General features: G+C 71.1%; 91 protein-coding genes, 4 pseudogenes and 1 riboswitch. Of the genes and pseudogenes, 65 read left to right on the forward strand and 30 right to left on the reverse strand.

The features are described 5' to 3' along the window. The coding region (locus AB0B66_RS27875; protein ID WP_360535477.1) for a glycoside hydrolase family 6 protein at positions 1 to 547 on the forward strand (547 nt) is incomplete at its 5' end. Positions 548 to 1,018: 471 nt separating this feature from the next. Here the strand turns inward: AB0B66_RS27875 and AB0B66_RS27880 are convergent. After that, entirely contained in the window at positions 1,019 to 3,139 is a 2,121-nt protein-coding gene (locus AB0B66_RS27880; protein WP_360535479.1) for a S9 family peptidase, read from the reverse strand. Positions 3,140 to 3,332: 193 nt separating this feature from the next. On the opposite strand from AB0B66_RS27880, the gene AB0B66_RS27885 reads away from it, so the two are divergent. The 7 genes from AB0B66_RS27885 (at position 3,333) to ccsB (ending at position 10,504) form a co-directional block, all read left to right on the forward strand. Next, positions 3,333 to 4,529 (forward strand): FAD-binding oxidoreductase, encoded by a 1,197-nt coding sequence (locus AB0B66_RS27885; protein WP_360535481.1) that lies wholly within the window; start codon positions 3,333 to 3,335, stop codon positions 4,527 to 4,529. Between the two features lie 10 nt (positions 4,530 to 4,539). Then, positions 4,540 to 5,862 carry a glutamate-1-semialdehyde 2,1-aminomutase gene (hemL, locus tag AB0B66_RS27890; RefSeq protein WP_360535483.1) on the forward strand — a complete coding sequence of 441 codons (1,323 nt, stop codon included), beginning with the start codon at positions 4,540 to 4,542 and terminating at the stop codon, positions 5,860 to 5,862. A 63-nt stretch (positions 5,863 to 5,925) separates the two neighbouring features. Then, positions 5,926 to 6,555 carry a histidine phosphatase family protein gene (locus AB0B66_RS27895; RefSeq protein ID WP_360535485.1) on the forward strand — a complete coding sequence of 210 codons (630 nt, stop codon included), beginning with the start codon at positions 5,926 to 5,928 and terminating at the stop codon, positions 6,553 to 6,555. 8 nt (positions 6,556 to 6,563) lie between these two features. Next, positions 6,564 to 7,130 carry a TlpA disulfide reductase family protein gene (locus AB0B66_RS27900; protein ID WP_360535487.1) on the forward strand — a complete coding sequence of 189 codons (567 nt, stop codon included), beginning with the start codon at positions 6,564 to 6,566 and terminating at the stop codon, positions 7,128 to 7,130. Beyond that, the gene (locus AB0B66_RS27905; RefSeq protein WP_360535489.1) at positions 7,130 to 7,909 is read left to right on the forward strand and encodes a cytochrome c biogenesis CcdA family protein; all 780 of its coding nucleotides are present in this window, start codon (positions 7,130 to 7,132) and stop codon (positions 7,907 to 7,909) included. Before AB0B66_RS27900 ends, AB0B66_RS27905 begins: the two co-directional genes overlap by 1 nt. Positions 7,910 to 7,958: 49 nt before the next feature. Continuing rightward, on the forward strand, positions 7,959 to 9,512 hold the full coding sequence (locus AB0B66_RS27910; protein WP_360535491.1) for a cytochrome c biogenesis protein ResB: 1,554 nt from the start codon (positions 7,959 to 7,961) through the stop codon (positions 9,510 to 9,512). Then, positions 9,512 to 10,504 carry a c-type cytochrome biogenesis protein CcsB gene (ccsB, locus tag AB0B66_RS27915; RefSeq protein ID WP_360535493.1) on the forward strand — a complete coding sequence of 331 codons (993 nt, stop codon included), beginning with the start codon at positions 9,512 to 9,514 and terminating at the stop codon, positions 10,502 to 10,504. Before AB0B66_RS27910 ends, ccsB begins: the two co-directional genes overlap by 1 nt. Before the next feature lie 298 nt (positions 10,505 to 10,802). Here ccsB and AB0B66_RS27920 read toward each other — a convergent pair whose 3' ends face one another. Further along, the gene (locus tag AB0B66_RS27920; RefSeq protein ID WP_360535495.1) at positions 10,803 to 11,411 is read right to left on the reverse strand and encodes a GNAT family N-acetyltransferase; all 609 of its coding nucleotides are present in this window, start codon (positions 11,409 to 11,411) and stop codon (positions 10,803 to 10,805) included. Between the two features lie 156 nt (positions 11,412 to 11,567). Then, a complete protein-coding gene (locus AB0B66_RS27925) occupies positions 11,568 to 12,398 on the reverse strand; it encodes a hypothetical protein (RefSeq protein ID WP_360535497.1) in 831 nt (276 codons plus the stop codon). A gap of 102 nt (positions 12,399 to 12,500) precedes the next feature. Here AB0B66_RS27925 and AB0B66_RS27930 point away from each other — a divergent pair, with 102 nt between their 5' ends. Both AB0B66_RS27930 and mqnP read left to right on the forward strand, forming a co-directional pair. Further along, on the forward strand, positions 12,501 to 13,994 hold the full coding sequence (locus AB0B66_RS27930; RefSeq protein WP_360535499.1) for a menaquinone biosynthesis decarboxylase: 1,494 nt from the start codon (positions 12,501 to 12,503) through the stop codon (positions 13,992 to 13,994). After that, a complete protein-coding gene (mqnP, locus tag AB0B66_RS27935) occupies positions 13,991 to 14,905 on the forward strand; it encodes a menaquinone biosynthesis prenyltransferase MqnP (RefSeq protein ID WP_360535501.1) in 915 nt (304 codons plus the stop codon). Before AB0B66_RS27930 ends, mqnP begins: the two co-directional genes overlap by 4 nt. Before the next feature lie 12 nt (positions 14,906 to 14,917). On the opposite strand, the gene AB0B66_RS27940 is transcribed toward mqnP, so the two are convergent. Beyond that, positions 14,918 to 15,559 (reverse strand): UbiX family flavin prenyltransferase, encoded by a 642-nt coding sequence (locus AB0B66_RS27940; RefSeq protein WP_360535503.1) that lies wholly within the window; start codon positions 15,557 to 15,559, stop codon positions 14,918 to 14,920. Positions 15,560 to 15,617: 58 nt separating this feature from the next. On the opposite strand from AB0B66_RS27940, the gene AB0B66_RS27945 reads away from it, so the two are divergent. Further along, on the forward strand, positions 15,618 to 16,076 hold the full coding sequence (locus tag AB0B66_RS27945) for an SRPBCC family protein (protein WP_360535505.1): 459 nt from the start codon (positions 15,618 to 15,620) through the stop codon (positions 16,074 to 16,076). A gap of 14 nt (positions 16,077 to 16,090) precedes the next feature. On the opposite strand, the gene AB0B66_RS27950 is transcribed toward AB0B66_RS27945, so the two are convergent. Further along, a complete protein-coding gene (locus tag AB0B66_RS27950; RefSeq protein WP_360535507.1) occupies positions 16,091 to 17,407 on the reverse strand; it encodes a hypothetical protein in 1,317 nt (438 codons plus the stop codon). Between the two features lie 207 nt (positions 17,408 to 17,614). Beyond that, positions 17,615 to 17,884 (reverse strand): BldC family transcriptional regulator, encoded by a 270-nt coding sequence (locus AB0B66_RS27955; RefSeq protein WP_308440668.1) that lies wholly within the window; start codon positions 17,882 to 17,884, stop codon positions 17,615 to 17,617. A gap of 224 nt (positions 17,885 to 18,108) precedes the next feature. On the opposite strand from AB0B66_RS27955, the gene AB0B66_RS27960 reads away from it, so the two are divergent. Then, positions 18,109 to 18,558 (forward strand): Lrp/AsnC family transcriptional regulator, encoded by a 450-nt coding sequence (locus tag AB0B66_RS27960; protein ID WP_203696163.1) that lies wholly within the window; start codon positions 18,109 to 18,111, stop codon positions 18,556 to 18,558. Between the two features lie 44 nt (positions 18,559 to 18,602). Beyond that, positions 18,603 to 19,694 (forward strand): PLP-dependent cysteine synthase family protein, encoded by a 1,092-nt coding sequence (locus AB0B66_RS27965; RefSeq protein ID WP_360535509.1) that lies wholly within the window; start codon positions 18,603 to 18,605, stop codon positions 19,692 to 19,694. Positions 19,695 to 19,762: 68 nt separating this feature from the next. Here AB0B66_RS27965 and AB0B66_RS27970 read toward each other — a convergent pair whose 3' ends face one another. Together AB0B66_RS27970 and AB0B66_RS27975 are read right to left on the reverse strand one after the other, a co-directional pair. After that, complete coding sequence (locus AB0B66_RS27970) at positions 19,763 to 21,442, reverse strand: DEAD/DEAH box helicase (RefSeq protein WP_360535633.1); 1,680 nt, start codon at positions 21,440 to 21,442, stop codon at positions 19,763 to 19,765. A gap of 423 nt (positions 21,443 to 21,865) precedes the next feature. Then, entirely contained in the window at positions 21,866 to 23,257 is a 1,392-nt protein-coding gene (locus AB0B66_RS27975; protein WP_360535511.1) for a C40 family peptidase, read from the reverse strand. A gap of 149 nt (positions 23,258 to 23,406) precedes the next feature. Here AB0B66_RS27975 and mqnE point away from each other — a divergent pair, with 149 nt between their 5' ends. The 6 genes from mqnE to AB0B66_RS28005 all read left to right on the forward strand — a co-directional run bounded on the left by mqnE (position 23,407) and on the right by AB0B66_RS28005 (position 28,365). Further along, positions 23,407 to 24,576 carry an aminofutalosine synthase MqnE gene (gene mqnE, locus AB0B66_RS27980; protein WP_360535513.1) on the forward strand — a complete coding sequence of 390 codons (1,170 nt, stop codon included), beginning with the start codon at positions 23,407 to 23,409 and terminating at the stop codon, positions 24,574 to 24,576. Positions 24,577 to 24,579: 3 nt separating this feature from the next. Next, positions 24,580 to 25,014 (forward strand): hypothetical protein, encoded by a 435-nt coding sequence (locus AB0B66_RS27985; RefSeq protein ID WP_360535517.1) that lies wholly within the window; start codon positions 24,580 to 24,582, stop codon positions 25,012 to 25,014. A gap of 58 nt (positions 25,015 to 25,072) precedes the next feature. After that, positions 25,073 to 25,378, forward strand: a complete 306-nt coding sequence (locus tag AB0B66_RS27990; protein ID WP_360535519.1) for a DUF4229 domain-containing protein — start codon at positions 25,073 to 25,075, stop codon at positions 25,376 to 25,378. A 39-nt stretch (positions 25,379 to 25,417) separates the two neighbouring features. Next, positions 25,418 to 25,548: riboswitch (cobalamin riboswitch) on the forward strand. A gap of 102 nt (positions 25,549 to 25,650) precedes the next feature. After that, positions 25,651 to 26,568, forward strand: coding sequence for an ABC transporter substrate-binding protein (locus AB0B66_RS27995; RefSeq protein ID WP_360535635.1), 918 nt, complete (start codon positions 25,651 to 25,653; stop codon positions 26,566 to 26,568). Position 26,569: 1 nt separating this feature from the next. After that, positions 26,570 to 27,598, forward strand: a complete 1,029-nt coding sequence (locus AB0B66_RS28000) for an iron ABC transporter permease (RefSeq protein ID WP_360535521.1) — start codon at positions 26,570 to 26,572, stop codon at positions 27,596 to 27,598. Next, positions 27,598 to 28,365 (forward strand): ABC transporter ATP-binding protein, encoded by a 768-nt coding sequence (locus tag AB0B66_RS28005; protein ID WP_360535523.1) that lies wholly within the window; start codon positions 27,598 to 27,600, stop codon positions 28,363 to 28,365. The genes AB0B66_RS28000 and AB0B66_RS28005 overlap by 1 nt, the downstream gene beginning before the upstream one ends. On the opposite strand, the gene AB0B66_RS28010 is transcribed toward AB0B66_RS28005, so the two are convergent. Further along, on the reverse strand, positions 28,358 to 29,677 hold the full coding sequence (locus tag AB0B66_RS28010; protein WP_360535525.1) for an aminotransferase class V-fold PLP-dependent enzyme: 1,320 nt from the start codon (positions 29,675 to 29,677) through the stop codon (positions 28,358 to 28,360). The genes AB0B66_RS28005 and AB0B66_RS28010 overlap by 8 nt on opposite strands. A 126-nt stretch (positions 29,678 to 29,803) precedes the next feature. On the opposite strand from AB0B66_RS28010, the gene AB0B66_RS28015 reads away from it, so the two are divergent. Both AB0B66_RS28015 and AB0B66_RS28020 read left to right on the forward strand, forming a co-directional pair. Next, positions 29,804 to 29,980: a hypothetical protein gene (locus AB0B66_RS28015; RefSeq protein WP_360535527.1), complete on the forward strand. Its 177-nt coding sequence runs from the start codon at positions 29,804 to 29,806 to the stop codon at positions 29,978 to 29,980. After that, positions 29,977 to 30,174, forward strand: coding sequence for a hypothetical protein (locus AB0B66_RS28020; protein ID WP_360535529.1), 198 nt, complete (start codon positions 29,977 to 29,979; stop codon positions 30,172 to 30,174). The genes AB0B66_RS28015 and AB0B66_RS28020 overlap by 4 nt, the downstream gene beginning before the upstream one ends. A gap of 64 nt (positions 30,175 to 30,238) precedes the next feature. On the opposite strand, the gene AB0B66_RS28025 is transcribed toward AB0B66_RS28020, so the two are convergent. Next, complete coding sequence (locus tag AB0B66_RS28025) at positions 30,239 to 32,272, reverse strand: AAA family ATPase (RefSeq protein ID WP_360535531.1); 2,034 nt, start codon at positions 32,270 to 32,272, stop codon at positions 30,239 to 30,241. A 134-nt stretch (positions 32,273 to 32,406) separates the two neighbouring features. Here AB0B66_RS28025 and AB0B66_RS28030 point away from each other — a divergent pair, with 134 nt between their 5' ends. Continuing rightward, complete coding sequence (locus AB0B66_RS28030) at positions 32,407 to 32,976, forward strand: metalloregulator ArsR/SmtB family transcription factor (protein ID WP_360535533.1); 570 nt, start codon at positions 32,407 to 32,409, stop codon at positions 32,974 to 32,976. Between the two features lie 73 nt (positions 32,977 to 33,049). Then, complete coding sequence (locus AB0B66_RS28035) at positions 33,050 to 33,901, forward strand: menaquinone biosynthesis protein (RefSeq protein ID WP_360535637.1); 852 nt, start codon at positions 33,050 to 33,052, stop codon at positions 33,899 to 33,901. Positions 33,902 to 34,018: 117 nt separating this feature from the next. Here the strand turns inward: AB0B66_RS28035 and AB0B66_RS28040 are convergent, their stop codons facing one another. Together AB0B66_RS28040 and AB0B66_RS28045 are read right to left on the reverse strand one after the other, a co-directional pair. Continuing rightward, complete coding sequence (locus tag AB0B66_RS28040) at positions 34,019 to 34,963, reverse strand: hypothetical protein (RefSeq protein ID WP_360535535.1); 945 nt, start codon at positions 34,961 to 34,963, stop codon at positions 34,019 to 34,021. Positions 34,964 to 35,017: 54 nt separating this feature from the next. Then, positions 35,018 to 35,899 (reverse strand): serine hydrolase, encoded by an 882-nt coding sequence (locus tag AB0B66_RS28045; protein ID WP_360535537.1) that lies wholly within the window; start codon positions 35,897 to 35,899, stop codon positions 35,018 to 35,020. 349 nt (positions 35,900 to 36,248) lie between these two features. On the opposite strand from AB0B66_RS28045, the gene paaA reads away from it, so the two are divergent. The 12 genes from paaA to AB0B66_RS28105 all read left to right on the forward strand — a co-directional run bounded on the left by paaA (position 36,249) and on the right by AB0B66_RS28105 (position 50,944). After that, a complete protein-coding gene (gene paaA / locus AB0B66_RS28050; protein ID WP_360535539.1) occupies positions 36,249 to 37,259 on the forward strand; it encodes a 1,2-phenylacetyl-CoA epoxidase subunit PaaA in 1,011 nt (336 codons plus the stop codon). Further along, positions 37,256 to 37,540, forward strand: coding sequence for a 1,2-phenylacetyl-CoA epoxidase subunit PaaB (paaB, locus tag AB0B66_RS28055; protein ID WP_155369026.1), 285 nt, complete (start codon positions 37,256 to 37,258; stop codon positions 37,538 to 37,540). The genes paaA and paaB overlap by 4 nt, the downstream gene beginning before the upstream one ends. Further along, positions 37,537 to 38,235: a 1,2-phenylacetyl-CoA epoxidase subunit PaaC gene (paaC, locus tag AB0B66_RS28060; protein WP_360535542.1), complete on the forward strand. Its 699-nt coding sequence runs from the start codon at positions 37,537 to 37,539 to the stop codon at positions 38,233 to 38,235. Before paaB ends, paaC begins: the two co-directional genes overlap by 4 nt. A gap of 34 nt (positions 38,236 to 38,269) precedes the next feature. Continuing rightward, positions 38,270 to 38,740 (forward strand): 1,2-phenylacetyl-CoA epoxidase subunit PaaD, encoded by a 471-nt coding sequence (gene paaD / locus AB0B66_RS28065; protein WP_360535544.1) that lies wholly within the window; start codon positions 38,270 to 38,272, stop codon positions 38,738 to 38,740. Positions 38,741 to 38,750: 10 nt separating this feature from the next. Beyond that, a complete protein-coding gene (locus tag AB0B66_RS28070; RefSeq protein ID WP_360535546.1) occupies positions 38,751 to 39,800 on the forward strand; it encodes a 2Fe-2S iron-sulfur cluster-binding protein in 1,050 nt (349 codons plus the stop codon). 124 nt (positions 39,801 to 39,924) lie between these two features. Next, the gene (locus AB0B66_RS28075) at positions 39,925 to 43,218 is read left to right on the forward strand and encodes a hypothetical protein (RefSeq protein ID WP_360535548.1); all 3,294 of its coding nucleotides are present in this window, start codon (positions 39,925 to 39,927) and stop codon (positions 43,216 to 43,218) included. Between the two features lie 16 nt (positions 43,219 to 43,234). After that, positions 43,235 to 44,116 (forward strand): IPT/TIG domain-containing protein, encoded by an 882-nt coding sequence (locus tag AB0B66_RS28080; protein WP_360535550.1) that lies wholly within the window; start codon positions 43,235 to 43,237, stop codon positions 44,114 to 44,116. A gap of 5 nt (positions 44,117 to 44,121) precedes the next feature. Further along, on the forward strand, positions 44,122 to 47,457 hold the full coding sequence (locus tag AB0B66_RS28085) for a hypothetical protein (RefSeq protein ID WP_360535552.1): 3,336 nt from the start codon (positions 44,122 to 44,124) through the stop codon (positions 47,455 to 47,457). Between the two features lie 192 nt (positions 47,458 to 47,649). After that, positions 47,650 to 48,840 carry a cyclic dehypoxanthinyl futalosine synthase gene (mqnC, locus tag AB0B66_RS28090; RefSeq protein ID WP_360535554.1) on the forward strand — a complete coding sequence of 397 codons (1,191 nt, stop codon included), beginning with the start codon at positions 47,650 to 47,652 and terminating at the stop codon, positions 48,838 to 48,840. A gap of 180 nt (positions 48,841 to 49,020) precedes the next feature. Then, positions 49,021 to 49,830 carry a hypothetical protein gene (locus tag AB0B66_RS28095; RefSeq protein ID WP_360535556.1) on the forward strand — a complete coding sequence of 270 codons (810 nt, stop codon included), beginning with the start codon at positions 49,021 to 49,023 and terminating at the stop codon, positions 49,828 to 49,830. 54 nt (positions 49,831 to 49,884) lie between these two features. Then, positions 49,885 to 50,580, forward strand: coding sequence for a demethylmenaquinone methyltransferase (locus tag AB0B66_RS28100; RefSeq protein ID WP_203696104.1), 696 nt, complete (start codon positions 49,885 to 49,887; stop codon positions 50,578 to 50,580). A gap of 49 nt (positions 50,581 to 50,629) precedes the next feature. Further along, a complete protein-coding gene (locus AB0B66_RS28105) occupies positions 50,630 to 50,944 on the forward strand; it encodes a hypothetical protein (RefSeq protein WP_360535558.1) in 315 nt (104 codons plus the stop codon). Positions 50,945 to 51,097: 153 nt separating this feature from the next. Here AB0B66_RS28105 and AB0B66_RS28110 read toward each other — a convergent pair whose 3' ends face one another. Then, complete coding sequence (locus tag AB0B66_RS28110) at positions 51,098 to 52,084, reverse strand: LPXTG cell wall anchor domain-containing protein (RefSeq protein WP_360535560.1); 987 nt, start codon at positions 52,082 to 52,084, stop codon at positions 51,098 to 51,100. A 260-nt stretch (positions 52,085 to 52,344) separates the two neighbouring features. Between AB0B66_RS28110 and AB0B66_RS28115 the strand changes: the two genes are divergently transcribed. The 17 genes and pseudogenes from AB0B66_RS28115 to AB0B66_RS28195 all read left to right on the forward strand — a co-directional run bounded on the left by AB0B66_RS28115 (position 52,345) and on the right by AB0B66_RS28195 (position 71,511). Further along, the gene (locus AB0B66_RS28115; RefSeq protein WP_203696099.1) at positions 52,345 to 53,613 is read left to right on the forward strand and encodes a geranylgeranyl reductase family protein; all 1,269 of its coding nucleotides are present in this window, start codon (positions 52,345 to 52,347) and stop codon (positions 53,611 to 53,613) included. Between the two features lie 79 nt (positions 53,614 to 53,692). Continuing rightward, entirely contained in the window at positions 53,693 to 54,061 is a 369-nt protein-coding gene (locus AB0B66_RS28120; RefSeq protein WP_360535562.1) for an NADH-quinone oxidoreductase subunit A, read from the forward strand. Between the two features lies 1 nt (position 54,062). Then, positions 54,063 to 54,719: an NADH-quinone oxidoreductase subunit B family protein gene (locus tag AB0B66_RS28125; RefSeq protein WP_360535564.1), complete on the forward strand. Its 657-nt coding sequence runs from the start codon at positions 54,063 to 54,065 to the stop codon at positions 54,717 to 54,719. Further along, positions 54,692 to 55,354 carry an NADH-quinone oxidoreductase subunit C gene (locus AB0B66_RS28130; RefSeq protein ID WP_360535566.1) on the forward strand — a complete coding sequence of 221 codons (663 nt, stop codon included), beginning with the start codon at positions 54,692 to 54,694 and terminating at the stop codon, positions 55,352 to 55,354. Before AB0B66_RS28125 ends, AB0B66_RS28130 begins: the two co-directional genes overlap by 28 nt. 55 nt (positions 55,355 to 55,409) lie before the next feature. Further along, a complete protein-coding gene (locus AB0B66_RS28135) occupies positions 55,410 to 56,729 on the forward strand; it encodes an NADH-quinone oxidoreductase subunit D (protein WP_360535568.1) in 1,320 nt (439 codons plus the stop codon). Between the two features lie 17 nt (positions 56,730 to 56,746). Next, positions 56,747 to 57,418 (forward strand): annotated as a pseudogene (nuoE, locus tag AB0B66_RS28140) (NADH-quinone oxidoreductase subunit NuoE); the annotation flags it as partial. Between the two features lie 26 nt (positions 57,419 to 57,444). Then, positions 57,445 to 58,761 carry an NADH-quinone oxidoreductase subunit NuoF gene (nuoF, locus tag AB0B66_RS28145; protein ID WP_360535570.1) on the forward strand — a complete coding sequence of 439 codons (1,317 nt, stop codon included), beginning with the start codon at positions 57,445 to 57,447 and terminating at the stop codon, positions 58,759 to 58,761. A gap of 2 nt (positions 58,762 to 58,763) precedes the next feature. After that, positions 58,764 to 61,265, forward strand: a complete 2,502-nt coding sequence (locus AB0B66_RS28150) for an NADH-quinone oxidoreductase subunit G (RefSeq protein ID WP_360535572.1) — start codon at positions 58,764 to 58,766, stop codon at positions 61,263 to 61,265. Continuing rightward, on the forward strand, positions 61,262 to 62,638 hold the full coding sequence (gene nuoH, locus AB0B66_RS28155; protein ID WP_360535574.1) for an NADH-quinone oxidoreductase subunit NuoH: 1,377 nt from the start codon (positions 61,262 to 61,264) through the stop codon (positions 62,636 to 62,638). The genes AB0B66_RS28150 and nuoH overlap by 4 nt, the downstream gene beginning before the upstream one ends. A gap of 1 nt (position 62,639) precedes the next feature. Then, a pseudogene (nuoI, locus tag AB0B66_RS28160) lies at positions 62,640 to 63,167 on the forward strand (NADH-quinone oxidoreductase subunit NuoI); the annotation flags it as partial. 8 nt (positions 63,168 to 63,175) lie between these two features. Next, positions 63,176 to 63,949: an NADH-quinone oxidoreductase subunit J gene (locus AB0B66_RS28165; RefSeq protein ID WP_360535639.1), complete on the forward strand. Its 774-nt coding sequence runs from the start codon at positions 63,176 to 63,178 to the stop codon at positions 63,947 to 63,949. A gap of 4 nt (positions 63,950 to 63,953) precedes the next feature. Beyond that, positions 63,954 to 64,253 carry an NADH-quinone oxidoreductase subunit NuoK gene (nuoK, locus tag AB0B66_RS28170; protein WP_360535576.1) on the forward strand — a complete coding sequence of 100 codons (300 nt, stop codon included), beginning with the start codon at positions 63,954 to 63,956 and terminating at the stop codon, positions 64,251 to 64,253. A gap of 22 nt (positions 64,254 to 64,275) precedes the next feature. Continuing rightward, entirely contained in the window at positions 64,276 to 66,225 is a 1,950-nt protein-coding gene (nuoL, locus tag AB0B66_RS28175; RefSeq protein ID WP_360535641.1) for an NADH-quinone oxidoreductase subunit L, read from the forward strand. Between the two features lie 2 nt (positions 66,226 to 66,227). Further along, positions 66,228 to 67,769, forward strand: a complete 1,542-nt coding sequence (locus AB0B66_RS28180; protein WP_360535578.1) for an NADH-quinone oxidoreductase subunit M — start codon at positions 66,228 to 66,230, stop codon at positions 67,767 to 67,769. Between the two features lie 2 nt (positions 67,770 to 67,771). Further along, the gene (gene nuoN / locus AB0B66_RS28185; RefSeq protein ID WP_360535580.1) at positions 67,772 to 69,325 is read left to right on the forward strand and encodes an NADH-quinone oxidoreductase subunit NuoN; all 1,554 of its coding nucleotides are present in this window, start codon (positions 67,772 to 67,774) and stop codon (positions 69,323 to 69,325) included. 94 nt (positions 69,326 to 69,419) lie between these two features. Next, positions 69,420 to 70,439, forward strand: a complete 1,020-nt coding sequence (locus AB0B66_RS28190; RefSeq protein WP_360535643.1) for a polyprenyl synthetase family protein — start codon at positions 69,420 to 69,422, stop codon at positions 70,437 to 70,439. A gap of 250 nt (positions 70,440 to 70,689) precedes the next feature. Beyond that, positions 70,690 to 71,511, forward strand: coding sequence for a helix-turn-helix domain-containing protein (locus AB0B66_RS28195; protein ID WP_360535582.1), 822 nt, complete (start codon positions 70,690 to 70,692; stop codon positions 71,509 to 71,511). 68 nt (positions 71,512 to 71,579) lie between these two features. On the opposite strand, the gene AB0B66_RS28200 is transcribed toward AB0B66_RS28195, so the two are convergent. From AB0B66_RS28200 to AB0B66_RS28220, 5 genes are all read right to left on the reverse strand, one after another. Beyond that, positions 71,580 to 71,963, reverse strand: coding sequence for a VOC family protein (locus tag AB0B66_RS28200; protein WP_360535584.1), 384 nt, complete (start codon positions 71,961 to 71,963; stop codon positions 71,580 to 71,582). Between the two features lie 68 nt (positions 71,964 to 72,031). After that, the gene (locus AB0B66_RS28205) at positions 72,032 to 74,167 is read right to left on the reverse strand and encodes a PhoX family phosphatase (RefSeq protein WP_360535586.1); all 2,136 of its coding nucleotides are present in this window, start codon (positions 74,165 to 74,167) and stop codon (positions 72,032 to 72,034) included. Between the two features lie 216 nt (positions 74,168 to 74,383). After that, complete coding sequence (rarD, locus tag AB0B66_RS28210) at positions 74,384 to 75,301, reverse strand: EamA family transporter RarD (RefSeq protein WP_360535588.1); 918 nt, start codon at positions 75,299 to 75,301, stop codon at positions 74,384 to 74,386. A 72-nt stretch (positions 75,302 to 75,373) separates the two neighbouring features. Then, positions 75,374 to 75,745, reverse strand: coding sequence for a phage holin family protein (locus tag AB0B66_RS28215; protein WP_360535590.1), 372 nt, complete (start codon positions 75,743 to 75,745; stop codon positions 75,374 to 75,376). A 53-nt stretch (positions 75,746 to 75,798) separates the two neighbouring features. Further along, positions 75,799 to 77,643 (reverse strand): type VII secretion protein EccE, encoded by a 1,845-nt coding sequence (locus AB0B66_RS28220; protein WP_360535592.1) that lies wholly within the window; start codon positions 77,641 to 77,643, stop codon positions 75,799 to 75,801. 143 nt (positions 77,644 to 77,786) lie between these two features. On the opposite strand from AB0B66_RS28220, the gene eccB reads away from it, so the two are divergent. The 3 genes from eccB to AB0B66_RS28235 all read left to right on the forward strand — a co-directional run bounded on the left by eccB (position 77,787) and on the right by AB0B66_RS28235 (position 79,966). Then, positions 77,787 to 79,163 (forward strand): type VII secretion protein EccB, encoded by a 1,377-nt coding sequence (gene eccB / locus AB0B66_RS28225; RefSeq protein WP_360535594.1) that lies wholly within the window; start codon positions 77,787 to 77,789, stop codon positions 79,161 to 79,163. Positions 79,164 to 79,344: 181 nt separating this feature from the next. Beyond that, on the forward strand, positions 79,345 to 79,635 hold the full coding sequence (locus AB0B66_RS28230; protein WP_239168027.1) for a WXG100 family type VII secretion target: 291 nt from the start codon (positions 79,345 to 79,347) through the stop codon (positions 79,633 to 79,635). 34 nt (positions 79,636 to 79,669) lie between these two features. Then, positions 79,670 to 79,966, forward strand: coding sequence for a WXG100 family type VII secretion target (locus AB0B66_RS28235; protein WP_360535596.1), 297 nt, complete (start codon positions 79,670 to 79,672; stop codon positions 79,964 to 79,966). Between the two features lie 60 nt (positions 79,967 to 80,026). On the opposite strand, the gene AB0B66_RS28240 is transcribed toward AB0B66_RS28235, so the two are convergent. Next, positions 80,027 to 80,986 (reverse strand): sulfotransferase, encoded by a 960-nt coding sequence (locus AB0B66_RS28240; RefSeq protein ID WP_360535598.1) that lies wholly within the window; start codon positions 80,984 to 80,986, stop codon positions 80,027 to 80,029. A gap of 150 nt (positions 80,987 to 81,136) precedes the next feature. Then, positions 81,137 to 82,372 (reverse strand): type VII secretion-associated serine protease mycosin, encoded by a 1,236-nt coding sequence (mycP, locus tag AB0B66_RS28245; RefSeq protein WP_360535600.1) that lies wholly within the window; start codon positions 82,370 to 82,372, stop codon positions 81,137 to 81,139. A 189-nt stretch (positions 82,373 to 82,561) separates the two neighbouring features. Between mycP and AB0B66_RS28250 the strand changes: the two genes are divergently transcribed. Then, positions 82,562 to 84,811 carry an SseB family protein gene (locus AB0B66_RS28250; RefSeq protein WP_360535602.1) on the forward strand — a complete coding sequence of 750 codons (2,250 nt, stop codon included), beginning with the start codon at positions 82,562 to 82,564 and terminating at the stop codon, positions 84,809 to 84,811. After that, positions 84,808 to 85,173, forward strand: coding sequence for a hypothetical protein (locus tag AB0B66_RS28255; RefSeq protein ID WP_360535604.1), 366 nt, complete (start codon positions 84,808 to 84,810; stop codon positions 85,171 to 85,173). The genes AB0B66_RS28250 and AB0B66_RS28255 overlap by 4 nt, the downstream gene beginning before the upstream one ends. Before the next feature lie 13 nt (positions 85,174 to 85,186). On the opposite strand, the gene AB0B66_RS28260 is transcribed toward AB0B66_RS28255, so the two are convergent. Next, positions 85,187 to 86,104, reverse strand: coding sequence for an alpha/beta hydrolase (locus AB0B66_RS28260; RefSeq protein ID WP_360535606.1), 918 nt, complete (start codon positions 86,102 to 86,104; stop codon positions 85,187 to 85,189). 80 nt (positions 86,105 to 86,184) lie between these two features. After that, on the reverse strand, positions 86,185 to 87,432 hold the full coding sequence (gene nhaA, locus AB0B66_RS28265) for a Na+/H+ antiporter NhaA (RefSeq protein ID WP_360535608.1): 1,248 nt from the start codon (positions 87,430 to 87,432) through the stop codon (positions 86,185 to 86,187). A gap of 127 nt (positions 87,433 to 87,559) precedes the next feature. On the opposite strand from nhaA, the gene AB0B66_RS28270 reads away from it, so the two are divergent. From AB0B66_RS28270 to AB0B66_RS28280, 3 genes are all read left to right on the forward strand, one after another. Beyond that, positions 87,560 to 88,678, forward strand: coding sequence for a C45 family peptidase (locus AB0B66_RS28270; RefSeq protein WP_360535610.1), 1,119 nt, complete (start codon positions 87,560 to 87,562; stop codon positions 88,676 to 88,678). A gap of 150 nt (positions 88,679 to 88,828) precedes the next feature. Beyond that, positions 88,829 to 91,168, forward strand: a complete 2,340-nt coding sequence (locus AB0B66_RS28275; protein ID WP_360535612.1) for an immune inhibitor A domain-containing protein — start codon at positions 88,829 to 88,831, stop codon at positions 91,166 to 91,168. Positions 91,169 to 91,406: 238 nt separating this feature from the next. Continuing rightward, on the forward strand, positions 91,407 to 91,916 hold the full coding sequence (locus tag AB0B66_RS28280; RefSeq protein ID WP_360535614.1) for a vanadium-dependent haloperoxidase: 510 nt from the start codon (positions 91,407 to 91,409) through the stop codon (positions 91,914 to 91,916). 64 nt (positions 91,917 to 91,980) lie between these two features. Here the strand turns inward: AB0B66_RS28280 and AB0B66_RS28285 are convergent, their stop codons facing one another. The 7 genes from AB0B66_RS28285 to acs form a co-directional block, all read right to left on the reverse strand. Then, on the reverse strand, positions 91,981 to 94,761 hold the full coding sequence (locus AB0B66_RS28285) for an immune inhibitor A domain-containing protein (RefSeq protein ID WP_360535616.1): 2,781 nt from the start codon (positions 94,759 to 94,761) through the stop codon (positions 91,981 to 91,983). Positions 94,762 to 95,163: 402 nt separating this feature from the next. Next, positions 95,164 to 97,941 carry an immune inhibitor A domain-containing protein gene (locus tag AB0B66_RS28290; RefSeq protein ID WP_360535618.1) on the reverse strand — a complete coding sequence of 926 codons (2,778 nt, stop codon included), beginning with the start codon at positions 97,939 to 97,941 and terminating at the stop codon, positions 95,164 to 95,166. Between the two features lie 381 nt (positions 97,942 to 98,322). Next, the gene (locus tag AB0B66_RS28295; RefSeq protein WP_360535620.1) at positions 98,323 to 98,901 is read right to left on the reverse strand and encodes a hypothetical protein; all 579 of its coding nucleotides are present in this window, start codon (positions 98,899 to 98,901) and stop codon (positions 98,323 to 98,325) included. 5 nt (positions 98,902 to 98,906) lie between these two features. Beyond that, the gene (locus AB0B66_RS28300) at positions 98,907 to 99,965 is read right to left on the reverse strand and encodes a helix-turn-helix transcriptional regulator (RefSeq protein ID WP_360535622.1); all 1,059 of its coding nucleotides are present in this window, start codon (positions 99,963 to 99,965) and stop codon (positions 98,907 to 98,909) included. 394 nt (positions 99,966 to 100,359) lie between these two features. Continuing rightward, positions 100,360 to 100,590, reverse strand: coding sequence for a helix-turn-helix transcriptional regulator (locus tag AB0B66_RS28305; protein WP_360535624.1), 231 nt, complete (start codon positions 100,588 to 100,590; stop codon positions 100,360 to 100,362). Positions 100,591 to 100,713: 123 nt separating this feature from the next. Beyond that, positions 100,714 to 101,727 carry a helix-turn-helix transcriptional regulator gene (locus tag AB0B66_RS28310; protein WP_360535625.1) on the reverse strand — a complete coding sequence of 338 codons (1,014 nt, stop codon included), beginning with the start codon at positions 101,725 to 101,727 and terminating at the stop codon, positions 100,714 to 100,716. A 152-nt stretch (positions 101,728 to 101,879) separates the two neighbouring features. Then, a complete protein-coding gene (acs, locus tag AB0B66_RS28315; RefSeq protein WP_360535627.1) occupies positions 101,880 to 103,832 on the reverse strand; it encodes an acetate--CoA ligase in 1,953 nt (650 codons plus the stop codon). Positions 103,833 to 103,975: 143 nt separating this feature from the next. Here acs and AB0B66_RS28320 point away from each other — a divergent pair, with 143 nt between their 5' ends. Continuing rightward, a complete protein-coding gene (locus tag AB0B66_RS28320; RefSeq protein ID WP_360535629.1) occupies positions 103,976 to 104,716 on the forward strand; it encodes an oxidoreductase in 741 nt (246 codons plus the stop codon). A 298-nt stretch (positions 104,717 to 105,014) separates the two neighbouring features. On the opposite strand, the gene AB0B66_RS28325 is transcribed toward AB0B66_RS28320, so the two are convergent. Beyond that, positions 105,015 to 105,818 (reverse strand): HAD-IB family hydrolase, encoded by an 804-nt coding sequence (locus AB0B66_RS28325; RefSeq protein WP_360535631.1) that lies wholly within the window; start codon positions 105,816 to 105,818, stop codon positions 105,015 to 105,017. Positions 105,819 to 106,369: 551 nt separating this feature from the next. Here AB0B66_RS28325 and ssd point away from each other — a divergent pair. From ssd to AB0B66_RS28345, 4 genes and pseudogenes are all read left to right on the forward strand, one after another. Beyond that, positions 106,370 to 107,422, forward strand: a complete 1,053-nt coding sequence (gene ssd, locus AB0B66_RS28330) for a septum site-determining protein Ssd (RefSeq protein WP_360535645.1) — start codon at positions 106,370 to 106,372, stop codon at positions 107,420 to 107,422. Positions 107,423 to 107,450: 28 nt separating this feature from the next. Next, positions 107,451 to 108,452 (forward strand): annotated as a pseudogene (locus AB0B66_RS28335) (TadA family conjugal transfer-associated ATPase); the annotation flags it as partial. Between the two features lie 914 nt (positions 108,453 to 109,366). After that, positions 109,367 to 109,846, forward strand: a pseudogene (locus AB0B66_RS28340) (type II secretion system F family protein); the annotation flags it as partial. 160 nt (positions 109,847 to 110,006) lie between these two features. Then, the gene (locus AB0B66_RS28345) at positions 110,007 to 110,171 is read left to right on the forward strand and encodes a DUF4244 domain-containing protein (protein WP_360535647.1); all 165 of its coding nucleotides are present in this window, start codon (positions 110,007 to 110,009) and stop codon (positions 110,169 to 110,171) included. The last annotated feature ends 121 nt before the right edge of the window (positions 110,172 to 110,292 follow it).

Here is a 110,292-nt window from a genome sequence, read left to right on the forward strand (position 1 = left end):
CACCTCGGTCGGCGGGACCACGGTGCGCCAGTCCAAGTGGGTGGACTGGAACTACTACGTCGACGAGCAGTCGTTCGCGCAGGCGTTCCGGACCCGGCTGGTGTCGGAGGGCTTCAACTCCAACATCGGCATGCTGATCGACACGTCGCGTAACGGCTGGGGCGGTTCGGCGCGTCCGACCGCGGCGTCGACGTCGACGAACGTGGACACGTTCGTCAACCAGTCGCGGATCGACCGGCGTATCCACGCCGGCAACTGGTGCAACCAGTCCGGCGCGGGTCTGGGTGAGCGTCCGCGTTCGGCTCCGGCGACCGGCATCGACGCGTACGTGTGGGTCAAGCCCCCGGGCGAGTCCGACGGCTCCTCGTCGCTGATCCCGAACAACGAGGGCAAGGGCTTCGACCGGATGTGCGACCCGACCTACACCGGTAACCAGCTCAACGGCAACAACCTGACCGGCGCCCTGCCCAACGCCCCGATCTCGGGCGCGTGGTTCCCGGCCCAGTTCGCCGAGCTGATGGCCAACGCCTACCCGCCGCTCTCCTGACCGACGGCTGATCCAGGGGCATCCTTCGCGAGAAAGCTCGCGGGGGATGCCCCTCGCCCGTTTTGCAATCGATGCACACAGATGGTTGAAGCATGCGTTATGGCAAGTTTTGCCATGTATCGTTTCAAGCGACGCGAGGACAAAATGGTCGATCGCGCAATGCGAGTCTGATAGGGTAGATATCGGACAAATAAGGAAGACGACACCTCGCGATCGGACGGCCTATCACGAGGTTCGTGATTCGGGCAGCTGCAAGTGATGCGAACGCCGCCGACGCCGGTGTCAATGCTCCTGAAGCGACGATCGTCGCACAAGTAAGTTACAAAAGCGCCAGACGATGTAAATCGGACTTACTTGACAAATAATCCACAAAAGAGCGGCGGGGGGGGGCGGGGGGGGGGGGGGGGGGCGGGGGGGGGGGGGGGGGGGGGGGGGGGCCCCCCCCCCCCGCCGGTTGGGCGAACGTGGAGGTCAGCCGGCCAGGCCGACCCGGTCCAGGATCCAGGCTGCCACGAACGCCTCTTCCTTCCAGGCGTCGTAGCGCCCGGACGGGCCGCCGTGACCGGCGCCCATCTCGGTCTTGAGCAGGTATTCGCCGTGAGGCGCGGTGTGCCGAAGGGCCGCGATCCACTTGGCCGGCTCGCTGTAGCGCACCCGTGTGTCGTTCAGGCTGGTCACCGCGAGGATCGCCGGGTACTCCAGGTCGGCGACGTTCTCGTACGGCGAGTACGCCTTCATGTACGCGTACACCTCGGGGGATTCCAGCGGGTTGCCCCACTCCTCCCACTCGGTGACGGTGAGCGGCAGCGACGGGTCGAGGATCGACGACAGCGGGTCGACGAACGGCACCTGCGCGACGATGCCCGCGAAGGCCTCCGGGGCGATGTTGGCGACCGCGCCCATCAGCAGGCCGCCGGCCGAGCCGCCGCGCGCGATGATGCGGTCGGGGCTGGTCCAGCCACTCTTGGCCAGGTGCCGGGCGCAAGCGACGAAATCTGTGAACGTGTTGCGCTTGGCCAACAGCTTGCCGTCGTCGTACCAGTGCCGACCCAGTTCACCGCCGCCGCGCACGTGCGCGACCGCGAAGACCACGCCCCGGTCGAGCAGTGACAGCCGGGGGATGGAGAACCACGGGTCCATGCTGGACTCGTACGAACCGTAGCCGTAGAGCACCAGGGGCGCGCTGCCGTCGACGGGCGTGCCCGCCTTGCAGACCAGCGAGATCGGCACGCCGGTGTTGTCGTCGGCGGTGGCCCAGACCCGGTGCTGCTCGTAGTGGGCCGGGTCGAACGGCTGCCCGTCCGGGCCTGGCAGCACCGGCTTTCGCTTGCGCAGCAGCAACTCGCCGGTGGCCACCACATAGTCGAAGACCGAGTCCGGGGTGACCATCGAGGCGTAGGTCAGCCGCAGCTGGTCGGTGTGGTAGTCGGGGTTGCCGGACAGCCCGACCGTGTAGAGCGGCTCCGGGAAGGTGATGTCCCGCGGCTTCGAGGTGGGCTCGCCCGAGGTCGGGAACAGGCGCAGGCCGGTGAGGCCCTCACGGCGCAGCGACACCACGTACTGGTCGGCGAAGGCGTCCACGCCCTCCAGGCGTACGCCCTGGGTGTGGCCGATCAGTTCCTGCCAGTCCGCCGGTGCGGAAACCGGGGCCTGGGCGAGGGTGAAGTCGGCGGCGTCGCGGTTGTGCAGGATCAGCAGCCGGTCGCCCTGTGGCTCGACGGAGTACTCCAGGCCCTGCACGCGCGGGGTGACCACGGTCGGCGCGGCGGTGGGCTCGTCGGCCGGGATCAGCCAGACCTCGCTGGTGACCTTGCTGTGGATGTCGATCTGGATGAAGCGCTGCGAGCGGGTCAGTTCGACGCCGATCCAGAAGCGCTCGTCCGCCTCCTCCAGCACCAGGGCGTCGTCGCCGGTCGAGCCGACCGCGTGCCGCCACACCCGGTGCGGGCGCCAGGCCTCGTCCACGGTCAGGTAGAACAGCTGCGTGCCGTCCACCGACCAGGCGCTGCCGTAGAACGCGCCCTCGATCCGGTCGGGCAGGATCTCGCCGGTGGCCAGGTCCTTGATCTGGAGCGTGAAGCGCTCCTCGCCGGTGAAGTCGGTGGAGTAGGCCAGCAGCCGCCCGTCCGGGCTCACGTCGAGCGTGCCCAGGGCGAAGAAGTCGTGTCCGGCGGCCAGTTCGTTGCCGTCGAGCAAAATCTCCTCGTCGGCCGGCGGGGCTCCGTCGGCCGGGGTCGGCGGCGCGGTCTCACCGGCGGTGACCGGGCGCCGGCACTGGATGCCGTATTGCTTGCCGGCCTCGGTGCGGGCGTAGTACCAGTAGGCGCCCTTGCGGACCGGCACCGACAGGTCGGTCTCCTGGGTGCGACCCTTGATCTCGCCGAACAGCGTCTCGCGCAGCCCGCTCAGGTGGGCGGTGGCGTGCTCGGTCCAGGCGTTCTCGGCCTCCAGGTACGCGGTGACCGCCGGGTCGTCCTTCGTCTCCAGCCAGGCGTACTCGTCGATGACGTCGTCGCCGTGATGGCTGCGCGTGCTCGCGATCCGCGGTGCGACGGGGGCCGTGACCGGCCCGTTGGGGAGATCGGAAGTCATGGCGGTAACGCTACCGGCAGGCCGGGTGGGAAGGCAGTGGTGATTGCCGGAACCGTCGACGTTGACTAGTATCGAACATATGTTCTAACGAGCTTTGTGCGCTGCGTGAAGATTTCCGTCTCACGTGTCGCCAGCCCGCCTTGCGCGGGGTGAACTGTCAAGAGCGGCACCTTCCATTCGGTAGGAGCGAGGGATGACGGCACCGGTGCGTGAGGAATCCGAGCTGGACGGGTTGCGGCTGGGCTGCCCGGTGCGCCCGGCGGGAGCGCTCGACACGGTCGACGGCGCGCTGGTGCGCTGGGTCGCCGCGCCGCGCGACCCGGCCGAGGCCGCCGCCCTGATGCGCCGCGCCCACGAGCTGGGGCTGACCGTGCTGCCGCGGGGCAGCGGGTCCAAGAGCAGCTGGCTCGACCCGCCGCCGGTGGTCGATCTGCTCGTCGACCTGTCCGACCTAGCCACGCTCCACTACGACCCCACGACCGAGCAGCTCACCGTCGGCGCGGGCGCGGGGGTCGCGGCGACGCAGGACGTGCTCGCCCGCTCGGGTCGCCGGCTGGCGCTGGACCCGCCGTCGCCGCGGGCGACGTTCGGCGGGGTGCTGGCGGCGGCCGAGTTCGGGCCGCTGACCCACCTCTACGGGCCGCCCGCGGTGCAGGTGGTGGACGCGACGGTGGTGCTGCCCGACGGCACGGTGACCACCGTGGCCGACCGCGCCCGCCTGCTCGGGTCCAGCATCTTCGACCTGCGCTGGACGCATCCCGGCGGGCCGCACCCCGCCTGCCTGATCGTCGAGGTGACGCTGCGGACCTATCCGCTGGCTCCCGCCGCCTCCTGGGTGGTCTGCCCGGTGCTGCAGCCGCTGCAGGTCGCGACCCTGCGCGATGACGTGCTGGCCGCGAACCTGGCCCCGGCCGCGATCGAGCTGGACATGCCGGGCATTCGCCGCACCCCGCAGGCGGGCGGGCGGCGCGACGCCACCGGGGTGATGGCGGTGCTGCTGGAGGGCTCGCCGGTCAGCCTGGCCGACCGCGGCCGCCTGCTGGTGCGCCGCCTGGGCGGGCACGCGCACCTGACCACGCAGGCCCCGCTGTGGTGGGGCAAGTACCCGTTCCGCCCCGGCGAGGTGGCGGTGCGGCTCTACGCCCCCGAGGGCGATCTGCACTCGGTCTGCTACACCCTGGTCGACGCGATCGGGTCGCCGGTGCCGGTCCGCGGCAGCATCGGCGTCGGGCAGGCCTGGGCCGCGGTGCCCGGCGAGCTGCCCGCGGGGCGGCTGGTGTCGGTGCTGGAGACGTTGCGGGAGGTGCTGCTGGCGCGCAGCGGCTCCGCTGTGGTGCAAGCCGCCCCACCGCACCTGCGTGAGCTGCTCGCGCCGTACCGCGTGCCATAATTCGTACGCTGTGATCGACTTCAACGAGCCGGTGGGTTACCCGGCAGACGCACCCGCCTCCCAGGAACTTTTCGACCGGGCGGCGGCGATCGTGCCCGGCGGTGTGAACTCGCCCGTCCGGGCGTTCCGCGCCGTCGGCGGCACCCCGCGATTCATGGTTCGCGGCGAGGGCCCCTGGCTCTTCGACGCGGACGGCCGTCGCTACGTGGACCTCGTCTGCTCGTGGGGCCCGCTGCTGCTCGGCCACGCGCATCCCGAGGTCGTGGCCGCCATCCAGGCCGCCGCCGCCCGCGGCACCAGCTTCGGCACGCCCACCCCGGGTGAGGTCGAGCTGGCCGAGGAGCTGGTCGCGCGCACCGCCGCCGAGCAGATCCGCCTGGTCAACTCGGGCACCGAGGCGACCATGTCGGCGATCCGGCTGGCCCGTGGCTTCACCGGCCGCACGAAGATCATCAAGTTCGCGGGCTGCTACCACGGCCACGTCGACGCGCTGCTCGCCGCGGCCGGTTCCGGCGTCGCCACGCTCGCGCTGCCCGACTCGCCCGGCGTGACCGGCGCGGGCGCCTCCGAGACGATCGTGCTCAAGTACAACGACCTGGACGCGGTGGCGCAGGCGTTCGAGACGCACGGCGAGGACATCGCCGCGATCATCACCGAGGCCGCCGCGGGCAATATGGGCGTGGTCGCGCCGCGGCCCGGCTTCAACGCCGGCCTGGCCGAGATCGCGCACCGGCACGGCTCGCTGCTGATCATGGACGAGGTGATGACCGGCTTCCGGGTGTCGCGCTCCGGTTGGCAGGGCCTGGAGCCGGTCGACGCCGACCTGTGGACGTTCGGCAAGGTCATGGGCGGTGGCCTGCCCGCCGCCGCGTTCGGCGGGCGCGCCGAGGTGATGTCGAAGCTGGCCCCGGCCGGTCCGGTCTACCAGGCGGGCACCCTGTCCGGCAACCCGCTGGCCTGCGCCGCCGGTCTGGCCACGCTGCGGCTGGCCGACGACGCGTTGTACGCCAGGCTCGACGCCACCGCCGCGACCATCGGGCAGCTGGCGACGAAGGCGCTGGCCGAGGCGGGCGTGCCGCACCGGCTCGCCACCGCGGGCAGCATGTTCTCGATCTTCTTCGCCGACGCCGAGGTGCACGACTACGACGACGCCCGGCGGCAGAACACCGCCGCGTTCAAGGCGTTCTTCCACAGCATGCTGTCGCAGGGCGTCTATCTGCCGCCGAGCGCGTTCGAGTCGTGGTTCGTCTCCGGCGCGATCGGCGACGAGGCCCTCGACCACATCGCCGCCGCCCTGCCGGGCGCGGCGCGGGCGGCGGCGGCAGCGTCATGACCGGGCGGCACGCAGCGGCCGGACGGGTACCCGCGAGCCGGACGCGAAAGGCATGATCGGCCGATGAGAACCATCGTCCACCTGCTGCGGCACGGCGAGGTGCAGAACCCCGCCAAGATCCTCTACGGGCGGCTGCCCGGCTTCCAGCTCAGCGGCCTCGGCCAGCAGATGGCGAAGGCGGCCGCCACGGCGCTGGCCGACCGGGACATCACCTACCTGGTGTCCAGCCCCCTGGAACGGGCCCAGCAGACCGCGCTGCCCTTCGCCGAGCAGCTCGGGCTCGACATCCACGTCGACCCGAACCTGATCGAGAGCGGCAACTACTTCGAGGGCATGCGGGTCGGCGCGGGCGACGGCGCTTTGCGTGATCCGCGCCACTGGTGGGTGCTGCGCAACCCGATGACGCCCAGCTGGGGCGAGCCGTACCGGCTGATCGCGGCCCGGATGATCCTGGCCCTGCACGCCGCCCGCGAGCACGCCCGCGGGCACGAGGCGGTGTGCGTGTCGCACCAGCTTCCGATCTGGACGCTGCGCATGGCGCTGGAGGGCAGGCGGCTGTGGCACGACCCGCGCCGCCGCCAGTGCGGGCTGGCCAGCCTGACCTCGTTCGTCTTCGAAGGTGATCAGTTGGCGCAGATCACATACTCCGAGCCGGCAGCCCACCTGGGGACCGGAGCCGGGCGCGGGGCATGATGGGGCGCGTGACATCACGCCCCCGCACCCGCCGCGCCGTGCTGGCGCTCGCCGTGGCCGGGCTGGCCACGACAGCGCTGGCGGCCTGCGGCGACGACGAGAAGCCGCCCGCCGTCGGCGACGTGCTGCGCTTTCCGGCCGCCGAGCGCAAGGCGGCCCCGGCGGTCACCGGTGAACTGCTCGACGGCAGTCCCTACGACATGGCGAGCAAGCTCGGCAGCGTGGTGGTCGTGAACTTCTGGGCGAGCTGGTGCGCGCCCTGCCGGCTGGAGGCCGCCGACCTGGAGCAGATCGCCAAGGACACCGCCGCCTCCGGCGTGGTCTTCCTCGGCATCAACAACCGCGACGGCCGGGACGCGGCCAAGGCGTTCGTGGCCGCCCGCAACTCGTACCCGAGCATCTTCGACCCGGGTGCCCGGCTGTCGCTGCGTTTCGTCGACGTGCCCCCGGTGTCCACCCCCTCCACGCTGGTCATCGACCGGCAGGGCCGGGTCGCCGCCGTGCTGCGCAAGGCGACCAACGCCGCCGAGCTCGGCCCGATCGTGCGTGAGATCGCCGCCGAGCAGGCCGGCTGATGGGTGCGGACTTCGCCGCCGTGGTCAACGGCGGGCCGCTGGTGCTGGCGATAGCCGTCGCGGCGCTCGCCGGGCTGGCCAGCTTCCTGTCGCCGTGTGTGCTGCCGCTGGTGCCGGGCTACCTGTCGTACGTGACCGGCCTGGTCGGCGCGGACCTCGACGCCACGCTCGGCGACGACCGCACCGGCCTGGGGCAGGCCCGCCGCGGCCGGGTGCTGGCCGGGGTGCTGCTGTTCATCGCCGGGTTCGCCGCCGTCTTCCTGACCACCACGATCGTCGCCGCGCAGATCGGCCGCCTGCTGCTCACCTACGAGCGCGCGCTGCAGGTCGGCATCGGCGCGCTGATCGTGCTGTTCGGCCTGGCCTTCCTCGGGGTCATCCCGGGCCTTGACAACGAGAAGCGCATCCAGAAGCTGCCCCAGGCCGGGCTGTGGGGCGCGCCGGTCTTCGGCGCCGTCTTCGCGCTGAGCTGGGTGCCGTGCCTGTCCCCGACGCTCGCCGCGGTCGGCGCGCTGGCCGGGGCGTACGGCGACACCGGCCGCGCCATCGTGCTGGGCCTGGCCTACTGCCTGGGCATCGGCATCCCGTTCCTGGTGCTGGGCCTGGGCATGCGCAAGCTCACCGGCGTGGTCGGCTTCATCCGGCGCAACTCGCGCTGGGTCACCCGCTTCGGCGGCGCGCTGCTGATCCTCGTCGGCCTCGCCCTGATCACCGGCGCGTGGGGCGACTTCGTGATCTGGCTGCGGGTCACCTTCGGGGCCGGGGAGATCTCCATATGAGCGGGCGCCGCACGACCCGTCGCGTCGCCACGGTCCCCGGGAACGCCGCATGAGCCTCACCGAAGCCGCCGTCGAGAACCGGCCCGCCGACGAGCCGCCGCACCGGCGTACCCCCCGCTTGGTCGCGGCCGGAAGGGCTGCGGCGCGCAACGGGTGGCGGCAGCTGACCAGCATGCGCACCGCGCTGATGCTGCTGTTCCTGCTGGCCGTCGCCGCGATCCCCGGGTCGGTGCTGCCGCAGCGCGCGGTCAAGGTCGAGGACGTGCAGGGCTTCTACGCCGCCAACCCGAAGCTCGCGCCGGTGCTGGACCGGCTGTGGGGCTTCGACGTGTACGCCTCGCCCTGGTTCGCCGCGATCTACCTGCTGCTGTTCACCTCGCTGATCGGCTGCATCACCCCGCGCCTGCGCGACCACGCGAAGGCGCTGCGCACCGCCCCGCCGGACGCGCCCAAGCACTTCAACCGCCTCCCGCAGGCGGCCGAGCTCGACCAGCCCGTCGACGAGGCGGCGGCGAAGGCCGCGCTGCGCGGCTGGCGGACCGTACGCCGCGAGCAGGCCGACGGCACGGTCACCCTGGCCGCCGAGAAGGGCTACCTGAAGGAGGCCGGCAACCTGCTGTTCCACAGCTCGCTGCTGGTCATCCTGATCGGCGTCGGGCTCGGCTCGCAGTGGGGCTGGCACGCCGGACGGCTCATCGTCGCCGGACCGGAGCAGGTCTTCTGCAACACGGTGCAGCAGTACGACGACTTCGGGCTCGGCCCGCAGGTCGGCGCGGGCGACCTGCCCGACTTCTGCCTCGAACTCACCGACTTCCGTGCCGAGTACCGCGCGGACGGCATGCCGATCTCGTTCGCCGCCGACGTGGCCGCGACCGACTCCGCGCACGGCGACCTGGGTCGGCACACGTTCAGCGTGAACCACCCGCTGCGCCTGGACGGCGCGAACGTGTACCTGCTCGGCCACGGGTACGCCCCGGTGCTGCGCTACACCGACGCGGCCGGGGTGACCCAGGAGACGGTGTCGCCGTTCCCATACACCGACCCGACGCTGACCAGTGAGGGCGTGGCCGCGTTCCCGGACGCCAACGGCAGCGACCAGACGAAGCAGATGGCCTTCTCCGGCATTTACCTGCCGACCAAGGACGGGCCGCCATACCTGCGCTCGGATCACCCGGAGGAGCGCAACCCCGCGCTCATGCTCACCGCGTACCGCGGTGACCTGGGGCTGGACGCGGGCATCCCGAGTTCCGTCTACGACCTCGACCAGCGCCAGCTGGAGGCGGGGCGGCTGAAGAAGTACGGCGAGCCGAAGCTGATGCGCCGCGGCGAGACGTGGACCCTGCCGGACGGCAGCAAGCTCGAGTTCGTCGGCACCCGGCAGTGGATCACCGTGTCCATCCGGCACGACCCGGGCGAGCCGATCGTGCTCGCCGGCGCGGTGCTGCTGCTGGTCGGCCTGCCGCTGTCGCTGTACGGCAAGCGCCGCCGGGTCTGGCTGCGGCTGCGCGCCGACGGCACCGCCGAGGCGGGCGGCCTGCCCCGCACCGAGTACCCCGGTTTCGAAGACGAGTTCCGTTCCCTGGTCGAGAGGTGGCAACGGTAGTGGCAGAACTGTCCGACGGCCTTCTGGTCGTCACCCTGCTGTCGTACCTGGTCGCGATGCTGCTGCACGCGGGCGAGTACGCGTTCGGCACCCGCGGCCGGATCGCGAACGCGGCCGCCGCACCCGCCGCCGCTCCGGCGAGGGAGCTCGTCGGCGCGGGCGCACCGGTCGTCGAGAAGGCCCCGCACGCCTACGCGGCCCCCGCCGAGCCCTCTGCCGCCGCCGGCGGCCGTTCGCGCGCCTCCTGGCTCGGGCCTGCCGCGGTCGGCGCGACGATCCTCGGTGCGGTCGCGCACGTGGTCACGGTGGTGACCCGCGGTATCGCCGCCGAGCGGCTGCCGTTCGGCAACATGTACGAGTTCGTGCTGTCGATCACGGCGCTGGGCAGCGTCATCTGGCTGGGCACACTGTTCTTCCAGCGGCAGGTGCGCCACCTCGGCCTGTTCGTGATGCTGTTCGAGGTGCTGCTCGTCGGCGTGGCGGGCATGATCCTCTACACGCCGGTCGGGCCGCTGGTCCCGGCGCTGGACTCGTACTGGTTCGGCATCCACATCGGCGCGGTTATCACCTCGTCCAGCCTGTTCATGGTGGCCGGCGCGGCCTCGATCATGTACCTGGTCCGGACCGGCTACGACAACGGCAAGCGCGGCTTCCTGTACGCCTTCGGCGGCCGCCTGGCCAACGCCGAGGCCGTCGAGCGGCTCTCCTTCCGCCTGCACGCCTTCGCGTTCCCGATCTGGACGTTCGGCGTCACCGCGGGCGCGATCTGGGCCGAGGTGGCCTGGGGCCGGTACTGGGGCTGGGACCCGAAGGAGGTCTGGGCGTTCATCTCCTGGGTCGTCTACGCGGGTTACCTGCACGCTCGCGCGACGCCGAGCATCAAGCGCTCCACCGCGGCCTGGATCGCCGTGATCGGCTTCCTGACGATGATGATGAACCTGTTCGGCGTCAACATCTTCTTCACCGGCCTGCACTCCTACGGCGGCGTCTAACCCCCTTGCGGACAAAGGAAGGGCACCTTCTTAACGCTCCGCGTTGAAGAAGGTGCCCTTCTTAACGCCTGAGCCCTGTTGAGCTGGGACGTTGCGAGGGTTTCCGGAGGCCGGTCCGGGGCCGCCGGGGCTCGGACTGGGCGGCCGGGACGTGGCGGGTGGGGCGGTCGCGGAGCTTGATCGCTGTTTCGGGTCAAAAACTGGGGTCGAACCGCGGATTCTGACCAGAGACAGCGATCAAGCCGCGTCCGCCGCGTCTGCCGCGTCCGCCGCGTCTCGGGCGACCGGGACGGCAGGGTTACCAGAGCCGGTCGATGAGGCCGGGATGCAGTGCGATGCGGGCCCCGGTGAACGACTCCGTGTGCCGCCGTGCGGCCGCCGAGAAGAAGCCCGCCATGGTGACCTTGTCGAACAGGTCGCTGGGGAAGGGATCGTCGGGGGTGCCACCCACCAGCACCGCGCCCGGCACCAACTGCCAGCCGGCACTCTCGTAGAAGCTCTGCAGCTCCCGGTCGCAGGTGAAGATGCCCAGGTCAGCACCACTGAGACGGATCGTCTCGCGCGCGTGGGCCACCAGCCGGCGGCCGTATCCCCGGCCGCGGTACGCCACCCCGGTGACGACCCTGCTGAGCCCTCGGGCCTTGAAGCTCCGACCGTCGTGGCGGATCTCCTTGGACAACAGATCGAGGCCCGCGAGCACCACGCCGGCGTCATCGACCAGCAGCATCGCCACGGGGTCGAGTTCCGGATCATGCCAGTCGTCGCCGGCACCGGGTCCGCTGCCGCCCCCGGCATCGGACTCGGCACTGGCGCCGGCGTCAGGCGGCCAGGCCTGTGCTTGCAGTGCCAGCACCTGTGCCCGCAGCTCGGCCGGCGTCTCCCGCTCGGAGAAGATGACGATCCGCACGAGGCCGAAGGCTAGCGCAGCCGACCCGTGGCGTCGCCCCGTGGTTCACGGCACCAGCCGTCGCGACTCGCCACCTGCCCTGCTCAAAGCCTTGAGACGTTAATAAGGGCACCTTCTATAACGCGGAGCGTTAAGAAGGTGCCCTTCCTTGCCCTGTCAGCAGGTGGTGGTGGTCCAGGAGGTGTAGGGGCGCAGCCAGTCGAGGCAGTAGGTGGCGAAGTCGGCGCCGGGGCTGGTGGGGACTTCGGCGTTCCAGGGGCGCAGGCCGGCGTCGGGGGAGGTCTTGAGCTGGACGTTGTCGATCGCGAGCCGGGGGATGGTGACCGTGCCGGGGTCGGCGGGGTCGGCGTGGACCTCGACGTACTGCTCGATCTCGGCCTGGCCGGACAGCGGCAGCGGGCGGCTGGTGAGCAGGTTCCAGCGCTCGCCCCACCACAGCCAGGCCTGCCAGGAAGGCTGCTCGCCGCCGGCTTCGGTCTGCAGGTGCAGCCACAGCTTGTCGCCGGGGGAGACCGCGTACTGGTCGTAGAAGGCCCAGGCGCGGGTGGCCGTGTCGTAGGTGTAGACGCGCTGGCGGGCGTTGCCGGACCAGCCGGTCTCGGTCCAGCCGACCTCCAGCCAGGCCTGCTCGGCGCCGCGGCCCGCCTTGGCCATGAACCGGGCCGCGACGAAGTCGTACGTGCCCCGCCGCACCCCGGCGTCGCCGACCTCGATCCGGCCGAGCACGCCCGACCAGCGTCCCCGCGTCGTCGCGCCGAGGTGGTGGTAGCCGGGGCTGGGCACCGCGGCCGCGACGGGCTGCACCACGGTGGCGCGCGAGCGGCAGGCGCCCGGCGCGGCCAGGCCGGCCGGCCCGGTGGGCGCGGTGGTGGAGGCGGGGCGGCCGACGGGGCAGTCGGGCAGCGTGCCGGTGCTGGTCCCTGGGGTGCATCCGGCGGCGAGCGCCAGCAGCGTGGCCGCCAGGACCCTGGCGAAGCGGGGGGTCACATCCGGGTCAACCGGGCGGGACGGGCCGGAGTGACGATGGCGTACGCCGCAGCGCCTCGCCCCTCCCCGGCGGAGTGACGGGGCGGATGCGAGGATGCCAGCATGGCGGCACCGCGTTTCCCGTTCGACGACCTGCAGGGCTTTCTCGGCGCGCTGGAGCGGGCCGGCGAGCTGCACCGGGTCACCACCCCCGTCGATCCGACGCTGGAGATCAGCGAGATCGTCACCCGTACCGTGCGGGCCAAGGGCCCTGCGTTGCTGTTCGAGAAGCCGACCCGCGGCGTGATGCCGCTCGCGATCAACATCTTCGGCAGCGACCGCCGCATGGCGATGGCGCTGGGGGTGCAGGACTTCGACGAGATCGGCGCGCGGATCGGCGAGCTGGCCAAGCCGGAGCTGCCGCAGGGGTTCAGTGGCATGATGGACGGCCTCGGCAAGATCATGCAGCTCAAGTCGCTGCCGCCGAAGAAGGTCCGGAGCGCGCCCTGCCAGGAGGTCGTGCTCAAGGGCGACGAGGTCGACCTCAACATGCTGCCCGGCCTTGTCATGTGGCCCGGCGACGGCGGCATCTACCACAACTACGGTTTGACCCATACCAAGCACCCGGAAACCGGGAAACGCAATCTCGGCCTGTACCGGCTGCAGCAGCACTCGCACAACAGCGTCGGCATGCACTGGCAGATCCACAAGGACTCGACCGCGCACCATGCCGTCGCGGAGCGCCGCGGCGAGCGGCTGCCGGTCGCGATCGCGTTCGGCGCGGACCCGGTGGTGTCGTACTCGGCGAGCGCGCCGCTGCCCGGTGACATCGACGAGTACCTGTTCGCCGGGTTCCTGCGCGGAGAGCGGGTCGAGCTGGTCGACTGCCTGACCGTGCCGCTGCAGGTGCCCGCGACCGCCAACGTGATCCTGGAGGGCTGGGTCGAGCCGGGCGAGCGGCTGCCGGAGGGCCCGTTCGGCGACCACACCGGCTTCTACACGCCCGTCGAGCCGTTCCCGGTCATGCACGTCGAGTGCATGACGATGCGCCGCGACCCGATCTACCACTCGATCATCACCAGCAAGCCGCCGCAGGAGGACGGGCCGATCGGCCTGGCCACCGAGCGCATCTTCCTGCCGCTGATCAAGATCCTGGTGCCGGACATCGTGGACTACCACATGCCCGAGGCGGGCGTGTTCCACAACTGCCTGGTGGTCGCGATCAACAAGCGGTACCCGAAGCACGCGCAGAAGGTGATGAGCGCCGTCTGGGGCGCGCACCTGCTCAGCCTCACCAAGTTGATCGTGGTCGTCGACGACGACTGCGACCCGCGTGACCTGCAGGAGGTCGCGTTCCGCGCCTTCGGCAACGTGGACTACGCGCACGACCTGGTGCTGACCCAAGGGCCGGTGGACCACCTCGACCACGCGTCGTACCAGCAGTTCTGGGGTGGCAAGGCCGGCGTCGACGCCACCCGCAAGCTGCCCACCGAGGGTTACACCCGCGGCTGGCCGGAGGAGATGCGGATGGCCCCCGAGATCGTCGCGAAGGTCGACAAGCGGTGGAAGGAGTACGGGTTCCCGGAGAGCCCGTCGCGGAAGGGTTGGGGCAAGTGAGCACCGCGTCGCGCGATGTCGCCGCGGCCGGCCCCGAGCTCAAGGAGCCGGGCCGGGTCAAGGCGTTCCTGAAGCTGGTCGCGATCGAGCACTCGGTGTTCGCGCTGCCGTTCGCGTACCTGTCCGCGCTGGTCGCGATGGACCGCACGCTGGGCCGGATCGACTGGCTCGTGCTGCTGCTGATCACGATCGCGATGGTCGGGGCGCGCACCTTCGCGATGGCCGCGAACCGGATCATCGACCGGCACATCGACGCGCGCAACCCGCGTACCGCCCAGCGTGAACTGGTCACCGGTGCGGTGAGCGTGCGCACGGCCTGGCTCGGCGCGGCCGTGGCACTGGTCGTGTTCATGGGGGCGGCGCTCGCCCTCAACCCGCTGTGCGCGCTGCTCGCGCCGCTGGCCGTGGTGCCGCTGGTGCTGTACCCGTACGGCAAGCGCTTCACCGACTGGCCGCACGCGATCCTGGCGCTGGCGCAGGCGGTCGGACCGATCGGGGCCTGGCTCGCGGTCACCGGCACCTTCGCCGGGTCCGGCCCGGCCTGGCTGCTCGGTCTCGCCGTGGGGTTGTGGATCGGCGGCTTCGACCTCATCTACGCCTGTCAGGACGCCGAGGTGGACCGACAGATCGGCGTGCGCAGCGTGCCCGCCCGGTACGGCGTGCGCAACGCGCTGCTGATCTCCACGCTCACCCACGTGGTGACGTTCGCGCTGTTCGTGTGGTTCGGCGCGTGGGTCGGCCTCGGCTGGCCCTGGTGGATCGGCCTGGCCCTGACCGCGGGAGCCTTCGCCTACCAGCACGTCATCGTGACCCCCACCGACCTGTCCAAGGTCAACCGGGCCTTCTTCACCGCCAACGGCTTCGTCGGCATCGCCCTGTTCGTCTTCGCCGTCCTCGCCCTCTGGCTCTGACCCGAGGCGAGGTCATCGGTGGCCGAGGTGGCCGGTCCAGCGGGTGAGGAGGGTGTGGGGGACGGCGATGGTGTCGAGGACTTTGCCGGCGACGAAGTCGACGAGTTGCTGGGCGTGGGCTTTCGCGCCGCTGCCGTAGAAGCCGGGGCTGGCCGGGAGGACCACCGCGCCGGAGTCGATGAGTTCGACCAGGTGCAGCAGGTGGCTACGGGTCACCGGGGTCTCCCGCGGCACGATCACGACCGGGCGGCGCTCCTTGAGGTTCACCTCGGCCGCCCGCTGCAGCAGGTCCTTGGAAAGGCCCAGCGCGATGCCCGCGCACGCCGCCGTCGAAGCCGGCACGACGATCATGCCCTTGGCCCGGTACGAGCCGCTGCTCGGTCCCGCCGCGAGGTCGCCGGCGGGCCAGTAGCGCAGGTCGGCGTCGTCGAGCGGGGTATCCAGCCAGGTGGCCAGGTCTTCGCGCCAGTGCGCGTCCCGGAACGCGTGCCCGGTCTCGTCGAGGATGGTCAGCCGGGCCGCCCGGGACACGACCAGGTCGACGGCCTCGCCCGCCGCGCACAGCCCCCGCAGCACGGCCGCGGCGTACGGCGTCCCGGAAGCCCCCGACACCCCCAGCACCCAGGGCGTACGCGGCGCTACATCGGCAGACACACCGATGACACTAGCCGGGTCCGTTGACCGGCTGGACACGGCTGCCTAGCCTCAGCGCATGGCAGCCCAGTCGGCTGGCGTCCGGATCGCGGTCGAGATCGTGGTCGACCGGCCTGTCGCCCAGGTCTTCGCGTACCTGTCCGATGTTCGCAACGATCAGCAGTGGTGGAGCGGCATCCACTCGTCGCGCCGGATCGGCGACGGCGGTGTCGGCACCTTCTACGAGCTCGACGCGACCCTGCTGCGGGTGCGGCATCAGACCCGCATCGAGGTGACCGCCCAGGACCCGCCGTACCGCCAGACGATCACAGTCCGCAGCGGCCCCCTGCCCTACGTCGCCCACTACGAGTGGTCACCGCTCACCCCCGACCGCACCCGCTTCAACCTCGTCGCCGAGATCGCCGCGGCCCGCCCCTGGGCCCGCTTCGGCCCCCTCCTCAACCCCCTCCTCTCCTTGCTGGCCCGCCGCTACTTCCGCCGCGTCCCCGCCCTCATCGAATCCGCCACCGCACCCTGATCCGTCGGTGGGGGTCAGATGGCGTATTCGCCCAGGGGGTTGGTGTGGGCGTGGGAGTACATGTGTTCGTGGAAGCGGACGAAGCGGTCGATGAGGGTGGTGGCGCGGCGGTCGGGGAGGCGGGCGTCGAGGGCCGCGAGGCCGGCGGCCAGGCGGGCGCTGTGCAGTCCGTAGAGGCCGGCGTGGTAGGTGAGGCTGTCGGCGAGGGCGGTCAGGGCGCTGGTGGCGTCGGGGGCGCGGCGGGCGTGCCAGAGCGCGACGTTGGCCTCGCCGTTGACGATGTCCTTCTGCAGGCGGTTGAAGGCGGTGTCGGGGTCGGTGGCGAGCTGGTCGAGGGCCGCTTCGGCGGTGTCGCGGCCGTCGGCGTCGCAGGTGCGCGCGACGCGATTGATGAGGGCGTGCTGCTGGACGGGGGGCATGCGCAGCAGGCGGGTGCCGAGGTCGTTCTGGAGGCGTACCAGCAGGGCGGCGTCGGAGAGCACGTCGCTGAGGGTGCCGTCGGCGAGCACCGCGCGGTGTACGGCAACCGGGGCCAGCAGGTCGTTGAGCACGCAGACGAAGTAGGCCAGGGTCGGCAGGACGAGGATGCTCTGGCCGCCGAGTGCCGCCAGGTCGAGCCGGGACAGGTGCTCGGCGCGCAGGGTGCGCTCGACGGCCCGGTAGCGGTCGGCGAGGCCCTGGCGCACCAGGGAGGCGGTGGGCGTGCCGTCGATGCCGTCCACCAGGTCGCGGCAACTCTCGACGTTGGCCACGAGCGCGGCCCACAGGCCGTATTCGACGTCCTGCAGCAGGGGCGCGTCGGCGCCGACGTGGCGGGCGTAGTCCTCGGCCATGCCCGCGCGTTTGCTCTTGACCAGGCTCTGCTCAAAGCCGGAGGCGTGCCGGGCGGCGTCGCGGGCCGGTCCGGACAGCAGCAGCATGGCCGGGGTGTTCCGGCCGGGGGCCAGTGCCTGGAGCATGGCCCGGTTGAGCGCGCCGATCAGGTCGAGCCGGCGGGTCTGGGCGGCGTCGAGCACCGGGTGGCCCAGGCCGATGGCGAGGTCGTCGGAGACCACCTCGAACACCTGGTAGGCGTTCATGCGGCCGGCATGGTGGAGCATGGCGGGCCAGTCGTGCTCCTCGACCAGCCCGGTGAGCATCCGGGTGTTCATGGTGACGAGCTGGATGACGCCGGTGCTCTGGAGGTATTCGTGCCGCCGGGGATTCTCCGCCGAGTATGCCCACGCGGTGAAGTCCCGGTAGGGTCCGGCGGGCATGTGCCGCCGGATGGTCTCGGTCAACGCCGAGCACGTCGCGGCCAGCAGCTGGGCGGCGCGCCGGTTGGTGGGCATGCGGCGACTCGATCCTCGGGTCCGGCACGGGCCACACGGTTCGGTGGCCCGTTCAAGGAACGTGGTGAGTCCCTTCCCGCAGGCGGGAGGCGAGCGCCGGGACGTGCCGTGTTCCTGGCGCCGGGTCAGCGCCGCTGATGAGGGTACGACCATCTGGACCGCCGTGGCGTACCGCTCGGTAGTTGTCCTGGTGGAACCGCGCCGGGGTCAGTATCCGCCCGGCCGGCTGCCCGCCGCCCGCGGTGCGGCTCCGGCGCCGGGTTGCGGCGCCGGGCTGCCCGGGGGGTTGTCCTCGTCGAACTCGCCCTCGCCCTCGAGCAGTGCCCGCACCTCCGACTCGCGGAACCGGCGGTGGCCGCCCGGCGTGCGAATGCTGCCGATGCGTCCGGCCGCTGCCCACCTGGTCACCGTCTTTGGGTCGACCCGGAACAGCGCGGCCACCTCGCCAGGTGTCAACAGGCGATCTCCTGTGTCCACGCCCACCTCCTTGCGTCGACGGAGTTGGTTCGGGCGCACCCGGTAGCCGCCTCCGCTGGGACGTACGCCCAATTAGAGCACCATCACTAGCAGGCGTCCCTAAAATGGTCGTATGCACCTTTTGGGGGGTTCGCATCCATATGTTGCGAACCTCATTCGTATATTGCCCGAAGATGCGCCCCTCCGTGCCCACTCTGGAAGAAACTGCCTCTAAGGTGCTCTGTGTGGACGCGATCGACCGCAACCTGCTTGACCTGCTGCGCAACAACGCCCGCCTCTCGTACGCGGAGCTCGCGCGCCAGGTCGGCCTCTCCGCGCCGGCGGTGCACGACCGGGTCGGCAAGCTGGAGGCCTCCGGGGTGATCCGCGGCTACCACGCCGACGTCGAGCCCAGCTCCATCGACCTCGGCGTCACCGCGCTGATCGGCATCGTCGCCGACCCGGCCGTCGACATGGAGGACGTCTCCGCGGCCCTGCAGGGGCTGGAGCAGATCGAGTCCTGCTACTTCATGGCCGGCGAGGAGTCGTACCTGGTCAAGGCCAGGGTCGGCACCATCGCGGAGCTGGAGCAGCTGATCGTGCAGCTGTCCCGCACCCGCGGAGTGGCCCGGACCCGCACCGCCATCGCGCTGTCCACCACCTTCGAGGGCCGTCCCCGCCCGCTGATGAGCTGAGCGGACCTGCTGGCCGGCGTTCGTTTGGTGCTACGGTCCGGGGCATGGAGCAGCTTGATCGGTGTTCGGACAACGACCGCGTCTGGGTGACGGAGGCGATCGGCAAAGTCGTCGCGGACGCCAACCGCAGCGCCGACACGCACCTGCTGCCGTTCCCGCTGCCGCCGTACTGGGGCATCGACCTCTACCTCAAGGACGAGTCGGTGCACCCCACCGGCTCGCTCAAGCACCGGCTGGCCCGCTCGCTGTTCCTCTACGCGCTGTGCAACGGCTGGATCCGGCCCGACACGACGGTGGTGGAGGCGTCCTCGGGCTCGACCGCGGTCTCCGAGGCGTATTTCGCCCGCATGCTGGGGCTGCCGTTCATCGCGGTGATGCCGGCCTCCACCAGCAAGGAGAAGATCGAGCTGATCGAGTTCCAGGGCGGCGAGTGCCACCTGGTCAGCGATCCGGCGCAGGTCGTGGTCGAGGCGCGGTGGCTGGCCGAGGACCGCGGCGGGCACTTCATGGACCAGTTCACCTACGCGGAGCGGGCCACCGACTGGCGCGGCAACAACAACATCGCCGAGTCGATCTTCCAGCAGATGGAGCTGGAGCGGCACCCGGTGCCGAACTGGATCGTGATCGGCGCGGGCACCGGTGGCACCTCGGCCACCATCGGCCGGTACGTCCGTTACCAGCGGCACTGCACGAAGATCCTGGTAGTCGACCCGGAGAACTCCGCCTTCTACCCGTCGTACGAGTCCGGCGACGTGTCGGTGACGACCGGCAAGGGCTCACGGATCGAGGGCATCGGCCGCCCCCGGGTCGAGGCGTCGTTCCAGCCGCACGTGGTGGACCGCATGGTCCGGGTGCCCGACGCGGGCTCGCTGGCCGCCATGCGGGTCGCCTCCGAGGTGCTGGGCCGCCGGGTGGGCGGCTCGACCGGCACCAACCTGTGGGGGGCGTTCGGGCTGATCGCCGGGATGCTGGCCCGTAGCGAGCGGGGCTCCGTGGTCACCCTGCTGTGCGACGGCGGCGAACGGTACGCGCACACCTACTACGACAACACGTGGCTCAAGGACCAGAACCTCGACCTCACCGAGGCGCTGGCCACAGTGCGCACCTTCCTGGCCACCGGCACCTGGCAGGAGTGACGCGAAACCGAAGGGCCCCGGCCCACACCGCGTCGGCGGTGGACCGGGGCCCTTCGAGGTTCTACAGATCAGTTGGCGTTGCGGCGGTCGCCGTACGAGCGCTCACCCTGGGGGCGGTCGCCGTAGGTGCGCTCGCGGAACGGCCGGTCACCCTGGGGGCGGTCGCCGTAGGTGCGCTCGCGGAACGGCCGGTCACCCTGGGGACGGTCGCCCCGGAACGGCCGGTCACCCTGCGGGCGGTCGCCCCGGAACGGCCGGTCACCCTGCGGGCGGTCGCCGAACGAACGCTCGCCGCGGAACGGCCGGTCGCCCTGCGGGCGGTCGCCCTGGGGGCGGTCACCGTAGGTGCGCTCGCGGAACGGGCGGTCGCCCTGCGGCCGGTCACCGTAGGAACGCTCGCGGAACGGCCGGTCACCCTGCGGCCGGTCGCCCTGGGGGCGGTCACCGTAGGTGCGCTCGCGGAACGGCCGGTCACCCTGCGGCCGGTCGCCGTACGAGCGCTCGCGGAACGGGCGGTCGCCGTACTGGCGCGGGCCGCGGTCGCCGTAGCCGCGTCCACCGTCGCGGCGCTGGCCGCCCCGCTGGAAGCGCGGCTCCGGCTCGTCCACCACGGGACGGCCGGACGGCTCCTGGGCGCCGGTCAGCTCGACCAGCTTCGGGTCGTCGACGCGCAGCCGGTGCTCGGCGGGCTTGGCCACGCCGGCCTTCTCCATCATCGAGATGGTGGAGCGGCGCTGCTTGGGCAGCACCAGGGTGGCCACCGCGCCGGACTCGCCGGCCCGGGCGGTGCGGCCGGCCCGGTGCAGGTAGTCCTTGGGGTCCTTCGGCGGGTCGATGTGCACGACGAGCGAGACGCCGTCGACGTGGATGCCGCGGGCGGCGACGTCGGTGGCGACGAGGACGCTCATCCGGCCCTCCTTGAACTGCGCCAGGGTGCGCGTACGCACGCTCTGGGTCTTGCCGCCGTGCAGGCCGCCGGCCCGCACGCCGACCTCGCGCAGCTGCTCCACCAGGCGGTCCACGCCCATCTGGGTGCGCGCGAACATGATCGTCCGACCCGGACGGTTCGCGATCGCCGCGGTGACCTTGAACTTCTCCTGCGGCGGGATCAGCAGCATCATGTGGTCCATGGTGGACACCGACGCCTCCGCGGGGGCGGTCGAGTGCGTCACCGGGTTGTTCAGGAACCGCTTGACCAGCGTGTCCACGTCACCGTCGAGAGTGGCCGAGAACAGCAGGCGCTGGCCGCCGGCCGGGGTCTTGGCCATCAGCTCGGTGACGTCGGGCAGGAAGCCCATGTCGGCCATCTGGTCGGCCTCGTCCAGGACGGTGACCTCGATGTCGTCCAGCGCGCAGGCGCCGCGCTGGATCAGGTCGCCGAGGCGGCCCGGGGTGGCGATCATCACGTCGAGCCCGCGCTGCAGGCCCAGGATCTGCCGGTCGTACGGCACGCCGCCGACCGCGGTGCCGGTGTACAGCTCCATCGCCTTGGCCAGCGGGCGCAGCGCGTCCGCGACCTGCATGGCCAGCTCGCGCGTGGGCACCAGGATCAGGGCCTTGGGGTGGTGCGGGCGGGCCGGCTTGCCCTCGGCGATGCGCGCCAGCAGCGGCAGTCCGAAAGCGAGGGTCTTGCCGGAGCCGGTCTGGCCACGGCCGAGCACGTCGCGTCCGGCCAGCGCGTCCGGCAGGGTGGCGGCCTGGATCTCGAAGGGCTGGGTGATGCCGGCCCGGGTCAGCTCGCGCACCATGGCGCGCGGCAGGCCGAGCTCGGCGAAGCTCGGGAGATGCTCCGTGACGGCCTCGTCGGCGGCGGTGTCCGCGGCCTCGACGACGTCCGTGACGGTGTCGGTGGTGGTGGTCGCCGCTGCGGCGGCCGTCTGGGCGGCGGCCTTCGCGGCCGCGGCCTTGCCCTCGGTATCAATGTTGATCTCGAAGACGGACGGGAACAGGGCAGGGTCGTGCATAGTCAAAGCGAAACCTCTCGGGTGGCGCATCCCCGCGCCGCGCGGCCTCGTGCCGCTGCAAGTCACCCGCAGGAACGCTCAAAAGCGCGCCGAGCGCGCCCAGAACAACCCGATGAGTGTACCGGGCTTTGCGGCCACCGCCGCCCGAATAACACGACGGTGTAGTGGGCGTCACCCCGCAAGGCCAATGAAGCGGGGTGACGCGTGTCACGCAGCGGGCACCGGGTCGGGGCTCGGCGACGTCGACTCGGCCGGCTTCGGGCTCTCCGCCGGCGGCTGCGGGGACGGCGACTCGGCCGGCGGCTTCGGCGACGGCGAAGGGCTGGCCGGAGCGCTCGGCGAGCTGGACGGCGAGGTGCCGGTCGTCGGGCTCGGCGAGGTGGTCTTCGTCGGCGACGGCGTGGTGCCGTGCGTCGGGTTCGGCTGGTTCGGGGCCGGCACCGCGTCGACCACCCGGGTCGCGAAGTCGATGCTGCTGAGGCTGACCGACGCGCGCCGCACCACGTCGCCGGTGCGCGGCGAGTGGACCATCCAGCCGTCGCCGAGGTACATGCCGACGTGGTGGATGGTGCGCCAGTCGTTCGGGTCCGTGGCGAAGAAGACCAGGTCACCGGGGAGCAGCGCGTACTTGCTGACCGTCTTGGCGCGGGTGCCGTAGTACTGGTCCTTGGCGACCCGGTTGAGGGTGATCCCGGCGGCCTTGTACGACGCCAGCATCAGGCCCGAGCAGTCGTAGGTGTTCGGACCCTCGTCGCCCCAGCGGTAGGGCTTGCCGCGCTGGCTGAGCGCGAACAGGACGGCCTTCTGCGCCTTGGCCGCGGCGACCAGGCCGGCGTTGCTCTTGCCGGGGCTGTAGTTGCCGAGGTTCTGCTCCTGGATCTCACGCAGCCGGTCCGCTTCGGACTGGAGCTCGGCGAGCCGCCGCTTCAGCTCCAGGAACGCGACCTCTTTGCGCTTGAACTCCTTCTCCACGGCCGAATACGCCGTGGAGGCGTCCTGCTCGGCGGTGATGGCCGTGGTGAGCACCGTGTAGGCCTGGCGCTCGGCCTGCTGCGCGGTGGCGAGGTCGTTGAGCACGGCCTCGGTCTCCGGCGTGGACTCGGTGCGCGGGATCAGCTGACCCAGCTCGCCGAGCGAGTCGCCCAGCCGCGGCGGAGCCTTCACGGCTGCCTGGTATTCGGCGACGGCTGCGGCCTCGGCGGCCTCCTTGGCCACCCGCAGCGTGTCGGCGGTGGCCCGCCAGGCGTAGTCGGCCATCGCCTTGGCCACGACCGAGTTGCTGTAGTTCTGGTACAGCTCGCTGCGGCGGGCGCCGAGCACGGACAGCTCCAGCTCGGCGGCGCTGTACTGCGCCAGCAGCGCGGCGTGGGCGGTCAGCGGCTGGGTGCGCGGCATGCTCAGCGAGCCGAACGGCAGCGTCGGCAGCCCGTCGGGCTGGGGACGCAGGCCGGCGTCCGGAATCGAGGTGATCTTCGAGCCGATCGGCGGGTCAGCGGATGCGGGCATGGCGATGCCACCGGCGATGAGCGCGCTGAGAACAGCCGAGCCCACCGCGACCTGACTCTGCCGTCGAGCCTGCCCGCTGCGACGCTTGGACATCGTTGGCCCCGTCCTCCCCGTTGGTCCCACAAGGTTCCTACCGGAAATCAGGATCGCTGTCGACCCTTCTGTCCCGGTGGCGTCAAGCTGAACAGCAGCTGTCAAGGGCAGCAGCAGGCACGTCGGCGGCACGTCGTAGGCTCACTGCCATGGACGTTGGTTTGAAGCGGGAGCTGGAGCAGAAGGTCTACGCCGGGGAGCGGCTCAGCCGCGAGGACGGCGAGGCGCTCTACGCGAGTGACGATCTGGCCTGGCTGGGGCGGCTCGCGCACCACGTCCGGACGGAGAAGAACGGCGACCGGGTGATGTTCAACGTCAACCGGCACCTGAACCTGACGAACGTCTGCTCGGCCAGCTGCGCTTACTGCTCCTTCCAGCGCAAGCCCGGTGAGAAGGACGCCTACACCATGCGGGTGGAGCAGGCCGTCGCCAAGGCGCTGGAGATGAAGGACGAGCAGCTCACCGAGCTGCACATCGTCAACGGTCTGCACCCGACGCTGCCGTGGCGCTACTACCCGCGCGTGCTCAAGGAGCTCAAGCAGGCCCTGCCGAACGTCAAGCTGAAGGCGTTCACCGCGACCGAGGTGCAGTGGTTCGAGAAGATCTCCGGCCTGACCGCCGACGCGATCCTCGACGAGCTGATGGAGGCGGGCCTGGAGTCGCTGACCGGCGGTGGCGCCGAGATCTTCGACTGGGAGGTCCGCCAGCACATCGTCGACCACGCCTGCCACTGGGAGGACTGGTCGCGCATCCACCGCCTGGCGCACAGCAAGGGCCTGCGCACCCCCTCGACGATGCTCTACGGCCACATCGAGGAGCCGCGGCACCGCGTCGACCACGTGCTGCGCCTGCGCGAACTGCAGGACGAGACCGGCGGCTTCACCGTCTTCATCCCGCTGCGCTACCAGCACGACTTCCACGACAGCGCGGACGGCAAGATCCGCAACCGGATCCAGGCGCGCACCACGATGGCGAGCCCGGCCGAGTCGCTCAAGACGTTCGCGGTGTCCCGGCTGATGCTGGACAACTTCGACCACATCAAGTGCTTCTGGGTCATGCACGGCCTGTCGCTGGCCCAGCTGTCGCTGAACTTCGGCGTCGACGACCTGGACGGCTCGGTCGTCGAGTACAAGATCACGCACGACGCGGACTCGTACGGCACGCCGAACACGATGCACCGCGACGACCTGCTCCACCTGATCTGGGACGCGGGCTTCAGCCCGGTCGAGCGGGACACCCGCTACCAGGTCGTCAAGGAGTACGGCGCGCCGGTCAGCATGGCCGAGCGGCGCAGCGAGCCGCAGCAGGTCTGGGCCTGACGGGTGGCCGATCCGCAGAGCCCGGCCGAGGAGCAGCGCAAGGGCCCGCGGCGGGACGCGTCCGGGCGCATCGTCTCGCTCACCGACCTGGTGGCGTACGCGCTGGCCGGGTTCGCCATCAGCGTGCTCGGCATGATCGCCTTCGACGGCCTGTTCGCCCTGCTCGGCATGGGCGAGTTCGGTGACCTCACCGGCTGGCTCGCGGTGATCTTCCCGGCGATCATCTTCGTGGAGCAGTTCAAAGCGGCGGCGGGCCACCGCGGGCGGCTCGCCGTGGCCCCGGCCGCCGGTCTGGTGGCCGTGGTGCTCGGCGTGCTCGCGGTGGGCGTGGCGTCGGGCTTGCCGCCGCTGGTCTCCGGCGGGCTGGGCGCGCTGGTCACCACGGTGGTGTACGCCGTGCTCTGGCACCTCGGCCTGGCGGCCGCCGAACGGGGCTGACCGGCCCCTCGCGCGGGGCTGACCGAGGCCCGGCAGGTTCGGCGGCTACCCTGGACCGGTGAGTCCTGCTGTCAAGTACACGCTCGCCAGGCTGATGCTCTTCCTGGCCGTCTTCGCCGCGCTGTGGTTCGTGCCGAACCTGAGCATGCTGCTCAAGCTGATGATCGCCATCCTGGTCTCGGCGGCGGCGAGCTATTTCCTGCTGCGCAACCTGCGTGACGACGTGGCGGCCCAGGTCGAGGGCGCGGTGGACCGCCGCAGGGCCGAGAAGGACCGGCTGCGTGCCGCCCTGGCCGGCGAGACCGAGCCCGGCGAAGACGTGCCCGCCGCCGAGGCCGAAGAGGTCCACAAGACCCAGGCGTGATGAGCCTGCGCACATCCTCCACTCCGCGTCGCGAGCATCGGCACGGGTGTGTATTAGCGTGTCGGCTGACTGTCCCGCAGCGAAGCCGGTGTGAACCCGGCGCTGTCCCGCAACTGTGATCCCACCTCGGTGGGCGAGCCAGGTCGCCTGCGGCAGTCGCGAACCACGCTCTCGAGGAAGGGCGTCTCGCGGACCGGGCTGCCCCACCTGATCGGGCCCTGTCGGCGAAGGACCTGCCTCGACCGATAGGAGGATCAGTGCGTACCCGTTTCCTGTCCCGCCGCGCGTTCGGCGCGCTGGCCGCAGCCGGCCTCGTCGCCGCGCTCGGGGCCTGCGCCACGAACGACCCGGCGACCCCTGCCCCGTCGAACGCCGCCGCGGCGTACCCGGTGACCGTCGGCTCGGTGACGCTGCCCGCGCAGCCGGTGAAGATCGTCTCGCTGTCGCCGACGACGACCGAGATGCTCTTCGCGATCGGCGCCGGCGGCCAGGTCGTCGCCGTCGACGACAACTCGAACTTCCCGGCGAACGCGCCGAAGACGGAGCTGTCGGGCTTCCAGCCCAACGCCGAGGCCGTCGCCGCCAAGAGCCCCGACCTGGTCGTGCTCAGCACCGACGCCAACAACGTGGTCGCCCAGCTGACCACCCTCAAGATCCCGGTTTACGTGGCCCCGGCCGCCGTGACGCTGGACGACACGTACCAGCAGCTCGCCGAGCTGGGTGAGCTGACCGGCCACAAGGCCGAGGCGGCCGCGCTCGGCCAGAAAATGAAGGACGACATCGCCAAGCTGGTCAAGGACCTGCCGAAGCGCGCGACCCCGCTGTCCTACTACTACGAGCTGGACCCGACGCTGTACTCGGTGACCTCGAAGACGTTCATCGGCTCGCTGTTCGAGCTGGCCGGGCTGAAGAACGTGGCCGACGCCGCCGACACCAAGGGCAGCGGCTACCCGCAGCTCACCGCCGAGTCGCTGGTCAAGTCGAACCCGGACCTGATCTTCCTGGCCGACACCAAGTGCTGCCAGCAGAACCTGGACACCGTCAAGGCCCGTGCGGGCTGGGCCGGCATGACCGCGGTCAGCAAGGGCCAGGTCATCGCGCTGGACGACGACATCGCCTCGCGCTGGGGCCCCCGCGTCGTCGACCTGATCCGCGCGATCGTCGACGCCGCGAACAAGGTCCCGGCCTGACGTGACGACACTGCGACCGGCACGGCTGCGTCCCGGGTGGCTCGCCGCCGGGATCGGAGCCGTGCTGGTCGCGCTCGTCGCCGGGGTCGCCCTGGGTCCGGTGACGCTGCCGCCCGGCTCGGTCGCGGCGGAGCTGCTCAACCTGATCCCCGGCGTGGACCTGCCGTCGGGGCTGAACGAGCGCGAGATCGCCATCATCACCGAGCTGCGGCTGCCCCGGGTGGTGCTGGGCCTGCTGGTCGGCGCGATGCTGTCCCTGGCCGGCGGCTGCTACCAGGGCGTCTTCCGCAACCCGCTGGCCGACCCGTACCTGCTCGGTGTCGCCGCAGGAGCCGGGCTCGGCGCGACCATGGCGATCGCGTTCCGGGCCGGGGCCGTGCTGCCGCTGGCCGCGTTCGCCGGGGCGGGTATCGCGGTCGTGGTCACCTACCTGCTCGGGGTGGCCGGCGGGCGGGACCGCTCGTCGGCGACGCTGATCCTGGCCGGGGTCGCCGTGTCGAGTTTCCTCGCCGCGATCCAGACGTACCTGCTCCAGCGCAATGTGGACACCATCCGCGAGGTGTACTCCTGGCTGCTCGGGCGGCTGGCCACCAACGGCTGGCACGAGGTGACGCTGCTGCTGCCGTACGCGGTGGTCACCACGGTCGTGGTGCTGGCCCTGCGCCGGGAGCTGGACGTGCTCAGCGTCGGCGACACCGAGGCGGCGAGCCTGGGCCTGCACCCGCAGCGCTCCCGGTTGATCCTGCTGGCCGCGGCCTCGCTGGGCACCGCCGCCGCGGTCGCCGTGTCGGGGCTGATCGGCTTCGTGGGCATCATCGTGCCGCACGTGGTGCGCCTGCTGGCCGGTGGCTCGTACCGCTCGATCCTGCCGCTGTCGCTGCTGTTCGGCGCGGCCTTCCTGGCCCTGGCCGACCTGGCCGCGCGTACCCTGATCGCCCCGGGCGAGCTGCCGATCGGCGTGGTCACCGCGTTCTTCGGCGCGCCGTTCTTCATCCTGGTGCTGCGCTCGACCCGGCGGGTGAGCGTCTGATGCTGGCCGTCGAGGACGTCCGGGTGACCCTGGGCGACGCCGAGATCCTGCACGGCGTGGACCTGACCGTGGCCTCCGGCGAGTGGGTCACCGTGATCGGCCCCAACGGCGCGGGCAAGTCGACCCTGCTGCGGGCCGTGGGCGGGGCGGTGCCACACCACGGAAAGATCATCATCGACGGTACGCCCACCACGGCGCTACCGCGCCGCCGCCGCGCCCAGCTCGTGGCCACGGTGGCGCAGCAGCCCGTGGTGCCACCCGGGATGCGGGTGCTCGACTATGTGCTGCTCGGGCGCACCCCCTACATCGCCCCGCTGGGCCGCGAGTCGGCGCAGGATCTGTCCATCGTGGAGCAGGTGCTCGACTCCCTGGAGCTGCGCCGGTTCATCGGCCGTGAGCTGGAGACGCTGTCCGGCGGCGAGCGCCAGCGGGTGTTCCTGGCCCGCGCGCTGGCCCAGGGCGCGCCGCTGCTGCTGCTCGACGAGCCCACCTCGGCCCTGGACATCGGCCACCAGCAGGAGGTCCTGGAACTGGTCGACCGGCTGCGCAAGGACCGCGCGCTGACCGTGCTGGCCACCATGCACGACCTGTCCGTGGCCGGCGAGTACGCCGACCGCCTCGTGCTGCTGGCCGAGGGCCGGGTCGCCGCCGACGGGCCGCCGGAGCAGGTGCTCACCGAGGAACTGCTCGCCCTGCACTACCGCGCCCGGGTGCGGGTGATCGCGGGCGAGTTCGGCCCGATCGTGGTCCCTGTCCGCGTCAACTGATCTCGCGTACCGCCGCGAGCGCCCGGTCCACGTCGGCCTCGTTCGTCACGATCGACGTCCCGAACCGCAGGTAGGACGGGTTGTACGGCGTCGTGCTGGTGATGACGTCCTTGGCCGCCAAGACGGAGACCGCCGCCGCCGGGCTCATCGACGTCAGCTCGCAGCAGACCAGCCCCGCGGACAGCTCGGGCGACCTCGGCGTGATCAGCTTGACGCCGCCGATGGCGGCCAGGCCTTCCTTGAGCCGGGTGGCCAGCTCGGTGGTGCGCGACGCGACGCGGGCGCGGGTCAGCGCGGCGTGGAAGTCGAACGCCTGCTCCAGCGCCCACAGGTGCTCGAAGTTGTGGTAGCCGCCAGGCGACGCCGACGGCGCGGGCAGCGCCGGGTCGAACCCCAGCCAGTTGGCGAACCCGGCCTGCTCGAACGTGGGGATGGCGGGCCGGAACCGGGCCCACGCCTCGGCGCGGCCCCAGATCATGCCCGTGCCGCGCGGGCCGAACAGCCACTTGTGGCAGCCCGAGACGAGGAAGTCGCAGCCCAGGTCGACGGCGCTCGCGTCGACCGCGCCGAAGCCGTGCACCCCGTCCACACACAGCAGCGCCCGCCGGTCCGGCGGCAGGTCGCGGTTGTGTGCGGCGAGCACGTCGGCGATCGCCCGGATCGGCATCCGCAACCCGGTGCTGGAGTGCACCCAGGTCACCGCGACGATCCGGGTGGCCGGGGTGAGCGACTTCGCGACGGCCTGCGCGATCTGGTCGGCGCTCGCGGTGGCGGGCTCGGCGAACAGCCGCACTTTGCGGACCGTCACGCCGTCGCGGGCCGCGCGCAGGCGCAGGGACTCGTGCGTGGAGTAGAAGTCGTGCTCGGTGGTCAGCACCTCGTCGCCGGGCCGCAGCGCGATCCCGCCGTAGAGCAGGCCGAGTCCCATCGTGGTCGAGTCGGTGAAGTAGACCTGGTCGCCGGATCCACCGAGGTACTTGCCCGCCGCGAGGTGCAGCCGCTGCCGGGCGTTCTCCTCCTGGGCGTGCAGGTAGCCGACCGTGTCCCGGTCCAGGCCCTCGCGGTGCCGCGCGATCGCCGCCCGTACGTCGGCCGGCGGGCTGGCGAACACGAAGGCGGCGAACTGCGCCTTGGCCGTGTCCAGCAGGAACTGCCGCCGGACGCTGTCCCAGCTGTTCGGGTCCAGTGGCGCGTACACCGGCGGCGGATTCTCGACGACGGCGTCCCCGTCGCATGCCGACAGTGCGCCCAGCGCGGCGGTGGCGGTCAATCCGCCCAGCAGCCCCCGACGGCTGACAGAGAGCTCACCCATCGCCATATCGGACCACGACCCGCCGCCTGTCCGCCATCGGAAACAGGGCGGGTTCCTAACGCACGGAACGGTCCACCTGGTCGATGAAGTCGATAGGCTGGTGGCGTTCCCTGGGGAGGTGATGGCGTGGCCGAGAACCGCGTCAAACACGAGTTCAACAGAATGGAACTCACCGCGCGGATGGAACGAGACCGCGAGATTATCGCCAAGTACGAGGTCGGCCGGGAGTTTCATCGTGAGCGGGTGGAGAATACCCACTACGAGCTGGGCAGACTCGATGAGAAGCTGGGAGGCCGGCCGTGACCGTTGATGAACACATCGCAGCTCTCCACGCCTTCATGCGTGCGGACCATGAGGAGTACATCGCGCAGGTTCGTGGCTGGGCCGTGGAAGCCGAGGCAGAGGGCCGCAGTGCCGATGCTCGCCGGCACTGGGACCACGTCGGCCGGTTGGAGGCCATGAACAAGCCGTGGGAGGCCGCGTCCCGCGCTGCCTAGCGACGCCGTCAGCTGATGACGAGAGCCCCGCCCCGACCTGCCGTGCGGGGCTCTCGTGTGTCCGTCAGGCGCGCAGCGGTTCGGGGAGCGGTTCGGTGTGCAGGACGATGAGGCTGGTGACGGCGCGGGTGAGGGCGACGTAGAGGCGGTGTAGGCCGCGCGGTTCGGCGGCGACGATGGCGGCGGGTTCCAGCACGATCACGTGGTCGTACTCCAGACCCTTGACCATGGTGGCGGGCACGACGGTCAGGCGGCCGTCGCCGTCCAGGTCGGACGGTTCGAGACCGGCCGCGTGCAGGGCGTCGAGCACACCTGGCACGGCCGCGTCGGCGGCGATGACGCCGACCGAGCCCTCCCGGGTCAGCGCGGTCCGGGCCGCGGCGACCACGTCGGCGGACTCGGTGACCTCCAGCGAGCCGTCCCGGCGCAGCGAGCGGGCGGGCGGCACCGCCACGTCGAGGGCGGGCAGTAGCCGGTTGGCCAGCGCGACGACCGCGGCCGGGACCCGGAAGCCGGTGCTCAGCGGCACGATGCGCCCGTCGGGGCGGCCCAGGTGGCCGAGCATGTCGCGCCAGTCACGGGCGGCCCACGGCGTGGTGCCCTGGGCGAGGTCGCCGAGGATGGTGAGCGAGCCGTGGCCGCTGCGCCTGGCCAGCGCCCGCGCCTGCATCGGGGACAGGTCCTGCGCCTCGTCGACGACGATGTGCCCGAACCCGGCGGGCCGGTCGAGCAGCCCGGCGATCTCGTCGGCCAGCACCGCATCGGCCGCGGTCCACGGGGCGGTACGAAGGCTGCGCGGCGGCTTCGGCCAGTGCAGCAGCTCCTGCTCGTCGGGGGAGAGCAGCCCGTCGGCGGCCCGGTTCAGCGCTTCGGCGTCGGTGTAGAGGTCGGCCAGCAGCTGCTGCGGGGTGACCGCGGGCCAGCAGTGGTCCAGCAGGTCGGCGACGGCCTTGACCTTGCCCATCTTGCGCAGCCAGGAGTCCGGCGGGGAGTCGCCGCGGCGGGCCTCGGACTGCCGTTGCAGCAGCCCCACCACCCGGGCGCGCACCCGCTCCCGGCCCAGCGCGTACGGCGGCTGCTCGCGGCGGACCTCGTCGACGACCCGGCGCAGCACGCCCTCGTCGACGCGCCAGCGGTAGGAGCCGTCCGAGACGGTGATCGGGCCGGCGGGGCGGGCGATCCGGGCCCACAGGGCGCGGTGCAGCACCTGCGCCATCCGCGCGTCGTGCTTGAGCGTCGCGGCCGCGATGCCGTCCTCGGCGCGGACCGGCAGGTGGTCGAGCAGCTCGGCGACGGTGGACTGGGACACCTCCAGCTCGCCGAGGGCGGGCAGCACCGCGGAGATGTAGTGCAGGAACGCGCGGTTCGGGCCGATGATCATCACGCCGGACCGGCGCAGCCGCTCCCGGTGCAGGTAGACCAGGTATGCGGCACGGTGCAGGCCGACCGCGGTCTTTCCGGTGCCGGGCGCGCCCTGTACGCAGATGGTGTCCTCGAGGTCGGCGCGGACCAGCTCGTCCTGTTCGGGCTGGATGGTCGCGACGATGTCGCGCATCGGGCCCACGCGGGGCCGCTCGATCTCGGCGGTGAGGATGGCGCTGTCGGTGCCCAGTTCCTGGCCGTTGTCGAGGTGCTCGTCCTCGAAGCTCGTCAGCGCCGTGGTGCCGCCGGTCCCGGCGGGCGACCAGCCGAAGCGGCGGCGTACCGCCACGTCCTGCGGATCGCGGACGCTGGCCTGGTAGAAGCGGCGGGACATGGGCGCACGCCAGTCCAGCACCAGCGGCTCGCCGATCGCGTCGGAGACGTGCCGACGCCCGATGTGCCAGCGTTCGGCACCCATGGTCAGCTTGCCGAAGAACAGCGGCACCGCCGGGTCGTCGGACAGTTCCTTGATGCGCTGGGCCATCTGGCGGCCGAGCTGCTCGGCGGTATAAGCGTCCCCGGCGACCTGGTCGCCGACGGAGAACAGCTGCTCGGCGCGCTCGCGCATGGCCTTCAGCGCGGCGCGGGAGGTGGACAGGTGAGCGCGTTCGGCGGCCAGCTCGTCGGTGGCAGATGTGGTGGGTGTCTCGTGGGCGGTCGGAGTTACGGCTGTCATGGCCGTCCTCTCGGGTGAGAAAGATCGGCCGCCCGGCGCTGCGCTTGGAAGATAAGCGCTGTCGGCAGTGCCCTTCACAATCGACCGACCATGGTAGCTGTCATCGACGGGCAGTCACGTGATTTTCTTTACCGGTGAGCTCTGAGGGACTGCTGAAGATCACCGACCCGTCGGTGATGCGGGCGCTGGCGCATCCGGCCCGTATTGCGATCATGGATCACCTCTCCGCCACCGGTGAGGACGCGACGGCCACCGAGTGTGCGGAGATGGTCGGCCTGTCCCCCAGCGCGACCAGCTACCACCTGCGGGCGCTGGCCAAGGCGGGGCTGATCGAAGACGCGCCGAGCCGGGGCGACGGCCGGGAACGGGTGTGGCGGGCCCGCACGCGTGGCTGGTCCCTGGAGATCGGGCCGGACGGCGGTTCCGAGGCCCGCGCGGCCGAGAGCGCCGTGGCCGGGGTCTTCCTGGCCCAGGGCGACGAGCGGGTGCGCCGATGGCTGTCGCGCTCGCACGAGGAGACCACGCAGTGGTACGACGCCGCGCTGATGAGCGAGTTCGGCATCGTCATCACCGCCGAGGAGCTGACCGCGCTCACCGACAAGATGGCCGAGCTGCTGGAGCCGTACAAGGTGAGCCAGCGCCAGGAGGTGCCCGGCGACGCACGGCGGGTCACCTGCCAGATACGCGCGGTGCCGGTCGACTGACCGGGCACGCCACACAGGTCACACCCGCCGCGGGCACCGCCCGAAGGGTCGCCCGCGGCGGGTAGGCTCCCTGATCATGAACGCGGTGCAGCGTCCCCGGGTAGGGCACATCCAGTTCCTGAACTGTCTCCCGATCTACTGGGGACTGATGCGCTCAGGCGCCCTGATCGACGTCGAGCTGCGCAAGGACACCCCCGATCGGCTGAGCGAGGCGCTGGTCGCCGGCGACCTCGACATCGGCCCGATCTCGCTGGTGGAGTACCTGCGCCACGCGGACGAACTGCTGCTGCTCCCCGACCTCGCGGTCGGCTCGGACGGCCCGGTGCTGTCGGTCAACGTCGTGTCCACCAAGCCGCTGCAGGAGCTGGACGGCACCCGGGTCGCGTTGGGCAGCACCTCGCGCACCAGCGTGCTGCTCGCGCAGATGCTGCTGCTGGAGCGCTACGGCGCGAGCCCCGACTACTTCACCTGCCCGCCCGACCTGACGCAGATGCTGCTGGAGGCCGACGCGGCGGTGCTCATCGGTGACACGGCGCTGCGCGCGCTGTTCGAGGCGCCCAAGCGCGGGCTGGCGGTCACCGACCTGGGTCAGGCCTGGCGCGAGTGGACCGGCCTGCCGATGGTGTTCGCGGTGTGGGCGGTCCGGCGCGACTTCGCCGCCGCGCACCCCGGCCTGGTCAAGGACGTGCACCAGGCGTTCCTGCGCTCGCGTGACCTGTGCGTGGACAACCTGGACGAGGTCGCCGCGTCGGCGGCCCGCTGGGAGCCCTTCGACGCCGCCACGCTCGCCTCGTACTTCCGCGTGCTGGACTTCTCGCTGGGCGGCCGGCAGATCAACGGGCTGCGCGAGTTCGCCCGCCGCGCCGCACTGGCCGGCCACGCCCCGGCCCTGCCCGACGGCGGCCCGGAGTTCATGGAGCTGTAGTCCCGGCCCCGGGCGGGCGCCTTGATCGTCGGACTTGCCTGGCACCTGTGCGTATCTTGGGCGCGAATAAGCTCACCTGCCTGGCAAGTCGGGTGACCTCGGGGTGCCGGGCGGGGGTCAGACCAGGTCGGTCTTGGTGCGGAGCTGGGTGGCGACGGACTTCGCGATCTCGCCGCCGTGGGTCCAGGACGTGCTCAGCGGGAAGCGGGTCAGCACGGCCATGGTCCAGTCGTCGCCCAGGGCCAGGCAGTTGACGTTCCACTCGCTGGTGGCCTGCCGGTCGACCCAGCCGTTCTTGATGGCGATGCGGGACTGCTCGGCGGCGGGGAACGCCTTGCGGATGCCGAAGTCGCCGGTGCCGCGCACCGCGCGCATCTCGCCGACGAGGTAGCTGGTCCAGGTGGGTCCGGCGGCCCGGCCGGTGCCGATGGCGTGCGCGATGCGGCAGGTGTCGCGGGCCGACAGCCGGGTGGTGCTCCAGCCGTCGCCCGCCTTGGAGTCGGTCAGCCCGCAGACGTCGATCAGGCGCGCGATCGTCGCCGAGCGGCCCAGTTCCGCGTACAGCGTGGAGGCGGGGCCGTTGGCGCTGTCGCGGATCATCGTGCGGATCTCGTTCATCCGCGTCGAGCTGGGCGTCTGACCCGCCTCGGCGGCGCGGCGCAGGTAGTCGGCCGCCAGCCACGCCTTGATCATCGAGGCGGTCATGTTGGTCTGGTTGAAGTTCTTCGAACCGACGATCTTGCCGGTCTTCCGGTCCATCAGCGCCCAGCTCCACCAGGCACTGGTCTTCACGGTGACCAGTGCGCCCGCCTCCGGGGCGGTCAGCACGTCCACTTCCGCGTGCGCCAGTCCCGGCCGCCCGGGCTGCACCGGGACGCTGCGGGCGAGCGCGGACTCCGGACTCGCGGAGGCGCTCGGCGACACGGCCGGGTCCTGCCAGTTGGCGGCGACGGTGGGTGCGTCGCCGCCGCGGCCGGCGAACCAGAAACCGCCACCGGCCAGGGCGGCCAGTCCGGCGGTGCCGGCCAGCAGCGCGCGTCGACGGGAGAACAGCTCTGTCATGAGGGGGAACTCCGGGGAGGGGGAGGCGGGGGCGCGGAGGGGTGGTCCGCCGGGTCAGGTCAGCGGTGGCGTCACCAGCTGACGCGCCACGGAGGCGCAGACGTCGGCCCCGTACTGCAGGCCGTTCTCGACGGGGTAGCGGGTCATCACGTTCATGATCCAGTCATCGCTGATGGCGAGGCAGTTCAGGTGCCAATTGCTGTCGGCGCCGATGGCCGTCCAGCCGTTCTTGATGGCGAGGGTGCGGGCGAGGGTGTCCGGCACGCCGTCGATGATGCCCCACCGGCCGCCGCCCGTGGTCGCGAACTGCTCCTCGGCGGCCGTCGAACCGGTCACCTGGCGCATCTCGGAGAGCACCCAGCCGGTCCAGGCCGGGCCCGCCGCGGTGCCGTCGGCGACGCACTGCGCCAGCCGGACCGCGTCGCGCGGGGACATCTGAGTGCGGCTCCACCACTGGTCGAACAGGGTGGTGTCGGTCAGGCCGCAGATGTCGATCATCCGCTGGACGACCTCGTTGCCGCCGCCGGACAGGTAGAGGGCCTGCGCGGCGCGGTCGTCGGAGTGCCTGATCGCGGCGCTCGCGTCGGACAGTTCCTGCGGGGTCACGGTCTGGCCGGACTCGGCGGCCCGGCGCAGATGGTCGGCGACCAGCCATACCTTGATCATCGACTCGGTGCTGCTGGTCTGCGTGGCGTTGCGAGACGCGATGAGCTCGCCGGTGTGCCGGTCGAGCATGGCGTAGCCGATGAAGTCGCCGGTGAAGGCGAGGTTGACCCGCCCCGCGGTCAGCGACCGGCTCGGCCGGTCGGCGGCGCGGGCGGAACCGCCCTGCTTCGCGGCGGCGGGCTTCGCGGCGCTTGCGGGCGGGGCAGGAGCCGTCGTGGCCGACGGGGCCGCGGCGGTGGCGGCCGGGGTGTCGCCTGCTTCTGCGCTCACTCGGACATTCTGCGAGCCGGTGAGAGCGGCGGCGGCACTAGGGGCCACCAGCGCGAGGACCAGAACGCCCAGCGCGATCATCGCGGCGATGAGGGGGGTACGGCGGCGCATGTCGAGAGGTGCTCCCGTTCGACGGCATTGTCGTGGGTCGCCCGGGTATGGGGTGGTCCCGGATTGGCAGCAACGGTAGGTCGCACCGCGCTGAGCTGCCATATCCGAGTCTTGCTCACGCTCATTCCCCGTGCCAGCGGTGATGCAGGTCACGTCGAGGTGGCCACGGGAGCGCTGCTTGTGACAGTTGTTGCGCCGATACGCGCAAAGCTGTAACACTGGCCGCATGGAGACGGGTATGCCAGGCGTGACCGGCGCGGAGAGCCTGCTCGGCGAGGTCGAGGAGGCCGAGGCCGCGCTGCGCGAGGCCGCTGACCGGGCGCTGGACGGCGAGGCGTCGTTCGAGGCCGTGATCGCCGCCGATCAGAAGATCGAACCGCGGGACGCCATGCCCGACGCGTACCGGGCCGGGCTTATCCGCCAGATCGCCCAGCACGCGCACTCCGAGATCATCGGTATGCAGCCCGAGGGCAACTGGATCAGCCGCGCCCCCTCGCTGCGGCGTAAGGCGATCCTGCTGGCCAAGGTGCAGGACGAGGCCGGACACGGGCTCTACCTCTATGCCGCCGCGGAGACGCTGGGCGTCAGCCGGGCCGAGCTGGACGCGGCGCTGCTCACCGGGAAGCAGAAGTACAGTTCGATCTTCAATTACCCCACACTGAGCTGGGCGGACGTCGGCGCGATCGGCTGGCTGGTGGACGGCGCGGCGATCGTGAACCAGGTGCCGCTGTGCCGCTGCTCGTACGGGCCGTACGCCCGCGCCATGATCCGCGTGTGCAAGGAGGAGTCCTTCCACCAGCGCCAGGGCTACCAGTCGCTGTACGTGCTCGCCCAGGGCACCCCGGAGCAGCGGGCGATGGCGCAGGACGCGGTGGATCGCTGGTGGTACCCGTCGCTGGCGATGTTCGGCCCGCCGGACGCCGACTCCACGCACTCGGCGCAGTCCATGGCGTGGAAGGTCAAGCGCTTCTCCAACGACGAGCTGCGCCAGCGCTTCGTGGACATGTGCGTGCCGCAGGCGGAGATCCTCGGTGTGACCCTGCCCGACCCGGACCTGAAGTGGAACGACGAGCGCGGGCACTACGACTACACGTCTCCCGACTTCGAGGAGCTGATGCGGGTGGTCAAGGGCGACGGCCCCTGCAACCGCCAGCGTCTGGCGCACCGCAACCGGGCGCACGAAGAGGGCGCGTGGGTGCGCGAAGCGGCCGCGGCGTACGCGGCGAAGAACAGGAAGGCAGCAGCGTGACGAGTGACCAGCCTCTGTGGGAGGTGTTCATCCGGCCGCGGCGCGGGCTGGCGCACACCCACGCCGGCAGCCTGCACGCGCCGGACGCGGGCATGGCCCTGCGCCACGCGCGTGACCTCTACACCCGCCGCCAGGAGGGCGTCTCGATCTGGGTGGTGCCCGCCGCGGAGATCACCGCGTCGAGCCCCGACGAGAAGGACTCCTTCTTCGACCCGGCCGCCGACAAGATCTACCGGCATCCGACGTTCTACGAGCTGCCGGAGGGGGTGGCTCACCTGTGAGTGAGACCGCCACCGGAGTCGAACTGCTGGGGCTCGGGGACGACGCGCTGATCGCGGCGCAGCGGCTGGCCGAGTGGGTGTCGCGCGCGCCCACGCTGGAGGAGGACGTGGCCCTGGCCAACATCGCCCTCGACCAGCTCGGCGCGGCCCGGATGCTGCTGGCCGCCGTCGGGGACGAGGACGAGCTGGCGTACCGGCGCGACGACCACGGGTTCCGCAACTGCCTGCTGGCCGAGCTGCCGCTCGGGCCGGGCCGGGGCGACCTGGACTTCGGCTGGACGATGAGCTGGTTGCTGATGCTGTCGGCGGCGCAGCTGCTGCGCTACACCGACCTCGCGGCGGGCTCCGCCGAGCAGGCCGCGGCCATCGGGGCGAAGGCGGTCAAGGAGTCGACGTACCACCTCGACCACGCCTCGCAGTGGATGCTGCGGCTCGGCGGCGGCACCGAGGAGTCGCACCGCCGCGTGCAGCAGGGCCTGGACGGGCTCTGGCCGTACGGGCACGAGCTGACCGAGGGCATCCGGGACCGCTGGCTGGCGATCGTCGAGCCGGTGCTCGCGGAGGCGGGCCTGAAGCGCCCCGACGACCGCTGGCGCCCGGACGGCGGCCGGGCCGGACGGCACACCGAGCACCTGAGTTACCTGCTGGCCGAGATGCAGTCACTGCACCGGGCGCACCCCGGAGCGCAGTGGTGACCACGGCCGGTGGCCGGGCGGGGAGGAGGCCGTGATGACCACGACGCAGGCCGAGATCGCCGAGATAGCCGGGGCGGTGCCCGACCCGGAGCTTCGCGTGGTGACGATCGGCGAGCTGGGCATCGTGCGTGGTGCGGAGACGGCCGAGGACGGCCGGGTGATCGTGACGATCACGCCGACCTACTCCGGCTGCCCGGCGATGGACGCCATCCGCGACGACATCCGGGCCGCGCTGCGCGGTGCCGGGTACGCCGACGTCGAGGTCCGGACCGTGCTCAGCCCGGCCTGGTCCACCGACATGATCACCGAGTCGGGCTGGGCGGCGTTGGAGCGTACCGGCATCGCCGCGCCGGGCCCGTCCGGCACGCCGACCTGCCCGCGCTGCGGGCACCAGGGCCGGCCGACGCCCGTGCTGCAGATCAGCCGGTACGCCTCGACGCCGTGTCAGAGCCTGTGGAGCTGCCGCTCCTGCCTGGAACCCTTCAACGCCATCAAGAAACTGTGAGCACGCCGCTGTGAGCACGACCTTCCACGAGCTGACCGTCACCGCGGTCGAGCAGCTGACCCCGTCCGCGGTGGCGCTGACCTTCGCGGTGCCCGCCGAGCTGCGGCCGGCCTTCGCGTTCCGGCCGGGACAGCATGTGACCGTACGCCTGGACGACGAGCTGCGCCGCTCGTACTCGATCTGCTCGACGCCCGCGCAGCTGCGCGAACGCGGCACACTGACGATCGGGGTGAAGCGCGTGCCGGGCGGGGTCTTCTCCACCCGGGCGCAGGCGCTCGCGGCGGGCGAGACGCTGCCGGTGCTGCCTCCGCTGGGCCGGTTCACCACCGAACTGGACCCGGCCCGCTCGCGGCGGTACGGCGCGATCGTGGCGGGGTCCGGCGTCACGCCGGTGCTGTCGCTGGTGTCCACGGCGCTGGAGACGGAGCCGGGCAGCACGTTCGCGGTGGTCTGCGGCAACCGCAGCGCCGCCGAGGTGATGTTCGCCGACGCGCTGGCCGACCTGAAGGACCGCTTCCCGGGCCGGTTGCAGCTGGTGCACGTGCTGTCCCGGGAGACGCAGCCGAGCGAACTGCTCACCGGCCGGCTGGACGCCGACCGGGTGGCCACGCTGCTCAAGGAGTTCGACCTGGGCGGCGTGCAGGAGTGGTTCCTGTGCGGGCCGCTGGGCGTGGTGCGCTCGGCGCGGGAGGCGCTGGCGGCGGTGGACGCGCCGGGCAAGGTGCACGTCGAGCTGTTCCACGCCGAGGAGCCACCACCGCCGGTCGCCGACGTGGCGGGCGGGGACGTGGAGGTCTCCATCGTCCTGGACGGACGGTCGACGGACTTCACCATGGACCGGTCCGAGCGGGTGCTGGACGCGGCGCTGCGGCACCGCGGCGAACTGCCGTACGCGTGCAAGGGCGGGGTCTGCTCGACCTGTCGCGCGAAGGTGGTCTCGGGCGCGGTGCAGATGGCCGCGAACTGGGCGCTGGAGCCGGACGAGGTGGCTGCAGGATACGTGCTCACCTGCCAGTCGAGCCCCACGAGCGAGGAGCTGGTGCTCGACTTCGACGCCTGACGGGCAATCCTGTCGTTTCCCGATCAAGCCTGCTGGCGTGTTGCGTTCCAAATCGGGCAAATGCCGCGTACAACACAGATGACCGGAGATCACCGGTGATCCTGCGCGGCCGAATGGGACAGCCATGCCCGAGGAAGAAGTTCGCGACCAACCTGCCGCGCCGACCACGTTCGCGCGACGCAAGCTGCTCGGCCTGGTCGCCGCGGGCGGCGGTGTGGCGCTGGCCGCGAAGCTGGGTCTGGACGGCATCCCCCGGCAGCCGCTGGCACTGCTGGAGAACCTGCTCGCGCCGCTGCTGGAGTCGGTGCCGCCGCCGGGCAGCCTGCTGGTCGCGCGCGGCGACGACGGGCTCCTGCTCGGCTTCTCGTTCGTCAACCTGGAGGTACGCGCGCCGGGCTTCGGCCAGCCCGCCCGCCTGGTGCTGACCGACTCGTCCGCCGCCGGGCAGATCGTGCTCGGCCTGGGCCCGCAGAGCCTGCTGGAGCAGGCGTTCTTCGACGACGGCGGCGGAGTGGACGCGCCGGACGATCCGGTGCCCGCGCTGGTGTCCGGGCCGAGCCGGCTGGTCTTCACGGTGCCGCCCGGCTCCGCGCCGGTGCCGTACAACCTGAGCACCCTGCTGAACCTGGTCGCGTTCCCGCTGGCCGTCAGCGCGGCGGCCAACGGCACGGCCACCCCGTCCGGGCAGCCCGCTCCCGGGGTCACCGCCATCGAGGCGCCGTACCGGCTGCTGCTGTCCCCGCCCGCGAGCGCCGCGTTCACCGCGTCGCGGATCCCGGTGACGCGCAACGGGCGCAGCGAGCTGTGGCACGCCCGCGCGATCGCGCAGCGCCTGCCCAACGGCTCCGCCGACGAGCGGCCGCTGCCGGTGCCCGTACGGGCCATCTGGAACACCGACCGGGACGGGCCGATCACCGGTGCGCCATGGGCGCTGGCGGAGAACACCGTCGCGCTCACCCCGACCGACCGGGCCCGGCTGGTCGACGCCACCACCACGCTCACCGCCGGCGTGAACATCCCGGCGCAGGCCTCGCTGCTGCTGGTGTCGGCGATGGGCGCGAGCCTGGACATCACCGGGGCCTGGCCGACCCGCAACGACGTGGTGGCCTGGCGGCACCGGTCGTACCTCGGCCGCGACAACTACGTGAAGGTCGAGGAGCCGGGTTTCCTGTTCCCGTTCGGCTTCCGGGCCACCCGCGTAAAAATCACTGAGCGGGTCATCGACGACGGCATCGCCATCCTGCGCAAGCGCGTCTTCATCGTGGTACGCGAACCGGAGATCGCCTTCGACCGGCCCGACCAGCCCAACCAGGGCCGGAACCTGGCATTCGTGCGAGCGGCGACCACCACCCTGGTGTCGCCCCCGCTGCTGGCAGACCCGACGCCGATCGGCGGCGCGGCCGACGGCGCGTTCTGGATCGAGGTTCGCGACGACTCGGGAGACCGGACCCGCCTGCGCTACCAGTTGCAGCTCACCGACCGGACCGGCCGGGTGGTCACCGCCGACCTGCCGATGATCTTCGTGCCGGCCGGCGATCTCGACGACCCGAACATCCCCGACGATCCCGCCGAGCCGCAGAGTGTGGACAACACCGCGTACCACCGCGGCAAGATGGTCCAGATCGTCAACGACTACAACGAGACCGGCGCGGGCGATCGCACCCTGCACCTGGCCGGACAGCGGCTGGCGTTCGTCGCGGCGGTGAAGCCCGCCGACCTGCCCACCGGTGCCCGGCCTGAGGACCCGGCGCTGCCCACGTTCGACGTCGAGGTGCTGGCGGAGCCGAGCAACGGCGTGCTGAACCCGGCGGACCTGCTGGCCAAGCGGCTGCTCGGGGCGTTCCCGACGATGGGCACGGTGGAGATGCCGTACCCGGCGGCGCTGCCGGTGGCCGCGCCGGTCGCCGCCGGGCGCCGGTCCGCCGCGACCAAGGCCGCGAAGTCGCAGGTACGCCTGGAGGCGCTGGACGCCGTCGGCGGCGAGGCGGGCGGCACCGCCGCGATCGAGTACGCCGCCGAGTACCTGGGCGGGAACTTCGGCGGCACCGCGAACGCCGGTGAGGTGTGGGCGACCGTCGCCGCCCCGCCGAAACTCGCCGTGCCCCAGCAGACCGGCGGCGGGCTGGCCGCCCCGCAGCTGTCGGTGCAGGGCCTGTCCCGGGCGTTCGGCCCGATCGCCGACCCGGCCGCGATCGCCAAGGGCGACTTCCGGCCCGACGAGTACTTCAAGCTGCCGGACATCACGCTGCTCGGTGGCATCCCGCTGCGCGAGGTGGTCGACGGCAACGCCCCGGTGATCTCCCAGCCGCGGGCGCTGGAGGGCGACCACGTGCCCAAGGTGGTCACGGTGCGCACCGCGCAGGCCGTGGACACCGTCATCACCTGGAAACCGCTGCTGCGTACGGCATTGGACAACCTGTTCGTGCCGTCCACGGCCGAGGCGGACAAGCGGCTGGAGCTGAAGGCCGAGTTCCACACCGACCTGTCCACCGGCGCGACCAGCAGCAAGGTCACCGGCGAGCTGCGTGACTTCACGCTCAACTTCGTCGGCACCGGAGCGCGCGGCTTCATCAGCCAGCGGGTCGCGAAGCTGCGCTTCGAGAGCCGCGACGGCGCGAAGCCCAGCATCGACATCCAGATGGGCGTCACCGAGTTCCAGGGCGACCTGCGCTTCCTCAACGACCTGAGCAGCCTGCTGCCGTCCCTGCCCGGTGGCGTGAAGCTGGACATCAGCCCGCGCGGCGTCACCGCGGGCCTCACCATCGCGCTGCCGGCCGTGGCCATCGGCGTGGTGCTGATCCGCAACATGTCCATCGGCATCCTGTTCGACCTGCCGTTCAACGGCGACCAGGCGATCCTGACGTTCAGCTTCGCCACCCGGGAGAACCCGTTCCAGGTCACCGTGAGCGCGTTCGGCGGCGGGGGTTTCCTGGCGCTGGGCATGGGCACCCGGGGCGTGCAGCAGATCGAGGGCGCCCTGGAGTTCGGCGCGGCGGTCGCGCTGGACTTCGGCGTGGCCAGCGGGTCGGTCTCCATCATGGCCGGCATCTACTTCAAGTACGCCCAGCGCCTGTCCTCCGACGGCAGCAACGCCGCGCCCGCCGGGGAGACGTTCGTCATCACCGGCTACGTACGTGCGGTGGGCAAGCTGGACGTGCTCGGGCTGATCCACGTGACGGTCGAGTTCTACCTGGGCCTGACCTACGTCAAGGAGACCGTGCCGGAGCCGCTGCCCGCGCCGCCGGGCCGGGTGCAGGGCGAGGCGACCTTGACGATCCGGGTCGAGGTGCTGGTCTTCAGCGCGGACGTGAGCGTGTCGATGCGCAAGGAGTTCGCGGGCGGGCCCGACCCGACGTTCGGCCAGCAGATCACCGCCGGCGACTGGGCCGCATACTGCGCGGCGTTCGCCACCGCCTGAGCGAGGAGAGTGGGGCATGCCTTTCACCGAGACGTTCCTGTGCACACCGCTGCCGGAGGGGATCACCGGCACGAAGGTGCGCATCGCCGTGCTGGTGAGCCCGCGGCTGGGCGGTGACGCGACCGACGACCTGGACAACTGGCCCGACGTGCGGGACTGGCCGGACATCCGGCCCACCTGGCAGGTGACCATCAAGCAGGGCGACACCGAGGCGGTGCTCACCGGCACCGAGGTCGTGCCCGCGGCCGGTTACGACGACGCCACCTGGGAGCAGCTGTTCCCGCAGAACATGCAGGTCACGCCATACGTGCCGGTGGACCGGTCGGAGGCGCGGATCTACTCGTACCCGGTGGCCAAGGTCCTCCAGTACGTCAAGGAACTGCACACCAAGGTGCTGACGCAGTCGCGCACCCAGTTCCCGACACTGGAAGAGCTGCAGGAGGACGAGGTCTTCCAGGCGCTGAAGGCGGCCCTCGACCCGATCGGGTGGGGTGAGCTGCAGGATCTGTGGTCGGACGGTCCCAAGGAGGACGCCGACGACGCGTTCTCGGCCTTCGCGCCGCTGGAGTTCCTCTACGGGCCGCGCCCCGGTTCCGCGCCCCCGCCCCTGCCGACGGACCCGCCCGTGGTGACGAATCTGGACCCGGTCACGGGCGTCGTCGGCGGCCGCACCCTCGTGACGATCACCGGCGAGAACTTCTTCCAGCCGATCACGGTCACCTTCGGCAGCAACCTGGCCACCGAGGTCGAGGTGGTCGACGAGCAGACCGTCAAGTGCCGCTCGCCCCGGGCGGGCTTCGACGACGTCGAGGTCGATGTGCGGGTGAGGACCAACGAGGGCACCAGCCCGGTCTCGCCGGATGCCAAGTTCACCTACTACGTTCCTGGACCCAGGTGAGATCAGTGCCGCAGCAGCCCACTTTCGATGTGCAGGGCGCCCTCGCGGCGATGGCCGACTACCCGGTCATGCTGCGCCGCCTGGGCGTCATCCGCGTCATCGAGGTCGACCTCGCCGGGTCGGGCATCGACCCGGCCGACGCCGGCCCGGTGACCGTCAAGGCCAAACCGACCTGGGACACCCGGCTTCCGGGCACCCAGGTCGACCGCCCGGCGGTGACGGTGCCCGCGTACCTGTCCGCGAGCCGGTTCTCGCTGTTCGCCGACGGCCGGGTCGACGCCACTGCCACGAAGCTGTCGGTGACCGAACTGGACACCGACAGCGCCGGCGTGCGGCTGCTCGACCTGGCGCGCCAGGTCGTCGACGCCGAACGCGAGAACGCCGCCGCCGCAGCCAAGAACCCGTCCGAGCTGCCGCCGGTCTCGCTGCCCAACCGGTTGTCGCTGCCGTCGCTGCGCAACGCCGGCATCTGCGTCGCCCAGCGCAGCCGCGCCGTGGACCTGCGCGAACGGCTGGTCTCGGGCAAGGAGCTGGTGTCCGCGTCGGACGACCAGACGGTCACCGACGCCCGGCACGCGGTGCTCGGCCACGTGCTGGACGTGTGGGACGACCGGACCGGACGCTGGCACTCGCTGTGCGCCCGCCGGGGCACGTACCGGCTGCCCGGGGGCACGACCTTCACGCACGACGACGAGGGCCCGATCTCGATGGCGGCGACCGCCCGGGACCAGGCCGAGCCGGACGACACGCTGTACCTGCACCAGTCGCTGGTGCGCTGGACCGGGTGGAGCCTGGTCGCGCCCCGGCCCGGCCAGCCGGTGGTCACCGAGGACGAGGGGCGGGTGCCGAACGCGCCCGAGGGCCCCGGCCTGCCCGGGTTCTCCGTCGGCTTCACCGCCAAGCCGGGTTCGCTGCCGCGGCTGCGGTTCGGTGTCGGATACCGCTTCCAGCTGCGCATCGTCAACGCGGCCGGCCACGTGGAGCCGCTGCAGCCGGCCTCGGCCGACTTCAGCCGGGCGGTGCCCGCCGGCTCCGCGCCGCCCGCGAAGTACCTGCGCTTCGAGCCGATCTCGTCGCCCGTGGTCGTCGCCCAGGCCCCGATGACCGAGGGCGAGTCGCTGGAGACGCTGGTGATCCGGCCCGACCCGTGGCCCGGCGGCATCATCGGCAGCATCCTCGCACCGATCCTGGGCACCGGCTCGACCCGGCATCTCGCGCCGCCGAAGGTGAACCAGCAGCTGTGCGAGGAGCACGGCGGGTTCGACAACGGGCAGGGCGTGCCGGACCCCGGCCGGTACTCCCTGATCGCCCAGCGTGACGCCGCGGACCTGGCCGCCGTCGGCACCGCCGACCCGAATCGGGCGGGCCAGCGCTACTACTCGGGCACCACGCTGCCGGTGAGCTGGCTCGCCGACCCGATCTCGCGCGGATTCGCGCTGGCCGGGCTGACCGGCGGCCTGGTCAAGGTGGCCTTCGACCCGGCGGCGGGGCAGTCCTGGCCCAACGTGCGGGCGGCCCGGCTACAGCTGATCGACGGCACGGGCACGCCGCAGTGGAACGCGCTGCTGCGGGTGCTGACGGTGCCGGTGCCCCGCGGCGAGCGGCGCGAGGTGCGGTTGAGCAGCTACCTCAACAACGCCGACCTGGCGCTGCTGGGCCACCTGGGCTGGCTGGCCGACAGTGGCGCGTCCGCCTCGACGATCGCGGCGGTACGCGCCGACACGGCCGCGGGGCAGTGCTGGCAGATCACCCCGTACCGGATGCTGACCCTGGTCAACGCGGTGCGGGTGCCGGTGACCGCGCCCGTGCTCAACACGGTCGCCTTCGTCGACGCCGACGAGCCGCGCGAGCCGGGTTCGCACCGGCAGGATCTCGCGGTCGCCGCGACCGTGCACCGGCCCAGCACCGGCACGCTGACCATGACCGCGACCTGGACCGACCCGCTCGACGATCCGATCGAGCAGGCGGCCGGCCCGGAGAACCGGGTCCGGCGGGCGATCCCGCAGGTGCTGGCCGCCGAGGGCAGGCCGTTGCCGGAGCTCACCGTCGGGTACGACCCCGACCCGTCGACGGGCGCGCAGGTGCGTTTCACCGCGACGCAGGGCTTCGGCGACACCCGCCGCCGCGTGGTCAGCTACTCCCTGACCGGCACCACCCGGTACATGGAGTACTTCACCCAGCGCGGCCGGGTGGTGCTGCGCGCCACCACGCCGACGCAGGTCGCACGTGCGGGCATCGCTCCGGGCACGGACGTGGTGCGCTCACTGGACGGCACGCTCACCTACCGCCGGACCATCGACTACACGGTGGACGAGGCGCAGGGCACCATCGCGCGTATCCCGAGCGGCGCCATCCCGAACAACGCCACCGTCGAGGTCGCGCTCGTGGCGCTGCCGGTGAGCCGGCCGAGTTCGGGCCAGCCGCTGGTGGTGGACCTGCCGAGCACCGCCCGCCCGCTACCGCCGAAGCCGGCCTGGATCGTGCCGACCTTCGGCTGGACCGAGTCGTCGGCCAATCTCGGCCGCACCCGGACCCGGGCGCGCTCCGGGGGCGGCCTGCGCGTGTTCCTGGAGCGCGGCTGGTACTCCTCCGGCGTCGGCGAGCAGCTCGCCGTGGTGCTGGCCGACGGCAGCGTGTCAGGCGACGACGAGCAGTTGCGCACGATCGTGACCAGACGGGCGGCCGACCCGGTGACGGCGCGCACCGCGACGCCCACCGAGTTCCCCACCGCGACCGAGTTCACGCTGGCCAAGGCCCGGGTGGCGGGGATCGTGCCGGCCGAACTGCCCGAGCGGAAGGTCTCCGTCGCCGCGCACGACGTCGTCTTCGACACCGAACGCAAGCGCTGGGCCTGCGACATCGTGCTGCCGCCGGGCAGCCAGCACCAGCCGTTCGTGAGCCTGGTGCTGGCCCGCTACCAGCCGAACTCGCTGGACGGGCTGCACCTGTCGCCGGTGGCCCAGGTGGAATGGGTACAGCTGGCCCCGGACCGCACCGCCACCGCCGTGACGGAGCTGCTGGACCTGACGAAGGTGACGGTGTCCGTGGCGGGACGCTCACCGTCGGGCACCGCCGCGGCGCCGGGCCAGCCGAACGCGATGTCGGTGCTGGTGCAGTCGGCGTCCGGGCTCAACCCGGGCGACCTGGACTGGACCGTGGTCGGCCCCGCGGACGGTCAGCGGCTCACCGCTGCGGCGCAGCCCGGCGGGACGACGCTGTGGACGGGCACGCTGCGGCTGCCCACCTCGCGCCTGCTGCGGGCGTACCGGCTGGTCATCGTGGAGCAGGAGCAGCACGCCGGCGGCGGCCGCCTCGTCTACAGCGACGTGATCCGGTTGTGAACCGCGCCGTCGGACGGGCGTGATCCACCGACTTGCCAGGCACTCGTGCGTATCTTGAGGCCGTTTTCGGCCACCTGCCTGGCAAGTCGGGCGATCATGAGGTGGCCGTGACCAGCGCGTCCGCCATGCGCGGCGGGCGCTGTGACGGACCAGCCAGATCCGCGGCGGCGGCGACCCGATAGTCTCGGTGGCGTGACTGCGAACCGGGAGATCGACAGCATCGTGCAGCGGGCCGCGGACGGCGGCCGGATCAGCTCCGAGGAGGCGCTGCTGCTGTACACCGACGCGCCGTTCCACGCGCTCGGTGAGGCCGCGGACGCGGTGCGCCGCCGCCGTTACCCGGACGGCGTCGTCACGTACCTGATCGACCGCAACATCAACTACACCAACGTCTGCGTGACGGCGTGCAAGTTCTGCGCCTTCTACCGGGCCCCCAAGCACAGCGAGGGCTGGACCCACGACACCGCCGAGATCCTGCGCCGCTGCGGCGAGGCGGTCGAACTCGGCGCGACGCAGGTGATGCTGCAGGGCGGCCACCACCCCGACTACGGCGTGGACTACTACGAGAACCTGTTCTCCTCGGTGAAGCAGGCGTATCCGCAGCTCATGATCCATTCGATCGGGCCCAGCGAGATCCTGCACATGGCCAAGGTCTCCGGCGTCTCCATCGAGGACGCCGTGATCCGGATCAAGGCGGCCGGCCTCGACTCCATCGCGGGCGCGGGCGCGGAGATGCTGCCCGACCGGCCGCGCAAGGCGATCGCCCCGCTCAAGGAGTCCGGCGCACGCTGGCTGGAGGTCATGGAGGTGGCGCACCGGCACGGTGTCGAGTCCACCGCGACCATGATGATGGGCACCGGCGAGACCAACGCCGAGCGCATCGAGCACCTCACCATGATCCGCGACGTGCAGGACCGCACCGGAGGCTTCCGCGCCTTCATCCCGTGGACCTACCAGCCCGAGAACAACCACCTCAAGGGGCGTACGCAGGCGACCTCGCTGGAGTACCTGCGCCTGATCGCGGTGGCCCGGCTCTTCTTCGACAACGTGGCGCACCTGCAGGCGTCCTGGCTGACCACCGGCAAGGACGTCGGCCAGCTCGCGCTGCACATGGGCGTGGACGACCTGGGCTCGATCATGCTGGAGGAGAACGTCATCTCCTCGGCGGGCGCCAAGCACCGGTCCAACCTGCACGACCTGGTCCAGCTCATCCGCACCGCCGGGCGCATCCCGGCCCAGCGCGACACGCTGTACCGGCACCTGAACGTGCACTGGACCCCCGCCGACGACCCCACCGACGACCGCGTGACCTCGCACTTCTCCTCGATTGCCATCGAGGGCGGCGGCGTCGGCAAGCAGCTCCCCCTGGTGGAGGCCCGCTGACGCGGCCGGTTGCGGACGCCGCGGGCGAAGACCGCTGTTTCGGGGCAGGAAGTCAGGTCGGACCTGACTTCCTGCCCCGAACTCGTGATCAAGCCCACGCGGTGCGTGACTGATCGGCCTATGGGCGACCCCCGGACGCGCGGTTACCGTGCGGGGTTGGCGACCCGTAGGAGGACGGCGATGAAGCGGCACGTGATCAGGCTTGCGGCGGTGCTGGCGGCACTCGTCGCCGGGCTGGGTCTGCTCGCGTCCCCTGCGTGGGCGGACGGAGCCGATATCGCGGTGCAGTCCGACGACCAGAAGGGCGACATCGGCCAAACGGTGAGCGTCTCCGTGGGCCTTGCCAACAAGGGCGACAAGCCGCTCGATGCCGGGCAGGTGACTCTGTACTACCGCGCGCCGGCCGGTTCAGTGATCACCCAGGTGGGCGGCGGGACGAACTGCCAGTTCAACGCGTCCCGCACCACGGCGCGCTGCCAGATAGGGGCCGGTTGGCGAGCGGCGATCGTCGCGCCCGGCGGGCCGTTCGTGCGGCGCAACCTCGACCTGCGTATCAACGGCAAGATCACAGCGCCTGGCGAGTTCCGCGTGGCCTGCGAATGCGATGCGAACAAGGGCAACAACGCCACGAGCATCGTGCTCAACGGGGTGACCAAGCCGGTGCCGAGCGCGTCGCCCAAGCCGTCCGTGAAGCCGTCGCCCTCCGTTTCGCGGTCGGCCAGCCCGTCGGCGACGCCGAGCGAGACGCCCGAGGTGACCGACGAGCCGACGGAGGAGGAACCGGTCGGGCCGGGTGTCGCCGAGTCGTCGACCCCCGCGGCGTCGGGTGACTCCCTGCTGAGCGGGATGATGCTGGTCGGTTTCGGGATCGTGCTGCTCGGCCTGGTCGGGCTCGGTGGAGCCGTCTACCTGTGGCGGGTCCGCGCCGGACGGGACGAGGACGGCGACGACGGCGGCGTCGACATGGACGCCACACAGGTGATCAGGTAGCGCAGTGTGGCGGCCGCCGCAGCGCGCCCGGACGGCGTTTGGCAGAGTGGCGATGTGAGCCGCGCAGACCTGGATAAAGAGCCGTACGAGATCGCCGCCATGTTCGACGGCGTCGCGGAGAAGTATGACAAGACCAACTCCGTGCTGTCGTTCGGCCAGGACAAGGGCTGGCGTCGCGCCACCCGGGCCGCGCTGAACCTCAAGCGTGGCGAGAAGGTGCTCGACCTGGGCGCGGGCACCGGTGTCTCCACCGAGGAGCTGGCCCGCTCGGGGGCGTACGTGGTGGGCGTCGACCTGTCGCTGGGCATGCTCGCGGTGGGCCGCCGCGACCGGCCGCACGTGCCGCTGGTCGCCGGTGACGCGCTCGCGCTGCCGTTCCCCGACGCCACCTTCGACGCGGTGACCACGTCGTTCGTCATCCGCAACGTGGCGAACACCCCGGCCGCGCTGCGCGAGCTGGCCCGGGTCACCAAGCCCGGCGGCCGCCTGGTGATCTGCGAGTTCTCGCACCCCGTCAACGGCGCGTTCCGCACCGTGTACCTGCAGTACCTGATGCGCTCGCTGCCCGCGGTGGCCCGCAAGGTGTCCAGCAACCCCGAGGCGTACGTCTACCTCGCCGAGTCCATCCGGGCCTGGCCCAACCAGAACGAATTCGCCAAGATCATTGGTGAGAACGCCTGGTCGCAGGTGAAGTACCGCAACCTCACCGGCGGCATCGTGGCCCTGCACCGGGCCGTCAAGCCCGCCTGATCCGGGCGTTCGCCGGACACGGCCCACCGCGCCGCCGCACGATCGATCTATGCGGTATGACGAGAGCGCGGTGATCGGCGTCCTCGGTGGCGGCTACGGCGAACCACCGGTCCGCGTCGCCGACCTGGAGGAGGCCGCCCGCCGCGCCGCGGCCAGGCGCGCCGCGGCCCGCAAACCCACGCCTGCCCGCGACGACGCGCCCGCGCGGGATAACGCGCCCGTGCTCGATGACGCGCCCACGCCCGACGGCGCGCCCACGCCCGACGGGGCGCCTGCACCCAACGGCTGGCCCACGCCTGACGGCGTGCTCGCGCCGGACGGCGCACCCAAGGGCGGGCTTGGGGGCCTGGGCGACGCTCACTGATCACCGGCGATCCGGCTTCGGCCGCCGAGCGCCCACCGGCTGCTCTCCGAACCGCAGCCCGGATGTGGCGGCCAGCGAATCAAGATCTGTTTTTGTGGACGCCTGCGGCCCCCATAGGGGCGTTCAGCGTCCACAAAAACGGATCTTGGACGGTCAGGCGCGGCGGCGGCGGCGGCCGATCAGCATCAGGATCGCGCCGGCGAGCAGGACCGCGGCACCCATGCCGGCCACCGTGTAGATCTTGGTGCCGGTCAGCGGCAGCTCGCCGGCGGCGGGCGTGCTGCTCGTCGGGGACGCCGAGGCCGTCGCGGTGCCGGTGGCGGTCGCGGAGGCGCTCGCCGACGGCGTGCCGGTCGGCGAAGCGCCGGCCGACGTGGTCGGGCGCACCGATGCGGTCGGCGACGCGCTCGCCGAGGCCGACGCCGACGGGCCGGCCGACGTCGACGGGCTGATCGAGGCGGACGGGCTGGCCGACGCCGACGGGCTCGTCGAGGCGGACGGGCTGGGCGACGGGCTCTGGCTGGTCGTCGGGGTCGGGGTGGGGGTCACCGCGACCGGGCGGACGGTGACGTCCACATAGTTGTTGTCGGGGTCGGCGTCCAGTTCGTCGTTCTGCTCGTACGCCCAGTCGTCGGCGAAGGCGAACAGGCCCTGCTCGGAGTTCTTGGTCAGCTTGACCGTGATCTCCTTGGTGACCGTGGCACCGGCCTTGAGCTGGGCGAGCGTGCAGTCGAAGTACGAGCCGAACTCGGGCTCGGCGGCGGCCGCAGCGGCAGCCTCGTCGGCCAGCCCCGAGGCGTCGTACTCGACGCACTCAGCCGGGGCGGCGACGACCTGGATGCCGGTGGTGGTCAGGAAGCCGTAGTACGGCTCGACGGGATTGTTGTCGCCGAGGTTCTTGACGGTGAGCTTGATCTTGGCGGTCTCGCCCACCTTGATCTGGGCATACGTCGGTGTCGCGGAGATCGCGAGGTCGCGGACCGGTGCCGAGGCGGCGGCGGCGGCCGGGCCGCCTGCCGACGGGGTCGCGGTGGGTTCGGCCAGGGCCGGGGTGGCCAGGCCGAGCACGGCGGCAGCCAGCGGGGCGGTGGCGACAGCGCCGAGCCGAAGGGCGAGGCGGGGTCCGGGTACGACGTGCACGGGGGAACTCCAGAAAGGGGTGGGGATGAGCGCGCGAATCGTAAAGGACCAGTTCAGAGGCAGTCAAACAGGGGTGTCCGTGAATGTCTCAACCCTCTTGGGCGGACAAATCGGAAACGGCACTCCGGCTGCCACAGATCTTCACTTAGGTTCACCTAACCACTGCGGGTCCTTGATGCAGTTCTAGACTGCTCGCCGGACTTGCTTGTGAAGACTTTCACGAGCCCCGAACGAGCGTTAAGGCCGAGGTGGAGGTGAGCATGACACCGACCGATGTCGATGCGGATGTGATCGTCGTTGGAGCCGGTCCGGGTGGCTCCGCCGCTGCCTATCACCTTGCCAAGCACGGTGCGAAGGTGCTGCTGCTGGAGAAGACCGAGTTCCCCCGGGAGAAGGTCTGCGGTGACGGACTGACCCCGCGCGCGGTCAAGCAGCTGATCGACATGGGCGTCGACGTGAGCCCCGAAGCCGGCTGGCTGCACAACAAGGGACTGCGGGTCATCGGCGGCGGCGTGCGGCTCGAACTGGACTGGCCCGACCTGGCCAGCTTCCCCGACTTCGGCCTCGTGCGCACCCGCATGGACTTCGACGACATGCTCGCCAAGCGGGCCGTCGCCGCGGGTGCCGACCTGCGCACCGGCCACAACGTCACCGGCCCGGTGCTGGACACCGACGGCCGCGTGGTCGGCGTCGAGGTGCGCACCCCCGACGGTGACAGGACGCTGCGCTCGCACCTGGTGGTGGCCGCCGACGGCGTGTCCGGCCGGTTCGCGCTCGCGCTGGGCATGGCCAAGCGCGAGGACCGCCCGATGGGTGTCGCGGTGCGCCGCTACTACCACAGCCCGGTCAAGGCGAACGACGACTACCTGGAGTCCTGGCTCGAACTGCGCAGCCGGGAGGCGGGCGCGGCGCAGCTGCCGGGTTACGGCTGGATCTTCGGCCTCGGCGACGGCCGGGTGAACGTGGGCCTGGGCGTGCTGAACTCGTCGAAGGCCTACCAGGCGACGAACTACCGCACCATGCTCACCGACTGGATCGGCAGCACGCCCGAGGAGTGGGGCCTGACCGAGGAGAACGCCGACGGCAAGATCCTCGGTGCGGCCCTGCCGATGGGGTTCAACCGCACGCCGCACTACACGCGGGGCATGATGCTGGTGGGCGACTCGGGCGGCATGGTCAACCCCTTCAACGGCGAGGGCATCGCGTACGCGATGGAGTCCGGCCAGCTGGCGGCGGAGGTCCTGATCCAGGCCCTGGCGCGCCCGGCGGGCCCGGCCCGGGAGCTGGCGCTGCAGGCCTACCCGAGCGAGTTGAAGCGCCGGTTCGGCGGTTATTACCGAATCGGCGGGATCTTCGTGAAGCTGATCGGCAATCCGCAGATCATGAAGGTGGCTACGAAGCACGGCATGCCGCACCCGACGCTGATGCGGTTCGTGCTCAAGCTGCTGGCGAACCTCACCGATCCGCGGGGCGGCGACTCCATGGACCGGATCATCAATGCCATGTCCCGCGTGGCACCCGCGGTGTAGCGGGCCGCGGGGCGAGGATCATAATCCGAGCTGCAAGCAGGCGAAACACTAAACAACCGGGAAGAAAGGACGTAGGCAGGTGTCGCTCTCCGCGTACGTGCCCATCGTTGGGCTCTTCGCGCTGGCCGCGGCCTTCGGGCTTTTCTCGGTCACGGCCGCGCCCTTCATCGGACCCCGCCGCTTCAACAAGGCGAAACTCGACGCCTACGAGTGCGGCATCGAGCCGACCCCGCAGCCGGTCGGCGGCGGACGCTTCCCGATCAAGTTCTACTTGACCGCGATGCTCTTCATCGTCTTCGACATCGAGATCATCTTCCTCTACCCCTGGGCCGTCACCTTCGACGCGTTCCAGGGGTGGTTCGTCTTCGTCGAGATGCTTCTGTTCATCGGCACGGTGTTCGTCGCGTACGCCTACGTGTGGCGTCGCGGCGGCCTGGATTGGGACTGACATGGGACTCGAAGAGAAGCTCCCCTCCGGGGTGCTGCTCACCACCGTCCAGGGGCTCGTCAACTGGACCCGTAAGGCCAGCTTCTGGCCGGCCACCTTCGGCCTGGCCTGCTGCGCCATCGAGATGATGGCCACCGGTGCGGCCCGGTTCGACTCGGGCCGCTTCGGCATGGAGGTCTTCCGGGCGTCGCCCCGCCAGGCCGACCTGATGATCGTGGCCGGCCGGGTCAGCCAGAAGATGGCCCCGGTGCTGCGCCAGATCTACGACCAGATGCCCGACCCCAAGTGGGTGCTGTCGATGGGCGTCTGCGCCTCGTCGGGCGGCATGTTCAACAACTACGCGATCGTGCAGGGCGTGGACCACATCGTGCCCGTCGACATGTACCTGCCGGGCTGCCCGCCGCGGCCGGAGATGCTGCTCGACGCGATCCTCAAGCTGCACGACAAGATCCTCGCCGAGCCGCTGGGCGCCGGTGGCCGCAAGATGCTGGCCGCCAAGGAGGCCCGCGAGGGCAAGCCCGTGGTCGCCCCGGGTGCGATGCCGTCTAGCTACCGCTACAACAAGGCGCTGCGCGCCGAGTGGGAGCAGGCCGTCGCCGAGGGCCGCGAGGAGCAGCTGCGGATCTCGAAGTGGATGGAGCGGGGGACCCACCGGTGACCACACAGGGTGAAGGACTGTTCGGGGTCACCGGCACCGGTGACACCTCCGGCATGGGCGGCCTGGTCCGCAAGCGGCCGGTGCAGCTGGACGCGCAGCGGCCGTACGGCGGGGAGTACGACGAGGTCATGGACGCGCTGGAGGAGGCCTACCCGGGCTTCTCCGACGCGATCGAGCGCGTCGTCATCGACCGCGGTGAGCTGACCCTGCACATCGTCCCGGCGAAGATCGCCGAGGTGTGCCAGATCCTGCGCGACGACCTGTCGCTGCGGTACGAGCTGTGCTCGTCGGTGTCCGGCGTGGACTACATCGCCGAGGAGCGCCGCCTGCACGTGGTGTACCACCTCACCTCGATGACCTACCGCCGCCGCATCCGCCTGGAGTGCGCGGTCACCGCGGCCGACCCGCACCTGCCCAGCGTGGCCATGGTCTACCCGACCGCGGACTGGCAGGAGCGCGAGACCTACGACATGTTCGGCGTGATCTTCGACGGCCACCCGAACCTGACCCGCATCCTCATGCCGGACGACTGGGACGGCCACCCGCAGCGCAAGGACTACCCGCTGGGCGGCGTGCCGGTCGAGTACAAGGGCGCCGAGATCCCGCCGCCCGACTCACGGAGGGCGTACCGGTGAGCGCGAGGAACGAAGCGAAGCGGAGTACCGCAAGCGCCACCATCTGGAGGCACCGATGAGCAACGCTGGTTACGCGCAGGAGCGCGAGACGACCGAGGGCAAGGTCTTCACGGTCACCGGCGGCGACTGGGACTCGATCGTCTCGGGCGTCGACCCGATGCACGACGAGCGCATCGTCGTCAACATGGGTCCCCAGCACCCGTCCACGCACGGCGTGCTGCGCCTGGTGCTGGAGATGGAGGGTGAGACCGTCACCGAGGCCCGCCTCGTCGTCGGCTACCTGCACACCGGCATCGAGAAGAACATGGAGTACCGCACCTGGACGCAGGGCTCCACGTTCGTGACCCGCATGGACTACCTCGCCCCGATCTTCAACGAGACGGCGTACAGCCTCGCGGTGGAGAAGCTGCTGGGCATCGAGGTCACCGAGCGCGCCAACACGATCCGCGTGCTGATGATGGAGCTCAACCGGATCTCCTCACACCTGGTGTGGCTGGCGACCACCGGTATGGAGCTCGGCGCGCTGTCGATGATGATCTACGGCTTCCGCGAGCGTGAGTTCATTCTCGACATCTTCGAGATGATCACCGGTCTGCGGATGAACATGGCCTACGTGCGTCCAGGCGGCGTCGCGCAGGACGTGCCGGACATCGCGGTCGCGAAGATCCGCGAGTTCCTCGACTTCATGCCCAAGCGCATCAAGGAGTACGAGGACTTGCTCTCCGGCCAGCCGATCTGGACCGCGCGCACCAAGGGCGTCGCGGTGCTCGACGTCACCGGCTGCGTGGCGCTCGGCGTCACCGGCCCGGTGCTGCGCAGCTCCGGCCTGGCCTGGGACCTGCGCAAGACCATGCCGTACTGCGGTTACGAGACCTACGACTTCGACGTGCCGACCCAGCCCGAGGGTGACGTGTTCGCGCGCTACCTGGTCCGGATCGCCGAGATGCGCGAGTCGCTGAAGATCGTCGAGCAGGCCATGGACCGGCTCAAGCCCGGCCCGATCATGGTCGAGGACCGGAAGATCGCGTGGCCGGCGCAGCTGGCGCTCGGCACCGACGGCCTGGGCAACTCGCTGGAGCACGTGGCGCACATCATGGGCCAGTCCATGGAGTCCCTGATCCACCACTTCAAGCTGGTCACCGAGGGCTTCCGGGTCCCGGCCGGCCAGGTGTACGTGCCGATCGAGGGCCCGCGCGGCGAGCTGGGCGCGCACGTGATCTCGGATGGGGGCACCCGGCCGTTCCGGGTGCACATGCGGGAACCGAGCTTCGTGAACCTGCAGGCGATTCCGGCCATGGCCGAGGGCGGCCTGCTGGCAGATGTGATCGCGGGTGGAGCCAGCCTCGACCCGGTGATGGGTGGGTGTGACCGATGACAGCGCCGCAGAAGTCGGTGGACGTGTTCGACGAGAAGACCCGGGAGCTGGCGCGCGAGATCATCGCGCGCTTCCCGGAGGGCAAGGAGCGCTCGGCACTGCTGCCGATGCTGCACCTGGTCCAGTCGGTCGAGGGGTACGTCTCCCCGGCCGGTGTCACGTTCTGCGCCGAGCAGCTCAACCTGACCAAGGCCCAGGTCGGCGCGGTCGCCACCTTCTACACCATGTACAAGCGCCGGCCGACCGGCGAGTACCTGGTCAGCGTCTGCACGAACACCCTGTGCAACGTGCTCGGCGGGCAGGAGGTCTACGACACCCTGTCGCAGACCCTGGGCGTCGGCCACGACGAGACCACCGAGGACGGCAAGATCACGCTGGAGCACGCCGAGTGCCTCGCCGCGTGCGACTACGGCCCGGTGCTCACCGTCAACTACGACTTCTTCGACAACGTGACCCCGGAGAGTGCGCTCGACGTCGTCGGCAAGCTCAAGGCCGGGCAGCGGCCGATGCCGACCCGCGGCGCGCGCCTGTGCTCGTTGAAGGAGACGGCGTTGCAGCTGGCGGGCTTCGCCGACGAGCGCGAGGGCGCGGTCGCCGACGGCCCGGCGGGCGACTCGACGCTGCGCGGCGTGCGCCTGGCGCAGCAGCACGGGATCAGCCCGGCCGGTTTCGACATCAACACGCCCATCCCGACTCCCTCGAAGGAGGCGGCGAAGTGAGCACTCCAAGTGCCGCCACCCTGGCCAAGCTCACCCCGGTCCTCACCAAGCGCTGGCTGTCCCCCGACGCCTGGCGCCTCGACGTGTACGAGCGCCTGGACGGCTACGCCGCACTGCGCAAGGCCCTGGCCGTGCACCCGGACGACCTGATCGCCCTGATCAAGGACTCCGGCCTGCGCGGCCGCGGCGGCGCGGGCTTCCCGACCGGGCTCAAGTGGGGCTTCATCCCACAGAACGACGGCAAGCCGCACTACCTGGTCGTCAACGCCGACGAGGGCGAGCCGGGCACCTGCAAGGACCTGCCGCTGATGTCGCACGACCCGCACTCGCTGGTCGAGGGCGTCATCATCGCGTCGTACGCGATCCGCGCCAACCGCGCCTACATCTACATCCGCGGCGAGGCGGTGCAGGCCGCGCGGCGGCTGCGCCACGCGGTGCAGGAGGCGTACAAGGCCGGCTACCTCGGCAAGAACATCCTGGGCAGCGGGTACGACCTCGACCTGGTGGTGCACTCCGGCGCGGGCGCGTACATCTGCGGCGAGGAGACGGCGCTGCTGGACTCGCTGGAGGGCTTCCGCGGCCAGCCGCGCCTGCGCCCGCCGTTCCCGGCGACGCACGGCCTCTACGCCAGCCCGACGGTCGTCAACAACGTGGGCACCATCGCCAGCGTGCCGTACATCGTGCTGGGCGGGGCCGCCTGGTGGAAGACGATGGGCACGGAGAAGTCGTCCGGCCCGATGATCTACTCGCTGTCCGGCCGGGTGAAGAACCCGGGCCAGTACGAGTGCTCGATGGGCATCACCCTGCGCGAGCTGATCGAGCTGGCCGGCGGTATGCAGGACGGCCACCAGCTGCGGTTCTGGACCCCGGGCGGTTCGTCGACGCCGCTGCTGACGGGTGACCACATCGACGTCGCGATGGACTTCGAGTCGGTCGCCGCGGCGGGCTCGATCCTGGGCACCACCGCCGTCCAGCTCTTCAGCGACCAGGACTGCCCGGTCTACGCGACCTACCGGTGGCTGGAGTTCTACCACCACGAGTCGTGCGGCAAGTGCACCCCGTGCCGTGAGGGCAACTACTGGATGGTGCGGGTCTACCGGCGCATCCTCTCCGGCGAGGGCACGCTCGAGGACCTGGACACCCTGCTGGACACCGCCGCCAACATCCTGGGCCGCTCTTTCTGCGGTCTCGGTGACGGCGCGACCAGCCCGGTGACCTCCTCCCTGCAGTACTTCAAGCAGGACTACCTGGACTACATCGAGGGTCGCAAGGCGCCGAAGCTCAGCGCCCACGCCCTGGCAGGAGCGCACTGACAATGAGCCAGGAAGTACAGAAGCACACCGACACCGTCACGCTCACCATCGACGGCATCGAGGTGACCGCGCCCAAGGGCGAGCTGGTCATCCGCACCGCCGAGCGGCTGGGCATCGACATCCCGCGGTTCTGCGACCACCCGCTGCTGGCCCCGGCCGGCGCGTGCCGCCAGTGCCTGGTGGACGTGGAGGGCCAGCGCAAGCCGGTCGCCTCGTGCACCCAGACGGTGGCCGACGGCATGGTGGTCCGCACGCAGCTGACCTCCGAGGTCGCCCGCAAGGCGCAGGAGGGTGTGATGGAGCTGCTGCTCATCAACCACCCGCTGGACTGCCCCATGTGCGACAAGGGCGGCGAGTGCCCGCTGCAGAACCAGGCGATGCAGGTCGGCCGCCCGGAGTCGCGCTTCCGCGAGGCCAAGCGCGAGTACGAGAAGCCGATCAACATCTCCGCGCAGGTGCTGCTGGACCGTGAGCGCTGCGTGCTGTGCCAGCGCTGCACCCGGTTCTCCGAGGAGATCGCGGGCGACAAGTTCATCGACCTGATGGACCGGTCGTCGGCCGAGCAGATCGGCATCTACCGCGACGCTGCGTTCGGCGAGCTTGCGAGCCGGACCGGTGAGCACAGTGGGCACTCGCGCGACCACGGCACGATCGACGAGCTGGCCTACGACCAGGATGACCCGGAGCCGGGCGACGTCCCGTTCAACTCCTACTTCTCCGGCAACACGATCCAGATCTGCCCGGTCGGCGCGCTCACGAGCGAGCAGTACCGCTTCCGCGCCCGGCCGTTCGACCTGGTGTCCTCGCCGAGCAAGTGCGAGCACTGCGCGTCGGGCTGCGACATGCGCACCGACCACCGCCGCGGCAAGGTGCTGCGCCGGATGGCCGGCGACGACCCGCAGGTCAACGAGGAGTGGAACTGCGACAAGGGCCGGTGGGGCTTCCGCTACGCCACCGCCTTCGACCGGCTCACCACCCCGCTGGTGCGCGACGCCGAGAGTGGCGAGCTGCGCGAGGCCTCCTGGACCGAGGCGCTGACCGTCGCGGCCGAGGGCCTGCGGGCCGCCCGGGACGGCGCGTACGGCGTCGGCGTGTTGACCGGCGGCCGGCTGACCGTCGAGGACGCGTACGCGTACGCGAAGTTCAGCCGCATCGCGCTGGGCAGCAACGACATCGACTTCCGGGCCCGGCCGCTGTCGGCGGAGGAGGCCGAGTTCCTGGCCTCGTCGGTCGTCGGTGAGCAGTCGGTCACCTACACCGACCTGGAGCAGGCCAAGCACGTCGTGCTGGTCGGCTTCGAGCCGGAGGAGGAGAGCCCGATCATCCTGCTCCGCCTGCGCAAGGCGGCGGCCAAGGGCAAGCTCAAGGTCACCTCGGTGGCCCCGTTCCTGACCCGCGGCGCGGAGAAGGCCGGCGCGACGCTGGTCGAGTGCGTGCCCGGCCAGGAGCCGGCCGCGCTGTCCAACCTGGAGCTGGAGCCGGGCACCATCGTGCTGGCCGGCGAGCGGCTGGCCGTCGTCCGCGGCGGCTTCTCCGCCGTGGCGAGCCTCGCAGCGCGTACCGGTGCGAAGCTCGCCTGGGTGCCGCGGCGCGCGGGTGACCGCGGCGCGGTCGACGCGGGCTGCCTGCCCACGCTGCTGCCCGGTGGCCGCTCGGTCGCCGACGCGGCCGCGCGGGCCGAGTTGTCGGCGGCCTGGGGCGTCGCGGCGGGCGTGATCCCGAGCCAGACCGGCCGCGACACCGACGCGATCCTCGCCGCGGCCGCCTCCGGCAAGCTGGGCGCGCTGGTCGTGGCGGGTGTCGACCCGGCCGACCTGAGCGACCCGAAGGCCGCCGAGGAGGCGCTGGACAAGGTCGGCTTCCTGGTCTCGCTGGAGCTGCGGATGAGCGCCGTGTCCCGGCGCGCGAACGTGGTGTTCCCGGTCGCCGCGCCCGCCGAGAAGGCGGGCTCGTACGTGAACTGGGAGGGCCGCCTGCGCACCTACGAGCAGGCGTTGGAGACCCCGAACACGGGTGCGAAGCTGACCGACGCCCGGGTGCTCGACGCGCTGGCCGCCCGGATGGGCGTGACGCTGGGCACCGGCGACGTGCTGGCGGTGCGCCGCGAGCTGGGCAGCCTGCCCGCGACGGGCCAGCAGCGCCCGGCCGCGCCGGCCGAGGTGGGCGCGGCCGCGCCCACGCTGAAGCAGAACGAGGCGATCCTGGCCAGCTGGGCGCAGCTGATCGACCTGGGCACCCTCACCGACGGCGACGAGGTGCTGGCCGGCACCGCCCGCCCGCCGGTGGTGCGCCTGTCGAAGGCGCGCGCCACCGCGCTGGGTGTCGCCGACGGCGACCCGGTGACCGTCGGGACCGCGCGGGGTGCGATCACCCTGCCGGCCGCGATCACCGAGATCGCCGATGACGTCGTCTGGGTGCCGACCAACTCGCCGGGTTCCACGCTGCGCCGCACGCTCGGCGCGAACCCGGGTGCGGTCGTGACCGTGAGCGGAGGAAGCAAATGATCCTCGCCCCCATCGGGTTCCTCGCCGAGGACCCGGCGACCGGCGATCCGACGCTGGTCGACTTCGGGCATGACCCGTGGTGGATCGTCCTCATCAAGGTGGTCGGCGTCTTCGTCTTCCTCGTGGTGATGACCCTGTTCACCATCTGGTACGAGCGCCGCGTGGTGGCCCGGATGCAGGTGCGTCCCGGCCCGAACCGGCACGGTCCCTTCGGTTTGCTGCAGTCGCTGGCCGACGGTCTGAAGCTGGCGTTCAAGGAAGACATCATGCCGCTCAAGGCGGACAAGGTGGTCTTCTTCATCGCGCCGGTGATCTCCACGGTCTGCGCTTTCACCGCGTTCTCGATCATGCCGTTCGGCCCGTTCGTGTCGATGTTCGGCACGCGCACGCCGCTGCAGCTGACCGACATCCCGGTGGCGGTGCTGCTGGTGCTGGCCTGCTCGGGCATGGGCATCTACGGCATCGTGCTGGGCGGCTGGGCCTCCGGCTCGACCTACCCGCTGCTCGGCGGCCTGCGCTCCAGTGCCCAGCTGATCTCGTACGAGGTCGCGATGGGCCTGTCGTTCGTGGCCGTCTTCATGACCGCGGGCACGATGAGCACCTCGGAGATCGTCAACGCGCAGGCGCAGGGTTCGCCGGTGTCGCTCGGCGGCTTCGAGTTCACCGCGCCGAGCTGGTTCTTCCTGCTGCTGCTGCCGAGCTTCGTCATCTACTCGATCTCGGCGGTCGGCGAGACCAACCGGGCCCCGTTCGACCTTCCCGAGGCCGAGTCGGAGCTGGTCGGCGGCTTCCACACCGAGTACTCGTCGCTGAAGTTCGCGCTGTTCTTCCTGGCCGAGTACATCAACATGGTGACCGTCTCCGGCCTGTGCGCCACCCTCTTCCTGGGCGGCTGGCGCGCGCCGACGTCGTTCGAGAGCTTCTGGCCGGGCATCAACTCCGGCTGGTGGCCGCTGCTGTGGTTCACCATCAAGGTGCTGCTGCTGCTGTTCGTCTTCATCTGGCTGCGGGGCACGCTGCCCCGGCTGCGCTACGACCAGTTCATGCGCTTCGGCTGGAAGGTCCTCATCCCGGTCAACCTGGTGTGGATCCTGACGCTGGCCTTCATCAAGACGATGCAGAAGCAGCAGATGGACGGCTGGACCAAGGTCTGGTTCATCGCCATCCCGCTGGTGGTGATCCTGCTGCTGGCGCTGCTGTGGCCGCAGAAGAAGGAGGAGCCGGTCCTGCCCGTCGAGGAGCAGGTGGCCCGGCGCCCCGAGGGCAGCTTCCCGCTGCCGCCGATGGACCTGCAGGTGCCGGTGAGCCCTCGCGCGAAGCGGCTGACCGCCGAGCGCGAGACCGTGCCCGCGACCAGCGAAGAGGAGGTGTGACATGGGTTCGATGACTGATGCCGTCAAGGGCTTCGGCGTGACGTTCTCGCACATGTTCAAGAAGACCGTCACCACGCACTACCCGGAGAAGCCGGACCCGACGGCCCCGCGTTACCACGGCCGGCACATCCTCAACCGCTACCCGGACGGCCTGGAGAAGTGCATCGGCTGCGAGCTGTGCGCGTGGGCCTGCCCGGCGGACGCGATCTTCGTCGAGGGCGGCGACAACACCGACGAGGCGCGCTTCTCGCCCGGTGAGCGCTACGCGTCCAACTACCAGATCAACTACGCCCGGTGCATCTTCTGCGGTCTGTGCATCGAGGCCTGCCCGACCCGCTCGCTCACCATGAGCAACGAGTACGAGCTGGCCCGCGACAACCGGCAGGACCTGATCTTCACGAAGGAGCAGCTGCTCGCGCCGCTGCTGCCCGGCATGGAGCAGCCGCCGCACCCGATGCGGCTGGGCGACACCGAGAAGGACTACTACCTGGGCGCCCCGGCGAACCCCGGTACGTCGGCGGGAGCTGAGACCCGATGATGCTTTCGACTCAGGTGCTCGCCGCCGCGGCCGAGGTGTCCGGCGGGGAGAAGTGGACCTTCTTCCTGCTGGCCCCGCTCGCGGTCATCGGCGCGCTGGGCATGGTGATCGCGCGCAACGCGGTGCACTCCGCGCTGTGGCTGGTGCTGACCATGCTCAGCCTGGGCGTCTTCTACATCGTGCAGGCCGGTCCGTTCATCGGCATGGTGCAGATCATCGTCTACACCGGCGCGATCATGATGCTCTTCCTGTTCGTGCTGATGCTGGTCGGCCGCGACGCGTCCGACTCGGTGATCGAGACGCTGCGCGGCCAGAAGGTCGTCGCGATCCTGCTGGGCCTGGGCCTGGCGGGCCTGCTCGGCACCGGCGTCTTCCAGGCCACCCGGGACATGCCGGTGGCCGGCCTGGACAAGGCCAACATCAACGGCAACGTGCAGGGCATCGCCCAGCTGCTGTTCGGCCCGTACGTCTGGGTCTTCGAGGTCACCTCGGCGCTGCTCATCACGGCGGCGGTCGGCGCGATGCTGCTGGCCCACCGCGAGCGCGAGAAGGGCGAGCGGGTCGGCCAGGTCGCGCAGATGAAGGCGCGCTTCGAGCCGGGCAACTACCCCGGCCCCAAGCCGGGCCCGGGTGTCTTCGCGAACTCCACCTCGGTGGCCACCCCGGCGAAGCTGCCGGACGGCACGCCCGCCGAGCGGAGCATCTCGCCGATCCTGCCGACGCGCGAGCTCACCTCGGCCGAGATCGCCAACAAGCACACCGAGGGGAAGTGACCCGATGACCCCCATGTACTACATCGTGCTGTCGGCTGTGCTGTTCAGCATCGGCGCCGTCGGCGTGCTGATCCGGCGCAACGCCATCGTGCTGTTCATGTGCATCGAGCTGATGCTCAACGCCGCGAACCTGGCCCTGGTCACCTTCGCCCGGATGAACGGGACGCTGGACGGCCAGATCATGGCCTTCTTCTCGATGGTGGTCGCGGCAGCGGAGGTCGTCGTCGGTCTGGCCATCATCATGTCGATCTTCCGCACGCGACGCTCGGCGAGCGTCGACGACGCGAACCTGCTGAAGTACTGAGGCGGAGATGCAACCAACTCTGATGCTCGCGGAGGCGGCACAGGCGCCCGTCGTCTACGCCTCCGCGACCGGAATCCTTTCCTACATGTGGCTGCTGATCGCCGTTCCGGCGGTCAGCGCCCTGATCCTGCTCACCACCGGCCGCTGGGCCGACAAGTGGGGCCACTGGCTCGGCTGCGCGGCGGTGCTGTTCTCCTTCGTGCTCGGCGCGGCCATGTTCTTCGAGCTGCGCGACCTGCCCAACCGGGCGGTGCAGCTCGACCTGTACAGCTTCATCCCGGTCGGCTCGCTGCAGGTGGACTTCGGTTTCCTGTTCGACCCGCTGACCGCCTGCTTCGTGCTGCTGATCACGGGCGTGGGTTTCCTGATCCACCTGTACGCGACCGGCTACATGGCCCACGACGAGGGCCGTCGCCGCTTCTTCGGGTATTTCAACCTGTTCATCGCGGCGATGCTGCTGCTGGTGCTCGGCAACAACTACGTGATGCTCTACTTCGGCTGGGAAGGCGTGGGTCTCGCGTCCTACCTGCTGATCTCCTTCTGGTACGGCCGGCCGTCCGCGGCCACCGCCGGCAAGAAGGCGTTCATCATGAACCGCATCGGTGACGCGGGTCTGGTGCTCGGCATCTTCGTGATGTTCGCGCAGCTCGGCTCGGTCAACTACGACGTGGTGTTCAGCAACGCCGGCCTGCTGCCGAGCACGACGATCCTGGTGCTCGGCCTGCTGCTGCTGCTCGGCGCGTGCGGCAAGTCCGGCCAGTTCCCGCTGCAGGCGTGGTTGCCCGACGCGATGGAGGGCCCGACCCCGGTCTCGGCCCTGATCCACGCGGCGACGATGGTGACCGCCGGTGTCTACCTGATCGCCCGCTCCAACCCGATCTTCTCGGCGAACCTGACGCTGCAGACGGTCGTGGTCAGCGTCGGCGCGCTCACCCTGCTGCTGGGCTGCATCATCGGCTCGGCCAAGGACGACATCAAGCGCGTGCTCGCCTGGTCGACCGTGTCGCAGATCGGCTACATGTTCCTCGGCGTCGGGCTGGGCGGCGGCGCGTACGCGCTGGCCATCATCCACCTGCTGGCGCACGGCTTCTTCAAGGCCAACATGTTCCTCGGCGCCGGCTCGGTCATGCACGGCATGAACGACCAGGTGGACATCCGCCGCTTCGGCGGGCTGTGGAAGTACATGAAGATCACCTGGCTCACCTTCATGATGGGCTGGCTGGCGATCATCGGCATCCCGCCGCTGAGCGGCTTCTTCACCAAGGAGCCGATCATCGTGGCCGCCTTCGCGCGGCCCGGCTGGACCGGCTGGCTCTACGGCTTCGCGGCGCTGATCGGCGCGGGTCTGACCGCGTTCTACATGACCCGCCTGTTCATCCTGACGTTCCACGGCCCGAAGCGGTGGACCACCGCCAAGGAAGGCTCGGTCGACCAGCACCCGCACGAGTCTCCGCCGGTGATGACGATCCCGCTGATCTTCCTGGCGCTCGGCTCGATCTTCGCCGGCTGGCTCATGGCCTCCCCGGTCGCGGAGTGGCTCACCCCCGTGCTGGGCCCGCCGGTTGAGGAGCACCCGACGACGCTGTCCCACACCACCATCACCATCCTCAGCCTGGCGCTGACGGTGGCCGGTGCGGGTCTGGCGTACGCGCTGTTCAACAAGGGCACGGCGCTGGAGCCGCAGCCGGCCGGCGCGCTGGTCACGGCCGCCCGCAACAACCTCTACACCGACGCCTTCAACGAGGCCGTGTTCGAGAAGCCGGGCAAGTGGTTCACCCGGGCCCTGGTCTTCGTCGACAACAAGGGCGTGGACGGCCTCGTCAACGGGCTCGCGGCGCTGGTCGGCGGGGGCTCGGGCAGGCTGCGGCGGCTCCAGACCGGCTTCGTGCGGTCGTACGCGCTCTCGATGCTTCTCGGCGGGGTCCTGGTGCTCGGCGCCTTCGCCGCAGTGCAGCTCGGCTGGATGGGATAACGATGAAATACCTGTCAATCCTGACCCTCGCGCCGCTGATCGGCGCGCTGACGGTCGCGTTCGTGCCGCGAGCGAAGCCGGAGCTGGCCAAGCGGCTGGCGCTGATCTGGTCGATCGTGGTGCTGGCCGTGGGCGTGGCGACCTGGGTCGCCTACAAGCCCGGCGGCGCGCGGATGCAGCTGCAGGAGTCCTACACCTGGATCCCGGCGTGGGGCGCGAAGTTCAGCTTCGCCGTCGACGGCATCGCCCTGGTGATGATCGCGCTGATCGCGCTGCTGGTGCCGCTGGTGATCCTGGCCAGCTGGCACGACGCGGAGAAGAGCAAGCGCAGCGTCCCGGCGTACTTCGCCCTGCTGCTGGCGCTCGAAGGCACCATGATCGGCACCTTCACCTCCGCCGACGTGCTGCTGTTCTACCTCTTCTTCGAGGTCATGCTGGTGCCGATGTACTTCATCATCGGCTCGTTCGGCACCGACGTGCCGGCCAAGCAGCGCCAGTACGCCGCGGTGAAGTTCTTCCTCTACTCCCTGGTCGGCGGTCTGCTCATGCTGGCCGCGGTCATCGGCATGTGGGTGTACGGCGGCCAGACCTTCGACTGGCAGACGCTGACGAACGTGGAGTTCACCACCACCGTGCAGCGGTGGCTGTTCCTCGGCTTCTTCATCGCCTTCGCCATCAAGGCGCCGTTCTTCCCGTTCCACACCTGGCTGCCCGACGCCGGCGGGGCGGCTCCGGCCGGCGCCGCGGCACTGCTGGTCGGCGTGATGGACAAGGTCGGCACCTTCGGCATCCTGCGCTACTGCCTCCCGCTGTTCCCGGAGGCGTCGCGCTGGTTCGCGCCGTGGGCGATCGGCCTGTCGGTGATCGGCATCATCTACGCGGCCCTCGTGGCGATCGGCCAGAAGGACCTCAAGCGCCTGGTCAGCTACACCTCGATCGCGCACTTCGGCTTCATCGGCGTCGGCATCTTCGCCTTCACCTACCAGGCCGGCTCCGGCGCGGTGCTGTACATGGTCAACCACGGTCTCGCCACCGGCCTGCTGTTCCTGGTCGTGGGCATGTTCGTGGCGCGCCGCGGCAGCACCCTGGTGACCGACTTCGGCGGCGCGGGCAAGCTGCTGCCGGTGCTGGCGGGCGTCTTCTTCATCGCGGGCATGGCCTCGCTGGCGCTGCCGGGCCTGGCCCCGTTCGTCAGCGAGTTCCTGGTGCTCATCGGCACGTTCACGGTGAACAAGCCGGTGGCGGTCATCGCGACGGTCGGCATCATCCTCGCCGCGGCGTACGTGCTGTGGATGATCCAGCGCACCACGCAGGGCAACACCAACCCCGCCCTGCTCGACCTCGCGCCGATGAAGCGCGACCTGTCGCTGCGTGAGGGCATCGTGGTGGCGCCCCTGATCGTGCTGCTCATCGTGCTGGGCTTCTACCCCAAGCCGGTGCTCGACGTGATCAATCCGGCGGTGCAGGCCACGTTGACCGACGTGGTCACCCCGGAGCGGGCCGACCCGGCGCCCGCCACCTCCACTGTGGAAGCAGGAAAGTGACCATGGGCGAAGATTTTGTCGTCAAGCTGCCGGAGCTGGATTACGCCGCCCTGGCGCCGATGCTGATCCTGTTCGGCGCGGCGTGCCTCGGGGTGCTCGTCGAGGCGTTCGTGCCGCGCCGGGCCCGCAACACCGCGCAGCTGGTGCTGGGCCTGCTGGCCCTGGTCGCCGCGCTGGTCGCCGTGCTGATGCACGCGCCGGACGTGACCGACGCCAACGCGCTGACCGGTGCGCAGTCGCTCTCGATCGACCAGGCGGGTCTGTTCCTGCAGGGCGCGATCCTGGTGCTCGCCATCGTCGCGCTGCTGCTGTTCGGCGAGCGCACGCTGGAGAACGGCGGCCCGTTCGTGGCCCAGGCCGCGATCACCGTCGGCTCGGAGCTCGACCGCAGGCAGGCGGCCAAGGAGTCGGGTGCGACCGAGGTCTACCCGCTGGCCGTCTTCGCCGTCGCCGGCATGATGCTCTTCGTCACCGCGAACAACCTGCTGGTCATGTTCGTGGCGCTGGAGGTCTTCTCGCTCCCGCTGTACCTGCTCTGCGCGCTCGCCCGGCGCAAGCGGCTGCTGTCGCAGGAGGCCGCGCTCAAGTACTTCCTGCTCGGCGCGTACGCCTCGGCGTTCTTCCTGTTCGGCCTCGCGATGATCTACGGCTTCGCCGGCGCGGTCGACTTCCGGGCGATCCACGCCTCGGTGACCGACTCGACGAACAGCCCGATCCTGCTGTTCATCGGCCTCGCGATGCTGTCCATCGGCCTGCTGTTCAAGGCCGCCGCGGCGCCGTTCCACGTGTGGACGCCCGACGTCTACCAGGGCGCGCCGACCGCGGTCACCGCGTTCATGGCGGCCTGCACCAAGGTCGCCGCGTTCGGTGCGCTGGCCCGGGTGCTCTACGTCGGCTTCGACGGGCTCGGCTGGGAGTTCACGCCGGTGCTCGGCGTCATCGCGGTGCTGACGATGCTGATCGGCGCGATCCTCGCGGTGACCCAGACCGACCTCAAGCGCCTGCTGGCCTACTCGTCCATCGCCAACGCCGGCTACCTGCTGGTTGGTGTGCTGGGCGGCGGCAAGCAGGGCCTGAGCAGCATGCTGTTCTACCTCGTGGCGTACGGCTTCCTCGTGATCGCCGCCTTCGCGATGCTCACGCTGGTCCGCGACGCCGACGGGGAGGCCACGCACCTGGCCCGCTGGGCGGGCCTGGGCAAGCGGTCGCCGCTGTTCGCCGGTGTCTTCACCTTCCTGCTGCTGGGCTTCGCGGGCATCCCGCTGACCAGTGGTTTCGTGGCGAAGTTCGCGGTGTTCGGCGCGGGCATCAACGGCGACCAGACCTGGCTGGTGCTCTTCGGCGTGCTGAGCAGCATCATCCTCGCCTTCCCGTACCTGCGGGTCGTCGTCATGATGTGGCTGAGCGAGCCCGGTGAGACCACCCCGAGCGTCTCCATCCCCGGCATGCTGACCTCGACCGCCCTCATGATCGGCGTGCTGGTCACGCTGGTGCTGGGCGTCTGGCCGAGTCCGCTGCTCGACCTGACGACCGACGTGTCCAACTTCATCCGGTAGGTAGGCGTAAATCCGAGGCTCCCCCCACGACCCGTTCACTGGGCATGGGGGGAGCTTCGATCATGTGAGAGCCATGTGGCATCGTGAGGACGTGGTGAGCAGCGTGAACGGTCGTACTGCCCGGAGCACCGGTGTCCGGTTCGAGGACCCTGCCCTGGAAGCCTCGGTGATGGCGCACCTGGCGTCGGTGGAGGACCGCCTGCGCGAGTGCGTCGAATCCGCGGACCCCTTCGTCAGCGAAGCCGCCAAGCACCTGATGGAAGCCGGCGGCAAGCGGTTCCGGCCGATGTTGGTCGCGGTCTGCGCGCACTTCGGCGACCCCGCCGCGCCCGAACTGGTGGACGCGTCGACGGTGCTGGAGCTGACCCACGTCGCCACGCTGTACCACGACGATGTCATGGACGAGGCGCTGGTGCGTCGCGGCACGCCCAGTGCCAACGCGCGCTGGGGCAACTCGCTGGCCATCCTCGTCGGCGACTTCCTCTTCTCCCGGGCCGCGGAGCTGGCCGCGGGCCTCGGCCCCGACGCGGTGCGCATCCAGGCGCAGACGTTCGCGCAGCTGGTGCACGGCCAGATCGCCGAGACGGTGGGCCCGCGCGACGCCGACCCGGTCGAGCACCACCTGAAGGTGCTCGACGGCAAGACCGCGTCGCTGATGGCGACCTGCGGCACCTTCGGCGGCATGTTCTCCGGCGCGTCCCCCGCGGTCACCGCCGCGCTCACCACGTACTGCGAGACGCTGGGGCTGGCCTTCCAGCTCTCCGACGACCTGCTCGACATCTCCAGCGAGTCGACGGACTCCGGCAAGACCCCCGGCACCGACCTGCGCGAGGGCGTGCCGACGCTGCCGGTGCTCTACGCGCTGGCCTCCGACGACAGCGACCCGGCCGCGGTCCGCCTACGCCAGATCCTGGCCGACGGCCCGGTCACCGACGACGCGCTGCACGCCGAGGCGCTGGAGCTGCTGCGCGACAGCGTGGCGCTCAAGCGGGCCCGGGAGACCGTGCGGGGTTACGCCGAGCAGGCGCGGGCCCAGCTGCAGGGCCTGCCGCGCAACGCGGCCCGCGAAGCGCTGGAGTCCCTCTGCGACGTCATCGCCGACCGCATCAGCTGACCACCGCACCCGTTTTTTCATAGACGTTGGCCTATGACGTCGAGTTTGATCTACGATCGCTCGATGTCATAGGCCAACGTCTATCGAGGGCGGGGTCGGTGAGACGCGGCCGGGCGAACTTTCCGGAGCGGTCCGACGAGTGAAGGGCCCGGTGGGCGGAGGTTCTGACCGTCCAGATTGGATCGAAGGATTTCGTTACGTCGGGGCTCTTCACGTCAGGCGTGCATTTGCATATCGTAGGTGCGACTGCATGGAGGTGACGGTGCGAGACTCAGCGGTTCCGCCATCGGACATGGTCAGCAGCGTGGCGCGAGCGCTGCGGGTGCTGGAGGTGGTGGGCGAGTCGCCCACCGGGCTGTCCCCCAAGCAGATCGCACGCCGGTGCGACATCACCATCGCCGCCGCGTACCGGATGCTGCGCACCCTCGCCCACCAGGGTTACGTGATGCGCCGCGCCGACGGGGCGTACACGCTGGGCCTGGCGGTCGCCGACCGCTTTCGTGAGCTGGTCAGCGCGATGCGCGGGCCCGCCGAGGTCGGCACGGTGCTGCGCCGCGCCAGCGCCGAGATCGGCTACAGCCACTACCTGGGCAGCTTCGTCGACGGGCGGATCGCGATCACCGCCGTAGCCGAGGGCTTCCGCTCGCCGCACGTCGAGGACCTGGTGCCCGGGTTCGACGAGGGCGCGCACGCGACCGCGCTGGGCAAGAACCTGCTCGCGACCCTCGACCAGGCGCAGCGTGAGCGCTACCTCAAGGAGCACGGCATGCGGGCCTTCACCCAGGCCACGCTGCGCTCGCACACGGCGCTCGACGCCGACATCGCGGCGGGTATGCGCCGCGGCATGCAGGTGGAGATCGGGCAGTTCCGCCCGGGGGTGGCCTGCGCGTCGGTGTCCGTGCAGACGGCGGGCGACCTGTCGCAGCGCTTCGTGGTCGCCTGCGCGCTGCCGGCGGTCGACCTGGTGAAGCAGGCGCCGATGATCCGGGAGCGGCTGCACGCCACGGCCCGCACGCTTCAGTCGGCCCTCAACGCCCCGCTGACGGCCGCACACGGTGCGGCCGCGGCTTGACCCACTCCGGCAGTCCACAGCCCGGCAGCCGACCGGGAAGGCACCGCGACGGCGGCGCGGGTAATGGGTCAGTCGGACAGGAAGAGGCAGAACGGGTGGCCGGCCGGGTCGAGGTAGACGCGGACGTCGTCCTGCGGCTGGAAGTCGGCGAGCGTCGCGCCGGCGGCCACCGCGTGAGCACCGGAGGCCGCCAGGTCGTCGACGGCGATGTCCAGGTGCACCATCATCTGCGGCTCGCCGGGGCCGGCCGGCCACACCGGGCGCACGTACGCGGACTCGGTCTGGAACGACAGGCCCGGCCCGCCGCCGGGGCCGCGCAGCTTGACCCAGTCGGGTTCGTCCTGCTCCCGGGTCCAGCCGAGCAGCCGCTCGTAGAAGGCGGCGAGAGCCCGCGCGTCGGGCGAGTCCAGCACGATGCCGGACAGCTCCAGCCGGGGCGTGTTCTCGGTCATACCGGTCAGCGTAGACAGAAACGGCGCCCGCGGCCCGAAGGCCGCGAGCGCCGCTGGTGCGAGGTGGGTCAGCTGCCGACGGGGCGGCCGTCGAGCCGCCACACGCCGACGATGCCCGGCTTGGCGTAGTCGCCGTCGGGCCAGGTGCTGGCCGGTGAGTCCATGGACGCGCCGCTGATCTCACCCGGGTGCTGCGGGGCGACGAACACCGTCTTGTTGTCCACGCTGATGAACGGGCCACACGCCTCGGCCCCGCGGGGCACGGTGAGGAACTGCTTGAGGTGGCCGGCCTCGGGGCCGCTCAGCGCGGTCGCGAACAGGCCGTCGTTGGACAGCAGCGCGTTGCCGTCCGTGGAGATCCACAGGTTGCCCGCGCCGTCGAACGCCAGGTTGTCGGGGCAGGAGATCGGCGAGACCTTGGTCTTGTCGTACCCCATGAAGTAGGTCGACGGGTCCGCCGGGTCGCCGCAGACGATCGGGACCGCCCAGGTGAACGTGGTGCCGGTGTGGTCGCCGCCGTTCTCGGTGATCTCGAAGATGTGCCCGTGCTTGTTGGCGTTGCGCGGGTTGGCCTCGTCGGCCGGCGCGTTGCGGCCGCCGGTGGTGCCGCGGGCCGTGTTGTTGGTCAGCGCGGCGTAGATCTTGCCGGTGACCGGGTTCGGCTCGACGTCCTCCGGACGGTCCATCTTGGTCGGGTTGACCAGGTCGGCCGCGAGGCGGGTGTGCACCAGGATCTGCTCGACGGTCCAGCCCGGCACCATCGGCTTGTTGTCCTTGACCAGCGGGATCCAGACGCCGGTGCCGTTGAACGCGCCGTCGCTGGGCAGCTTGCCGGTGCCGTCGATCTCGGCGGCGCTGGTGTAGCCGAGCTGCGCCACGTACAGGTCGCCGGACTCCAGCAGGGACATGTTCTGCTTGCGGGCCCAGTACGAGTTGCCGCGGGTGAACTTCTTGTGCGACACGAACTTGTACATGTAGTCGTGCCGCTCGTCGTCGCCCATGTACGCCACGACGTGCCCGCTGTCGGCCACGATCACGTTCGCGCCCTCGTGCTTGAACCGGCCCAGCGCGGTGTGCTTGCGCGGGGTCGAGCCCGGATCGAACGGGTCCACCTCGACGATCCAGCCGTGGCGGTTGATCTCGTTCGGGGTCACCGCCAGGTCGAACCGGGCGTCGACCCGGTCCCACTTGCGCGAGCCGCTCGGGTAGCGGGCCGTGGTGGACACGCCGTACCGGGCCAGCGAGGCTTTGGCCTCCTCGGGCGCGCCGTCGCCGCCGACGAAGTACTGGTTCCAGTTCTCCTCGCCGGACAGCACCGTGCCCCACGGGGTCACGCCGCCCGCGCAGTTGTTGAACGTGCCGATGACCTTCTTGCCGGTGGGGTCGGCGGCCGTCTTCAGCAGCGCCGAACCCGCGGCGGGGCCGGTCACCGCGAAGACGGTGGACAGACCGGTGATGCGCCGGTTGTACGGCCGCCGCCCCTTGCCGACCACGACCCACTGCCCGGTGCGCCCGACCCGCTCCAGCTCGACCACCGACATGCCGTGCGCGGCGATCGTGGCCTGGATCTGGTCGGTGGTCAGCGCGTCCAGCCCGGCGAAACCAGGGAACATCAGCTCTTCGTTGGTGTACTCGTGGTTGCAGACCAGCAGCGCGCGGTCGCCGCCGCGGCCCAGCGGCAGCACCGCGACGAAGTCGTTGTTGTAGCCGAACTGCTTCGACTGGGTGGCCGCGCTCTGCTTCGCCGGGTCGAAGTCCGCCGCGCCGGGCACGACCTCGTCACCCCAGCGGATGATCACGTTGTGGTCGTACCCGTTGGGCACCACCAGGTTGTCCAGCGTGTTCGGGGGGATCGGCGAGAACGTCAGCGCGGTCGGCTTGCCCGTGCGGGTCAGCGTCTCCACGGAGAACTCCTCGGCCGCGGCCGCCTCGCCGGGCTCGGCGAACGCCGGGGACGCGGCGGTGGCGCCGGCCACCGCACCGGCGAAGCCGAGCGCGATGGCGCCGGCCGAGCCGGCCTTGAGCATGCCGCGCCGGGACACCTCGGCCTGCACGACGTCGCCGAAGTACTCGTTCGACGACGTGTTCGGGGCCGGGTGGTCACAGGCGTTGCCGCAGCGGTACAGGCAGGTCATGGACGACCGGCTGCCTCCGCTGTGGCCGTCCCCGCCGAGCAGGGGGAGCCGGCGGCGGGATTCGTTCATGGGAGTTGCCTCCATACGTCGGGTCGACAGGGTGTGCCGTCGTCCGGAACGTAGGTAGCCCGGGTGAGCCGCGCTCATCCCATGGATGAACCCCACATGAACACCACCAGGCAGCCGCGCCGCCGCGTCAAGGTCGCTCGACTTGCCGGGCAGATGTGCGTATCTTGAGCCCGCTTTCGCCCACTTGCCGGGCAAGTCGAGCGACCTTGGTGTGGATTACGCCCGGCTGGCGGCCAGCGGAGTCGCCGCCGCCAACCGCGTACGGCGGGCGTTGCGGAGTCCGTCCCAGGTGAAGACGGCCAGGGCGAGCCAGACCAGGCCGAAGCCGAACAGTCGGGCCGGTGGCATGGGCTCGTGGAAGGCGAACACGCCGAGTGCCAGCTGCAGGGTCGGGGCGACGTACTGGAGCATGCCGAGGCCGGTGAACGGGATGCGGTTGGCGGCTCCGGCGAACATCAGCAGCGGGATCGCCGTGATCACGCCCGCCGCGGCCAGGAGCAGGGTGTGGCCGGTGCTCACCTGCCCGAAGGTCAGGTCGCCGGAGGAGGCGAGCCAGCCCAATGCGGCCAGCGCGGGCAGGGTCAACACTGCGGACTCGACGAACAGGCCGTCGGCCGGGGGCAGGGCCAGGCGCTTCTTGGTCAGGCCGTACAGGGCGAAGGAGCAGGCCAGGATGAGGGCGATCCAGGGCGGGTGGCCGTAGTCGACGGTCAGCACGAGGACGGCGATGGTTCCCACGCCCACCGCGGCCCACTGCGCGGCGCGCAGCCGCTCGCCGAGCACGACCACGCCGAGCACGATGACGACGAGCGGGTTGATGAAGTAGCCGAGCGACGTCTCCACCACCCGGTCCACGTTCACGCCGTAGATGTAGGTGCCCCAGTTGACGCCGATGAAGATGGCGGCCAGCGTGATGCCGCCGACGGTGGCGGGCTTTCGCAGCAGCGCGGCGATCTGCCGCCAGCGGCGCACCACGGTCAGCAGGAGCACCATGAACAGGGCCGACCAGGCGATCCGGTGGGCCAGCACCTCGACCGGGCCGGCCGGTTTGAGCAGCTTGAAGTACGCCGGGAAGAAGCCCCACAGGGCGTAGGCGCCGAACCCGTACAGGTAGCCGAGGCGAAGCTGACTCACCTACCAATGGTAAGGGGAGGCCTCGCCTCGGCTCCTGACATGTGAGCCAGGTCGCTCAGCTGGTGAGAAGACTCAGTCCTCGATGAACCAGTTCAGCGCCCAGCTGGTGAGACCGACGACCAGCGCGCCGAGGATGGCGGCGGGCCAGAAGTCGTCGACGTGGAACGGCACGTCCAGCAGGCCCGCGATGAAGCTGGTCAGCATGAACAGCGCGCCGTTCACCACCAGCGCGATCAGGCCGAGGGTGAAGACGTACAGCCCGCAGCCGACCATCTTGACGATCGGGCGGATGAACGCGTTGCAGAGGCCGAAGATGACCGCGATCGCGACGAACGTGCCGATCTTGCCGAGGAGGGTCTCGGCGGTCACGCTGATGCCCGGCACGAGCATGGTCGCCACCCAGACGGCGGCGGCGCTGGCGGCCAGACGGAGGAGGATGCCCATGGTGCGGCATCGTGCCACGATTCGCCCCGGTGCGCACCCCCCGGCCGGGCCGGTCAGCGTCCGTTCTGCTGGGTCGCGTTGATCAGCTGCTGCTCGTAGCCGGTGGTGCTGAGCGCCGCCCAGCGCACCGAGCGCCGGTGCACCACGCCGATCATGCCGGGCTGGGCGCGGGACAGCCACGACTCCTGGTCGCGGCTGAGCCCCAGCACGGACACCGCGACCGCGGCCTCCGCGGGCTGCAACGGCTGCAGCAGCGCCAGGTCGGCGCGGCCGAGCACGTCGACGTCCACCGGGGACAGGTCGTCGCGCACCACGAGTGTGCTGTGCCACGGGGTGCCCGGCGTGCGGTCGGCGGCGACCGGGCCCGCGTCGACGATGCTGAGCAGCGGGCGCAGCGGGGTGCCGGGCGGCACGTTGACCGGGCCGGGGGCCATGACGGCCAGCGGCGCGCCGGAGCCCAGCCCGCGACTGAACGGCTCCCACGCCCACGGGCGGGTCGTCTGGACCAGCACGTACGACCCGAGGGCCATCGCGCGGACGGCGAGGACCTGGGCGACGGCGACGCCGCCGATCAGGACGACCCGGGTCGCCTCGGGGCGGAACAGCCGGAAGGAGACCGGCTCGCTGTGCCGGTTGACGCCGATCATGAGTCCGCTGCCGCCGTACGGCGTGGCCAGCGCGGCGACCGCGGCCGGACGCCGGGCGACGCCGCCGCGGCCGCCCGCGCCGAGGTCGGCGGGACCGGGCCCGGCCAGCGGGAGAGTGGCGGTCAGGCCGTCGAACTGCTGGCCGTCCAGGCGGCGGGCCTGGGCGTGCTCGGTGGCCAGCAGCTGGCGCAGGGCGGTGCCCGCGTTGCCGAGCGAGGTGTGGTCGGGCGCGGTGAGCCGCACGGTCAGCTCGGCCTGCACAGTGGCGCCGCCGTCGGCCCAGGGCCCCGCGGTCAGCGACACCGAGACCGTGGTGGCGGGCAGCCGCAGCAGGCGCGGCAGCAGCGCGTGGGCGGGGTCGGGGTGCGGCGTCGGCCAGCGCTCCACGGCGTACGAGCTGGCGTAGAGCCCGCCGATGTGCAGCGCGGACCAGCCCTCCTGCGCGGCGGTCGTCCCGTCGTGCCCGGCCGCCTCGGCGAGCGCGCGCAGCGCCGCGACGTCGCCGAGCAGCCGGTGCGGCACGTCGCCCAGCTTCGCGCGCACCTTGCGCACCGCGCCGGTGAGCGCGCGTTCCAGGTCGGCCTCCGACCAGCCTTCGGCCCGGTGCACACGCACCACCAGCAGGGCGCGCTCGTTTGCCAGCAGCCGTCCGCTGGACAGCTGGCGGTAGGACGAGGCCGCGGGCGACGAGCCGTTGGCGGCGTTGGCGTGCAGCAGCAACTGCAGCCGCACGGGCGGGGTGTCGGCAGCGGGGGCGGGCAGCAGCGTGGCGGGCGAGGGCAGCGGGTGCCAGGCGCGGGCCGGCATCACCGCCTGGTCGCCGAGTTCCAGCAGCACGCACATGCCCAGGGTGTCGGCGAGCGCGGCGCAGGACACGCCTTCGATGTCCAGCATGGACAGCCGGCTGCCGGGCGCGGCGGCGGCGAGCAGCTCGGCCGGGTCACCGGTCGGCTCGATGCGCCGGCGGCGGCCGCGATAGCGCAGGTAGACGGCGGTCCACTCGGACAGCCAGCGCCCACGCCAGCGGCCCCAGGCCACCACCACGAGCGCGGCGGCCACGGGAACGGCGGGCAGCAGCAAGCCGACGCCCGCCTGCGCGGCGGCCACCAGCAGCACCAGTGCCAGCTGCACGGCGACGATCTGGCCGCTGCCGAGTCCGAGGAACCGCCTGGCGGGCCGCGGGTGCGCCGCCGGTGCGGTCCCCTCGTCGATGGTGCGTGCCGTCGGCCCGGTCACCGTGTCGACCGTCATCGCGATAGCCTCCCCTAGGCTCCAGCTAGTGGCGGCCCTCGCGGTCCGCCCGGCGGCGGATCAGCCGCGGACATCCACCAGCTGTACCGCCGCACTTCGCCCGGCTCATGGTAGAGCCGCAGGATGACCCGTGGGGAGGGCCCATGCCGTCGAGACAGGACCAACTGCACTCGTACCAGTTCACGGTGCAGCGAGTGGTCTCGGCGCTGGTGATGCGCGACACCGATCCGGCGCAGGCGCCGTTTCGCCGCGCGGCCGGCGCGACGCTCGCCAGCATCCTGCTGGCCGTGGTCATCGCGGCCGGATACGGGGTGTACGGCGTGTTCAGCAATCGTGGCGACACCGGCTGGAAAGCCGAGGGCACGGTCATCATCGAGGACGGCTCCGGCGCGCACTTCGTGTACCGCAACGGGAAGCTGCACCCGGCGCTGAACCTGACCTCGGCGCTGCTGGCCTCCGGCGCGACGTCGCCGAAGCTGGTGACGGTGGCGAAGAAGTCGCTTGTGGACGTGCCGCGCGGGCTCACCGTCGGCGTGGTGGACCTGCCGGACTCGCTGCCGGATCCGGGCGCCCTGCTCGGGCTGCCCTGGTCGATCTGCTCGGCGACCGAGGCCGGCAAGCCGGTGTCGGTGCTGGTGGTGGGCGACGGCGTGCAGGCCGGCAAGGGCCGGGTGATGGGCGGCGACGACGCGCTGTTCGTGCGCGCCGGTGACCAGATCTACCTGCTGTGGCACGGCCGGCTCTACAACGCCGACGCCGACGAGTTCGCCGACCTGGCCGGCGGAGCGCAACCGATGGCCGTGCCGGCCGCGTTCGTCAACGGCATGCCCCAGGGCCAGCCGCTGGACGAGCCGCGGGTGGGCTCGCCGGGTGCGCGCTCGACCGTCAAGAACCTCAAGAACGGCCAGGTCATCAAGATCAAGGGCCTGGACGGCAAGTCGCACCAGTACGCGGTGGTCCGTGCGGACGGCCTGGCGATGATCACCCCGGTGCAGGCCGCGCTGCTGCTCGGCCGGTACCGGCAGAAGCACGACATCGGCCGGGAGATCGAGATCGACCAGACCGAGCTCGCCGAGTACGACAACTCGCCCGCCAGCCTGGTCCCGGACGCCAACGACCCGCGGCAGCCACCGGCGAACATGCCGACCATCGCCTCCTACGGCCAGGGCGCGCTGTGCGCGGTGACCCGCGACGACTCGAACGCCCCCGAGGTGCGCGTCGAGGTGCCGCTAGACCTGACCGGGCGCATCGCGACCGTGGCCCGCAGCGCCGAGGGCGGCGCGTACGCCGACTACGTGCTCGTGCCCTCCGGCCGGGGTGCCATCGTCGCCGCGGGCACCACGCTGAGCCTGGTCACCGACCAGGGCGTGCGCTACGACGCGGCCCGCCCCGACGTGCTGCCGATGCTCGGCTACAAAGACCCGGTGCCGCTGCGATTGCCGTCGTCGCTCGTCGATCTGCTGCCCCCGGGACCGGGCCTGGACCCGCAGGCCGCGTCGGCCCAGCTGGCGCTCGGCTGAGCCGCGGCGAGGTTATCCACAGGCGAGGGCTCCGGGCTGGCACGAGTCGACGCGGGACGCTACCGTCACCGAGACAGGCGCACCGCCACCAATGCTCCGCATAGGACGGTGGATGCGTAACTGCACAAAGGGAATGGGGTGACGTACGACAATGGCGGAAACCGCCTCCGAAGCTGCGATCATGGCCTCGACCGCGGGCAAGTTCGACTCGGCCAACGACGACCTGCAGACCATGCTCAGCAGCCTGCTGAGCGAGCTGGAGATGCTGCAGACCAGTTGGGTGGGTCGGGCCGGCAGCTCCTTCGAGCAGGTCAAGATCGCCTGGTCGCAGGACCAGAAGGCACTGCACCAGGCGCTCGCTGAGACGTCGAAAGCGATCCGCACGGCCGGCCAGGAGTACAGCCGCGCCGACGAGGAGCAGGCAGGCCGGGTGGCCTCCAAGAACACCGGCGGCGTCTCGCTGAACCTGTGAACGCAGATCACGGACCGAAAGGGGGAGGACCGATATGAGCAACGGCGACAGGCTCGTCGTCAACTTCGCCTCGCTGCACGAGGCAAGCGGGCACATTCAGAAAGCGCTGGGCAAGCTGGAGACCACGCTGAGCCAGCTGGAGAGCGACGCCGGGCCGATGGTGTCCACGTGGAGCGGCGCCGCGCAGACGGCGTACCACGAGCGTCAGGCCAAGTGGCGTAAGGCCGCGGACGAGCTGTCCGCGATGCTGCGCGACATCAAGGGCGCGGTCGACGAGGCCGCCGTCCAGTTCAAGGACGCCGAGGACCGCAACACCCGGCTGTTCCACTGACCACGTCGCCGTGGCCCGGGGCGGGCGGCTTCCGCCGCCCCGGGCTGCGCGCGTAGCAGCTCAGGCCGCCGTGCCGGCCGGGCGGAACCGGTCCAGGACGTCGCCGGTGATCGCGACGACCCGTGCGGCGTCCTCCGCCGACAGCCGGTTCTGCGCCGCGGCCAGCGCCTGCTTGGAGTCCATCGGGCGGAACGCCGTCTTCGACGTGCCCGAGCGCACGAAGCCGCGCTGGGAGTCCTGCTCCCCGGCCGTGGTCGCGGCGACGACCTGCGCACGGGCCTGCTCGTCGAAGTTCAGCCCGAAGTGCGCGTACAGCGCCCCGAACTCCTCCTCCGGCCGCATCGCGAAGTCCTCGTAGCGGCGCACGAGCACGCCCGGCACGTGCCGGTGCACCCGGTCGACCACGTCGTAGACGACCCGCCACAGCAGCGCCGTGGTGTGGATCTCGTCCTCCTTGACGGCGGCCTCACGCAGCTCGTCCACGTGGTCGGCGAGCAGGTCCCGGGTGAGCAGCGGCTGGCCCAGCAGTTCGTCCAGGCTGATGTGCCAGCCCAGCTTGCGGTAGCTGCCGACCAGCGACACCGGGTCGCGCACCAGCACGACCGAGCGCACCCCGAACTTCTCCGCCAGCCACGGCACCGCCATCAGGGCGTACGGGTCGTCGAGCATGGCACGCCGACCGCGCAGGCGACCGGTGGTGAACGCGGTCGCGTACTTCACCATCCGGGCGATGTCGTAGGGCGCCCGGTTGCGGCGCAGCTCGCGGCCGACGCCGTAGCGCAGGGCCAGGGTGCGGCGGAACGCGCGCAGCCAGACGTCCTCGTTGTCGGCGCAGATGTACTGGAAGCGGTGCGTGACGTCGGCGTCGAGCACGCCCGGCGAGCGGCCCGGAGGGTGGCGCACGTTGAGCGGCTCGTTGACGTACACGACCTGCCGCCCGGCCTCCACCATCTTGCCCACCCAGCTCGTCCCGCTCCGGGGTAGCCCGGTGACCAGCAGTCCCGGCTGGGTCGCGCTCATCTGCTCTCCTTCGAAAACGGCAAACCGGTGACATGGCTGTCCCCCGGACATGATGGCCGCCGTCGCCGCCCGGCGGATCCTCCGTCGAGTCGGCAGTCGGCGACGCTCGGGCCCGACGTGGGCAAATGGGCCCCGAATGTCATGCTTCCGTCAGCTCCCGGCCGCTCGCCAGCGACGGCGGATGCCGTTGGGCAGCGCCACGGCCAGCGCGAGCACCAGGCCCGCCAGGATGACGCCGAGGCCCGCCAGCCACAGCGCCTGCGAGCGCTGCTGGGCGGCCCGCTCGGCCGCGGCCTCGGCAGCCGGGTCGGCGGGCCGCGGCGCCAGCGCGGCCGGGGTGACCCGGGCCGCGCCGTCCAGCACGTCGGTCACCGCCCGGACCGGGTTGAGGATGCCCACGCCGTAGTCGTCGCTGTGCCGCCCACCGGGCGCCGGGTCGGCCGTGGCCAGCAGCCGCCGCCGCACCTGCGACTCGGTGAGCTTCGGGTACGCCTGGCGGATCAGGGCGGCGGTCGCGGCCACCATCGGGGCCGCGAAACTCGTGCCGCTCTCCTTGCCGTGTCCGCGGGTCGGGCGGGCCACGGTCACCTGGTCACCGGGGGCGACCAGGTCCACGTACGGCCCCGTCTGGGAGGCCCCCAGCCGCTGCCCCGCCTCGTCGATCGCGCCGACCCCGAGCACGTCGTCCCAGGAGGCGGGGTACGGCGTCGGGTTGCCCTTCAGCTTGGCGTTGCCGACCGCGGCGATGACGACGACGTCCTGGGCGATGGCCTCGCGGATGGCGTCGTGGAGTTCGTCCAGCTTGTTCGCGGGGGTGTCGCTGTAGCTCAGCGAAAGGTTGATCACGCGGGCCTTCTTGCTCACCGCGTACCGGATCGCGGCGGCCATGTCCTTCACGTCGGCCTGGCGGGCGTTGCTCGAGTTCTCCTGCCCCCCGAGCGCCTCGCTCACCCGGAACGGCAGAATCTGCACGCCCGGGGCGATGCCGCGGAACTCCACCCCGGCCAGCGGTTTGGCGGCGATGACGCTGGCCACGCCGGTGCCGTGGCCGACGCAGTCCTGCCGCCCGTCCGTGCCCCCGCCGGACAGCTTGTCCTGGCCCGCCATGACGTGCCCGCGCAGCTGCGGGTGGTCCTTGTCGACGCCGGAGTCGAGCACCGCCACGATCACGCCCGACCCGTCGATGCCGCTGGGCAGCGCGGACAGGTCCCAGCGCTGCTGCGGCCACGGCTTGGCCGGGATCACCGCGCTCGGCGCGAGCGGGCCGCTCGGGCAGGGGGCCGCGGTGGCGGGCGCTGTCGCGATGCCGACGACGGCGAACGTCGCCGCCACGCTGAACGCCACCGTGCGGGCCGCGAAGGCGACCGTCGGCCGGCTGCGGTACATATGTCGCCTCCCCAGGCCTTGTGTGGAGTCGGCCGCCGCACGCACGGGTGGGCAGATACCCGCGTGGCTGAACCCCGGCGCAGATGTTACTGGAACGAGCCGACCTAGACTGCTGGTTGCGACACGCCTACGGCGCGCAAGGTAAGTTGTGACTCAGTACTCTCGCGGCAGCCAGGAGGTGAGCGCGTGATGGGTTGGGAGCCGGCCACCGATACCGAGATCGCGCTGCGTGACGCCCTGCGCGCCGGGGATCAGGAACTCTACTTCCGCATCCTCGGCCGTTCGGAACTGCTGCTGCCGGTCGCCGGCGACGCCGCATCCGCGCGCGGTCCCGCAGGCTGGGGCACCTGGACCGCGGAGAACCGCACCCACGTGCTCGCCTTCACCTCGTCCGCCGCGCTGCGGGCCTGCCTGGCCGAGCACGCCGGACCCGCGCGGCGCGTCCCGTTCCAGGAGCTGGCCACGTCGTGGCCCAACCACGAGTGGTGGCTGGCCGTGGACCCGGGTCTGCCGATCGAGGGATACCTGCCGGCCTGGTTCGTCACCCAGTTGGTCCGCGGTGACTTGCGGATTCCCGGCGCGCCCGCGGTCGCCCGCGGTCGACTCGAACGGCTGGAGGCGCTCGAACGCGCCAAGGCCGCCCGGACCGCGCCGCCGCCGGTGCAGCCCCGCGGGCCGCAGCAGCCGCAGCCGGCGTATGCCGCACACCCCGACGAGGAGCTGATCCTCGACGCCGAGGTGATCGACGTCGAGGAGGTGCGCCCGGTCGCCGCGCCGAGGGTGCACACGCCGCTGGCGATCGAGTCGCCGGTGACGGTGCCGCAGCCGCCCGAGCCACGGCCCACCGTGCCGGCGGCGCAGCCCGGCGGGCGCTTCTTCCCCGCCGACCCCGCCTTCTCCGCCGAGCCGGTCTCGCCCGCCGCCGCGCACACCTTCGCCCCGCCGGCCGCCGTGCCACCGCCGGGCGTGGTGCCCGCGACGCCCGCACCAGCCGTACCGGTGGCTGCGGTGCCGCCCGTCCCGGCCCCGTCTGTCGCACCGCCGCCGGTCCCAGCCGCCGCGACGCCGTCCGCGGCTGAGCCCGCTGCGTCTGCGGTGCGCCGCGCCGAGGGCTCGCTGTTCGAACCCGTCTCCGCTGCTCCGGCCACGGCAAACCCGCCGACCGCCGCGCCGCCGTCGGCCGAGGTGCCCTCGCCCGTTGCGCGTCCCGGCACCGGGTCGCTGTTCGAGCCGGTGTCCGCCGCACCCGCGCACCAGCCCGTCACTGCGCCGCCCGCGAGCGGACCGGCCGCGTCCACGCCTGGCACGGGCTCGCTGTTCGAGCCGGTGTCGTCGGCGGTTCCCGCACCCGAGGCCACCGTGGCCGCCACGCCCGCGCCGGGCACCGGGTCGCTGTTCGAGCCCGTGTCCGCCGCCGTGACGGCACCCGAGGTCCCCTTGCCACCGGTCCGCGAGCCGGGTCCGCGCCACGAGCGGCCCAGCGGGCCCGAGGACGACTTCACCCCGTCGAACTCCGTCGAGGAGCAGCTGCTCGAAGCGGCCGACGCGGGCAACACCGACGCCTTCCTGTCCACGCTGCTGCTCGCCACGGTGCTGCTGCCCGTGCCGGGTGGGCCCGGCGCGCCCCGGCCCGGTGAACCCGGTTTCACATGGCAGCCGCGCGACATCGGCGGTGAGCCGCACATCGTCAGCTACACCTCCACCCAGACCATGCCGGAACCGGTCGAGTCGGTTCCGGTGCGCTTCGTGAAGCTCATCGCGACCTGGCCCGATCCGGCCTGGTCGTTCGCGGTGAACCCGGGCACCGCGGTCGGTGCCAGCCTGCCCGGCGACCAGCTGCTGGAACTCGCCCGCTGGGCGGCCGAGATGGGCCTCGGCGGCGACGAGAGCGAACCCGCCGTGACCACGCCGACGGCGGGCTCCGCGCCACCGCCCGCGCGGCGCGATCCCGAGATCACCGAGATGCAGAAGGTGATCGCCCCCAGCCAGATCGGCTACTACCTCGACCGCGGCTACGACCGGGTCTCCGGATTCGTGCACCGCGCCCGCGAGGTCGGCCACCTGCGCGGCGCGCAGGCACTGCGCAGCGCGCTCGGCCTGACCTGGACGGGCTCGCCGTTCTCCGCCGACGACAAGGAGATCTTCGTGCTGCGCTGGCCGGCCTACCGGCCCAGCCTGTACCGGATCCCGTACGGCGGGCAGCACGAGGCGGCAATGAAGGCCATGGAGGGCTGGGTCATCGAACGCGCCCCGTTCCGCGGCAACGGCTTCGCCCCCGGGGAGAGCACCGAGATCATCGCCGAGTTCAAGGTGGACAGCGCCCGGCTGCCGCACGGTGCTCGCCTGCTGCGTGTGGACGCCGAGGGCAAAGAGGAGATGGTGGCGGTGCTCGACGCCGACGGGCCGCGCTGGCTGCGCACCGACGGGGGCGAAGAGTGATGCGCGACGGCTACATCGCCCGCTACCTGGGGCGCGAGTACGAGGCGAGCCCCGACGGCGACACCGTGCGGCTTTACCGCCCCGAGCCCGCCGAGGGCTTCGAGGAGGTCCGGCCCGGCCGGTTCGTGCGGGTGGTGGCCGCGGCCGAGATCGACGACCTGGCGTACGTGCGCAGCACCTGCACCTGGCGCGGCCAGCCCTTCATCGTGCTGGCCGAGCACGACGCCTGGCTGCGCGTCGAGTACACCGGCGGCAAGGCCCCCGTCGCCGCCGAACTGGGCCTCGAAGAGTTCGACTACGGCGTCTACCAGGGCTGGGCCCCCAAACAAGACGTCACCGACCTGCGCGAATCCCGCCTCTGACCCCTCGGGCGGGTCACTTGGTCCAGCGAATGATTTCACCGGCGACCAGGTCGGGGCGTTCGAGGTGGGGGAAGTGGCCGGTGTCGTCCAGGAGGCGCCATTCGTAGTCGGCGAGGACGTAGCGGCCGGAGCCCTGGGCGGTGGCGGGCAGGGTGATCGGGTCGAGGGCACCCTGGAGCTGCAGGGTGGGCGAGATGATCGGCTGGCGGACGGCGCGCAGGAAGCGGTAGCCGTGCAGCCGCAGCGTGGACCGGAACGCCCAGCGGTACGCCTCCATCGCGCAGAACGCTGCCTGCGGGATGCGCATCGCCTCGCGGCAGCGGCGCTCGTACTCCGCGTAGTCGGCCGTCTGCCGGAACGCCGATGCCGTCCAGGCGCGCATCAGCCCGCCGGCCAGGGCGGCGTCGTCACGGGTCAGCACGTGCTCGTACCGGGGCAGCTGGAAGCGCAGCAGGTCGCGCCCGGCCCGGCGCTGCGCGGCGTTGGCGACCAGCGCCGAGCGCAGCCGGAGCGGGTGCGCCGCGCCGAGCACCACGAGCCGGTTCACCAGCCGCGGGTGCAGCGCCGCCGCGGACCAGCCGATCAGGCCGCCGGCACCTGCGCCCACGACGGTGGCGTTGCGCTCGCCGAGCGCGCGGATCAGGCCGACCACGTCCGCGGCAAGCGTGAAGCCGTCGTACCCCCGCGGTGGCTTGTCGCTCGCGCCGTAACCGCGCAGGTCCACCGCGACCGCCCGCAGGCCCGCGTCCGCGAGCAGGGGCAGCTGCCGGTGCCAGGCCCACCAGAACTCGGGGAAGCCGTGCAGGAGCACCACCAGCGGCCCGGTGCCCTGCTCCACGACGTGGAACCGGCTGCCGTTGGCGTTGACGAACCGGTGCGTCCACGGACCCTCGTCCAGGACACATGACTCGTCCACAGCCCGTTCATTCATGCCTTCGCCTCGCTGCGCTCGGCAAAGGCATGGCCGCTGAGCCCGCTGATTCGTTCGCTCCGCTCACTCATGAGTGCAGGCTAGCGTGTGCGTACCCGGACCTGTCTGCGCAGCAGGGCCGCGGCCAGCAGCGATGCGATCAAGGAGCCGAGCAGCACCGCGCCCTTGACCCTGGCCTGCTGCTCTCCGTAGTCGAAGGCCAGCTCCGCGATGAGCAGGCTGACCGTGAAACCGCAGCCGGTGACCACCGCGACGGCGGTCAGATCGCGCCAGTCGAGCGCCTCGGGCAGCTCGGCGAGCTTCGAGCGCACCGCCGCGGCCGTGCCGGCCAGCACGCCGACCGTCTTGCCGACGACCAGCCCGATCAGCACGCCGAGCGAAGCGCGGTCAGTGAAGATCGCGCCGAGCGCTCCGGCGCTGATCGCGATGCCCGCGGAGAAGAAGGCGAACAGCGGCACGCAGATCCCGGCGGAGATCGGCTGAAGCCGGTGTTCCAGCGCCTGGGCGGGCGATTCGTGCTCGCCGGGATCGGGCTTGACCCGGGTGAGCAGGCCGACGGCGACGCCCGCGATGGTGGCGTGCACCCCCGAGGCGTGCACCAGCGCCCAGGCGGCCAGCGCCAGCGGCACGTACAGCCACCAGCCGCGGAACCGGAACTGCTGGAGCAGGGCGTACACCACCAGCACCGCGGCCGCGCCGAGTAGCGGCAGGAAGGCCACGTGCTCGGTGAAGACCAGGGCTATCAGCAGGATGGCCCCGAGGTCGTCGACGATCGCCAGGGACAGCAGGAAGACCCGCAGGCTGGGTGGCAGGTCCCGGGCGCAGATGGCGAGCACGGCCAGCGCGAAGGCGATGTCGGTGGCGACCGGCACCGCCCAGGCGTCGGCCCCGCCGGGCGCGCCGAACGCGATCAGGAAGCAGAGCAGCGCGGGCACGACCATGCCGCCGATCGCGCCGGCGATGGGCAGCGCGGCCTGCCGGGGGCTGCGCAACTCGCCGACGACCAGTTCGCGTTTGAGTTCCAGCCCGGCGACCACGAAGAAGACGGTGAGCAGGCCGTCCTGGGCCCACTGGGCGACCGACAGGTTGAGGTGCAGCGACTGCGGCCCGAAGGTGTACGCGCTGAGCCGCTGGTAGGCGTCGGCCAGCGGCGAGTTCGCGATGATCAGGGCCAGCGCGGTGGCCCCGAGCAGCACCAGGCCGCCGATCTGCTCGGTGCGCAGGAAACGCACCACCTCGGCGGCGGCGCTGCGGGCGGCCTGGGCACGACGGCGCTGCATCCGCTTCACACGCGGGCTGGACTTCGGCCGTGTCCGGCTGTCTCCCATGATCCGGATACTACGGTTCCCACCAGGCGCGCACCGGAAGGTTGGCCGCGAAGGAGTCGCCGGTGCACCGGGGCCGGCGGCTTTCGCGCTGGCGCGCCGGGCAGCGGGTGCGGCAGAGTGGCCGGGCATGAACACCCCCTTGACCGTGGTCGACGTCAGCGGCACCCCCGAGAAGATGGGCACGGCGTACGGCCGGGCCGCCGCCGAGCTGATCAACCTGAACGTGTCGGCCTACCTCGACCGGTTCTCCCGGGCCGCCGGGCTGGACCTGGCAGCGGTGACCGCGCAGGGCGCGGCGTTCCGCGCGACGACGCTGGGCCACTTTCCGCGACTCGCGGCGATGCTCGACGGGGTGGCCCGGGGCGCGTCGGTCGCCGTTGAGCTGATCTACGCAGTCAACGCCCGCTCCGAGCTGCTCTACGGCGCGCCGACCTGCGGCACACCCGGAGCGTCCGGGACCGCAGCCGGTGACCGGGGGGAGTGCACCAGCCTGGGCGTGCTCGGGTCGCGCAGTGAAGGCGGGCGCACCCTGCTCGCGCAGAACTGGGACTGGCACCCCGGACACCGGGACCTCAACCTCCTGCTGATCACCCGGGACGAACGCGGCCACGAGGTGATCACCCTGACCGAGGCGGGCATGCTGGCCAAGACCGGGCTCAACTCGGCCGGGGTCGGGGTCTGCGTCAACCTGCTCGGCTGCGACCGGGACGGCCGGCCCGGCGGGGTGCCGTACCACGTGCTGCTGCGGTCGGTGCTGGAGGCGGACTCGCTGTCGTGGGCGATCCGCAACGCGATGCGGGCACCGCGGTCGGCGTCCATCAACCTGCTGATCGGCCAGGCATATCCGGGCGGCGGCGAGCTGATCGACCTGGAGCTGGCACCGGGCGACGCGGGCTGGCTGCACCCGGTGGACGGGGTGCTGGTGCACGCCAATCACTTCGAGACGGGCCTGCCGGTGTACGACACGATCAAGGACTGGGGCGGTTCGTCGCTGTTCCGCTCGGCGCGTGCCCGCCGGTTGCTGGACGCGGTGCCGAACCCGCTGACTCCGGCTGATCTCCGGGCGGTGCTGCAGGACCATCACAGCCATCCGGTGGCCATCTGTCGCCATGCCGACGCCCGGGACGCGGAGGACGATCGCTCGGAGACGATCTGGACCGTTTTCATGGATTTGGATGACCGGTTCATCCGCCTTGTTCCCGGACCGCCCTGTACAGGCGGAGAGGGCACCACATACTCCCTCTGATGTGGACAGCGGAATATCCCGTGGCGCAGGGTGATGACATCGACTTGCACATATGCAAGGCTGCTTTCACATATTGACGAACCCGGGCCCCCTGGCTCACCCCTGCCTGGCGCTGCCTGGACTCGTCTCCGCCAAGGGAGGGAGGACCCTTTGCGAATCCACAGAATCGGCAGCGCGGTCGGGATCGCGGCGGCGCTGGTGGCCGGCAGCCTCGCGGGAGCGCCCGCGAACGGAGCGCCTGCGAACGGCGTGCCGCAGCCGGCCGCCCGCGTCACGGAGCCGGCCGGTGCCGGCCGGGCGGACAACCTGCCCAACCCGCTGAACAAACAGCGGCAGGACACCCTGAAGCAGGCCATCGCCGACGTGGTGTCGGGCAAGGCCAAGCCGGTCCAGCGCAACGGCTCCGAGGTCGTGCAGGTCGGCAAGGGCAAGTGGGCCGAGCTGAAGAAGAAGGCCGACAAGGTCGATCCGATCCTCACCATCCTGGTGGAGTTCGGCGACCAGGTCGGTCCGGACGGCACGGCCGGCACGCCCGGCCCGCTGCGCAACCTGATCCCGCAGCCCGACCGGGCCAACGACAACTCCACGTACTGGGCGCCGGACTTCAACCGGGCCCACTTCGAGAAGATGATCAATGGTCCGGGCGAGTCGATGGCCGACTTCTACTACAAGCAGTCCGGCGGCAAGTACTCGGTCAAGGGCGACGTCACCGACTGGGTGAAGGTGCCCTACAACGAGGCCCGGTACGGCTACAACTGGGACGAGGTGCCGAACCCCAACGGCTACGACGACACCGACACGGCCTGGCCGTTCATCGAGGACACCCTCACCGCGTGGTACGACTCGCAGCGTGCGGCCGGCAAGTCGAGCGCCGACATCGCCGCCTACCTGTCCAAGTTCGACGTCTGGGACCGGTACGACCACGACGAGGACGGCAACTTCAACGAGCCGGATGGCTACATCGACCACTTCCAGGCGATCCACGCCGGGGAGGGCGAGGAGGCCGGGGGCGGCGCGCAAGGGCCTGACGCCATCTGGTCGCACCGCTGGTACGTGAACCAGACCGAGGAGGGCACCACCGGCCCGGCGAACAACAAACTGGGCGGCGCCCCGATCGGCGACACGGGCTTCTGGGTCGGCGACTACACCACCGAACCGGAGAACGGCGGCCTCGGCGTCTTCGTCCACGAGTACGGCCACGATCTGGGCCTGCCCGACCTGTACGACACGAACGGCGGCGACAACGGCACCGGCTTCTGGACCGTCATGTCGGGCGGCTCCTGGCTCAACAAGGGTCTGGACAGCATCGGCACCTCGCCGGGCTACATGGGCCCGTGGGAGAAGCTGTTCCTCGGCTGGCTGGACTACAAGGTCGTCGAGGACGGCAAGACCAAGCTCGTCTCGCTCGGTTCGGCGGCGACCCCGGAGGGCCTGCCGCAGGCGGTCCTCGTGCCGCTGCCCGACCAGACGGCGACCACGCAGTGGAACACCCCGTTCGGCGGCAGCTGGGAGTGGTGGACCGGCAGTGGTGACGACCTGCGCAACACCCTGCGCCGCAGGCTCGACCTGACCGGGGCCACCACGGCCACGCTGACGGCGAAGGCGGAGTACGACATCGAGCAGGGCTACGACTGGCTCTACGGCGAGATCAGCGCCGACAACGGCGCGAGCTGGCAGAAGATCAAGTCACCCGGCCTCGGTGGCACCAGCGCGTGGACCGACCTGAGCTACGACCTCACTCCGTGGCTCGGCAAGGTGGTCGACTTCCGGTTCCGCTACCAGACCGACGGCGGCGTGGCCGGCAAGGGTGCCTTCCTGGACGACATCAAGCTGGTCACCGACGGCCCGAACGGGTTCGTCGACGATGTCGAGGCCGGCGAGGGCGCGTGGACGGCGAAGGGCTTCCTGCGTATCAACGGCAGCCACACCGCTGTCTACCCGCGCTACTACCTGGCCGAATACCGTACGTACACCGGTTACGACAAGAACCTCAAGACCGGTCCGTACCAGTTCGGCTGGGCCAACACGAAGCCCGACTGGGTCGAGCGGTTCCCGTTCCAGGACGGCCTGCTGGTCTGGTACGTGAACTACCGCTACGGCAACAACAACACCTCGGGCACGGACCGCGCGGGCACCGGCCTGGTGCTTCCGGTCGACGCCCGTCCCGCGCCGGTCTCGTGGCTGGGGGTGACCTGCGGCGGCGGCGGCAACCCGGACGGCCTGTGCAAGCTGACCAACCGCCGGCAGCCGTGGGACGCCGTATTCGGCCTGCAGAAGACCGACGCGGTGACGTTCCACCGCAACGGCGTGCCGGTGACGGTGCCGGCGAGCAACGGCATCCCGACGTTCGACGACTCCGACCCGAACCGCTACTGGTCGGCGTCGAACCCGTGGGGCTCGGTCAAGGTGGCCGGCAACGGCGTCAAGATCTCGGTCTGGCTGGAGCTCACCGGTCCCGCACCGGTGATGCTGCTCCAGGTCAAGAACTGACCCATCGCGTATCGCCGAAGGGGCCCACCCGTTGGGGTGGGCCCCTTTCTGTGCGCGTGTCGTTACCGATTGTTTGTCGAACCGGACAGTCGCCTCATTCGAACCCTCCTATTGTATGGAAATAATTCAATTCCACGGGGAGGAAACACGTGAAACGACTGCGAAGTCGTGGGCTGCTCGCTGCCCTCGGGACGCGAAGTACCGCACGGCGATCGACCTGTGGCGGCCGGAGTCGGCGGTGCGCCTGGCCGACACCGACGGCAACGCCGCGACGGTGGCGGACCCGGCGTGGCAGCCGCTGTCGGCGACCGCGAGCGGGGTGCACTTCAGCCCGCCGTTCCCGGCGTACATCTCCGGCCACGCGACGTTCGCCGGAGCCTGGGCGGGTGTCATGCGGGCCTACCTCGGCACCGACGCGGTCACCTGGACGGCGACCACGGAGGACCCGCACGCGGTGGGTGTGGTCCGCGCGTTCACCAGCATCTCGGCGGCCGCCACGGAGAACGCGCTCAGCCGGATCTACCTGGGCGTGCACTACCGGTTCGACGCCGACTTCGGGTTGGCGACCGGGGACAGCGTGGCGGACCACGTGTACACGCACGAGCTCACCCAGTGGCAGGAGCACGGCCTGTACTCCGACATGTCCGCCTGCCGCGGTGCCGGCGCCGCGCTGGTGTCGGCGGGTGCCTACGAGGAGTACATGTGCTTGGAGGCCGCCAATGAGACGGCGGTGCTGAACGTGCGCTGACGGTCGACGAAGAAGGGGCCACCGGCGTGATGCCGGTGGCCCCTTTTGTTCAGTGTTGCCGGGATCAGCCGTTCGCCGCCGTGACCTGCACGTAGGCGTAGGCGTTGTCGTGCGTCGCCCACAGCAGCGTCAGCTTGACGCCGTTGGCCACCGCCGCGTCACCGGGGTTGCCGGTGCCGAGGATGGTGAACCCGAGGTCGGTGCCGTAGACGTCGGTCGCGGGCGTGCCGTCGGGGTTGACGATCCGGGTGGTGTACGGCGCGTTGCCTGCCGACGGGATGACGACGGAAGCGTCGGCGTCCCGGTAGAACAGGCTGCCGTCACGCAGCTCGAGGCCCGGCACCCAGCCCTTGGCGTCGGTGAAGGAAGCGACACCCTTCTGCGCCTTGAACTTGGTGCAGTACTCGACGAACGGCTCCGCCGCGACCTCGAGGCACTCCTTGAAGGGGTACGTCGCGTGCAGCGTGAACGCCGCGTTCGACGACTGCGGCCGGCCCTGCAGGTTCTTCAGGGTCGACGTGTCCTTCGTGGCCGCGACGCCGGAACGGCGGAACGGGTCGTAGTGCGAGTCCACCAGCAGCAGGCCGCCCTTGGCGCCGACGCTCGGCAGCGCCGTCAGGTTGGCCGTCACGTGGTTGGTGCTGCCGAAGGTGGTGTCCCGGTACCACAGGAGCATGCCGGGCGCGTTGTACTTGATCTTCTCGACCTTCCAGGCGCCGTCGCGCTGGTAGGTGCTGTCGTAGGCGTACTGCAGGCCCTTGTCGAACCCGTCGAAGTTACGCCACTCGGCCAGGTAGTAGTGGGCCTTCACCGAGGTGCCGGTGTCGATCCGCCAGGTGCCGCCGGTCGTGTCGGTCCAGGTGCCGCCGGTCGCGGTCCAGCCGTTCGCACCGCTCTCGACGTCGTCGCTCCAGGTGGTGCTGCCGCCGCCGGTGACCGAGAAGTCATCGGAGAACCAGCCGCGCTCCTGGAAGGCCGCGTCGGTCGCCTGGCGCAGGCGGACCTGCACCGTGGTGCCCGCGTACGCCGACAGGTCGACGTAGTCGTGACGCCAGCCGTGGCTGTCGCCGGTCAGGCCGTAGCGGTTCTGGAACGTGTGCATGTTGCCGTTGGGGTCGGCGTAACCGTCGTCCGTGGACACCAGGTTGCCGGCCTCATCGTAGATCTTGAGGTCGGTCCAGGTGTTGCCGCCGTCGGTCGAGACCTCGACGAAGCCGTAGTCCCAGTCCTCTTCGATGACGTAGTTGTTCCACATCCAGAACTTCGCGTCGGCCGCATTGGGCACGTCCACCGAACGCGAGATCTTGATGTCGGCCCAGTCCTGCTCAGCACCCGCGTACCACATGTTGGCACCGCTGTGGGCGGTGGCCAGCGTGATGGTCTTCGGCGGCAGGTCGATCTTGATGCCGTCCTGGGTGCCGACAGGCGTGCGCGAGGTCTGGCCCAGCTTCACGTTCTGCGTACCCGCTCCGGGGCTGATGACCTGCGGGTCGGCCCAGCCGAGCACCCACTTGTCCCAGATGCCCATGTGGGTCGGCATCGACTGGAAGATCGGTCCCGAGTGCGAACCCGAGGACATGAGGTCCCAGAAGTCGATGCCGGACTCGCCGGCGCCGGAGGTGTCGTACAGGTCCGGCAGACCGAGGTCGTGGCCGTACTCGTGGGCGAACACGCCCACGCCCGAGTCCTCGGGCTGCACGATGTAGTTGGAGATCTTCAGGTTGGTACCCGGGATCGAGTAACCGCCGGCCACGGCCGAGGAGTGCGCCCAGATGGCGTAGGTGCCCTGGGCACCGCCGCCGCCGGACTTGTCCTCACCCGCGTGCACCAGCACCAGGTGGTCGATGACGCCGTCCGGCTCGTAGAAGTTGCCGTCGCCGTCCCGGTCGCCCTGGTCCTCGATGTCGTAGTCAGCCCAGGGGAAGTTCGGCTGAGCGGCGGCGAGGGCGGTGACCGCGTCCATCGCCATCTGCTGCGGGCCGAGCGGGTTGTCCGGGTGACCGTTCATCGACTGGATCGCCGGCATCTGCCAGGCGCCGTTCTCGTCCTGGTAGCAGGTCGTCGCGGCGTACCAGCCCTCAGAGTGCGGCAGGGTGATCCACGGGGTCGCCTCGCCCTCGACGGTGTAGGCGCCCTTCGACATCTCCAGGTACATGTTGCGCATGGTCAGACCGGTGAGGTCGATGCCCTTTTTGCCGTCCGGGCCCTTGAGGTCCGTGCGCACGCGCTCGGTGATGCCCTTCGAGGTGTAGAGCATCTTGTTGTAGTGGTCCTGGTTGAAATCCTTGACCCACATCGAGTTGTTGTCCAGGTGGGACATCGTCGCGGGGTTCGGGATGCCGTTGTGCAGCGGACCGTTCTGGACGGTGCCCGGAACGCAGGTCCGGTCAGCGTCCGTCGACGACGTCACCATCTCGCCGGTGAAGTCGTCGTTGGCGTTCGGGTTGTACTCGACCAGCATCGTCAGCAGCTTGGCGACCTGGGTGGTCGGCGCCTGCTTGATCTTGCGAGGGCTCTTGCGCTCCTTGATGGACTTCGCTTCGAGCTTCGCCAGCTGGTGCGCGGTGAGCGGGTTGCCGGCCGCGTGCTTCTTGTCGAAGGCACGGGTCTTGTCTTCCTTGGCACCGTAGACGCCGCCCGCGCCCTTGGTCTCCTTGCCCGTGGTGTCCGGCTGGATCGCGGGCTCGGCGTAGTTGATGTAGAACTCGCTCGGGCTGATCACGGCTGTCGGACCCGCGGCGGCGGTGGCCGCTGTGGGTGCGGTCAGCCCGACAGCTGCCAGTGCCAGCGCAGGAACGGCGGCTAGTAGCCGCCGTCTCCGCTGCGCATGGATGGCGTGCTTCATGGTCACTCCATTCCTCGGGGTGTCCGCCCAGGCAGGGGGTGCCGGGGCGGTAACAGGTGGAGACGAGAGGCGTGAAAGCCTGCCCTCCCACGCCATACGCGGCTTCACGTGGCGGATGGAGTTCTGCGACTCACGTGAAGCAAGCACTTCACAATCGCAAATGAATGCAGTACGACGCATGGTCCGGACATCGGATCGCTTCGCATCAAACGGATGATGTTTGTTGTCCCATTACGACATGCGGACATCAGCCGAACGGTGGATGTGGTTGTAGGGTGCCCGCGACCCGAATGTCATCGACCGTATGTCAGCCGTTGGCTGACCTGCCATGGAAGACGAAGAGGGCGACCCGCCGGATGCGGGTCGCCCTCTTCGTCGATGGTGCGAAGGTGCGGTGTGCGGTCAGCCGTTCGCGGGCGTGACGTGCACGGTGGCGTACGAGTTGTCCTTCGCGGCGCGCACGATCGTGATCGTCACGCCGTAGGACACGCCCTGGTCGCCCGGGTTACCGGTGCCCAGCACGGTGAACCCGAGGTCGAGGCCGTAGACGCCGGTCGCGGGCGTGCCGTCGGGGTTGACGATCCGGGTGGTGTACGGCGCGTTGCCCACCGACGGGATGACGACGGAGGCGTCGACGTCCCGGTGGAACAGGCTGCTGCCGCGCAGTTCGAGGCCCGGCACCCAGCCCTTGGCGTCGGTGAACGTCGCCACGCCCGGCTGCGCCCCGAAGGACGTGCAGTACTCGCTGAACGGCTCGCCGTTCGCCTCCAGGCACTCCTGGAACGGGTACGTCGCGTGCAGCGTGAACGCCGCGTTCGACGACTGCGGCCGACCCTGCAGGTTCTTCAGCGTGGACGGGTCCTTCGTGGCCGCGACGCCGCTGCGGCGGAACGGGTCGAAGTGCGAGTCCACGATGAGCAGACCGCCCTTGGCGCCGGTGCTCGGCATCGCGGTCACGGCAGCCGTCACCGCGTTGCTGCTGCCGAACGTGGTGTCGCGGTACCACACCAGCATGCCGGGCGCGTTGTACTTGACCTTCTCGACCTTCCACGCGCCGTCACGCAGGTAGGTGCTGTCGTAGGCGTACTGCAGGCCCTTGTCGAACCCGTCGTAGTTGCGCCACTCGGCCAGGTAGTAGTGGGCCTTCACCGAGGTGCCGGTGTCGATCCGCCAGCCGGGGCCGGTGGTGTCGACCCAGGTGCCGCCGGTCGCGGTCCAGCCCGCGGTGCCGTTCTCGACGTCGTCGCTCCAGGTGGTGCTGCCGCCGCCGGTGACCGAGAAATCGTCGGAGAACCAGCCGCGCTCCTGTGCGGCGGCGTCGGTCGCCTGGCGCAGGCGGACCTGCACCGTGGTGCCCGCGTACGCCGACAGGTCGACGTAGTCGTGACGCCAGCCGTGGCTGTCGCCGGTCAGGCCATAGCGGTTCTGGAACGTCGCCATGTTGCCGTTCGGGTCCGAGTAGCCGTCATCGGTGGACACCAGGTTGCCGGCCTCGTCGTAGATCTTGAGGTCGGTCCAGGTGTTGCCGCCGTCGGTCGAGACCTCGACGAAGCCGAAGTCCCAGTCCTCCTCGATGACGTAGTTGTTCCACATCCAGAACTTCGCGTCGGCCGCGGCGGGAACCGCCACCTCGCGTGCGATCTTGATGTCGGCCCAGTCCTGGTCGGTGCCGGCGTACCACATGTTGGCCCCGCTGTGCGCGGTCGCCAGTGTGATGGTCTTCGGCGGCAGGTCGATCTTGATGCCGTCCTTGGTGCCCTTCGGCGTGCGCGAGGTCTGGCCCAGTTGCACGTCGCGGTCCGACGCACCGGGCGCGAGGACCAGCGGGTCCGCCCAGCCGAGCACCCACTTGTCCCACAGGCCCATGTGCGTCGGCATCGCCTGGAAGATCGGGCCCGAGTGCGAACCCGAGGACATCAGGTCCCAGAAGTCGATGTCCGACTCACCGGCGCCGGAGGTGTCGTACAGGTCCGGCAGACCGAGGTCGTGGCCGTACTCGTGGGCGAAGACGCCCACGCCCGAGTCCTCGGGCTGCACGATGTAGTTCGACACCTTCAGGTTCGTGCCGGGGATGGTGTAGCCACCCGCGACCGCGGACGAGTGCGCCCAGATGGCGTATGCGCCCTGCGCACCGCCGCCGCCGGACTTGTCCTCACCCGCGTGCACCATGACCAGGTGGTCGATGACGCCGTCCGGCTCGTAGAAGTTGCCGTCGCCGTCCCGGTCGCCCTGGTCCTCGATGTCGTAGTCGGCCCACGGGAAGTTCGGCTGGGCCGCGGCGAGCGCGTCCACCGCGTCCATGGCCATCTTCTGCGCGCCCAGCGGGTTGTCCGGGTGGCCGTTCATCGACTGGATGGCCGGCATCTGCCAGGCGCCGTTCTCGTCCTGGAAGCAACGCGTCGCGCCGTACCAGGCCTCCGAGTGGGGCAGCGTGATCCACGGGGTCGCCTCGCCCTCGACGGTGTAGGCGCCCTTCGACATCTCCAGGTACATGTTGCGCATGGTCAGACCGGACAGGTCGATGCCCGGCTTGCCGTCCGGACCGGTGAGGTCGGGGCGGACGCGCTCGGTGATGCCCGTCGAGGTGTAGAGCATCTTGTTGTAGTGGTCCTGGTTGAAGTCCGCCACCCACATGGAGTTGTTGTCCGGGTGGGACAGCGTCGCCGGGTTGGGGATGGTGTTGTTCGTCGGACCGTTCTGGATGTTGCCGAGGCCGCAGGAGCGGTCGGCGTCGGTCGTGTTGGTCACCATGACGTTGGAGAAGTCGTCGTTGGCGGTGGTGCTGTACTCGACCAGCATCGTTAGCAGCCGGGCGACCTGGGTGGTCGGCGCCTGCTTGAGATTGCGCGGGTTCTTGCCGGTCTTGATGGACTTCGCCTCGAGCTTGGCAAGCTGGTGAGCGGTGAGCGGGTTGCCGTTGGCGTGCTTGCGGTCGAAGGCGCGCGTCTTGTCGGCCGCGCTGCCGTAGATGCCGTTGGCGCCCTTGGTCTCCTTGCCCGTGGTGTCCGGCTGAACAGCGGGCTCGGCGTAGTTGATGTAGAACTCGCTGGGGCTGATCACGGCCGGTGCGGCAACGGCATTCGCCGTTCCCGGGCCGTACAGCCCGACAGCGGCCAGTGCCAGCGCGGGGACCGCGGCGAATAGCCGACGTCTCCTTCGCGCATGGATGGCGTGCTTCATGGTCACTCCATTCCTCGGGGGTCTCCGCCGCGGGCGTAGAGCGCCGTAGCGGTAGCAGGTGGAGACGAGAGGCATGGGAGCCTGCCCTCCCACGCCGACGCGGCTTCACGCGGCTGGTGGAGGTTGCGGCTCACGTGAAGCAAGCACTTCACAATCGCAAATGAAGGCACTGCCAGGCATGGCCCGGACATCGGAGGCCACCGTGGCACCCGACGGCGGCGGCGTGACACGGCGGCGTCACGTGTCGACGCCGAGCATCAGCCGATCAGTGGATCCCGCAGATGATTCGGCGTGCGCGTGCGGCATTTGGAGCTCGACAGCCGGAAGGGGTGGCCCGCTCTCGCGGGTCACCCCTTCCGGCCGGTCAGCGTCGGCCTGCCGTCAGCCGCACTTCATGCAGCCCGGCGGAACGGGACCGCCCGTCTCGACGCTCAGGTCGGTGACGGCCGGCACGTCGACCCGTGGCGAGTCGGTCGGCAGCGGGCCGCCGATCACCGGCAACACGCCGGCCTCGGCCGGGACCCAGTCCACGGAGACGCAGGCCATGCGAGTGGTCTCGTTCGCGATCACACAGACGGCCTGGACGTCGGGGTAGATCCGGATGAAGTTCGCGTAGTCCATCGCGAGCGAGTTGCTGTAGGCGTACGGGAAACCCTCACCGCTGCCGTAGCCGTTGCCGTACATGGCCAGCGCGTAGGCGTAAGGCGTGTCGGCCGCGCGGCAGGTGGTGATGGCACCGTGGAGTTCCGCCCAGTAGACGTCCACGCCCTCGGTGGTCGTGTGAGCCCGCGCGTAGGTGATGGAGGCGGTGCTGGCGGTGCCATCGGAGCAGCTCAGCCACTTGTAGTAGGTGACCTTGTATGGTGGCGGGCCGCTGCCGGCGGCGGCGGGCGTCGTCCCGGCGACGGCCGTGGCCAGCGCCACCAGGGTCAGGGCGATGGTGCGGAGGCTACTTCTCACTGGTGTTACTCCCCGTTGGTCTGTTGCGCTTCCTTCTGCCCAGCCGGTGCCTGCGACGCTGCTTCGGCGCCGAGCCGTAGGCCCAACTGGAATCGGTTCGTCACCGCGTACCTGTCCATGAGGCCGGACAGGGTGTAGGCGATGGTGCGGACGCTGATGTCGAGGTTCGAGGCGATGGCAACGTCGGTGTAGCCCATCGCGAGCATCACCACGACGGTGTTCTCGCGGGGGGTGAGGCCCGCCGGCGGTGTCCAGAAGCGGGCCGGTTCCGTGGCGCGGGCCCACTGCTGGAAGAAGAGGGAGACGAGGTCGGCGACCACGTCCGGTGCGGTGATCTCCCACATGCCGCGTGCCCTGTTCCCGGGATCGATCCGGACGAAGGCGGTGGCGCGGTCGACGATCAGCAGCTTGCCCGGCACCTCCGACAGTTCCCGGTACTCCAGGCCGTGGCCGCGCATCTCCTCGTCGTGCCAGTCCGATTCGTCCTCGGCAGAGGCGGGCACACCGAGACAGCGCATCACGACGCCGCGTGCCATGGACTGGCGCTCCATCGGTGCCGCCGCCCTGACCTGGGCAGTGCTGAAGGCCGGCTCCGGATTGATGCCCAGGTTCTCGTGGCGCTCCGTCGCGGAGACCTCCGCGAGCCGTTCCATGGTCTGTTCCACGCCCTCCAGCGGGCGGGCACCGCCGGCCAGGATGCGTGCCGGATCGGGCACGAGGCTCGGGTACGACGCCCGGACCAGGCGATGGTGCAGCCGTTCCCGGGCGAGCGCGGCGCGGTGGTGCCGGTCGCGAAGCAACGACAGCACCTGCGCGGGAGGGCGGCTGGACCACAGGCGGTCGTCGCCGGCCCGGCCGCCCGACGGCGGACCGTCCGGCACGGCCGCGTTCAGCTCGGCCAGCTCGTCGAGAGCCGCACGCACCTGCCGCGGCCGCATCTCCAGGGAGCGGCTGATGCTGTCCACCGGCCAGGGGCCGAAAGCGATGAGGGTGCGGTACACGAGATCCGCGTGCGGCGAGACGCCCCACTTCATCAGTGAGGGCACAACGTGCGTATCGAGCATGCCGGCCTCCCCGCGAGCCCCCGTGCCTGCACGATCCGTTCCCGACCGTACATGAGCAAGGTAGACAGTCGGCACAACCTCTACCAGGGCCGACCAGCCGATTGCAGATTCATGCAACGGCGACTATTGATCTTGGGGATCGGGCCGTCCGGCTCTAGATTCAGTGGCACGACCTCCGCTATCGGCGGAGACGGGTTGCCACGAGGCCCGGCACGTCGGCGGTGGGGGCACCGCGCGACGGATCGGTCTCCGCGGCGCGGGCACGTGCGTGCGCACCGGGCGGTTCACCGCTCGGCGGGTACGGGGGACCACGTACCGGCGACGGCGAAAGGGGCGGCCATCGGCCCGCTGCCGGTGGCCGCCCCTTCGATGGTGGCGCGGCGGGGATGTCCGCTCACTCGTCCTCCGGTTCTGCCGGGCCGTCAGGGTCGTCAGCCTGCGCCGATTCCGCACCGAGCCGCAGCCCCAACTGGAACCGGTTCGTCACCCCGTATCTGTCCATGAGTGCGGACAGCGTGTAGGCGATGGTGCGCACGCTGAGGTCGAGCTGAGCTGCGATCGTGGCGTCGGTGTGGCCGGCAGCCAGCAACGCCACGATGCTGCGTTCGCGGGGAGTGAGGGGCATGGCTGGCGTCCAATCGCGCTGCCGGCGGGCGCCTCCCGACCGGACATGAGCAACTTAGACAGGCCTTCGACCGCAGAACAGGGTTGCGCATGCCGTTGCAGGTTTGCGCAATCCTCGCCGGTGTCATTCGCTGCGGGCCTGCGATGCCGCTTCGGCGCCCAGCCGCACGCCGAGCTGGAAACGGTTGGTGACGTCGTACCTGTCCATGAGCCCGGACACGGTGTAGGCGATGGTGCGCACGCTGAGGTCCAGCCTGCTGGCGACCGCAGTGTCGGTGAGGCCCTTGGCCAGCAGCATCACGATGGTGCGCTCGCGGAGGGTGAGGCCCGGCGGCGGCGTCCAACTGCGGCCCGGTTCCACGGCCTGCGCCCAGTGGTGCAGGAAGAACGCCCTCAGTTCGGCGACCAGACGCGGCTCGGTGATCTCCCATGCGCCGCGTTCGCTCTCGGCGGGCGCGGGCGGAATGTAGACCGTCCGGCGATCGAAGATGTTGAACTTGCCAGGCACCTCGGGCAGTTCGCGGTACTCCATGCCGTAGCCGATCATCTCGTCGTCGTACCACTCCGACTCGTCCTCCGCCGAGGCCGGCACACCCAGACTCAGCGCGGCCACCCCGCGCGACATGATCCGGCGGCTGGCAGGTGCGGCCTGCTTGACGGTGGCGTTGTCAATGGCGGGCTCCGGGATCATGGCGATGTTCTCGTGCCAGATGGTTTCCACCAGATCCGCGTACCTGAGCCGGGACACGGCCCGGTTGGGGAACCGGTGGACACCCTCGCCTGTGAAGCGGGCGACGTCGGCCATGATGCTCGGCAGCGATACCCGGATGAGGCGAGAGTTCATCCGGTGCCTGGCCAGCATCGCGTCGCGCTCCCGGTTCCGCAACCGGGCCAGCACGTGCGCGGGCTCGCGGGCGGCCCAGACCCGCAGGTCGTCGTCGGCGCGCTGGGACACAGCCGCGCCCAGGGCGACCAGCTCGTCGAGCGCGCCTCGCACCTGCCGGGCCTTCATCTCCAGCGATCGGCTGAGGTGGTCCGTGGACCAGGGTCCGAAGGCGAGGAGGGTGCGGTAGACGATGTCTGCCTGTGGCGAGACGCCCCACTTCATCAGTGACGGCACGAACGGCACGTGGAGCATGGCGGCCTCCCCCGGTAGCCAGGCCGATGGCGGTGGTTCCGTTCGGCCAATAGCAACTTAGACAGGCGGAGCACTCTGCGACAGTGTCGGATCGCCACGAAAAGGGGCGGTCACCGGTGGACACCGGTGACCGCCCCTGTGCTCAGGCAGGGTCAGTCCTCGTCGGACTTGCTGGACTGCATACCCGCGGAGATCAGGTTCATCACCGCGGAGTCCTGCAGCGTGGTGACGTCGCCGAGCGAGCGGTTCTCCGCCACGTCGCGCAGCAGTCGCCGCATGATCTTGCCGGAGCGGGTCTTCGGCAGCTCGGTCACCAGCATGATCTGGCGCGGCTTGCAGATCGGGCCCAGCGTCTTGGCGACGTGGTCACGCAGTTCCGGCACGCCGACCTCGGCCCCGCCCTTGAGGATGACGAAGGCGACGATGGCCTGGCCGGTGGTCGGGTCGGTCGCGCCGACGACCGCCGCCTCCGCCACCGCCGGGTGGGCGACCAGCGCCGATTCCACCTCGGTGGTGGAGATGTTGTGGCCGGACACCAGCATCACGTCGTCGACCCGGCCGAGCAGCCAGATCGCCCCGTCCTCGTCGCGCTTGGCACCGTCGCCGGCGAAGTAGAAGCCCTGCTCGGCGAAGCGCGACCAGTACGTCTCGACGAAGCGCTTGTCGTCGCCCCAGATGGTGCGCAGCATCGACGGCCACGGGCCGGTCAGCGCCAGGTAACCGCCGCCGCCGTTGCCCACGATCGAGCCGTCGTCGGCGACGACCTCGGCCTTGATGCCCGGCAGCGGGCCCATCGCCGAACCCGGCTTGCAGTCGGTCACGCCCGGCAGCGGCGAGATCATGATGGCCCCGGTCTCGGTCTGCCACCAGGTGTCCACGATCGGGCACCGGTTGCCGCCGATGTGCTCGCGGTACCACATCCACGCCTCGGGGTTGATCGGCTCGCCGACCGAGCCGAGCAGCCGCAGCGAGCTGAGGTCGAACTGCGCCGGGATGTCGTCGCCCCACTTGGCGAACGTGCGGATCGCGGTGGGTGCGGTGTAGAGGATCGTGACGCGGTACTTCTCCACGAGTTCCCAGAACCGGCCGCGGTGCGGGGTGTCCGGGGTGCCCTCGTACATGACCTGGGTGGCGCCGTTGGAGAGCGGGCCGTACACGATGTAGCTGTGCCCGGTGACCCAGCCGATGTCGGCGGTGCACCAGTAGACGTCGGTCTCCGGCTTCAGGTCGAACACCGCGTGGTGGGTGTACGAGGCCTGGGTCAGGTAACCGCCGGTGGTGTGCAGGATGCCCTTCGGCTTCGCGGTCGTGCCGGAGGTGTACAGGATGAACAGCGGGTGCTCGGCGTCGAACGGCTGCGCCTCGTGCTCGGGGCTGGCGTTGCCGACGGCGTCGTGCCACCACACGTCACGGCTGTCGTCCCAGGCGACGTCCTGCCCGGTGCGGCGCACCACGAGGACCTTCTCGACGGTCGGGCACTCGGCCACGGACTCGTCGACGGTCGGCTTGAGCGCGCTCGGCGCGCCGCGGCGGTAGCCGCCGTCGGCGGTGATGACGACCTTGGCGCTGGCGTCCTGGATGCGGCCGCCGAGCGCGTCCTTGCTGAAGCCGCCGAACACCACCGAGTGCGTCGCGCCGATGCGGGCGCAGGCCAGCATCGCGACGGCCGCCTCGGGGATCATCGGCATGTAGATCGCGACCCGGTCGCCCGCGTTCACCCCGAGCTCGGTCAGCGCGTTGGCCGCGCGGCACACCTCGGCGTGCAGGTCCGCGTACGTGATGGTGCGGGTGTCGCCCGGCTCGCCCTCCCAGTGGATGGCGACCCGGTCGCCCAGGCCGTTGGCCAGGTGCCGGTCCAGGCAGTTGTACGCGATGTTGAGCTGACCGCCGACGAACCACTTCGCGAACGGCGGGTTGGACCAGTCCAGTACCTCGTCCCACGGCCGGGCCCAGTCGAGCCGCTTGGCCTGGGTCTCCCAGAACGCCAGCCGGTCGGCGTCGGCCTGCGCGTAAGCCTCGGCGGTGACGTTCGCGTGCGCGGCGATCTCCGCCGGCGGGGGGAACCGGCGCGACTCGTGCAGCAGGTTTTCGAGGGTCTCGCTCACTACAGCGCCTCCCTAGGGGTGATGGTCATGCCATGTGACCTGGGTCTCCGGGTGATGTTACGGCCCGATGACCAACCTTTACAGTAAGGGTCCCTAACTATTTTGCCCGGCTGATCTCCACCGGGCTTCGTTACGCTCTGGCTGTGACTATGGATCCGCTGGCACCGCTGTTGAAACTGGCCGACGTCGAATCTGCGGTGAATGGCGCACGCGCTGCGGTGGACGGTGCCTACAAGCACCGCGCGTTGCGGCGGCAGGGGGGCGCGGTCGCCGCCGAGATCAGCCTGCGCTGTGCGGTCGCCAGCGCCGCGCTGGAAGGCCACCGGTACGAGCTGAGCGACGTCCGCGGCGGCACCGTGCTGGACGCGGTGCTGCAAGGGGCGCTGCGTGTCGCCGAGGCACTGCCCACCCTGCACCAGCACTGGCATGGCGCGCCGCGGCAGGTGCTCGCGAAACTGCACCTGCTGGCCGGGACCGGGGTGCTGCCCGACGCCACGCTGGGCAAGCCGACCGCGGACAGCGCCGCGCGGCTGGACACCCTGCTGGAGATCGTTTCTGCCCAGGCGGGCAACCCGCTGGTCCGCGCGGCCGTCGTGCACGGCGAGCTGCTGGCGATCCAGTCGTTCCCCGGCGTGAACGGGATCGTGGCCCGGGCCGCGGCCCGGCTCACCCTGGTCGGCAGCGGCTTCGACCCGCGCGGCCTGGTCGCCGTGGAACTGGCCCACCTCGCCCGCGAACCCGAGTACATCGGCGCCGCCGGGGCCTTCGCCACCGGCACCCCCGACGGCCTGCGCTCCTGGCTGCGCCACTACGCCACTGCGGTAGAGCAGGGCTGCGCGGAGATCGCCGTAGTCGGCGACGCGGTCCTGGCCGCCGTGGGCTGACAGTATGGATGGCGCCGCACTGTTCGCGGCGCCATCGCGTACTTCCTGCCGGGTTACCAGGCGTGCACCTCTTAGCAACCGCCCTCAGTGGACCCGAAGATCACACCGGGACTTTGCCTTCACGACGGCTAGATCGCGCGTGGGTGCCCGGAGGCCGTACCCGAAAGCCGGCTTCTGCCAGCTACTTCCAGCTGCAGAATGCTTCCGTAACCACTTTTCTACGCCCGTTCGGCGGTGATGGCCAGGCTTCGCGCCCAATGTGTGACTGATGGGGCTGTTGTGGCAGCCAAATCACCCGTCAGAGGGCAGAAGCCGCGGCACGGGCGCGTTTGCGGCGGCCGTACCACGCGATGCCGATGGCGACGCCGACTCCGATGCCGAGCGCGGCCGCGACCGGGACTGCCGGGCGGTTGCGCAGCCGGCGGCCCAGCGGGACCGGGTGCCGGAATTCCAGCACCGGCCAGCGCCGCTCGTTGGCCTCGCGGCGCAGCGCCTTGTCCGGGTTGACCGCGCTGGGGTGGCCGACGGCGGCGAGCAGCGGGATGTCGGAGATGGAGTCCGAGTAGGCGTAGCACTCGCCGAGGTCGTATCCGCGCTCGGCGGCGAGCTTGCGCACCGCCTCGACCTTGGCCCCGCCCGCGGCGTAGAACTCGATCTCGCCGGTGTACTGGCCTTCGGCGACCTTCATCCGGGTGGCGATGACGTCGGTGACGCCGAGCTGCGCGCCGATGGGCTGCACCATCTCCTCGCCGGAGGCCGACACCAGCACGATGTCGCGGCCGGCCGCCTGGTGCTCCTCGATGAGGGTCGCCGCCTCGGCGTAGATGTACGGGTCGATCAGCTCGTGCAGCGTCTCGTTGACGATCTGGCGGACCTGGTCCACCCGCCAGCCCTTGACCAGCTCGGCCATGTAGTCGCGGGTGCGCACCATGGCCTGGTCGTCGGCACCGCCGCGCTTGAACATGAACTGGGCGAACGCGGTCTTAACGACGTCACGTTTAGTGATCAGGCCGTCACGATAGAACGGTCTGCCGAATGCCAGCGCGCTCGAAGTCGCGATGACGGTCTTGTCCAGGTCGAAAAACGCGGCGCTGCGGCCCACGGTCGGAAAGTGTAGCCGGGTGCTCGCGGCGGTGGTGTCCGCCCGTCCGTCGGATAGCGGCAGTCGCTCGTACGAGGGGGCGCAGGTATGTGCGCAATCGCTGGTTACTGAGCGGCGAATCAGTGATTGCGCAGCGTAGGATCTTGGGTTCATCTACGGCGTGTCGGCGCGTGTCGGCCCCGACCCCTCTCGACGGCGCGCCGTCAAGTCAGGCATGCTTTCGCAACAGCCCTCAGCGGGTGCCACCCCCCCCGCAGCCGCTGAGCGGGCTCCGGCTCACCATCCCCCCTGAGAGCCGGACCCCAGGACGACCCCCGTCTCCCCGGACGGGGGTCGTCGTCATCTGCGCCCCGGCGGTCACGGGCTGCCGGTTCACCCACCGCGCGGGTCGGCCGCATAACAGATCGACATGATGATCGGCGCACTGTCCACAAGCGCCTGTCCGTCCACAGGCGGCCGATCCGATCGCTGGTCCGGCACCGCCCCGCCCGCGCACAGTGCCGGGCATGACCCGTCCGTTCGCCCCGCCCGCGGCCCCTCGCACCCTGCTGGTGACCGCCGACGCCGACCTGCTCGACGACCTGCTGCGGCTGGGCTCAGCCGCGGGCGCCGAGGTCGAGGTCGCCCACGACCTGTCCGCGGCGCGCCTGCGCTACGGGCCCGCCCCGCTGGTGCTGATCGGCGGCGACATGGTGCCCGGCTGCCTGCGCGCCCGGTTGCCACGCCGGGCCGGGGTCGTCGTGGTCTGCCGCGACAGCACCGACTCCCGGCCGTGGGACTACGCCCAGCCGCTCGGGGCCGAACACGTCGCGCTGCTGCCCGCGGCCGAGTCGTGGCTCGTCGAACGGCTCGCCGGAATCGGCCGCGCCCCGGCCGCCGGCACCGGACGGGTGCTGGCCGTGCTCGGCGGGCGCGGCGGAGCCGGAGCCAGCGTGCTGGCCGCAGGACTGGCCGTCACCGCGTGCCGCACCCGGCTGCGCACCCTGCTCGTCGACGCGGACCCGCTCGGCGGCGGCGCCGACCTGCTGCTGGGCTGGGAGGAACTGCGCGGGCTGCGCTGGCCCCAGCTCGCCAGGGCCAGCGGCCCCGTCGACCCGGCCGCGTTCGTCGACGCCCTGCCGAGCCGCGGCGACCTCGTGGTGCTCTCCTGCGCCCGCGACATCCCCGACGAGGACACCCCGATCTCCCCGGCGCTGCCGCCCGACGCCATGGCCGCCGCACTCGACGCCGGCCGGCGCGGCCGCGACCTGGTCGTCGTCGACCTGCCCCGCCGCCTCGACGACGCCGCGGCCGTCGTGCTCCAGGCCGCCGACCGGGTGCTGCTCGTCGTGCCCGCCGAGCTGCGCGCCGCCGCGGCGGCGGCCCGGGTGGTCGACGTCGTGTCGGCGTACCGGCGCGAGCTGTCCGTGGTCGTCCGCGGCCCGGCACCCGGCCGGCTGGGCCCTGACGACCTGGCCCGGGCGCTCGGCCTGCCGCTGGCCGGGATGCTGCCACCGGAGCCGCGCCTGGCCGCCGCGCTCGAACGCGGCCACGCCCCGGGCAGCGCACGCCGCGGTCCCCTGGCCACCCTGTGCGGCCGCCTGATCCGCGAAGTCATGGCATGAGCGAGCGCAGTGAGGAGAGGTCATGAGCGAGCTGGTCGGGGCCGGGCCGTTGGGTCCGCTGCTGGCTGCGCCCGAAGTGACCGACGTACTGGTCAACGGGGTGCAGGTGTGGACGGATCGGGGATCCGGGCTGGTCCGTGAACCGTTCACCATGCCGTCGGTCGACGCCGTGCGACGGCTCGCACAGCGGCTCGCGGCGGCGTGCGGGCGGCGGCTCGACGACGGGCAGCCGTACGTCGACGCGCGGCTGGCCGACGGGACGCGCCTGCACGCGGTGCTGCCACCGGTGGCGACCGCCGGGCCGTACCTGTCATTGCGCACGTTCCGGCAGCGGCCGATGGCGCTGGCGGACCTCGTCCCACCGGACACGGCCCGGCTGCTGTCCGCGATCGTCGCGGCCCGGCTGACCTTCCTGATCTCCGGCGGCACCGGATCGGGCAAGACCACGCTGCTCGGGGCGATGCTCGCCGCGGTGCCCGGCCGGGAACGCATCGTGCTGGTGGAGGACTCGGCCGAGCTGCGTCCCGCGCACCCGCACGTCGTCACGTTGCAGGCGCGCACCTCCAATGTGGAGGGCGCGGGCGTGGTCGGCCTCGCCGAGCTGGTGCGCCAGGCCCTGCGGATGCGCCCGGACCGGCTGGTGGTGGGTGAGTGTCGGGGTGCGGAGGTGGTGGATCTGCTGGCCGCGCTCAACACCGGCCACGAGGGCAGCGCCGGAACGTTGCACGCCAACGCCCCCGCGGACGTGCCCGCGCGGCTGGAGGCGCTCGGGCTGCTCGGTGGTCTGCCCCGCCCCGCACTGCACGCGCAGGTCGCCGCGGCCATCCGGGTGCTGCTGCATCTGCGGCGTACGCCGTCGGGCCGAATGCTCGACGAGGTCTGCCTGCTCACCGCGGACGGCCCGGAACGGTTGGTGGCGGCCCGGCCGGTCTGGCGGCGCGACGGCGGCGTGCTGCCCGCGGCCGCCGAACTCGGCGCACTGCTGCGCGCCCGCGACGTCCCCCCGCCGACCTGGCTGGAGGCGCGATGAGCACCGCCAACACGGCCACCGCACGACTGCGCGGTCTCGTCGGCCCTGCTCTGACCTCCGCCACGCGGCGTCGCCTGGCACGGGCCACCGGGCGTCCGCAGCGCGACGGTTCCCGCACGACGGCCGGCGCGGGCTGGACCTTGTCGCTGCTCCGCACGCGGGGCGTCGCGGCGGTCGCCGGTGTGGGTTCGTGGCTGCTGCTGGACTCGTCGGTGGGTGGGCTGATCGCGGCCGGGTACACCCTGCTCGCGCTGCGGATGTGGCGCGAGCAGCGGTCCGCCGGGCGCGACGCGGGACACCGGCAGCGGGCCCTCGACCTGCTCTGCGCATCCGCGGCGGAACTGCGGGCCGGCGGCGCGGGCACAGTGCTGCTGCTGCCGGACGACGAGCTGGACCGAGCCGTGCATGCGGCGCAGCGACTCGCCGCGAGCACCGGTGCGCCCCTGGCCGACCTGCTGGAACGGCTGGAGGCGCAGTGCCGCGCCGCCGACCGGGCCGACGCCGCCGCCCACGCCCAGGCGGCCGGTGCGCAACTGACCGCGGTGCTGCTCGCCGCGCTGCCGATCGGCGGCATCGGGCTCGGTCACCTGATCGGCGTCGACGCGCTGCGGATCCTGCTGCACACGCCGACCGGTGTCGCCTGCGCCTGCGGAGCCGCTGTGCTGCAGGCGGCCGGGCTCGCCTGGACCCGCCGGTTGCTGCGGCCCGGGGCACGTTCGGCCGTGGACCGGGCCGTCGGACGGTTCACGGCCCGCAAACGGCTGAGCCGCCTGCCGCTGCGGCAGTCCGCGGAGCAGTCGAGCGGGCGTACCCCCTGGTTGTTGGGGACGGTGGCGGGCGGTGCGGTGATCGCGCTGCTGCCGTCCCTCGCCGGTGGCGTGCTGGGTGTCGTCGTCGCGGGCGGGACCGTGGCCGTGCTGCGGCGGAGGGAGCCCGCGGCCGTGCGTGCGGAGCGGGAGCGGGCGCTGGCCGACCTGCCCTGGGCCGTGGATCTGATCGGCACCGCACTGCGCTCCGGAGCCCCGCTAGACCACGCCGTGCGCAGCGTCGGCGCGGCACTGGACGGGCCGCTCGGCATCCGGCTGCAGCGGATCGGTCGATCCCTGCGCCTGGGAGCGACCGCGGCCGAAGCCTGGTCGCACCTGGCTGAGCTGCCACCGGCCGGCCGCCTCGTGGCGGCGGTGGAACGCAGCTCCGCCAATGGATCAGCGCTGGCCGGCGCACTGCACCGGTGCGCCGACGACCTGCGCGCCGACACCGCGGTACGCCGCCAGGCCGGGGCACAACGCGCCGGTGTCCTGATCGTCCTCCCGCTCGGGCTGTGCTTCCTGCCCGCCTTCGTACTCGCCGGCCTGGTGCCGGTGGTCCTCGCCGTGCTCGGCGAGGTGCTCTGACCCGCCACGAAAGGAGATCGTCATGCCCCGACAGAGGCCACTGCGAAGGGAGGTCCCGCCCGTGGACGCCACGGTCCTGACGCCGATCCGCCCGCCCGTTCCCGCGCCCGCCCGGCTGCGCGACGTCGATGCCGACGCCGCCGCGATCCTCGCGGAGTCGGTGGGCCCCGCCCGGCGGCCGGTGCCCGACGCCGGTATGAACACCGCTGAGTACGCCGTCGGCACCCTGGCCGCCGTCGCTTTCGCCGGACTGCTGCTCAAGGTGCTGACCAGCGACGGCGTGCAGGCGGCGCTGTCCGGCGTGATCCAACGGGCCCTCGGGTGAGCCGAACGGACCGGGGTAGCGCCACCGCCGAGCTGGCGGGGGGGCGACCCCCCCGGGGGGGGCAGGGGGTGACCGGCACCGGCGCGCGGTGGGCAGTGCGGGGGGGGGGGGAAGAGAGTTA

The sequence above is a fragment of the Catellatospora sp. NPDC049111 genome (assembly GCF_040648615.1).
Taxonomy (GTDB): domain Bacteria; phylum Actinomycetota; class Actinomycetes; order Mycobacteriales; family Micromonosporaceae; genus Catellatospora; species Catellatospora aurea.

Bases quoted from the DNA above. Each gene is read 5' to 3' on its own strand.
- AB0B66_RS27880 (WP_360535479.1), bottom strand. From the start codon at position 3,139: ATGACTTCCGATCTCCCCAACGGGCCGGTCACGGCCCCCGTCGCACCG.
- AB0B66_RS27885 (WP_360535481.1), top strand. From the start codon at position 3,333: ATGACGGCACCGGTGCGTGAGGAATCCGAGCTGGACGGGTTGCGGCTG.
- AB0B66_RS27895 (WP_360535485.1), top strand. From the start codon at position 5,926: ATGAGAACCATCGTCCACCTGCTGCGGCACGGCGAGGTGCAGAACCCC.
- AB0B66_RS27905 (WP_360535489.1), top strand. From the start codon at position 7,130: ATGGGTGCGGACTTCGCCGCCGTGGTCAACGGCGGGCCGCTGGTGCTG.
- AB0B66_RS27910 (WP_360535491.1), top strand. From the start codon at position 7,959: ATGAGCCTCACCGAAGCCGCCGTCGAGAACCGGCCCGCCGACGAGCCG.
- AB0B66_RS27930 (WP_360535499.1), top strand. From the start codon at position 12,501: ATGGCGGCACCGCGTTTCCCGTTCGACGACCTGCAGGGCTTTCTCGGC.
- AB0B66_RS27945 (WP_360535505.1), top strand. From the start codon at position 15,618: ATGGCAGCCCAGTCGGCTGGCGTCCGGATCGCGGTCGAGATCGTGGTC.
- AB0B66_RS27950 (WP_360535507.1), bottom strand. From the start codon at position 17,407: ATGCCCACCAACCGGCGCGCCGCCCAGCTGCTGGCCGCGACGTGCTCG.
- AB0B66_RS27965 (WP_360535509.1), top strand. From the start codon at position 18,603: ATGGAGCAGCTTGATCGGTGTTCGGACAACGACCGCGTCTGGGTGACG.
- AB0B66_RS27970 (WP_360535633.1), bottom strand. From the start codon at position 21,442: ATGGTGCGCGAGCTGACCCGGGCCGGCATCACCCAGCCCTTCGAGATC.
- AB0B66_RS27975 (WP_360535511.1), bottom strand. From the start codon at position 23,257: ATGTCCAAGCGTCGCAGCGGGCAGGCTCGACGGCAGAGTCAGGTCGCG.
- mqnE (WP_360535513.1), top strand. From the start codon at position 23,407: ATGGACGTTGGTTTGAAGCGGGAGCTGGAGCAGAAGGTCTACGCCGGG.
- AB0B66_RS28005 (WP_360535523.1), top strand. From the start codon at position 27,598: ATGCTGGCCGTCGAGGACGTCCGGGTGACCCTGGGCGACGCCGAGATC.
- AB0B66_RS28010 (WP_360535525.1), bottom strand. From the start codon at position 29,677: ATGGGTGAGCTCTCTGTCAGCCGTCGGGGGCTGCTGGGCGGATTGACC.
- AB0B66_RS28025 (WP_360535531.1), bottom strand. From the start codon at position 32,272: ATGACAGCCGTAACTCCGACCGCCCACGAGACACCCACCACATCTGCC.
- AB0B66_RS28040 (WP_360535535.1), bottom strand. From the start codon at position 34,963: ATGACAGAGCTGTTCTCCCGTCGACGCGCGCTGCTGGCCGGCACCGCC.
- paaA (WP_360535539.1), top strand. From the start codon at position 36,249: ATGCCAGGCGTGACCGGCGCGGAGAGCCTGCTCGGCGAGGTCGAGGAG.
- paaD (WP_360535544.1), top strand. From the start codon at position 38,270: ATGACCACGACGCAGGCCGAGATCGCCGAGATAGCCGGGGCGGTGCCC.
- AB0B66_RS28075 (WP_360535548.1), top strand. From the start codon at position 39,925: ATGCCCGAGGAAGAAGTTCGCGACCAACCTGCCGCGCCGACCACGTTC.
- AB0B66_RS28080 (WP_360535550.1), top strand. From the start codon at position 43,235: ATGCCTTTCACCGAGACGTTCCTGTGCACACCGCTGCCGGAGGGGATC.
- AB0B66_RS28095 (WP_360535556.1), top strand. From the start codon at position 49,021: ATGAAGCGGCACGTGATCAGGCTTGCGGCGGTGCTGGCGGCACTCGTC.
- AB0B66_RS28105 (WP_360535558.1), top strand. From the start codon at position 50,630: ATGCGGTATGACGAGAGCGCGGTGATCGGCGTCCTCGGTGGCGGCTAC.
- AB0B66_RS28115 (WP_203696099.1), top strand. From the start codon at position 52,345: ATGACACCGACCGATGTCGATGCGGATGTGATCGTCGTTGGAGCCGGT.
- AB0B66_RS28125 (WP_360535564.1), top strand. From the start codon at position 54,063: ATGGGACTCGAAGAGAAGCTCCCCTCCGGGGTGCTGCTCACCACCGTC.
- AB0B66_RS28135 (WP_360535568.1), top strand. From the start codon at position 55,410: ATGAGCAACGCTGGTTACGCGCAGGAGCGCGAGACGACCGAGGGCAAG.
- AB0B66_RS28150 (WP_360535572.1), top strand. From the start codon at position 58,764: ATGAGCCAGGAAGTACAGAAGCACACCGACACCGTCACGCTCACCATC.
- nuoH (WP_360535574.1), top strand. From the start codon at position 61,262: ATGATCCTCGCCCCCATCGGGTTCCTCGCCGAGGACCCGGCGACCGGC.
- AB0B66_RS28165 (WP_360535639.1), top strand. From the start codon at position 63,176: ATGCTTTCGACTCAGGTGCTCGCCGCCGCGGCCGAGGTGTCCGGCGGG.
- nuoK (WP_360535576.1), top strand. From the start codon at position 63,954: ATGACCCCCATGTACTACATCGTGCTGTCGGCTGTGCTGTTCAGCATC.
- nuoL (WP_360535641.1), top strand. From the start codon at position 64,276: ATGCTCGCGGAGGCGGCACAGGCGCCCGTCGTCTACGCCTCCGCGACC.
- AB0B66_RS28180 (WP_360535578.1), top strand. From the start codon at position 66,228: ATGAAATACCTGTCAATCCTGACCCTCGCGCCGCTGATCGGCGCGCTG.
- nuoN (WP_360535580.1), top strand. From the start codon at position 67,772: ATGGGCGAAGATTTTGTCGTCAAGCTGCCGGAGCTGGATTACGCCGCC.
- AB0B66_RS28195 (WP_360535582.1), top strand. From the start codon at position 70,690: ATGGAGGTGACGGTGCGAGACTCAGCGGTTCCGCCATCGGACATGGTC.
- AB0B66_RS28200 (WP_360535584.1), bottom strand. From the start codon at position 71,963: ATGACCGAGAACACGCCCCGGCTGGAGCTGTCCGGCATCGTGCTGGAC.
- AB0B66_RS28205 (WP_360535586.1), bottom strand. From the start codon at position 74,167: ATGAACGAATCCCGCCGCCGGCTCCCCCTGCTCGGCGGGGACGGCCAC.
- AB0B66_RS28215 (WP_360535590.1), bottom strand. From the start codon at position 75,745: ATGGGCATCCTCCTCCGTCTGGCCGCCAGCGCCGCCGCCGTCTGGGTG.
- AB0B66_RS28220 (WP_360535592.1), bottom strand. From the start codon at position 77,643: ATGACGGTCGACACGGTGACCGGGCCGACGGCACGCACCATCGACGAG.
- eccB (WP_360535594.1), top strand. From the start codon at position 77,787: ATGCCGTCGAGACAGGACCAACTGCACTCGTACCAGTTCACGGTGCAG.
- AB0B66_RS28230 (WP_239168027.1), top strand. From the start codon at position 79,345: ATGGCCTCGACCGCGGGCAAGTTCGACTCGGCCAACGACGACCTGCAG.
- AB0B66_RS28235 (WP_360535596.1), top strand. From the start codon at position 79,670: ATGAGCAACGGCGACAGGCTCGTCGTCAACTTCGCCTCGCTGCACGAG.
- AB0B66_RS28240 (WP_360535598.1), bottom strand. From the start codon at position 80,986: ATGAGCGCGACCCAGCCGGGACTGCTGGTCACCGGGCTACCCCGGAGC.
- mycP (WP_360535600.1), bottom strand. From the start codon at position 82,372: ATGTACCGCAGCCGGCCGACGGTCGCCTTCGCGGCCCGCACGGTGGCG.
- AB0B66_RS28250 (WP_360535602.1), top strand. From the start codon at position 82,562: ATGGGTTGGGAGCCGGCCACCGATACCGAGATCGCGCTGCGTGACGCC.
- AB0B66_RS28260 (WP_360535606.1), bottom strand. From the start codon at position 86,104: ATGAATGAACGGGCTGTGGACGAGTCATGTGTCCTGGACGAGGGTCCG.
- nhaA (WP_360535608.1), bottom strand. From the start codon at position 87,432: ATGGGAGACAGCCGGACACGGCCGAAGTCCAGCCCGCGTGTGAAGCGG.
- AB0B66_RS28270 (WP_360535610.1), top strand. From the start codon at position 87,560: ATGAACACCCCCTTGACCGTGGTCGACGTCAGCGGCACCCCCGAGAAG.
- AB0B66_RS28285 (WP_360535616.1), bottom strand. From the start codon at position 94,761: ATGAAGCACGCCATCCATGCGCAGCGGAGACGGCGGCTACTAGCCGCC.
- AB0B66_RS28290 (WP_360535618.1), bottom strand. From the start codon at position 97,941: ATGAAGCACGCCATCCATGCGCGAAGGAGACGTCGGCTATTCGCCGCG.
- AB0B66_RS28300 (WP_360535622.1), bottom strand. From the start codon at position 99,965: ATGCTCGATACGCACGTTGTGCCCTCACTGATGAAGTGGGGCGTCTCG.
- AB0B66_RS28305 (WP_360535624.1), bottom strand. From the start codon at position 100,590: ATGCCCCTCACTCCCCGCGAACGCAGCATCGTGGCGTTGCTGGCTGCC.
- AB0B66_RS28310 (WP_360535625.1), bottom strand. From the start codon at position 101,727: ATGCTCCACGTGCCGTTCGTGCCGTCACTGATGAAGTGGGGCGTCTCG.